Annotated in this window: 95 protein-coding genes and 2 pseudogenes (1 of these 97 running past the window's edge); 61 read left to right on the top strand and 36 right to left on the bottom strand. The window is 71.1% G+C overall.

The genetic code is table 11. From position 1 onward, the window contains the following. From LV78_RS13865 to LV78_RS13840, 6 genes are all read left to right on the top strand, one after another. Nucleotides 1-902: the 3' portion of a hypothetical protein gene (locus tag LV78_RS13865; protein ID WP_253845672.1), read on the top strand. It extends 274 nt beyond the left edge of the window; only the last 902 of its 1176 coding nucleotides appear in the window; its start codon lies off the left edge, out of view; the stop codon is at nt 900-902. Next, the gene (locus tag LV78_RS13860) at nt 899-1615 is read left to right on the top strand and encodes a DUF6182 family protein (RefSeq protein ID WP_253845671.1); all 717 of its coding nucleotides are present in this window, start codon (nt 899-901) and stop codon (nt 1613-1615) included. The genes LV78_RS13865 and LV78_RS13860 overlap by 4 nt, the downstream gene beginning before the upstream one ends. Further along, on the top strand, nt 1608-2213 hold the full coding sequence (locus LV78_RS13855) for a LysR substrate-binding domain-containing protein (protein WP_253845670.1): 606 nt from the start codon (nt 1608-1610) through the stop codon (nt 2211-2213). The genes LV78_RS13860 and LV78_RS13855 overlap by 8 nt, the downstream gene beginning before the upstream one ends. Continuing rightward, nucleotides 2210-2950 carry an alpha/beta fold hydrolase gene (locus LV78_RS13850; RefSeq protein WP_253845669.1) on the top strand — a complete coding sequence of 247 codons (741 nt, stop codon included), beginning with the start codon at nt 2210-2212 and terminating at the stop codon, nt 2948-2950. The genes LV78_RS13855 and LV78_RS13850 overlap by 4 nt, the downstream gene beginning before the upstream one ends. After that, on the top strand, nt 2947-3786 hold the full coding sequence (locus LV78_RS13845) for a class I SAM-dependent methyltransferase (protein ID WP_253845668.1): 840 nt from the start codon (nt 2947-2949) through the stop codon (nt 3784-3786). The genes LV78_RS13850 and LV78_RS13845 overlap by 4 nt, the downstream gene beginning before the upstream one ends. 205 nt (nt 3787-3991) lie before the next feature. Continuing rightward, nucleotides 3992-5485 (top strand): family 43 glycosylhydrolase, encoded by a 1494-nt coding sequence (locus LV78_RS13840; protein ID WP_253845667.1) that lies wholly within the window; start codon nt 3992-3994, stop codon nt 5483-5485. Here LV78_RS13840 and LV78_RS13835 read toward each other — a convergent pair. After that, nucleotides 5482-6684 (bottom strand): MFS transporter, encoded by a 1203-nt coding sequence (locus LV78_RS13835; RefSeq protein ID WP_253845666.1) that lies wholly within the window; start codon nt 6682-6684, stop codon nt 5482-5484. The genes LV78_RS13840 and LV78_RS13835 overlap by 4 nt on opposite strands. A 104-nt stretch (nt 6685-6788) precedes the next feature. On the opposite strand from LV78_RS13835, the gene LV78_RS13830 reads away from it, so the two are divergent. The 4 genes from LV78_RS13830 (at nt 6789) to LV78_RS13815 (ending at nt 8923) form a co-directional block, all read left to right on the top strand. Continuing rightward, nucleotides 6789-7382 carry a helix-turn-helix domain-containing protein gene (locus tag LV78_RS13830; RefSeq protein WP_253845665.1) on the top strand — a complete coding sequence of 198 codons (594 nt, stop codon included), beginning with the start codon at nt 6789-6791 and terminating at the stop codon, nt 7380-7382. A gap of 87 nt (nt 7383-7469) precedes the next feature. After that, nucleotides 7470-7811, top strand: a complete 342-nt coding sequence (locus LV78_RS13825; RefSeq protein WP_253845664.1) for an ArsR/SmtB family transcription factor — start codon at nt 7470-7472, stop codon at nt 7809-7811. 3 nt (nt 7812-7814) lie between these two features. Then, nucleotides 7815-8303: an SRPBCC family protein gene (locus LV78_RS13820; protein ID WP_253845663.1), complete on the top strand. Its 489-nt coding sequence runs from the start codon at nt 7815-7817 to the stop codon at nt 8301-8303. Further along, nucleotides 8303-8923 carry a dihydrofolate reductase family protein gene (locus LV78_RS13815; RefSeq protein ID WP_253845662.1) on the top strand — a complete coding sequence of 207 codons (621 nt, stop codon included), beginning with the start codon at nt 8303-8305 and terminating at the stop codon, nt 8921-8923. The genes LV78_RS13820 and LV78_RS13815 overlap by 1 nt, the downstream gene beginning before the upstream one ends. Nucleotides 8924-9678: 755 nt before the next feature. Here the strand turns inward: LV78_RS13815 and LV78_RS13810 are convergent. After that, nucleotides 9679-10410, bottom strand: a complete 732-nt coding sequence (locus LV78_RS13810) for a mycothiol-dependent nitroreductase Rv2466c family protein (RefSeq protein WP_372494885.1) — start codon at nt 10408-10410, stop codon at nt 9679-9681. Between the two features lie 91 nt (nt 10411-10501). Beyond that, complete coding sequence (locus LV78_RS13805) at nt 10502-11059, bottom strand: TetR/AcrR family transcriptional regulator (RefSeq protein ID WP_253845661.1); 558 nt, start codon at nt 11057-11059, stop codon at nt 10502-10504. Nucleotides 11060-11172: 113 nt separating this feature from the next. Between LV78_RS13805 and LV78_RS13800 the strand changes: the two genes are divergently transcribed. Further along, the gene (locus tag LV78_RS13800) at nt 11173-12069 is read left to right on the top strand and encodes an alpha/beta fold hydrolase (RefSeq protein ID WP_253845660.1); all 897 of its coding nucleotides are present in this window, start codon (nt 11173-11175) and stop codon (nt 12067-12069) included. A gap of 79 nt (nt 12070-12148) precedes the next feature. On the opposite strand, the gene LV78_RS13795 is transcribed toward LV78_RS13800, so the two are convergent. After that, nucleotides 12149-13378 (bottom strand): S1 family peptidase, encoded by a 1230-nt coding sequence (locus LV78_RS13795; protein WP_253845659.1) that lies wholly within the window; start codon nt 13376-13378, stop codon nt 12149-12151. Between the two features lie 261 nt (nt 13379-13639). Between LV78_RS13795 and LV78_RS13790 the strand changes: the two genes are divergently transcribed. From LV78_RS13790 to LV78_RS13770, 5 genes are all read left to right on the top strand, one after another. Beyond that, the gene (locus tag LV78_RS13790) at nt 13640-16450 is read left to right on the top strand and encodes an ATP-binding protein (RefSeq protein WP_253845658.1); all 2811 of its coding nucleotides are present in this window, start codon (nt 13640-13642) and stop codon (nt 16448-16450) included. 222 nt (nt 16451-16672) lie between these two features. Further along, on the top strand, nt 16673-17545 hold the full coding sequence (locus LV78_RS13785) for a DMT family protein (protein ID WP_253845657.1): 873 nt from the start codon (nt 16673-16675) through the stop codon (nt 17543-17545). 128 nt (nt 17546-17673) lie between these two features. Continuing rightward, entirely contained in the window at nt 17674-18978 is a 1305-nt protein-coding gene (locus LV78_RS13780) for an RICIN domain-containing protein (RefSeq protein WP_253845656.1), read from the top strand. A 116-nt stretch (nt 18979-19094) separates the two neighbouring features. After that, nucleotides 19095-20159 (top strand): glycoside hydrolase family 43 protein, encoded by a 1065-nt coding sequence (locus tag LV78_RS13775; RefSeq protein WP_253845655.1) that lies wholly within the window; start codon nt 19095-19097, stop codon nt 20157-20159. Between the two features lie 164 nt (nt 20160-20323). After that, nucleotides 20324-20722 (top strand): alanine and proline-rich secreted protein Apa, encoded by a 399-nt coding sequence (locus LV78_RS13770; protein ID WP_253845654.1) that lies wholly within the window; start codon nt 20324-20326, stop codon nt 20720-20722. 192 nt (nt 20723-20914) lie between these two features. Here the strand turns inward: LV78_RS13770 and LV78_RS40725 are convergent, their stop codons facing one another. Beyond that, nucleotides 20915-21037 (bottom strand): hypothetical protein, encoded by a 123-nt coding sequence (locus LV78_RS40725; protein WP_301306517.1) that lies wholly within the window; start codon nt 21035-21037, stop codon nt 20915-20917. 243 nt (nt 21038-21280) lie between these two features. On the opposite strand from LV78_RS40725, the gene LV78_RS13765 reads away from it, so the two are divergent. The 8 genes from LV78_RS13765 to LV78_RS13730 all read left to right on the top strand — a co-directional run bounded on the left by LV78_RS13765 (nt 21281) and on the right by LV78_RS13730 (nt 29352). Next, a complete protein-coding gene (locus LV78_RS13765; protein WP_253845653.1) occupies nt 21281-22090 on the top strand; it encodes a histidine racemase CntK family protein in 810 nt (269 codons plus the stop codon). A gap of 96 nt (nt 22091-22186) precedes the next feature. Beyond that, nucleotides 22187-22978: a class I SAM-dependent methyltransferase gene (locus LV78_RS13760; RefSeq protein WP_253845652.1), complete on the top strand. Its 792-nt coding sequence runs from the start codon at nt 22187-22189 to the stop codon at nt 22976-22978. Nucleotides 22979-23007: 29 nt separating this feature from the next. Beyond that, on the top strand, nt 23008-24306 hold the full coding sequence (locus LV78_RS13755) for an opine metallophore biosynthesis dehydrogenase (RefSeq protein WP_253845651.1): 1299 nt from the start codon (nt 23008-23010) through the stop codon (nt 24304-24306). Beyond that, nucleotides 24303-25562 carry an MFS transporter gene (locus tag LV78_RS13750; protein ID WP_253845650.1) on the top strand — a complete coding sequence of 420 codons (1260 nt, stop codon included), beginning with the start codon at nt 24303-24305 and terminating at the stop codon, nt 25560-25562. Before LV78_RS13755 ends, LV78_RS13750 begins: the two co-directional genes overlap by 4 nt. Before the next feature lie 28 nt (nt 25563-25590). Beyond that, complete coding sequence (locus LV78_RS13745; protein WP_253845649.1) at nt 25591-26685, top strand: ABC transporter substrate-binding protein; 1095 nt, start codon at nt 25591-25593, stop codon at nt 26683-26685. Further along, nucleotides 26682-27761: a FecCD family ABC transporter permease gene (locus LV78_RS13740; protein WP_253845648.1), complete on the top strand. Its 1080-nt coding sequence runs from the start codon at nt 26682-26684 to the stop codon at nt 27759-27761. Before LV78_RS13745 ends, LV78_RS13740 begins: the two co-directional genes overlap by 4 nt. Then, nucleotides 27758-28585, top strand: a complete 828-nt coding sequence (locus LV78_RS13735; protein ID WP_253845647.1) for an ABC transporter ATP-binding protein — start codon at nt 27758-27760, stop codon at nt 28583-28585. Before LV78_RS13740 ends, LV78_RS13735 begins: the two co-directional genes overlap by 4 nt. Further along, nucleotides 28582-29352 carry a class I SAM-dependent methyltransferase gene (locus tag LV78_RS13730; protein ID WP_253845646.1) on the top strand — a complete coding sequence of 257 codons (771 nt, stop codon included), beginning with the start codon at nt 28582-28584 and terminating at the stop codon, nt 29350-29352. The genes LV78_RS13735 and LV78_RS13730 overlap by 4 nt, the downstream gene beginning before the upstream one ends. A 43-nt stretch (nt 29353-29395) precedes the next feature. On the opposite strand, the gene LV78_RS13725 is transcribed toward LV78_RS13730, so the two are convergent. Together LV78_RS13725 and LV78_RS13720 are read right to left on the bottom strand one after the other, a co-directional pair. Then, complete coding sequence (locus tag LV78_RS13725) at nt 29396-30319, bottom strand: ABC transporter substrate-binding protein (RefSeq protein ID WP_253845645.1); 924 nt, start codon at nt 30317-30319, stop codon at nt 29396-29398. A gap of 122 nt (nt 30320-30441) precedes the next feature. Further along, nucleotides 30442-31395 (bottom strand): FecCD family ABC transporter permease, encoded by a 954-nt coding sequence (locus LV78_RS13720; protein WP_253845644.1) that lies wholly within the window; start codon nt 31393-31395, stop codon nt 30442-30444. Between the two features lie 79 nt (nt 31396-31474). Here LV78_RS13720 and LV78_RS13715 point away from each other — a divergent pair, with 79 nt between their 5' ends. Continuing rightward, on the top strand, nt 31475-32395 hold the full coding sequence (locus tag LV78_RS13715) for an aminoglycoside phosphotransferase family protein (RefSeq protein WP_253845643.1): 921 nt from the start codon (nt 31475-31477) through the stop codon (nt 32393-32395). A 10-nt stretch (nt 32396-32405) separates the two neighbouring features. On the opposite strand, the gene LV78_RS13710 is transcribed toward LV78_RS13715, so the two are convergent. After that, nucleotides 32406-32993: a TetR/AcrR family transcriptional regulator gene (locus LV78_RS13710; RefSeq protein WP_253845642.1), complete on the bottom strand. Its 588-nt coding sequence runs from the start codon at nt 32991-32993 to the stop codon at nt 32406-32408. A 69-nt stretch (nt 32994-33062) separates the two neighbouring features. Between LV78_RS13710 and LV78_RS13705 the strand changes: the two genes are divergently transcribed. Then, nucleotides 33063-33911: an alpha/beta hydrolase gene (locus LV78_RS13705; protein WP_253845641.1), complete on the top strand. Its 849-nt coding sequence runs from the start codon at nt 33063-33065 to the stop codon at nt 33909-33911. A 64-nt stretch (nt 33912-33975) separates the two neighbouring features. On the opposite strand, the gene LV78_RS40720 is transcribed toward LV78_RS13705, so the two are convergent. Then, the gene (locus tag LV78_RS40720; protein WP_301306516.1) at nt 33976-34590 is read right to left on the bottom strand and encodes a TetR/AcrR family transcriptional regulator; all 615 of its coding nucleotides are present in this window, start codon (nt 34588-34590) and stop codon (nt 33976-33978) included. A gap of 89 nt (nt 34591-34679) precedes the next feature. Between LV78_RS40720 and LV78_RS13695 the strand changes: the two genes are divergently transcribed. Together LV78_RS13695 and LV78_RS13690 are read left to right on the top strand one after the other, a co-directional pair. After that, nucleotides 34680-35549, top strand: a complete 870-nt coding sequence (locus tag LV78_RS13695; protein WP_253845640.1) for an NmrA family NAD(P)-binding protein — start codon at nt 34680-34682, stop codon at nt 35547-35549. Further along, nucleotides 35546-36454 carry a TIGR03619 family F420-dependent LLM class oxidoreductase gene (locus tag LV78_RS13690; protein WP_253845639.1) on the top strand — a complete coding sequence of 303 codons (909 nt, stop codon included), beginning with the start codon at nt 35546-35548 and terminating at the stop codon, nt 36452-36454. The genes LV78_RS13695 and LV78_RS13690 overlap by 4 nt, the downstream gene beginning before the upstream one ends. 246 nt (nt 36455-36700) lie before the next feature. Here LV78_RS13690 and LV78_RS13685 read toward each other — a convergent pair whose 3' ends face one another. After that, complete coding sequence (locus LV78_RS13685) at nt 36701-37273, bottom strand: DUF3885 domain-containing protein (RefSeq protein WP_253845638.1); 573 nt, start codon at nt 37271-37273, stop codon at nt 36701-36703. A gap of 1180 nt (nt 37274-38453) precedes the next feature. Here LV78_RS13685 and LV78_RS13680 point away from each other — a divergent pair. After that, on the top strand, nt 38454-38783 hold the full coding sequence (locus LV78_RS13680; RefSeq protein WP_253845637.1) for a type 2 periplasmic-binding domain-containing protein: 330 nt from the start codon (nt 38454-38456) through the stop codon (nt 38781-38783). A 302-nt stretch (nt 38784-39085) separates the two neighbouring features. Here the strand turns inward: LV78_RS13680 and LV78_RS13675 are convergent, their stop codons facing one another. After that, nucleotides 39086-39271, bottom strand: a complete 186-nt coding sequence (locus LV78_RS13675; protein WP_253845636.1) for a hypothetical protein — start codon at nt 39269-39271, stop codon at nt 39086-39088. A gap of 170 nt (nt 39272-39441) precedes the next feature. Further along, nucleotides 39442-40131, bottom strand: coding sequence for a hypothetical protein (locus LV78_RS13670; RefSeq protein WP_253845635.1), 690 nt, complete (start codon nt 40129-40131; stop codon nt 39442-39444). A 346-nt stretch (nt 40132-40477) separates the two neighbouring features. Between LV78_RS13670 and LV78_RS13665 the strand changes: the two are divergent. From LV78_RS13665 to LV78_RS13655, 3 genes and pseudogenes are all read left to right on the top strand, one after another. Then, a pseudogene (locus LV78_RS13665) lies at nt 40478-40621 on the top strand (IS5/IS1182 family transposase); the annotation flags it as partial. A 272-nt stretch (nt 40622-40893) separates the two neighbouring features. Then, nucleotides 40894-41319 carry a hypothetical protein gene (locus tag LV78_RS13660; protein WP_253845634.1) on the top strand — a complete coding sequence of 142 codons (426 nt, stop codon included), beginning with the start codon at nt 40894-40896 and terminating at the stop codon, nt 41317-41319. A gap of 570 nt (nt 41320-41889) precedes the next feature. After that, a complete protein-coding gene (locus LV78_RS13655; protein ID WP_253845633.1) occupies nt 41890-42810 on the top strand; it encodes a CPBP family intramembrane glutamic endopeptidase in 921 nt (306 codons plus the stop codon). A 272-nt stretch (nt 42811-43082) separates the two neighbouring features. On the opposite strand, the gene LV78_RS13650 is transcribed toward LV78_RS13655, so the two are convergent. Next, on the bottom strand, nt 43083-43406 hold the full coding sequence (locus tag LV78_RS13650) for a hypothetical protein (RefSeq protein ID WP_253845632.1): 324 nt from the start codon (nt 43404-43406) through the stop codon (nt 43083-43085). Between the two features lie 99 nt (nt 43407-43505). After that, a complete protein-coding gene (locus tag LV78_RS40715; RefSeq protein ID WP_301306515.1) occupies nt 43506-43637 on the bottom strand; it encodes a hypothetical protein in 132 nt (43 codons plus the stop codon). A gap of 296 nt (nt 43638-43933) precedes the next feature. Between LV78_RS40715 and LV78_RS13645 the strand changes: the two genes are divergently transcribed. The 4 genes from LV78_RS13645 (at nt 43934) to LV78_RS13630 (ending at nt 55464) form a co-directional block, all read left to right on the top strand. Continuing rightward, on the top strand, nt 43934-47413 hold the full coding sequence (locus LV78_RS13645) for a LamG-like jellyroll fold domain-containing protein (protein WP_253845631.1): 3480 nt from the start codon (nt 43934-43936) through the stop codon (nt 47411-47413). A gap of 97 nt (nt 47414-47510) precedes the next feature. After that, nucleotides 47511-54227, top strand: coding sequence for an RHS repeat-associated core domain-containing protein (locus tag LV78_RS13640; protein ID WP_253845630.1), 6717 nt, complete (start codon nt 47511-47513; stop codon nt 54225-54227). A gap of 38 nt (nt 54228-54265) precedes the next feature. Beyond that, nucleotides 54266-54667, top strand: coding sequence for a hypothetical protein (locus LV78_RS13635; protein WP_253845629.1), 402 nt, complete (start codon nt 54266-54268; stop codon nt 54665-54667). A 311-nt stretch (nt 54668-54978) separates the two neighbouring features. Continuing rightward, nucleotides 54979-55464, top strand: coding sequence for a site-specific integrase (locus tag LV78_RS13630; protein WP_253845628.1), 486 nt, complete (start codon nt 54979-54981; stop codon nt 55462-55464). Between the two features lie 243 nt (nt 55465-55707). Here the strand turns inward: LV78_RS13630 and LV78_RS41595 are convergent, their stop codons facing one another. From LV78_RS41595 to LV78_RS13615, 3 genes are read right to left on the bottom strand one after another with little or no spacing between them, the layout of a single operon-like run. After that, nucleotides 55708-58569 (bottom strand): CHAT domain-containing protein, encoded by a 2862-nt coding sequence (locus tag LV78_RS41595; RefSeq protein WP_253845627.1) that lies wholly within the window; start codon nt 58567-58569, stop codon nt 55708-55710. Continuing rightward, nucleotides 58562-59476, bottom strand: coding sequence for a hypothetical protein (locus tag LV78_RS13620; RefSeq protein WP_253845626.1), 915 nt, complete (start codon nt 59474-59476; stop codon nt 58562-58564). Before LV78_RS13620 ends, LV78_RS41595 begins: the two co-directional genes overlap by 8 nt. Before the next feature lie 4 nt (nt 59477-59480). Then, entirely contained in the window at nt 59481-59903 is a 423-nt protein-coding gene (locus LV78_RS13615) for a hypothetical protein (protein WP_253845625.1), read from the bottom strand. Between the two features lie 1297 nt (nt 59904-61200). Here LV78_RS13615 and LV78_RS13610 point away from each other — a divergent pair. The 4 genes and pseudogenes from LV78_RS13610 (at nt 61201) to LV78_RS13595 (ending at nt 70369) form a co-directional block, all read left to right on the top strand. Beyond that, nucleotides 61201-63567 carry a CHAT domain-containing protein gene (locus LV78_RS13610; protein WP_253845624.1) on the top strand — a complete coding sequence of 789 codons (2367 nt, stop codon included), beginning with the start codon at nt 61201-61203 and terminating at the stop codon, nt 63565-63567. Between the two features lie 11 nt (nt 63568-63578). After that, nucleotides 63579-63905 carry a hypothetical protein gene (locus LV78_RS13605; protein ID WP_253845623.1) on the top strand — a complete coding sequence of 109 codons (327 nt, stop codon included), beginning with the start codon at nt 63579-63581 and terminating at the stop codon, nt 63903-63905. A 685-nt stretch (nt 63906-64590) separates the two neighbouring features. After that, nucleotides 64591-68865 (top strand): hypothetical protein, encoded by a 4275-nt coding sequence (locus LV78_RS13600; RefSeq protein ID WP_253845622.1) that lies wholly within the window; start codon nt 64591-64593, stop codon nt 68863-68865. Nucleotides 68866-69563: 698 nt separating this feature from the next. Then, nucleotides 69564-70369: pseudogene (locus LV78_RS13595) on the top strand (IS5 family transposase). Between the two features lie 252 nt (nt 70370-70621). On the opposite strand, the gene LV78_RS13590 reads toward LV78_RS13595, so the two are convergent. Beyond that, nucleotides 70622-75025: a P-loop domain-containing protein gene (locus tag LV78_RS13590; protein WP_253845621.1), complete on the bottom strand. Its 4404-nt coding sequence runs from the start codon at nt 75023-75025 to the stop codon at nt 70622-70624. A gap of 223 nt (nt 75026-75248) precedes the next feature. On the opposite strand from LV78_RS13590, the gene LV78_RS13585 reads away from it, so the two are divergent. After that, nucleotides 75249-75548: a hypothetical protein gene (locus LV78_RS13585; RefSeq protein ID WP_253845620.1), complete on the top strand. Its 300-nt coding sequence runs from the start codon at nt 75249-75251 to the stop codon at nt 75546-75548. Here the strand turns inward: LV78_RS13585 and LV78_RS13580 are convergent. From LV78_RS13580 to LV78_RS13565, 4 genes are all read right to left on the bottom strand, one after another. Beyond that, nucleotides 75523-75843, bottom strand: a complete 321-nt coding sequence (locus LV78_RS13580) for a hypothetical protein (protein WP_253845619.1) — start codon at nt 75841-75843, stop codon at nt 75523-75525. The two genes, LV78_RS13585 and LV78_RS13580, sit on opposite strands and share 26 nt — an antisense overlap. After that, the gene (locus LV78_RS13575) at nt 75809-76174 is read right to left on the bottom strand and encodes a P-type ATPase actuator domain-containing protein (protein ID WP_253845618.1); all 366 of its coding nucleotides are present in this window, start codon (nt 76172-76174) and stop codon (nt 75809-75811) included. The genes LV78_RS13580 and LV78_RS13575 overlap by 35 nt, the downstream gene beginning before the upstream one ends. A gap of 371 nt (nt 76175-76545) precedes the next feature. Then, the gene (locus tag LV78_RS13570; RefSeq protein ID WP_308208710.1) at nt 76546-76839 is read right to left on the bottom strand and encodes an ArsR/SmtB family transcription factor; all 294 of its coding nucleotides are present in this window, start codon (nt 76837-76839) and stop codon (nt 76546-76548) included. Between the two features lie 124 nt (nt 76840-76963). Beyond that, nucleotides 76964-78292: an NsdA family TPR-like regulatory protein gene (locus tag LV78_RS13565; protein ID WP_253845617.1), complete on the bottom strand. Its 1329-nt coding sequence runs from the start codon at nt 78290-78292 to the stop codon at nt 76964-76966. Between the two features lie 407 nt (nt 78293-78699). Between LV78_RS13565 and LV78_RS13560 the strand changes: the two genes are divergently transcribed. The 8 genes from LV78_RS13560 to LV78_RS13525 all read left to right on the top strand — a co-directional run bounded on the left by LV78_RS13560 (nt 78700) and on the right by LV78_RS13525 (nt 85268). Further along, entirely contained in the window at nt 78700-79869 is a 1170-nt protein-coding gene (locus LV78_RS13560) for a radical SAM family protein (protein WP_253845616.1), read from the top strand. Then, the gene (locus LV78_RS13555) at nt 79866-80411 is read left to right on the top strand and encodes a hypothetical protein (RefSeq protein ID WP_253845615.1); all 546 of its coding nucleotides are present in this window, start codon (nt 79866-79868) and stop codon (nt 80409-80411) included. The genes LV78_RS13560 and LV78_RS13555 overlap by 4 nt, the downstream gene beginning before the upstream one ends. Continuing rightward, the gene (locus tag LV78_RS13550; protein ID WP_253845614.1) at nt 80408-81202 is read left to right on the top strand and encodes a hypothetical protein; all 795 of its coding nucleotides are present in this window, start codon (nt 80408-80410) and stop codon (nt 81200-81202) included. Before LV78_RS13555 ends, LV78_RS13550 begins: the two co-directional genes overlap by 4 nt. After that, nucleotides 81199-82308, top strand: coding sequence for a hypothetical protein (locus LV78_RS13545; protein WP_253845613.1), 1110 nt, complete (start codon nt 81199-81201; stop codon nt 82306-82308). The genes LV78_RS13550 and LV78_RS13545 overlap by 4 nt, the downstream gene beginning before the upstream one ends. Continuing rightward, nucleotides 82305-83099, top strand: coding sequence for a sugar phosphate nucleotidyltransferase (locus LV78_RS13540; protein ID WP_253845612.1), 795 nt, complete (start codon nt 82305-82307; stop codon nt 83097-83099). The genes LV78_RS13545 and LV78_RS13540 overlap by 4 nt, the downstream gene beginning before the upstream one ends. Then, nucleotides 83090-83740 (top strand): NUDIX hydrolase, encoded by a 651-nt coding sequence (locus tag LV78_RS13535; RefSeq protein WP_253845611.1) that lies wholly within the window; start codon nt 83090-83092, stop codon nt 83738-83740. The genes LV78_RS13540 and LV78_RS13535 overlap by 10 nt, the downstream gene beginning before the upstream one ends. A gap of 188 nt (nt 83741-83928) precedes the next feature. Beyond that, nucleotides 83929-84783: a DddA-like double-stranded DNA deaminase toxin gene (locus LV78_RS41590; protein WP_253845610.1), complete on the top strand. Its 855-nt coding sequence runs from the start codon at nt 83929-83931 to the stop codon at nt 84781-84783. 29 nt (nt 84784-84812) lie between these two features. Further along, nucleotides 84813-85268, top strand: a complete 456-nt coding sequence (locus tag LV78_RS13525) for an Imm1 family immunity protein (RefSeq protein ID WP_253845609.1) — start codon at nt 84813-84815, stop codon at nt 85266-85268. A gap of 354 nt (nt 85269-85622) precedes the next feature. Here the strand turns inward: LV78_RS13525 and LV78_RS13520 are convergent, their stop codons facing one another. Further along, a complete protein-coding gene (locus LV78_RS13520; RefSeq protein WP_253845608.1) occupies nt 85623-86924 on the bottom strand; it encodes an NsdA family TPR-like regulatory protein in 1302 nt (433 codons plus the stop codon). A 13-nt stretch (nt 86925-86937) separates the two neighbouring features. Beyond that, nucleotides 86938-87399: a DNA-processing protein DprA gene (locus tag LV78_RS13515; RefSeq protein ID WP_253845607.1), complete on the bottom strand. Its 462-nt coding sequence runs from the start codon at nt 87397-87399 to the stop codon at nt 86938-86940. A gap of 146 nt (nt 87400-87545) precedes the next feature. Between LV78_RS13515 and LV78_RS13510 the strand changes: the two genes are divergently transcribed. Then, nucleotides 87546-88877, top strand: a complete 1332-nt coding sequence (locus LV78_RS13510; protein ID WP_253845606.1) for a helix-turn-helix domain-containing protein — start codon at nt 87546-87548, stop codon at nt 88875-88877. Then, nucleotides 88874-89770, top strand: a complete 897-nt coding sequence (locus tag LV78_RS13505) for a phosphotransferase family protein (RefSeq protein ID WP_253845605.1) — start codon at nt 88874-88876, stop codon at nt 89768-89770. The genes LV78_RS13510 and LV78_RS13505 overlap by 4 nt, the downstream gene beginning before the upstream one ends. A 42-nt stretch (nt 89771-89812) precedes the next feature. Here LV78_RS13505 and LV78_RS13500 read toward each other — a convergent pair whose 3' ends face one another. The 5 genes from LV78_RS13500 to LV78_RS13480 all read right to left on the bottom strand — a co-directional run bounded on the left by LV78_RS13500 (nt 89813) and on the right by LV78_RS13480 (nt 94404). Further along, entirely contained in the window at nt 89813-90580 is a 768-nt protein-coding gene (locus LV78_RS13500; RefSeq protein WP_253845604.1) for a deazapurine DNA modification protein DpdA family protein, read from the bottom strand. Then, nucleotides 90577-91110 (bottom strand): VUT family protein, encoded by a 534-nt coding sequence (locus LV78_RS13495; protein ID WP_253845603.1) that lies wholly within the window; start codon nt 91108-91110, stop codon nt 90577-90579. The genes LV78_RS13500 and LV78_RS13495 overlap by 4 nt, the downstream gene beginning before the upstream one ends. Beyond that, on the bottom strand, nt 91107-92267 hold the full coding sequence (locus tag LV78_RS13490; protein ID WP_253845602.1) for a DNA cytosine methyltransferase: 1161 nt from the start codon (nt 92265-92267) through the stop codon (nt 91107-91109). The genes LV78_RS13495 and LV78_RS13490 overlap by 4 nt, the downstream gene beginning before the upstream one ends. Nucleotides 92268-92371: 104 nt before the next feature. Then, the gene (locus LV78_RS13485; protein ID WP_253845601.1) at nt 92372-93346 is read right to left on the bottom strand and encodes a TRM11 family SAM-dependent methyltransferase; all 975 of its coding nucleotides are present in this window, start codon (nt 93344-93346) and stop codon (nt 92372-92374) included. Further along, nucleotides 93343-94404: a hypothetical protein gene (locus LV78_RS13480; protein ID WP_253845600.1), complete on the bottom strand. Its 1062-nt coding sequence runs from the start codon at nt 94402-94404 to the stop codon at nt 93343-93345. The genes LV78_RS13485 and LV78_RS13480 overlap by 4 nt, the downstream gene beginning before the upstream one ends. Before the next feature lie 415 nt (nt 94405-94819). Between LV78_RS13480 and LV78_RS13475 the strand changes: the two genes are divergently transcribed. The 10 genes from LV78_RS13475 (at nt 94820) to LV78_RS13430 (ending at nt 107812) form a co-directional block, all read left to right on the top strand. Further along, on the top strand, nt 94820-95797 hold the full coding sequence (locus LV78_RS13475; RefSeq protein WP_253845599.1) for a hypothetical protein: 978 nt from the start codon (nt 94820-94822) through the stop codon (nt 95795-95797). Continuing rightward, nucleotides 95788-96213 carry a pilin gene (locus tag LV78_RS13470; protein ID WP_308208709.1) on the top strand — a complete coding sequence of 142 codons (426 nt, stop codon included), beginning with the start codon at nt 95788-95790 and terminating at the stop codon, nt 96211-96213. Before LV78_RS13475 ends, LV78_RS13470 begins: the two co-directional genes overlap by 10 nt. Before the next feature lies 1 nt (nt 96214). Next, nucleotides 96215-98134 (top strand): TrbL/VirB6 family protein, encoded by a 1920-nt coding sequence (locus tag LV78_RS13465; RefSeq protein WP_253845598.1) that lies wholly within the window; start codon nt 96215-96217, stop codon nt 98132-98134. Continuing rightward, the gene (locus LV78_RS13460) at nt 98131-99270 is read left to right on the top strand and encodes a PrgI family protein (protein WP_253845597.1); all 1140 of its coding nucleotides are present in this window, start codon (nt 98131-98133) and stop codon (nt 99268-99270) included. The genes LV78_RS13465 and LV78_RS13460 overlap by 4 nt, the downstream gene beginning before the upstream one ends. Continuing rightward, a complete protein-coding gene (locus LV78_RS13455) occupies nt 99270-101153 on the top strand; it encodes a VirB4 family type IV secretion system protein (RefSeq protein WP_253845596.1) in 1884 nt (627 codons plus the stop codon). Before LV78_RS13460 ends, LV78_RS13455 begins: the two co-directional genes overlap by 1 nt. Nucleotides 101154-101184: 31 nt before the next feature. Beyond that, a complete protein-coding gene (locus tag LV78_RS13450) occupies nt 101185-103716 on the top strand; it encodes a type IV secretory system conjugative DNA transfer family protein (RefSeq protein WP_253845595.1) in 2532 nt (843 codons plus the stop codon). 24 nt (nt 103717-103740) lie between these two features. Beyond that, the gene (locus LV78_RS13445; protein ID WP_253845594.1) at nt 103741-104802 is read left to right on the top strand and encodes a replication-relaxation family protein; all 1062 of its coding nucleotides are present in this window, start codon (nt 103741-103743) and stop codon (nt 104800-104802) included. A 4-nt stretch (nt 104803-104806) separates the two neighbouring features. Beyond that, nucleotides 104807-105766 (top strand): C40 family peptidase, encoded by a 960-nt coding sequence (locus LV78_RS13440; RefSeq protein WP_253845593.1) that lies wholly within the window; start codon nt 104807-104809, stop codon nt 105764-105766. Nucleotides 105767-105867: 101 nt separating this feature from the next. Then, nucleotides 105868-106929, top strand: coding sequence for a hypothetical protein (locus tag LV78_RS13435; RefSeq protein WP_253845592.1), 1062 nt, complete (start codon nt 105868-105870; stop codon nt 106927-106929). A gap of 208 nt (nt 106930-107137) precedes the next feature. Further along, nucleotides 107138-107812 carry a helix-turn-helix domain-containing protein gene (locus LV78_RS13430; RefSeq protein WP_253845591.1) on the top strand — a complete coding sequence of 225 codons (675 nt, stop codon included), beginning with the start codon at nt 107138-107140 and terminating at the stop codon, nt 107810-107812. 141 nt (nt 107813-107953) lie between these two features. On the opposite strand, the gene LV78_RS13425 is transcribed toward LV78_RS13430, so the two are convergent. The 7 genes from LV78_RS13425 to LV78_RS13395 all read right to left on the bottom strand — a co-directional run. Further along, the gene (locus LV78_RS13425) at nt 107954-108970 is read right to left on the bottom strand and encodes a DUF4192 domain-containing protein (RefSeq protein ID WP_253845590.1); all 1017 of its coding nucleotides are present in this window, start codon (nt 108968-108970) and stop codon (nt 107954-107956) included. A 94-nt stretch (nt 108971-109064) separates the two neighbouring features. Continuing rightward, nucleotides 109065-109898 carry a hypothetical protein gene (locus tag LV78_RS13420; protein WP_253845589.1) on the bottom strand — a complete coding sequence of 278 codons (834 nt, stop codon included), beginning with the start codon at nt 109896-109898 and terminating at the stop codon, nt 109065-109067. Nucleotides 109899-109971: 73 nt separating this feature from the next. After that, nucleotides 109972-110685, bottom strand: a complete 714-nt coding sequence (locus LV78_RS13415; RefSeq protein WP_253845588.1) for a hypothetical protein — start codon at nt 110683-110685, stop codon at nt 109972-109974. Between the two features lie 239 nt (nt 110686-110924). After that, nucleotides 110925-112685, bottom strand: coding sequence for a hypothetical protein (locus tag LV78_RS13410; RefSeq protein WP_253845587.1), 1761 nt, complete (start codon nt 112683-112685; stop codon nt 110925-110927). A gap of 31 nt (nt 112686-112716) precedes the next feature. Beyond that, on the bottom strand, nt 112717-113877 hold the full coding sequence (locus LV78_RS13405) for an AAA family ATPase (RefSeq protein ID WP_253845586.1): 1161 nt from the start codon (nt 113875-113877) through the stop codon (nt 112717-112719). An 826-nt stretch (nt 113878-114703) separates the two neighbouring features. After that, nucleotides 114704-114973, bottom strand: coding sequence for an AfsR/SARP family transcriptional regulator (locus LV78_RS13400; RefSeq protein WP_253845585.1), 270 nt, complete (start codon nt 114971-114973; stop codon nt 114704-114706). A 24-nt stretch (nt 114974-114997) separates the two neighbouring features. Beyond that, nucleotides 114998-115343: transposase (locus tag LV78_RS13395; protein ID WP_253845584.1), on the bottom strand; the 346-nt coding region annotated here is incomplete at its 5' end.

Genomic DNA, 115343 nt, shown 5'->3' with positions numbered 1-115343 from the left:
ACTCGCGGATGTCCGAGGACGACATCGGCGGCCTCTACCGGGAGTTCCGCGCCGAGGACCGCCGCCCGACCGCCGCCGACTGCGCCCCCTACCTGGAGGCCATCGAGCAGCACGGCTGGGTCCACCCGGCCAGCGCCCGGCTGCTGAGGGTGTGGCGGGAGCAGTACCGCGCGCTGGGCCTGCACGACCCCGGCCTGACCGAGCACCAGCCGCCGGGCATGGGCCTCGAGGAGGCCATCGACCTGCTCGGCGGCCTTGACCTGTGCCTTGACCTGCGCCGCGACGGAGGCCCGGTCTACCTCGACGCCACCCGCCACGGCGTCCCGCTGCGCGTGGTCGTCGGCGCCGACGGCAGGCCCAACTACCTGGCCTGCGCCCTGCGCGACCTGCTGCCACTGGCCCGCGAGCACGACGAGGTCGTCCTGCTCCACGACCGCGAGCTGGAACCGGACTACCTGCTGCTGCAACGGGTCCTGTCCCGGCTCGGCGTCCTGGTGCACCGCGTCCCGCTGGGCCGGGTGCCCATCGACGGCCGCATCGCCTCGGCGCGGCACGGTGGCTGGCGCGGTCTCGGCGCGGCCGACCTGCTGGCCGGTCTCGGCGACCGCTTCAGCCCCGCCGAGCTGCGCCTGGGCCTGCGGCTGTACTTCATCGCCCTGCTCGGCCCCGGCGCCCACGACTCGTTCCGGCACGACCTGCTCGACCGCGCCCTCGGCAAGGCGCGCAGGCTGCTGGACTCCGCCGCCGACACCGGGCGCGAGGAGGCGCTGGCCGTGCTCGCCGCCCACCGGGGGAGGGACGGCGCCCACGCGCACGTCGACCCGTACCGGCTCACCAGCGGCCTGCTCGCCCGTCGCCGGGGAGCACCCCCGCGCGCCCTGCTGGAGGAGGTGTACGGGTGAGCCTCACCCAGGAACTGCTGCACGACCACCTGGCCCACCGGATCACCCGCGCCCGGCCCGACCTGGCCCGCGCCCACGACCTGTCCACACCGGACGGTCTGCTCGCCGTGCAGGCCCTCGCCTCGGACGACGACGGCGTGGCCGTGATCGCCGTCCTGCGCCGCTTCGACCTAGCGGCCTGGGTGAGGGGCACGGTGGCCCTCGCCTCGGGGCTGGACGCCGAGAGCGCCTCGGCGTGGCGCGGTGCGTTCACCCGCACCCTGTTCCTGGCGGGCAACCCGGCCAACCTGGGGGACCGGTTCGCCTTCGCCCGCACCGACCCGGCGGGCTCGGCCGCGTGGACCGCCCCCGCGCCCGCCACTGCCCACACCCCGCTGCGCAGGCTCCTGCGCGCCTTCGCGGGCACCCGCGAGCTGGCGGGCGCGGCGGACGTGCCCGTGCCGCTGCCCGGCCCGCCCACCGGCAGGCGCGTGCTCTGCCTGGTCCGCTCCGGGCTCGCCCTGGAGCGCGGCCTGGTGCACCTGGGCCACCTGCTGGCGGAGGCCGTCCTGGACGGCCTGCTGCGACCGGGTGACCTGCTCGTCGTGCGCGGCGTGCCTCGACTGGTGGGCGCGCCGGGCCCCTTCGACGCGCTGCGCGTCGACAGCGACCCCGACTGCCCCGGACGGCTGCTCGCCGTCACGGGCCTGGTGGAGGAGGACGCCGGTGTCTGAGCTCCGGTTCGGCTACCACGGATCACGCGGCCTGCCCGAGGCGCTCATAGCCTCGGCCGGACTGGGGGAGGAGGTGGAACTGGTCGAGTACGACGTGCGCGACCCCTTCGCGCCGCTGCGCTCGGGACGGGTGGACGTGATGGTCACCAAGGCGGCCCAGCGCGAGCCCGGCCTGGTCTACACCGGCCCGGTGGCGCTGGACCCCCGCGCGGTCGTCGTCGGCGCGGGGCACCGGCTCGCCGGGCGCGCCGAGGTGTCCGTGGAGGAGGTCGCCGACCACCCGTGCTTCGACCGACCGGGCGACATGCCCGAGGCCGCCTGGGACGAGATCGTCCCGCCGCGCACCCCCGGCGGGAAACCGCTGCGCAGGGCATTCCCGCTCACCACCGTGCCCGAGCTGATGCGGCTGGTCGCCTCCGGCGCGGCCGTGCACCTGACGGTGCTCTCCATCCGGGACGTCGCCCCGCCGGGGGTGCGCGTCGTGCCGGTGCCGGACCTGCCCCCGGTGACCGTGCAGCTGGCGCACCTGCCCGGCGCGCCCGACCGGGTGCTGGCGTTCGCGGCGGCCTGCGCGGGCGCCCTGGCGGTGACCCGGTGACCACCGCCCTCGTCCTGCTGCACGCCCTGGCCTCGGACCCCGGCATGTGGCGGTCCCACACCACCGGGCCCGCCCCGGTCCTCGTCCCCGACCTCTACCGGCTCGCGGACGGTCTCACCGGGCCCCCGTCGCTGGACGCGCTCGCCGACCGGCTGGCGGCCGAGCTGGACCGGGCGGGCGCGGACACCGCAGCGCTGGTGGGCTGCTCGCTGGGCGGCTACCTGGCGATGGCCTTCCTGCGCAGGCACCCCGACCGCGTCGCGGGCCTGCTGCTGATCAGCACCCGCGCCGACGCGGACGACCCGGAAGCGCGGGCCCGGCGGCTCGCGCTGGCCGACCGGATCACCGACCCGGCGCTGACCGGGGCGGTCGTCGACGCCACCGCGCCCCGGCTGCTCGGCGCCACCACCCGCGCCCGCAGGCCCGAGCTGCTGGCGGCGGTGACGCGCACGGCGCGCGCGATCGCGCCCGCCGACATCGCCTGGGTCCAGCGGGCGGTCGCCGCTCGCCCTGACTCCCACGCGGCGCTCGCCGCCTTCACCGGGCCCGTCGTCCTCCTCGCGGGCGAGGAGGACGAGCTGGTGGACCCGGCCGAGGCCCGACGCCTCGCCGCCGCGCTGCCGGGCGCCGCCCTGACCACCGTGCCCGGAGCGGGCCACCTGCTCCCCCTGGAAGCACCCGACGAGACCACCGCCGCCCTCGCGGCGCTGGTCCGAGAGCGAGCTGAGCGCCGATGAGCACCGGAACCGACGCGCGCTGGGGGTTCAGCGCCTCCACCGGGCTCGCCTTCACCCGCGCCGACATCGTCGACGCGCACTTCGAGGCGTGCCGCCCCACCTACCTGGAGCTGCTGCGCGCGGTCGGCCTGCGCCCCGGCTGGCGGGTGCTCGACGCGGGCTGCGGCACCGGCCGGTTCCTGCCCCACCTCGCGGAGCTGGTCGGCGTCCGGGGGTCGTTGGCCGCGGTCGACCTCACCCCGGAGAACGCCGGGCTCGCCGCCGCCGTCGCGGCCGACCTGCCCCTGCCGGTGGAGGTGCGCCAGGGCGACCTGCTCGACCTGCCCCACCCGGACGACTCGTTCGACGCGGCGTGGTGCGCGAACACCGCGCAGTACCTGGACGACGCCGCGCTGACGGGTGCGCTGGCCGAGCTGCGGCGCGTCGTGCGCCCCGGCGGCCTGGTCGCGGTCAAGGAGCTGGACGGAACGACCGTCACCGCCCGACCGGGCCCGCAGTTCCTGTTCAGCGACCTCTTCCGGGCGGCGGCGCCCACCTCTCCCTACGCCCGCAACCTCCTGCGCAGCCGCGACCTGTACCGGCACCTGGCCGCGGCCGGTCTCGTCGACGTCCGCCAGCGCACCCTGCTGTCCGAGCACCACGCGCCCCTCAGCCCGGTGGAGCGCGCCTTCTACGGGCAGGCGTGCGCGCGGCTCGCGGCGCAGGCGGCGGAGCTGGGGCTGGACGTCGAGGAGTGGGCGGGGTACTCGGCCGGGGCGGAGGCGGGCAACCCGCTGGACGCGCCCGACGCCTACATCTGCGAGGGGAACGTGCTGGCTGTGGGGGTGGTGCCCTGAGGCCGCTCGCGGCGCGGACGGCGCGGAGGCGGTGTTGTGCCCGCGCCGTCCTCCCGTTAGCGTCGAGGTGTTCGCGCCACCCCGGTGCGCGGACGTGACCGGGCCCGAGGCCCGGCGCGCCCGTGCTGTCGCCGAACACCGCCGCCACGTCCGCCCGCCCACCACCGACCGCGCGGCGCCCCCGCGGCGTCGCAGGGAGCGCACCGTGACAGCGACCACCGGAGTCCGGCGCAGGGGACGGCGCGCCGCGCTGACCCTCGCCACCACCACCCTCCTGCTCGGCGGGATCACCTCCGCCGTGCCACCGGCCGCCTCGGCGGCCGTCGTCGACACCTCCGCCTCGTACGCGCTGGTCAACCGGCACAGCGGCCGGGCGCTCGACGTCTACGACCTGGCCACGGGCGACGGCGCCCGCATCGCCCAGTTCACCCGCAACGACGGGGCCTGGCAGCAGTGGCAGTTCGTCGACTCGGGAGGCGGCTACTACCGGCTCAAGTCAAGGCACAGCAACAAGGTCCTCCAGATCTCCGGCGGGTCGACCGCCGACGGGGCCGAGGTCGTGCAGTGGACCGACTCCAACGCGACCAGCCAGCAGTTCCGGCTGGTGGACTCGGCGTTCGGGCACGTCCGGCTGCTGAACCGGGCCAGCGGCAAGGCCGTGGAGACCTACGAGTGGTCGACCTCCGACGGCGCGCGCGTCGTGCAGTGGCCGGACCTGGACGGCGCGAACCAGCAGTGGCAGCTGATCAAGCTGGGCGCGGCGGGCGCGGTCGTGAACCCGGTCAAGCGGGGCGGCCCCGATCCCTGGCTCCAGCACCACAACGGCTACTACCACCTGGCCACGACGACGTGGAACTCCACGGTCACCATGCGCCGCTCCCGCACCCTGGCCGGGTTGTCGAGCGCGACCGACCAGGTGGTGTTCACCCTGGCAGGCCGCCCCAACGGGTGCTGCAACATGTGGGCGCCGGAGTTCCACCTGCTGAACGGCCGCTGGTACCTGTACTACGTGGCCGGGCAGAACGTGCCGGACTTCAACCCCACGCAACGCCTGCACGTGCTGGAGTCCGCGGGCAGCGACCCCATGGGCCCCTACACCTTCAAGGCCGACCTCGGGAACACCTGGGAGCTCGACCCGAGCATCCTGCAGGTGGGCGGGAAGCTGTACCTGATGGGCAGCGCGATGGACGGCACGCAGTCGCTGACCATCACGCCGATGAGCAACCCGTACACGCTCAGCGGCGCCCGCCGCACGATCAGCCAGCCGACCCTGGCCTGGGAGCGGCAGACCGCCGCCGTGAACGAGGGCGCGGAACCGCTGTACCGCAACGGGAAGACCATGATCGTGTACTCGGCGAGCGCGTGCTGGGGCCCGGACTACAAGCTCGGCCTGCTCACCCTCACCGGCAGCGACCCGCTCAACCGGGCGCACTGGACCAAGTCGCCGAACCCGGTGTTCCAGCGCGACGACGCCAACGGCGTGTTCGCCCCCGGCCACAACGGTTTCTTCAAGTCCCCGGACGGCACCGAGGACTGGATCGTCTACCACGCCAACGACAGCGCGTCCGGCGGGTGCGACATGAACCGCTCGACGCGGGCGCAGAAGTTCACCTGGAACGCCGACGGCACACCGAACTTCGGCCCGCCGGTGCGGGTGGGCGTGCAGTTGCCGCCGCCCTCGGGTGAGCCCGCGTCCTAGTCGCCGAGAGGTCCCGGTTCCGTCCCGGGCGGACGGAACCGGGGCAGGGCGGCGCGCAGCGCGACCAGGCAGGTGGCGGCCAGCAGCATGGTGGCCCCGCCGATCAGCGCGGCCCGAAGTCCCAGCAGGGCGAGCAGCCCGCTGACCGAGATCACCCCGACCGCGTTGGCCACCCGCTGCAGCGCGAACACCTCCGCCTTGCGGTGCGGCGGTGCGAGCGCGTCCAGTGCCAGCGAGTAGAACGTGCCCAGCAGCGGCAGGAAGAACCCCAGCACCGCCGCGCCCGCCAGCGTCACCACGAGGTGCCCGCCCGCCAGCGTCGCGCAGGCGCCGGCCGTGCTGGCGGCGAGGTAGAGCGCGACCGTCCGAACGCCGGGGACCCGGTTGCGCACGCTCACCCTGATCCCGCCCAGGATCGAGCCCGCGCACAGCACGGAGGCGAACAGGAACGCCCAGCCCGGCCCGAGGCCGAAGGCGAGCGCGAACGAGACCGCGCCGACCTCGACCGCCGCGACCGCGCCGCTGCCCGCCGCCGCGCAGCACAGCCACACCAGCGCCTCGCGGGGGAGCCCGCCACCGACCGGGGCGGCGTCCGGGGCCGCGCGCACGTCCGGGACTCGGGGCGTGAGCACGGCCGGTCCCAGCCCGAGCACGGTGATCATCGCCATCGCCCACACCGGCGACGCCGACCCGATCAGCGACGCGAGCACGGGGGAGAGCGCGAAGGTGACCTCGTTCAGCGTGGCGGCCACGCCCAGCGCCCTGGGCAGGCGGCCGGGGGAGACCAGGTGGTTCAGCAGCAACCGCTGGTAGCCGTGCGCGGCCCCGCTGACCGCGCCCGCCACCACGACGGCGGCGACCAGCGCGGCGAACGGCGCGCCCACCGCGCCGAGGCCCGTGGCGGCGGCGAACGCGGCGGTGCGGACGGCGACGAGGGCGCGCAGGTAGCGCACCGGGGAGAACCGCCTGCCCAGCCGGGACAGGGGCACCGAGCCGAGCACCTGGGCGGTGGTCATGGCGAAGACGAGGGCGGCCCCGGACTCGGCCGTGCCGGTGAGCGGCAGCGCCAGCAGCCCGAAGGCGATCGGGGCCGCGGCCTGGGGAACGCCGGAGGTCGCGGAACCGAGCTGCCACCGTACGATGTCCCGCCGTGGCCGCGACGTGCGCGCGGGCGGGGGGAACGGCTGCGTTGCGGTCATGCGGGCCTCTTGCCTTCACGTGCGCGTGCGGTGGGGCGGTCGGCGCGGCGCCGACCGGGGATGGTGAGCACTATAGTGCTCACTTGGGGAGCGGGGTGGCGCGCGTGGCCGACCAGATCCGCCCGGAGGTCGTGGTCCTCCTGGGCAACCGCATCCGCGCGCTGCGCAAGGCGGCCGACCTGAGCGTGGTGCGCCTGGCCGAGCTGAGCGGCGTCAGCAGGCGGATGCTCACCCAGATCGAGCTCGGGCAGGCGAACCCGAGCCTGTCCACGGTGGACCGGGTGGCGTCCGCGCTGGGCACGACCTTCTCCGCGCTGGCCGGTGTGCTCGGCGACCCGCTGCCCGAGGGCGTGGAGGTGTGGTCGACGCCGGGCGGGAGCTGGGCGTACCTGGTGAACGCGGTGGAGACGGCCGAGGCGTCGATCGAGCTGTGGAAGTGGCGCCTGCTCGGCGACGACCGGTACGGCGGCGTGGGGAGCACGCCGGGGACGCCGGACTCGATGGCGCACGTGCTGCGGGGCGAGCTGGTGGTCCGGCGGGGCGAGGTCGAGCTGCTGCGCGTGGCGGAGGGCGGGTCGGCCCGGCTGGCCAGCGCGGGCGGCTACACGTTCGGCGCCGGGGGTGACGCGGTGGAGTTCCTGTGGGTGCCCACCGTGCCCAGGGGCTCGGCCCCGCCGCCCGAGCTGCCGCGCGCCTGAGCCTGCCTAGTCGCTGGCCTTCCCCCTTCCGGTGGAATCCGCCGTTCCCGCCTTGACCCATTCCCGTATCGGCATACGATATGAGTCATGGCCAGGGCAGCAACGACATCGGACGTCTTCAACGCGATCGCCGAACCGCAGCGCCGGGAGATCCTGGTGCTGCTGCGCTCGCGCGAGTGGCCGGTGACCGAGCTGGCCGAGGAGCTGGGGATGTCCCAGCCGCGCGCGTCGAAGCACCTGCGGGTGCTCAGGGAGGTGGGGCTGGTGCGCGATCGCAAGGCGGGCAAGCAGCGCCTGTACTGCCTCGACGCGCACGGCCTGCGGTCGGTGCACGAGTGGGCGGGCGGGTTCGAGCGGTTCTGGAGCGAGAGCTTCACCCGCCTCGACTCGTACCTGCAGGAGCTCAAGCAGGAGAGGCAGGGGGAGTAGCGGGTGGGAACGACAGGACGGCCGGTGGCGACCGACCGCGAGATCGTGGTCTCCAGGGTCGTGGACGCGCCGAGGGAGCTGGTGTTCGAGGCGTTCACCGAGGTCCGCCACCTGGCGCGCTGGTGGGGCCCGGACGGGTTCACCACCACGACGCGCGCGTTCGAGTTCCGCGTGGGCGGGGAGTGGGACTTCGTGATGCGCGGTCCGGACGGCGCCGATTACCCGGAGTGGATCACCTGGACCGGCATCACCCCGCCGGAGCGGATCACGTTGCGGCACGGGGAGTTCCGCGACGACCCGAACACGTTCGAGACGGTGCTGACGTTCGAGCCCGAGGGGGCGGGGACGCGCGTGGAGCTGCGCACGATCTTCCCCACCAAGGAGCAGCGCGACGAGGCCGCCGAGAAGTACCACGCGGTCGAAGGCGGTCAGCAGACCCTGGGGAACCTGGCCGCCCACGTCACCGGGGTCATGGCGGGGGAGGGGAGCTGATGGCGGGCAAGGTCTTCTTCAGCGTGTCGATGTCGCTGGACGGCTTCATCGCCCCCGAGTCCGCCGAGGAGCTGATGGGGCGGCAGTGGATGGAGCTGCAGGGCTGGGCCTTCCGGCAGCGCTTCTTCCGGGAGAACCTCAAGCTGGGGTCCGGTGGCGCGGAGGGCCGCGACAACGAGCTGGCGCGGGCGACGTTCGAGCGCACCGGCGCGAGCGTGATGGGCAAGCGCATGTTCGACGCCGGTGAGCACGCCTGGCCCGAGGACCCGCCGTTCCACACGCCGGTCTTCGTGCTCACCCACGAGCGCCGCGCCCCGTGGGAACGCCAGGGCGGCACCACCTTCCACTTCGTGAACGACGGCGCGGAGCCTGCCCTGACCCGAGCCCGCGAGGCGGCGGGCGACCGCGACGTGCGCGTGGCGGGCGGCGCCGAGACGATCCTGCAGTACCTGAACGCGGGGCTGGTGGACGAGTTCACGATCGCCCTGTCACCCGTGCTGTTCGGTGCGGGCATCCGCCTGTTCGAGGGCGTGGACGCGTCCAGGATCGCCCTGGACCAGCTCCGCGCGGACCCTGGCGAGGGGGTGACCCACCTGACCTACGCGGTCCGACGTCGCTAACCCCCTCCGGGCGCAACCACGCTCCACCGCCCAGCGGCGGCGCCCCAGCCGCGTTCCGCCTGCTCCCTGACGGCGGGCGCTGCGTGGCGCGGTCCTCCACGGCGGGCGCGGCACGGTCCCGCCACCGGAAAAGGACACGAGCGCCCCGGCTGGTGCGGAACCGCTGGCGGGTGCTGTCATCGCAGACACCCGTGCTGTCACCTGGCCGCCCTCATCGGCCGTGACAGCCGAGGGGGTGAACGTCCACGGCAAACGCGTGGCCCGTTTCCCGTTGCGCGGGTACGACCGGGCGGGCGGCCGGGTCTCGCTGTTCTGGGCGGACTCAGAGCCATTTGTCGATCGCGGCGACATGCACGGTGGTGGTCGCGTAGCGCACGGCCACCCTGTCGTACCGAGTTGCCGCCGCGTGGTGACGCTTGAGCCGGTTGATGCCGCGTTCCACGGCGTGCTGTTGTGCGTAGTCCTCGGGGTCGAAGGCCGGTGGACGGCAGCCCTCCGCCCCCTCGGCCCTGCGATGCGCGTCCTGGTCGACCTCACTCGGGACGGTCGCCTTGATCCCACGACGGCGAAGACGCTCCCGGTGTGATCCGGTCGGTCGCGTCGGCTCCGGGTTGCAGCGCGGTCAGGATCGTCCGCCGGACTGCGGCCCGCTGCCAGCGCCGGAACCGGGAATCGCTCGCCGCGCCCTCGGGGGCCGCCCCTCGTGCTCGACGGCCACCGGAGCGGTCGTCGAGCGCGAGGGGCGTGGGGGGTGGCTACTTCTTCAAGCGGCGGCTTCCGGCGTGCCAGTCCTCCACCGGGCCCGTCTGCTCCGTCGTGACGCCGAACGACGGCAGTTGCGGCTGTTCGCGCAGGCTGCGCTTGAGCTCGGCGAAACCGGGGAACGCGGCCAGGCCGACGACGTGGTCCCACAGCTCGGCGGCCTGCCCCTCGTCGGGGAGCCTGCTGATCACCGGGCCGAACAGCGCGGTTCCGTCCGGTGGGGCGAAGTGCAGGATCGGGGTGCCGACGTCCTTGCCCGTCAACGACAGCGCCTCGTCCGACTCGGCCTGGATCTCCGCGTCGCGTGAAGCGTCGTCCAGGTGTTCGGCCAGCGCGGTGGGCAACCCGGCCTCGGCCAGCGCGTCGGCGGCCAGCTCCGGGGCGCCCTGCCAGCCAGGCGCCCGGCCCGCGTCGGGGCCCGATTCCATGATCCGTGCGCCGAACGCCGAGTACAGCGGGCCGACCGCCGCGCGACCGTGCGCCTCCCGCACCGCCGAGGCGACCCGCAGCAACCGCAGGCCTGCCTCGTGCTGCGCCTCGTACTCCGGCGGGAAGTGGCTGTCGTAGTCGACGTGCGCGTTGATCAGGCGCAGCGAGATGAACCGCCAGTCGACGGTGTGATCCCGTTGCGCCTGCACGATCCTGACCCACTTGCTCGTCATCCACGCGAACGGGCAGATCGGGTCGAAGTAGAAGTTCAGGTCCGTTCTCGCGGTTGTTCCCACGCTCACCCATCCCTGGTCGGTGGTCGGAACCTGGTGAGGCCCGCACGTCGGGCGGGGGGTGACCCCGCCCGTGGACGAGCCCGGCCTCGGATCAGTCGTTCGTCAGCAGCGCGAGGATGCCCGCGGTCGCGTCGTCCGCCGAGCCCTGCCGACCGGTCGCCCGCGCCAGCACGAACGCCCCCTCGACGGCGGCGGTCAGCGCCGCCGCGGTCTTCGCCGGATCGGCGCCCGGCACCAGTGAGCCGTCCTCCTGGCCCGCCCGCACCGCCTCCTCCACCAGGCCACCCAGCTCGGTGAAGGTCGCCCCCAGGCTGGCCCGCAGCTCCGGTTCGCCCAGAACGCTCGCGTCGTAGGCGAAACCGCCCACCCGGCACCCCTCCAGCGCCTTGTCCGCCGACCGCAGGAAAGCCGCCAGCCGGTCGCGCCCGGTCGGCTGCCCGGCCATCGCCGTCCGGACCGCGTCGAGCAGGTCGCGACCGTTGCCCGCGACGACCTCCAACCCGAGCTCGGTCTTGGTGGGGAAGTGGTGGTAGAAGCTGCCCTGCCCCACGCCCGCCTCGGTCATGACCTGCCGGGGACTGGTGGTCGAGTACCCGCGCTGCCAGAACATCACCTTCGCCGACTCGACGATCCGCTGCCTGTTGTCCACCCCCGGAACGGTACACCCCAAAACATACCTACCTTCAGGGTTGCCGCCATACCTGAAGGTAGGTATGTTCACGGTGCTCCCCTTCCCGACATCCCGACCCGAGGAGACCCACCGTGACCACCACGCCCACCAAGCCCGCCAAGCCCGTCATCGTCGAGCACAAGACCGAGGACCTGGACGGGTTCGAGCTCTTCTACCGCGTCGCGGGCCCGGTCGACGCCCCCGTCGTGCTCCTGCTGCACGGCTTCCCGACCTCGTCGCACATGTTCCGCGACCTCATCCCGCACCTCGCCGACCGCTTCCGCGTGATCGCCCCCGACCTGCCGGGCTTCGGCCAGAGCGCCGCGCCCGACCACACCGAGTTCCCCTACACCTTCGACCGCGCCGCCGACCTGGTCCGCGCGCTCCTGACCCGCCTCGGCGTCACCCGCTACGCGGTCAACGTCTTCGACTACGGCGCCCCCACGGCGTGGCGCCTCGCGCTCGCCGACCCGGACGCGATCACCGCCCTGGTCGTGCAGAACGGCAACGCCTACGACGAAGGCCTGGACAACGACTTCTGGGCCCCGATCAAGCGCTACTGGGCCGACCCGACCCCGGAGAACCGCGAGGCGCTCAGCGGCCTGGTCACGGCCGAGACCACGAAGTTCCAGTACACCGACGGCATGGCCCACCCGGAGCGCGTCTCCCCGGACAACTGGACCATCGACCAGGCCCTCCTCGACCGGCCCGGCAACAAGGACGTCCAGCTCGACTACTTCCTCGACTACGGCACCAACCCCGCCCTCTACCCGGCGGTCCAGGAGTGGCTGCGCGCGAAGCAGCCCCCGACCCTGGTGGTCTGGGGCGCGAACGACGTGATCTTCCCGGCCGACGGCGCCCACCCGTACGAGCGCGACCTGCCGGACGTCGAGTTCCACCTCTTCGACAGCGGCCACTTCCTGCTGGAGGACCGGCCCGACGAGGTCTTCCCGCTGATCCACGACTTCCTGACCCGCAAGCTCGCCTGACCCGCGACCTGACCCGACCCGCGCCGCCGGGGGTCGGGATCGTCGACGACGACCCCGACCCCCGGCAGGGGCCACCACGTCACATCAGCGACACGCCGAAGTTCGGCCCGTAGAACTCCAGCGCCTTCGCGACCGGGTAGTAGTACGACCGGTTCGCCCGGCCGACCGCCGCGAGGCAGCGCTGCGCACCGTCCACCTCCACGAGCGCGCCACCGCTGGTCATGCCCTCGGCGGTCCACGCGGGCGTGTAGGCGACGTTCGCACCACCCGAGTCACCGGGCTCGGAGCAGGCGTTGGTCTGGGTGAGGTGGTTGACCGGCTCGGACTCGCCCGCGTACGTCACGCTCTTGTCCTTGGCGACGATGGTGCCGCAGGTCCACTGGGTGGTGACGCCGTACTTGCACATCGCGGTGCCCACCGGCGCCTCGCGGGCCGGGCCGACGGTGATGTAGCCGCCGTTGGCGGGGTCGGACTGCACGTAGGGCCCCTGCTGCCAGTGGGAGGTGTTCTTGGCCTCGATCAGCCCGTGGTCCCACTTCGGGAAGTAGCTCGCCACGACGTCGCCGAAGTAGCTCAGGTCGTTGCCGAACACCCAGTCGCCGTGGTCGAAGCAGTGGCCTGCGGTGAGCAGGAACGTCTTGCCGTTCTCGGGGTTGCGCACGTTGAACCCCGCCGAGCAGGAGGTGAGCAGGATGTCGTGGATCTCCTCACCCCCGTTCATCCACTTCGTGGTCTCCGCCGCCTGCTCGACGTGCTCGACGGCCACCGCGTCGCCGTGCCGGGCGAGCGCGTCGAGCACGGCCGGGTGCTGCCCCTCGATCACGCTGACGACCACCCGGTTCGACTTCGGGTCGACGTGCCAGGACTCCAGCCCCGAGGTCGGCGAGCCCGCGGCGGAAGGGGATCGGCCCGGCTCGAAGGCGTTGTCGATCTCGGCCTTGATCGCCTCCAGCTCGGCCGACGTGCGCGTGACCACCCGCGCCCGCCCACCGGCCTTCTCGACGTCCGAGGCGCGGGCGGGATCGCTGACGTTGACGGTCAGGACGCCGTCGGCCGGGTCGAACCACGACCCGGCGAACGCGGTGCCGAGCGTGCCGCGCAGGGCGCCGTCGAGCGTGATCGCCGCGTCCTGCTTCTCGCGTAACAAGACGCTCTGCGCTTCGGTCAGCCCGAGGTCGCGCCGCATGGCGGAGATCAGGCCGGCGTCGGGTGACGGCGCGGCGGTGGCCGTTCGCGGTGCGGCCGTCGCGCCTGCGGTGAGCGCCGCGATCGACGCCCCCACGACGGCCAGTCGGAGAAGTGCGTGCATGGCTGATTGCCCCTCTGCTCATCGGAGAGTGGTGGAGAACCCCTGGTGGGGAAGCGTTTTCCTCGCGGCGGGGAGGAGGGCGTTCCCGTGCTCAGGACGCTAGGGAGCCGGTGTGCGGAGCGCAGTCGGGGAATCCCCGCACTATCCCCTGATGTGGTTCGCGGTCCACGGCCGCAGCGACGTCGGGGGAGTGGAGTGCCCGCGCCCGCCCCGCGCTAGGGGTGGTGCGCCGGTCCCGGAGGGTGCGCTAGAACTCGTCGTATGCGTTCACGCCCGGTTCCCGCTGATCCACCGCCGGAGCTGGTCGAGCGGGACGCCGAGCTCGCCGTGCTGCGGGAGGCCGTGCGGGAGCTGGGGCGCGGGCGCGGCGGGGTGGTCGTCGTCGACGCGGGCGCCGGGATGGGCAAGACCGCGCTGCTGCGCGAGGTGCGCGGCTCGGCCGCCGCCGCCGGGCTGGGGGTGCTGTCGGCGCGGGGCGCCGAGCTGGAGCGCGACTTCGCGTTCGGCGTGGTCCGCCAGCTGCTCGAACCCGCGCTGCCCGGCGACCCAGGGGAGCGGCGCGCGCTGCTCACCGGCGCGGCCTCGGCGGTCGAGCTGGTGCTCGGCGACCGCGCGCCCACCGGGGACGGCCCGGCAGGCTCGCTGTTCGCCCTGCTCAACGGCGCCTACTGGGCGCTGGTCACGCTCGCCGAGCGCGGCCCGCTGGCCGTCGTCGTGGACGACGCGCAGTGGGCGGACCCGCCGTCGCTGCGCTTCCTCGGCTTCCTCTCCCGCAGGCTGGACTCGGTGGCGGTCCTGCTCGTGGTCGCCACCAGGGGTGGCGAGCACGACGACAGCGGCCTGCTCGACGACCTGCTCGCCGCCGAGGGCTGCGCGCACCTGAGGCCGCGCGGCCTGAGCGCGGCGGGGGTGGCGCGGCTGGTGCGGCGGCGCCTCGGCGCGGCCGACGACGAGCTGTGCGCGGCCTGCCACCTGACCACGGCCGGGAACCCGCTGTTCGTGCGCGAGCTGGTGCGGGTGCTCCAGGAGGACGGGGCGCGCCGGGGCGCGGACGCGGTGGCTGCGGCCGGACCCGACGCGGTCCGCAGGCACGTCGCGGCCCGGCTCCGCCGTCAGAGCGATCAGGTGCGCCGGGTGGCGCGCGCCGTCGCCGTGCTCGGCGACGACACGACGCTGCCCCTGGTCGCCGAGCACGCCGGGGTGGACGTGGCCTCGGCGGCGGCGTGCGCGGAGCACCTGGTGCGGCACGGGGTGCTCGCCGACGCCGACCCGCCCGCGTTCGTGCACGTCGTGGTGCGCGACGTGGTGCTGTCCCTGGTGCCGCTGGCCGAGCGCGGCGCCGAGCACGACCGGGCGGCGCGGGTGCTCGCCGAGGCGGGCGCGCCGGTGGCGCGGGTGGCCTCGCACGTGCTGCGGACCACGCCCGCCGGTCGGGCGGACCGGGTCGCGCTGCTGGCGGGCGCGGCCGACGAGGCGTGGCGGCGCGGGTCGCCCGAGGGCGCGGCCACCTACCTCGCCCGCGCCAGGCAGGAACCCCCGGAGCCGCCCGCGCGCTCGGAGATCAGCAGGCTGCTGGGCAACTGCGAGGTGCACCGGCTCTCCACCGCCGCCGCCGACACCTACCTGCGCGAGGCCGTCCGGCTCGCGGGCACGCCGGAGCAGCGCGCGCGGTGCTGGTACAGCCTCGCCCGGTTCCGCCACTCCTGCGGGCGGGGGGACGCCGCGCTGGAGCTGCTGACCCGCGCCGCCGACCGGCTGCCGCCCGACGCCTCCCCGGCGCTGGTCCGCGACCTGCGCTCGGAGCTGCTGGGCGTGGCGCGCGCGGAGCTGTCGGCGCGCCCGGAGCTGCTCGCCCGCCTGGCCGAGTTCCGCGCGACGGCCCGCGAGGACGACCCGGTGCTCGCGGCCCACCTGTCGGTGGAGGCGGTGTTCACCGGCGAGCGCGCGGACGTGGCGGTGGCGCTGGCCCGCACGGCGCTGGACGGCGACCGGCTCACCCCCGAGCGGTCGGCGATCTGGTCGGCGGTGAGCACGCTGCTCGTGGCGCACCGGCTGGTGGAGGCGGAGCAGCGGGTGCAGCGGGCGCTGCGGGACGCCGTCGAGCGCGGGCAGCTGTCCGCGCTCGGCGTGGTGCGCGGCTACCTGGCCAGGACCGCGCTGCTGCGCGGCGACCTCCCGGCGGCCGAGGAGCACGTCGAACTGGGGTCGCGGGCGGTGCCGAGGCCCAACGTGGGGCTGCCCGCGCTGGACGCCGCGCGCGTGCGGCTGCTGGTGGAGCGGGGGCTGCTGGAGCAGGCGCGGGCGGTGCTGGCGGACGGGGAGCTGGCCGACGGCGCGCCGCCGCGCAACTCGCTGCACCTGTGGCTGCTGGAGTCGCGGATGGCGCTGAGCGCGGCGCTCGGCGACGACGAGGCGGTGCTGGCCGACGCGGCGACGTGCGCCGCGCTCCACGAGCGCTGGGGCGTCACCGGGCTGTGGGACGTGCCGTGGCGGCTGCACGCCTCGGCGGCGCACCTGCGGTCCGGTCGCCGCGAGCGCGCCGCCGCCCTCGCCGCCGAGGAGCTGCGGCTGGCCACGGCGTTCGGCGCGCCCGGCCAGGTGGCGCGGGCGCTGCGGGCGGTCGCGGCGGCCGGACCGGAGGGCGGCGGTCACCTCGCCGAGGCGGTCGACCTGCTGCGCGCCGGGCCCGCCCGGCTGGAGCTGGCGGGCGCCCTGGCCGACCTGGGGGAGGCGCGGGCGCGCGCGGGTGACCGGGTCGGGGCGCGCGCCGTGCTGCGGGAGGCCGCCGAGGTGGCGGTGGGGTGCGGCGCGGAGGCGCTGGCGGACCGGCTCCGCGCGGGGCTCGCGGCGGGCGGGGGCAGGCCGCCGCGCATCGAGGCGACCGGGGTGGCCGCGCTGACCCCGTCGGAGCGGCGGGTCGCCGAACTCGCGGCGGACGCGCTGACCAACCGGCAGATCGCCGAGAACCTGTTCGTCACGGAGAAGACCGTGGAGACCCACCTGGGCCGCGCCTTCCGCAAGCTGGGGGTGCGCTCGCGCACCCAGCTCGCCGTGCGGATGGTCACCCGCTGACCGGCACCCGTTGGCCGCTGATCACCCTCGCTGCCCCGGATGGCGGCCCCTGCTGGCAGGCGCCTGCTGTCCGCCGGCCGCTCCTGCCCACCGCCGCCTGCCGTCCCCCGGATGGCCGCCCCCGCCCTCCGCCGCGCGGCCCCGACGCACCTCGCCCGTCCGCCCGGAAACCCTTGTCCCGCATGACACCCCGTTCACCGCCTCCCCCTTACCCTGTCCGATGTGGACCTGACCGGCACGGCAACGGCCATCGTCTTGAGCGCTGCCTCCGCGCTCGCCTACGCGGCGGGCGCGGTGCGCCAGCAGCGGCTCGCCCACCTGCCGGGAGCGGTGCTGGCGCGCACGTCCGCGTGGTGGTGGGCGATCGCCCTGAACGGGGTCGGGGGCGTGCTGCACGTCGCGGCGCTGCCGTTCGGGCCGCTGGTGCTGGTCCAGTCGCTCGGGGTGCTGACCGTGGTGTTCGCGGTGCTGCTGGGCGCGCTCGCCCGGCGCGAGGCGGTCGGGCGGGCCGAGTGGGGCGGGTCCGCGCTGGTGGGCGCCGGGCTGGTGGCGGTGCTGCTGGTCGTGGGCACCGGGTCGGGCGCTGGTGTGCTCTCCGGCGGCGACCTGGGCGGGCTGCTCGTGGTGACGGGCGCCGTGCTCGTGCTGCTCGGGTGGGGGAACGCGGGTGGCCTGCGGCTCGCTGCGGCGGGCGGGATCGCGTTCGGCGTCCTGGCCGCGCTCCTGCAGACCACCGTGCTGCTCGTCTCGGGCGGCGGCGTCGGCGCGCTGCTGCACGCCGACACCGCGCTCGTCGTGCCCGGCGTGCTCGTGCTCGTCGTCGCCGCCGTGCTGCTCACCCAGCGCTCCTACCGCCACGGCCTCGGCGCGCCGCTGTCGGTGAGCACCACGGTGAACCCGCTGACGGCGGCCGTCGTCGGCGTGGTGCTGCTCGGCGAGCGGGTGGGCGGCGAGCCCGGTGACGCGGTGCTGGCGCTGCTCGCCGCGCTGGCCATCGCCGGTGGCGTCCACCTGCTGTCCCTGGTCCCGGCGGGCGCGCCCGCCGCCCGCTCGCGCGCCGAGGGGGAGCAGGCCTCGGTCGGCGCGGGCTCTTGATCGACCGCTCGGGGAGGTGTTAGCGTTCACACGAGGTGGTGACCCGCGTCACAAGATCCGGCGCGGGGCCCGGTCACCACTCGCGCGCCCAGCACGGTCCCCGTGCTCCGCTGCCCAGGAGGCCCCGCGTGATCAGGAAGCTCCCGCACCGCTTGACCAGGCTCTGCCTGGCGCTGCTCACCGCCGCCGCCACCGCCGTGGCCGTCGCGCCGCCCGCGCAGGCCGCCGCCGGCTACCTCTACACCACGTTCAAGGGCGACGGCGCCGCCGACCAGGAGCTGTGGGTCTACTCCTCCACCAACGGCACCAGCTTCAGCGCCTTCGCCGACACGAACTACCGGGGCCCCTCCGGCGTGCTGCGCGACCCCAGCGTCATCCGGCACAACGGGCTCTACTACGTCGCCCACACCGTGCAGTCGTGGACCACGGGCTCCACCTACTTCAGCATCGCCTCCAGCCCCGACCTGCGCACCTGGACGCACGTCACCAGCGTCGACTCCGGCATCTCCAGCACCCGGTTCACCTGGGCGCCCGAGTTCTACGTCGAGAACGGCACGGTGCGGATCATCGTGAGCGTCGACCAGACCACCTGCTCCAACTGCTTCCGCCCCTACGTCTTCACCGCCCAGAACGCCGCGCTGACCTCGTGGAGCGCCCCGGCGCAGATGGGCGGGCTCGGCGCGAACCACATCGACACCTACGTGGTGAAGTCCGGGACCGCCTACCACGCGTTCACCAAGAACGAGACCACCAAGTACATCGAGCACTGGACCAGCGCCAGCCTGACCAGCGGGTGGACCCTGCGCGGCCAGCTCTGGACCTCCGGCTACGAGGGCCCCGCCGTGCTGCGGACGGCCGACGGGTCCTGGCGGATCTGGGTCGACAAGTACACCAACGGCGGCATGTGGACCGCCACCAGCACCGACCTCGACTCCTGGTCCGGGCTGAGCCAGATCGCCTGCCCCGGCTGCCGCCACGGCACCGTCCTGGCGGTTGCCGACCTGCCCGCCCCGACCACCGCCTACCGCGTGGACAACCGCAACAGCGCCAAGGTCCTCGACGTCGTGTCCGCCTCCACCGCCGACAACGCCGAGGTCAAGCAGTGGACCTGGAACGGCGGCGACAACCAGCGGTGGGAGTTCCGGGACACCGGCGACGGCTACTTCCGGGTGGTCAACCGCAACAGCGGCAAGTGCCTGGACGTGGCGGGCGCCTCCACCGCCGACGGGGCCAACGTCATCCAGTACGCCTGCGGGTCCGGGACCAACCAGCAGTGGCAGTGGCAGGCCGCAGGCAGCCACTTCCGGATCGTCGCGCGGCACAGCGGCAAGTGCCTCGACGTCGTCGGCTCCGGCGCCCAGGACGGCGCGGACGTGCAGCAGCAGACCTGCGGCAGCGGGACCAACCAGCAGTGGAGCCGAGCGCAGGCCTGACCCCGCTCCCGAGACACCGCCGCCACACCCCCCCCAGGACACCGCCGCCACCGCCGCCATGCCCCCAAGGCGCCGCCGCCACCCCAACCGGCACGCGTTCCCGGAAAGGAACCCCGATGTCAGTGCGAAGCGCGCTGGGAGCGGCGCGGCGGTCGCTCGCCCTCGCGGCGGCGACCCTCCTCGCGTCCTCCCTCGCCGTCGCCGCGACCGCCCCGCAGGCGGTCGCGGCCCCCGGCCCGTCCTTCACCAACCCCCTGGTCGGCGCGCCCAACAGCGCGGACCCGTCGATCGTCCACAGCGGCGGCAACTGGTACTACGTGGCCACCACCTGGTCCTCGAAGATCGTCATGCGCAAGTCCTCCACCATGGCGGGCCTGAAGACCGCGGCGGAGCAGACCGTGTTCACCCTCGCCCCCGGTCCCGGCTGCTGCACCATGTGGGCCCCGGACATCCAGTGGATCAACAACCGCTGGTACCTGTACTTCTCCGCCGACGCGACCCCCGGCCAGGGCCAGCGCCGCACCGGGGTGCTGGAGAGCAGCGGAACCGACCCGCTGGGGCCCTACACCTACCGGGGCATCCTCAACCTGGAGCCCGACGCCGGGTGGGCGATCGACGGCAGCGTGGTCCGGTTCAACGGCTACGCCAACCACTTCGTCTACTCCGCGTTCCGGGGCGGCGAGCAGAGCCTGTTCATCGCGCCCATGTCGTCACCGGTCCAGGTCTCGCGCAACGGCGTCCGGATCTCGTCGCCGACGCTGTCCTGGGAGCGGCAGGGCGGCGCGGTCAACGAGGGCCCGTACGCGGTGTACAACGCGGGGAAGACGTTCCTGACCTACTCGGCGAGCTCCTGCCAGACGCCCGACTACAAGCTCGGGATGCTGACCTGGACCGGCGGGGACCCGATGTCGCCGAGCTCCTGGGTGAAGAAGTCCTCGCCGATCTTCCAGCGCAACGACGCGGCGGGCGTCTACGGCCCCGGCCACGCCTCGTTCGCCAGGTCGCCCGACGAGACCGAGACCTGGGTCGTCTACCACGCGAACTCCTCCGCGAGCCAGGGCTGCGGCACCACCCGCACCACGCGCGCCCAGAAGATCGCCTGGAACTCGGACGGCTCGCCCAACCTCGGCGCCCCGGTGGCGACGGGGACCACGATCACCGGCCCGTCCGGCGACTCCTGATCCCCCGAACCCGCGCGACGGCCGGGGAGGAAATGGCGAACCGCCGCATTCCCGGAAAAGTCAGGGGGCGTCGAGGGAAAGCGACAGGTGGTCGAGCGTTGTCGGGCCCACAGCGCGCTGCTAGCGTCCACGAAGGTGTTCATTCCCTGTTGAGGAGGAATTGAATGCGGTCGAGGTCCCGCGCGCTCAGCGCCCTGCTCGCCGTTTCCGCCAGTCTCGCCGTTCTCTCCCCCGCCGCGTCCGCCGACCCGATCCCGGCGCCGCTGCCGCCGAACTGCGACGTCGCCGACTTCTGCACCTGGTCCGTCTTCGTCATCCCCGGCGAGCCCTCCGACGCCGTCCCGACCATCCGGACCACCGAGGACTGGAGCGGTGAGGCGGTGGCGTTCCGGCTCTACAACAACACCGGCCGCTACGCGCACGTGTCGTACGAGGAGAAGCTCGACGACGGCACGTACCGCCGGTACGAGAGCTGCTTCGGCCCGGTCTGGAACTACTTCACCCGGCCGTTCACCGTCACCGGCGTGACCTTCCACGACCGGCCGACCCAGCAGTACTGCTGACGCGCGACGGCCGCCACCCCGGCGCACGGGGCGGCGGCCGTCCGGGAAGTCCGCTGTGGACGAACCGGCGTGACGGAATTCCCGCCCGGTTCTACGCCTTCCGCTCCGCCGCCGAACCCGGCCCGCGCCTTTTCGTCACGATTCCTCGCGCCCGCCCGATGTCACCCCCCCTCGCGCTCGAATCGGGTGACATCACGTCGCCGTGTCGACGTGCGCGACCGGGAGCGCTCCGAGTTGCTCGGGGACCTGGCGATCGTGTTCCAGGACGTGTGCCTGCTCGACGCCGCCGTCGAGGAGAACCTGCGGATCGCGCACCCGGAGGCCACCGCCGAGGAGCGGGTGTCGGCGACGCCGCGTCCCGCTCCTCCGTCCGACCGGCTGAATGTGGCGCGCGTCACACTTACTGCCGCCGTGGAACTTCATCGTTTCCGAGAGCGACCCCTTACCGTAACGAGTTGCTCACGATGCGCTGTCTGCCCAGCTGGCGGCCGGGTCGGACGGCGGGACTGGAGGAGGGGTCGGTGGGACACGACATCACCCGGTTACCGGGGGCCCGCCTTGATCAGCCGTGAGATCGACTTCGTCAAGCTCGACCCGACCCAGAACATGACCCTCCTGGTGCGCACCGAGCACCCCGAGGAGGAGCACCGGGACATCGCCCTGCGGCTCATGGCGTACGAGCACCTGCACGCCGAGCAGGTCGGGTTCGTGCGCAAGCCCGGATCACCCGACGCCGACATCAGCCTGCGCATGGCGGGCGGCGAGTTCTGCGGCAACGCCTGCATGGCGCTCGCCGCGCTGGCCGCGCCCCCCGACGAGCTGGCCGCCGGTCACCCGGTCGACGTCGTCCTCGAAGCCTCCGGCGCGCGGGAGCTGGTCCGCTGCCGCGTCCTGCGGCACGCGCGCGAGTACACCTGCGAGCTGGCCATGCCGCTCCCCGAGTCGGTGGAGCGCGGCGCGGACGGGGTGGCGCTCGTGCGCTACGACGACTCGCTGCACGTGGTCGTGGAGACCGGCCGCCCCGGCCGGGCGCTCAGGGCGTGGGCCCAGCGCCTCGCGGCCCGGCTCGGTGAGCGCGAGGGCGCCTCGCTGGTCGGCGTCATGCTCTACGAACCGCGTTCCGGCCACCTCACCCCGCTCGTCCACGTCCCCCTGCTGGGCAGCGCCGTCTGGGAGCGCGGCTGCGGGTCGGGCGCGGCGGCGCTGGCCGCCTACCTGGCCTGGAAGGGCCGGACCTCCGTCACCACGCGCGTGCGCCAACCCGGCGGCGTGATGACCGTGGCCGCCGACCACGCGCGGGGCGTGCTCACCGGCGTCCGCGTCCAGGGCACCGTCCGGGTCGTGGCCGAGGGGAGGGCCTACCTCTAGCCGACCGCCGCCGCCGATCCGCTGCCGAACCGCCGCCGCCGATCCGCCGCCGAACCGCGCACCACCGGGACAGCGCACCACCGGGACAGGAGGAGCATGGGCACCGCAGAACTCCGACCGCTGCTCGACCGGCACCTGACCGCCCTGCGGCGGGCCGCCGCGAGCTACGACGGCACCACCCGCCACGCCCCCGACGTCGATCGCGTCGTCGGCGACTACTCCGCGTTCGTCACCGACCCGCGCCACCACGCCGCCTGGGACGCGCTCGCGCGCACCGACCCGCCCTGGTTCGCGCCCCTGGTGGACGAGCTGCGCTCCGCGTCCGCCCGCTGCGCCGCGATCATGGAGAAGCACCGCGCCCTCGACCTGCTGGACGGCCGCACCGCCAAGGCGGGCTACTTCGACAACGTCGAGTCCTGCATCGAGGACGAGTTCGGCGCGTTCCACCTCACCACAGACTCCCGCGTCCTGCTCGTCGGCTCCGGCTCGTTCCCGATGACCCCGCTGCGCGTCGCCCGCCTCACCGGCGCCCGCGTCGTCGGCGTCGACATCGACCCCGAGGCCGTCGAACTCGGCCGCCGCGTCGTCCGCACCCTCGGCGACGGCCTGGACATCACCCTGGAGCCCACCCCGCTCCCGGAACTGCCCTTCACCGCCGAGGCCACGCACGTCATCTTCAGCTCCACCGTGTCGGTGAAGTACGACCTGCTCGACGCGCTCCACGCCACCACGCGCCCCGACGTGGTCGTGGCCATGCGCTACGGGGACCACCTGAAGTCCCTGTTCAACTACCCGACCAGACCCGTCGACCCCCGCAGGTGGGTGCGCGCCGGTTCGGTCCTGCGACCCGAGCACATCTTCGACGTCGCCCTCTACACCAAGGCGTGACCGCGCCCAGTGCGCAGAACGGAACAGGGATGGACGACTTCCACCGGGTCCTGATCGCCGGGACCGGACCGACCACCGCGCAGCTCGCCGTCCTGCTCGGCGCGGGGCGGGGGAGCGGGATCGGCGTCGCGGGCAGGCGCTCCGCCCGCTCGGCCGCCTTCTTCGCCGAGTTGGAGCGCGCGGGCCGCACCGTCCGCGTCGACGTGCAGAACGAGCAGCACCGCGCGGCGGCGGGCGAGCACCCGGTGGCCGAGGTGTTCCAGGGCTACGGGGCGGTCACCGGCCGGTGGGGCGCGCTCGTGCTCGCCGTGACCGCCGACGCCTACACCCCGGTGCTCGACCACCTCGACCCCGAGGTGCTGCGCGGCCTCGGCTGCGTCGTCCTCGTCTCGCCGACGTTCGGCTCGCACGCCCTGGTGCGCGGGCGCCTGCGCGACCTGGGCGCGGACGCCGAGGTGATCAGCCTCTCCAGCTACCTCGGTGACACCCGCTGGTCCGACGGGACCCCGTCACCCCACGTCCTGACCGCCGGGATCAAGAAGCGCCTCTACCTCGGCTCCGACCGGGGGAGCACGCCCAACCTGGAGCTGCTGCGCGAGCTGCACCGCGGCCTCGGCGTCGACCCGGTGGCCGTCTCCGGCCCGCTGGAGGCCGAGACCAGGAACATCTCCCTCTACGTGCACCCGGCGCTGTTCATGAACGAGATCACCCTGAACGCGGTGTTCTTCGAGACCACACCGGTCAAGTACGTCTACAAGCTGATCCCCGAGGGCCCGGTCTCACCCGCGCTCGTCAACGACGTCGTCAACCAGTGGAGGGAGATCACCGCCGTCGTCGCGCGGATGGGCGTCGACGGCGTGAACCTGCTGCGGTTCATGGTGGACGACAGCTACCCGGTGCGGCCGGAGAGCATCTCCCGCCGGGACGTCGAGCGGTTCGAGGAGCTGCCGCCGGTGCACCAGGACTACCTCGTGTACGTCCGCTACGCCTCGCTGCTGGTCGACCCGTTCTCCGAGCCCGACGCGGACGGCCGCTACTTCGACTTCTCCGCCATCCCGATCCGCCGCCTCTTCCGCGACGCCGATGGCCGCTGGGAGGTGCCCAGGATGCCGAAGGAGGACTACTACCGCACCAAGGTCGTCCAGGGCGTCGCCCGGCACCTCGGCGTGCCCTGCCCCACCATCGACAAGCTCCTCGCCCGCTACGAGGACGCCCTCACCCGCGCCGCCGCGCTCCGCGCGGGCGAGCCGCTCACGGACGCCTTCACCGTGCGCGACTTCCACGAGGACCTCGACGTCATCCGCGCCGAGCTGGGGCGCGCCCGGTGAGCGCGGCCCCCGACAGCGCGGCCCCCGACGAGCGGACGGCCGACGAGCGCCCCGAGAGCGACCGGCGCATCGCCGCCGCCGTGCTGCCCGCCCTGGTCGCCTCGGTGCTCGGGCTGCTGCCCTTCACCGTCTACAGCACGTTCCTGGTCCCCATCGCCGACGCCGCCGGTGACGCCGACGCCACCGTCGGCGCGCTGCGCGGCCTGGGCGGGGTCGGCGCGGTGCTAGTGGGCGTGGCGATCGCCCCGCTGATCGGCCGGGCGCCGCCCGGCCGGGTCGCCGCCTGGGGCCTGCTGCTGCTCGCCGCCGCCTCCCTGGTCGGCACGGTCGCCGAACTGCCCGCGCTGGCCGCGTTCTGCCTGCTGGTGGGCGTGTCGAACGCGGTGCTCTACCCGGCGCTGACCACGGCGGCGGCCGACCGGTTCGGCGATGGCCCGTCCGCCGCCCGCGCCGCCACGCTGGTGACCGCGACCAAGACCCTCGCCGCCACGCTCGTCGCGCCGCTGGTCGCGCTGCCCGCGCTGTGGTGGGGCTGGCGCGGCGACCTGGTCGCCATCGCGGTGCTCGCGCTCGCGCTCACCCCCGTGCTGCTCCGCCACGGCCGCGAGCAGCACGTCCCCGCCCCGCAGCACGGCTACCTCGCGGCGTTCCGGGGCCTGGCCGCCGTGCCGGGGGCCCGCGCGCTGCTGCTGGTCTCGTTCGGCCAAGCCGCCGCGTTCCAGGGCTACCTCGCCTACCTGGCCCCGTTCTACGCCGACCGGTTCGGCCTCGCACCCGGCCTGTTCGCGCTGGTGTGGACGCTCAGCGGCACCTCGTTCTTCCTCGGCAACCTGATCACCGGCCGCCTGGTCAACACCACCGGCTCCGACCTGCGGGCCCGCCGCGCGCTGCACCTGTTCCTGCCGCTCGCGCTGCTCTCCCTGTTCGGCGTCTACCTGGCGCCCGCGCTGCCGCTGGCCCTGCTGTGCACGGCGGTGCTCTCCGCCAGCCACGCGGTGGGCGTGGCCTCGGTGGTGACCCTGCTGGTGCGCCGGGGCGGGGCGCTGCGCGGCGCCGCGCTGAGCGTCAACGCCTCCGGCATGAGCCTGGGCCTGTTCCTGGGCGCGGGCGCCGGTGGCGCGGGCCTGGCGGCGGGCGGGTACCCCGGAGCCGCCGTGGTGTTCGGCCTGTTCACCGCGCTCTGCGTCGCCGCCGCCGCGACCGTCCGCGCCGCCCCCCTGACCCCGGCCGCCGGTCGGGACCCGAGTCCGAGATGAGCCCGAGTCCGAGATGAGGTGGTGGAGCTTGTCCACGACAGGCCACAGCGCGGTGGCTCTCCCCAGGCACTCCAGGGGCAGACCGCTCGCGGTCGCCCTGCTCTCGCTGTCCGCCCTGCTCGCCGGGTGCGCGACCGACGGCCGGACCGGCGCCACGACCCCGCCCGACCCGTCCGGCCACTACCCGGTCACCGTGCGGAACTGCGGCCGCGAGGTCACCTTCGACCGCGCGCCCGGCCGCGTCTACCTCGGCTTCCAGTCCGCGGCGGAGCTGTTCTTCGGCCTCGGCCTGGGGGAGCGGGCCATCGCCCAGATCAAGCCGGTGGACCCGCCGCTGCCCGAGCAGGCCGCCGACTTCGAGCGGGTCCCGGACGAGTCCCCGGACAGCTACGTCCCGGTCGGCAAGGAGCAGATGTTCGGCCTGCGCCCCGACCTGCTCCTCGCCTACGTCAACTCCGAGTACGGCGGCCCCGACCAGCTCGCCCCCGGACTGGCCACCGTCGACGACCTCCAGGCCATCGGCGCGCGCGTCTACGCCCTGGTCTGCCCCGAGGACACCCCGGTCCGCACCGGGTTCACCTACCGCGCCCTCACCGACCTCGGCGTCATCTTCGACGTCGAGGACGAGGCCGCGCGTGTGGTCGAGTCGATGAAGGCCCGCGTCGCCGAGGTGCGGCGCCGCGTCGCCGGGCGCACCCCCGTGCCGGTGTTCTACTACTACGGCGGCGAGGGCCCGATCATGACCGGCACCCGCGACGCGTTCGTCGACGAGGTCATCGGCCTGGCGGGCGGGGTCAACGTCTTCGGCGACGTCGGCGGCGGACGGCGGGGCTTCCTGGACGTCTCCCAGGAGCGGGTGGCCGCCACCGACCCGGCCGTCTTCCTCGTCGGCGCCAGCCCGAACGACGACCGGGACGTCCAGGCCAAGACCGACTACCTCTACCGGACCTTCCCGAGGATGCGGGCCAGCCGGGACCGCCGCACCGCCCTGACCTACGACACCGCGAACACCCCCGGCCTGCGGTTCGTGGACGTGGTCGAGGACCTGGCGCGCACCCTGCACCCGGACGCGTTCGACCCCGAGCCCGGCGCGCCGCCGACCACCACCTCGGGGGAGCGATGACCGCCTCCGCGCCCCCGACCGACCCCCCGCCCCCGACCGCCCGCACGGCCACCCGCGCGGCGGTCATGCTGGCCCTGTCCGGCGCGGTGGTGCTCGGCGTCCTGCTGGCCACCTCGCTCGGCCCGGTCCGGGTCCCGCTGCGGGAGACCGCGCAGGTCGTCCTGCACCACCTCTCCGCCGACCTGTTCCGCCCCGCCGACCCGGTGAACGACCAGATCGTGTGGCAGTTCCGGCTGCCCAGGGCCCTGCTGGGCGCCGTGGTCGGCGCGGGCCTGGCCTCGGTCGGCGTCGTGCTCCAGGCCGTGGTGCGCAACCCGCTGGCCGACCCGTACCTGCTCGGCGTCTCCTCCGGCGCGTCCTTCGGCGCCGTCCTGGTGCTGGTGGTCGGCTCCTCCGCCGCGGCCGGGCTCGGCCTGTCCTCGGCCGCGTTCGCGGGCGCGCTCGTGGCCACCCTGCTGGTCTACCTGCTGGCCCAGCGCGCGGGCCGGGTCACCCCGTTCCGGCTGATCCTGGCCGGCGTGTCGCTGGCCTACCTGTTCCAGGCCCTCTACGGGCTCCTGCTGCTGCACGCCAGCCCCTACGACGTGCAGGGCGTGCTGGTGTGGCTGTTCGGCAGCCTGGGCTCCACCGAGTGGGGCGACGTGGCCGTGCCCACTGCCTGCGTGGTCGCGGGCGTGCTCTACCTGCGCACCCAGGCCAGGCCGCTGAACTCGCTGCTGGCGGGGGAGGAGACGGCGGTCTCCCTCGGCCTGGACGTCGCCCGGTTCCGGGTGCGGATGCTGGTGGTGACCTCGCTGGTGGTCGGCGTGGTGGTCGCGGTCAGCGGCGCGGTGGCGTTCGTCGGGCTGATCGTGCCGCACCTGTGCAGGCTGGTGGTCGGCTCGGACCACCGCGTGCTGCTGCCGGTCGCCGCGCTGACCGGGGCGGTGTTCCTGGTGCTGATGGACCTGGCCGCCCGCACGGTGCTCGCGCCGACCGAGCTGCCGCTGTCCATCGTGACCTCGGTGTTCGGGGTGCCGTTCTTCATCTGGCTGCTGCGGCAGCGCGAAGCGGGGCGGGAGGCGAGGTTCGGGTGAGCGCGCTCAACGGGAACCCAGGCCCCCGGCTCGTCGTCGACGGCGTCTCGGTGGCGCTGGGCGGGACCGAGGTGGTGACCGGGGCGAGCCTGACCGTGGGCGCGGGCGAGGTGGTCGGCGTCGTCGGCCCCAACGGCAGCGGCAAGTCCACGCTGCTGCGCGCCGTCTACCGGGCCCTGCGCCCCTCGGCCGGTGCGGTGCGGGTCGACGGCGCCGACGTGTGGGGCCTCAGTGCCCGCGACTCGGCCCGCCGCACCGCCGTGGTGGTGCAGGAGAGCGGCAGCGACTTCGCGCTCAAGGTCGCCGACGTGGTCGCGATGGGCCGCAACCCGCACAAGGGCCCGCTGGACCGCGACACCGCCGACGACCACCGGATCTGCGCCGAGGCGGTCGCCAGGACCGGCGTCGCGCACCTGGCCGGGCGCGACTTCGACACCCTCTCCGGCGGCGAGAAGCAGCGGGTGCTGCTGGCGCGGGCGCTGGCCCAGCAGCCCAGGCTGCTCGTGCTCGACGAGCCCACCAACCACCTGGACATCCGCTACCAGCTGGAGCTGCTCGACCTGGTGCGCGCCCTGGGCACGACCACCCTCACCGTCATGCACGACCTGACCCTGGCCGTGGCCTACTGCGACCGCGTGCACGTGCTGCACCGGGGCCGGGTCGTCGCGGACGGCCCACCGTCCCACGTCCTCACCCCCGAGCTGGTCGCCGAGGTCTTCGGCGTCCGCGCCTGCCGCTGGGTCGACCCCGACACCGGCCAGGCGCACCTCGGCTTCTCCCGCCTCCCCGGCCCGGACCGAACCGCAGAGAGGAACCCCGCGTGACCGCCCAGCCCACCCCGCTGCCCGACCTCCTGACCAGGTGGGACGTCCAGCAGACCGCCTACATCGCCGACCGCGACCGCGTGTACGAGGTCATGTTCGAGGTCCTCACCCACCTCAAGCCCGCCGAGGACCTCGTGGTGCTCGACCTGGCCTGCGGCCCCGGCGCGATCAGCGGCAGGCTGCTGGAGCTGCTGCCCAAGGCGCGCGCCGTGGCGGTGGACGTGGACCCGGTGCTCCTGGCCATCGGCGAGGGCTCCCTCGGCGAGGTGGACGGCCGCCTGCGCTGGGTGCGCGCCGACCTGCGCGACCCGGACTGGCCCGAAGCCCTCGGCGAGGACGCGGGCGCCTTCGACGCGGTCCTGTCCAGTACCGCCCTGCACTGGCTCGACCCGGCCGTGCTGACCGCCACCTACCGCCACGCCCTGCGCCTGCTGCGCCCGGACGGCGTGCTGCTCAACGCCGACTACCTGCCGCACCCGCAGGGCAGCAGGCTGCGCGCGGTGAGCGACGCGATCGCCCTGACCCGGCGCGAACGCGCGCTGGCCGGGGGAGCGGAGTCCTGGGAGAGCTGGTGGGAGGCGGTGCGGGCCGAACCCGCGCTGGCGGACGCCCTGGCCGAGCGGGCGGCCCTGTGGCCGGAGGGCGCCCGCGACTGGACCGGCGCCTCGCACCGCTTCCACGAGGCCGCCCTGCTCGACGCCGGGTTCGCGGAGGCGGGCGTGGTGTGGCAGGACCTGCAGGAGCGGATCGTCGTCGGACTGCGCTGACGGTCGTCGCCGGGCCGGGGCACGTCCCCGGCCCGGCTCGCCGTCAGCCCGGCACGTCCAACCGCGCCTCGATCCCGCTGCGCGGCGCCAGGTCCCCCGCCTCCAGCGCGACCCGCAGGTGCTCGGCGGCGTCCACGTTCAGCGGGCTGCTCGTCCACATCGCGAACGGCAGGTTCAGGAACCGCCCCGCCACGACGGCGGGCAGGTCCCTGGTGGCGGGGTTGGTGCGCAGCACCTCCACCTTGTCCTCGAAGCTCTGGGCGCCGTAGTCCACGAACGCGATGAAGTCCGGCCGGGCCGCGACGACCCGCTCCCAGGACACCGAGGTCCAGGACTCCTCCAGGTCCCCCAGCGCGTTCCGCGCCCCGGCGGCCTCGATGATCGCCTGGGGCGCGCCGTAGGCCCCGCTGGAGTAGACGTCCGAGGTCCCCCGGTCGAACAGGAACACCGAGGGCCTCTCCCGAGGCGCGGGCGCGGAGCCCAACGCCCCCAACCGCGCGTCGATCCCGCCGACCACCTCCTCGGCCTCCGCCTCCCGCCCGGTGATCCGCCCCAACCCGCGCAGGTCGGTCCGCAGCGCCTCCCACGGCTCCACCGTCCCGCGCTCGGCCCCACCACCGCGCCGACACCCCTCGGTGGACTGGTAGGCCGCGATCGACCGCTCCGCCAACCGCTCCGGCGACACGGCGTCCCCGTCGCTGAACCACGACACCACCACGTCGGCCCGCCGCGCCACCACGTTCTCCAACGACGGCTGCCCCTCGGTCGCGATCACGAGCCCGTCCACGACCTCGCTCCCGTAAGCCGCAGCGAGCACGTCCCGGTCGTCACCGAGGGCGCTCACGGCGGCCACCCTGTCCGCCGCGCCGATGGCCAGCACGGTGGCGATCCGGTTGCCCTGGTTGACGAACAACCGCTGAGCCGGACTCGGGTAGGACACCTCAACGCCGCAGTTGACCACACCCACCCGCCCCGCACCGGTGCCGACCGCCCCACCGCACCCGGAGAGCGCTAAGCAGAGAACCAACCCGGAAAACCCGGCGCCACGCCACGAAGTCCTCACGCACGACCCCTTCTCGTCAACGGAAATCACCCGGCGAACCCGTAGCGCTTGCGCCCCAGCAGAACCAGGAAAACCGGCGCGCCCACCAACCCGGTCACCACGCTCAACGGCATCTCCTGAGGCCGCACCAGCACGCGGGCCGCCACGTCCACCCACACCAGCAGCACCGCCCCGCCCAGCGCCGCGACCGGCAGCACCGCCAGGTGCCGCGCCCCCACCGCGAGCCGCGCCAGGTGCGGGACGACCAGCCCCACGAACCCGATCCCACCCGACACCGCGACCAGCACCCCGACCAGCACCGAGGTCAGCACGAACAACCCGATCCGCAGCCCGCGAACCGGAACCCCCAACGTGACCGCGAGCTCCTCGCCACCGGCCAGCGCGTCCAACCACCCGTGCACCACCAGCAGCGCCACCGCCGACGCCACCACCACACCCACCACCGGCCAGGCCCCGGCCCAGGTGGCCCCCGACAAGCTGCCCAACAACCAGTGCAGCACCGCCTGGGCGGCGGCGGGCTCACCGCTGGCGAACACCAGGAAGCTCGACACCGCCGACAACGCCGCCGACAGCACCACCCCGGTCAGCACCAACCGCAACGGCGCGAGCCCACCCTGCGCCGCGGAAACCCCGAGCACCAGCAACACCGCCACCCCGGCCCCGACCAGCGCCCCCGCCGACAACGCCCACACCCCGAGCCCGCCGAGCGCACCCGTGACGATCACCAACGTCGCCCCGACCGACGCGCCCGACGACACCCCCAGCAGGTGCGGATCGGCCAGCGGATTGCGCACCAACGTCTGGAGCACCGCCCCCGCCAACGCCAACCCCGCCCCCACGGCGGCCCCGGTCACCACGCGCGGCGCCCGCAGATCCCGCACGATCACGTCGTACACCGGGTCACCACCGGCCCCGACCACGCTCGCCCACACCCCGCCCACCCGCAGCGGTTCCGCCCCCAGGGCGAGGGAAACGACCACGCTGACCACCAACACCCCGGCAAGCCCCACGACCAAAGGCAGCACCGGCACCCGCCGAACCCCTCGCTCAGGAGCCCCAGTGGACCTGCACGTCCCAGACCACCTGATCACCACCCACCTCCAAGCCGATGACACCGCCCGCTCCTGGCTGTCCACCCTGCCAACCCTGGTGGACGACCTCCTGACCCGCTGGACCCTGACCCCGGACGGCCCACCCCGCTCAGGCCAAGCCGCGCTCGCGCTCCCGGTCCGCCGAGCGGACGACACCCCGGCCGTGCTGCGCCTGCAACCGCCGACACCGGGAACCAGGGCGGCCGTGACCGGCCTGCGCCGGTGGGCGGGCAGAGGCGCCGTGCGCCTGCTGGAGCACGACCCGACGACCACCACCACGCTGCTGGAACGCCTGGACGCCACCCGGACCCTGGAGACCGTCGAGGACGACGACGAGGCCACGCGCGTGATCGCCGACCTCCTCACCACCCTGACCCAGGTGCAGGCCCCACCCGACGTCCCCAGGCTGCGCGACGTCGCGGGCGCGATGGTCGACCGGGCCCCGGACGCCGCGCGGTCCCTGCGCTCCCCGACCGACCGCGCCCTGCTGCTGTCCTGGTCCGCAACGGTCGCCGAACTGCTGACCGACCCCGGCGACCGCCTGCTGCACTGGGACCTGCACTACGGCAACGTCCTGGCGGGAGACCGCGCCCCCTGGCTGGCGATCGACCCGGAACCCCTCGCGGGCGACCCCGGCTTCGACCTGTGGCCCGCCCTGGACAGCAACTGGAACGCGGTGCTGGCGACCGGAACCCCGACCCGAGCCGTCCGCAGGCGCTTCGACCTGCTCACCGAAGCACTGGGCCTGGACCGCGAACGCGCTGCGGCCTGGACCCTGGGCCGCCTGCTCCAGAACTCCCTGTGGGACGTCGAAGACGGCAGGACCTCCCTGGCGCCGTCCCAGGTGACCGTGGCCCATGCCGTGACCCCGGCCGGGAGCAACCCCTGAGCCGACCCCGTCACGGGCGCCCGCCCCGCTCCCCGCCCATCCGCAGGACCAGCGCGATCGCGTCCCCCGAGCACACCCCCGGCGTCAGCACCTCCTGCAGCAGCAACCCCCGCATCGCGGCGGTGACCACCGTGGCCCTGACCATCGCCTCCCCAGGGTCGTCCCCGTCGCGCTCGGCCAACGACGCCAGCACCCCGGTCAGGTCGTCCAACGACGACACGAACTCCCGGTACTCGTCCGGCCGGTAGGCCGCCAACCCCACCACGTGGAAGAACCCCCGGATCCGCGACAGCTGCTCCGGACTCGTGTAAGCCCGCCACACCGCCAGGACGAGGTCGTCGAAGCCGCCCTTCCCCGCGTCCCGGAACAACTCCGCGTTGTCACGGGCCCGCTGCACCGCCAGCACCGCCGCCAGCACCCCCGTGAGCGAGCCGAAGTGGTACCGCAGCAGCGCGTGACTGCTCCCGATCCGGGCGGCGATCTCGCGCAGCGAGGTCTCCGGCGGCGGCAGCCCGTCGTCGAAGACCTCCAGGAGCCGCGCCAGGAGGCGCTCACGCGCGTCACCGCCGCCGTTGCGCGCAGTGCTTGACAGGGCCACACCCGTAGTTTATCCATTGGGCAAGGAATTTATCCAATGGAAAACCCGAAGCGCCGTGGAGGACCCCCGATGAGCGCCCTGTGGCAAGGCTGCCTGCCCGACACCGACTACTTCGAGCTGCGCTCCGCCGGCGGGCACGACTACGGCATCTGGGTCACCACCCCGCCCGGCCACGACCCCACCACCGCGAGTCCCCCCGTCGTCTACGTCCTCGACGGCAACTGGTCCGTCGGCCAGACCGCCCCGCTCATCGTCACCCAGCGGGACCCCATGCAGCGGGTCCAGCCGTACATCCAGGTCAGCGTCGGCTACGCGGGCGAGGAGGCCGAGCACTGGGCCAGGGTGCGCAACCGGGACCTGGTGCCACCCGGCGAACCCGTCGCCCCGGAGCTCCTGGACGCGGTGGAACTGGGGGTGAGCACCGGGGCGATGACCCGCGAACAGGCCGACGCCTACCTGGACGAACTGCGCGACACCAGGGCCGACGAGTTCCTGACCTTCCTGACCGAGGAGCTGCACCCCCGGATCGAACGCGACTACCGCACCGCCAAGAGCGGCCACGGCCTGTTCGGCTACTCCTACGGCGGCCTGTTCGCCCTCTACGCCTGGCTCACCGGCGCCACGCTGTTCGACACCGTAGGAGCCGGAAGCCCAGGCGTCGCCGGCGAGGACAGCCAGATCTTCAAGCAGCTCGACACCCTGACCGACCGCACCGCCAAGCTCCACCTGACCTTCAACGACCGCGAGCTCCTCGGAACCATCCCCGTCTACCAGAACCTCGCGAAGAACGCGGCCACCGTCCTGCACCGCCTCACCGCGCACGGCGCGTCGGTCACCAGCGAGGTCCTGCGCGAAACCCACGTGACGGGCCTCCAGCCCTCGTTCCTCAGCTACCTCAGGACGTGCCGCGCTTCGTGACCGCCGGAAGGCGGCGCGCCGTCGCCTCGGGGGGCTGGTCCGGGTGCTGGACCAGCCCCGACGACTACGGTCGCGCCAGTTCCTCGATCACCCGGTCCACCTCCACCTCCGGATCGGCGATCCGCGCCGCCCGCAACACCCCCGCCAGCACCGTCATCAGCATCTCCACCACCGCGCCCTGGTCGAACGGGTGCTCGCTCAGCAGGTGGTCGCGCGCCAACTGGTCGGCCGCCGTCGTGTACATCCGCAGCACTGCCCGCACCGCGGGCCGCTCGAAGTCCAGCCCCAGGTTCTCCGCGAGGCTCCGGTTGCCCTCGTCCCGCACCCGGTCGAACCCCTCCTCCACGCCCCACGACTGGAGCACCAGGTTCAACGCCAGCTCCCGGTGCGCCACGAGGTAGGCCAGGTGCGCCGCGTGCGACCGCCGGATCCGCCTGCCCACCGGCACCGCCGGGTCGTTGACGTGCAGCGCCAGCACCTCGCGCCCGATCGCGCACAGCACCTCGCCGTAGAGCCCCTGCTTGCTGCCGAAGTGGTGGAACACCAACCCGTGCGCGACGCCCGCCGCTCGGGCGATGTCGGCCGCCTTGACCTCGTCGTACGTCGACGTGATGAACAGCTCTCGGGCCGCAGCCAGGACCTTCTCCCTGGTGACGGCGGCGGTGGCGGCGCGGGTCATGGGCTCACGCTAACAGTTCATTGACTCGAAGTCAGCGAAGCGGTATCCATTGATTGAGAGTCATTGACTCCAAGTCAACGGAGGACGGCATGACCAAGACCCTGATCATCGGAGCAACCGGCACCGTGGGCGGCCTGGTGCTGCGCGAAGCCGTGCGCCGGGGCGCGGACGCGCGGGCGTTAGTGCGCGACAAGGCACGGGCGAACCTCCCCGCCCAGGTCGAGCTCATGCAGGGCGACCTCGCCGACCGCGAGGCCGTCCGGGCCGCGCTGCGCGGCGTCGACTCGGCGTTCTACGTGTCACCGCACGAGACCAACGAGGTCGAGATCGCCACCCTCTTCGGCGAGGAGGCCCAACGCGCGGGCGTCCGCCTGGTGTTCGGCGGCTTCCACATCGAGGACGACGCCACCCGCGAAGCGGCGGGCGACTCGATCCCGGCCTACGTCCCGAAGCTCGAGCTGGCCGCGTTCCTGGCGCGCACCGACACCCGCCCCGCGATGTTCAGCCTCACCAACTTCGACCAGAACGACGAGGTCTTCCGCGCCGACATCGAGGCAGGCGCCTTCCCGACCCCACTGCACCCCGACGGCGTGAACCGCATCGACCTGCGCGACGCCGCCGAGGTCATCACCACCGCGCTGACCACCCCGGACTTCCCGGCGGGCTCCTACCAGCTCCTCGGACCGGAGTCGCTCAACGGCGAGCAGAGCGCCCAGATCTGGTCCGAGGCGCTCGGCCGCGAGGTCGTCTACACCGGCGACGACCCCCAGTGGCGCAAGTCCTTCGAGCGCAGGCTGTCCGGCCGAAAGCTCGCGGACTGGATCCGCAGCTTCGAACTCCTGGGCGCCTCCCCGATCCCGACCGACCCCGCCGAGGTCGAGACCATGACCAAGCTCCTCGGCCGCCCGCCCCGCACCCTGCGCGACTACGCGCGCGACTCGGTGGCGGGGGCGAGGTGAAAATCGGATTCACGCTGCCGCAGGCCGGAAACGTGGCCTGGCAAGCCCCGCAGGCAGCGAGGTACGCGCGCGAGTTGGAACAACGAGGAGCCGACAGCCTCTGGGTGATCGATCGCCTGCTGTCCCCGGTCAACCCCACCCTAGGCCACAACGGCGGCGAGGACTTCCCACCCGAGTTCCGCGCCGTCCTGGACCCGTTCGTCCTCCTGGCCGCAGCCGCCACCGCAACCGAGCGGGTCCAGATCGGCAGCAACGTCCTCAACGCCCCCTGGTACCCACCCGCACTCCTGGCCCGCGCCCTCACCACGCTCGACGTCCTCAGCGCAGGCCGCCTGGTGCCCGGCTTCGGCGTCGGCTGGTCCCCGGACGAGTTCGAGGCCGTGAACGTCCCGATGTCCGAACGCGGCGCCCGCCTGGACGAGACCCTGGACGTGCTGGAGCAGCTCTGGACGGCGGATCCCGCCGAATACCAAGGAAAGCACTGGACCCTCCCCGCCACCCGAGCAGCCCTGAAACCGATCCGCCGCCCGCCGATCTACCTGGCGGCCTTCGCCCCCGCGTCCATGCGCCGCGTCGCGACCCGAGCCGACGGCTGGCTCCCAGCCCTGGTCCCACCCCGCACCACGGACATCGAGACGGCCGTGACCAAACCCTGGGCGATGATCCGCGCCCTGGCGGAGAAAGCAGGCCGCGACCCGGCCGAGATCGACGTGATCCTGCGCATCTACCCGACCACCCGCTCCGACACCGCCGTGGCGGAACTGGCCGACCTGATCAAACGCGTGGAAGCGGAGTCCGAGGTCCGCCACGTCCTGGTGGACCTGATGTACCTCGCCGACGACGTCGACCAGATGCTCGACCTGGCAACCGGAGTGCTCTCGACCGCGCGCGGACAGCGGAAGTGACCAGCGACAAGCACGAAGCCGCCTGATCGTCCCCGGCGCCGGAACCGCCGAGGAGTTCCCCGCCATTCCAATCACCGGATCCGGGCGGGTGAGAAGCCGCAGGGCATCTGCGTAATCGCCTCGGAGAAGCTCATTCCCGCAGGCTCCTCACCCGTCGGATCGGTGTCGTGGATCGCGAAGCGCTTCCCCTCCACGACGCCCGACACCCTCGTCGAACGCGCGAACGCCCTCTGCTCAGGAGCGGTTCTACAGCCCCGCCGGGTGCGCGGAGAGCCAATCCGCGTGCCGCGCGCGCAGTCGGTCGCGCTCGGCGCTCGTGGTGAGGACGACGTCCGCGCCGCCGTCGTACGGGTGGTAGACCCGCTGCAGATCGACGTCGGTGATCAGTACTCCCGCAGTGACGTCGTCAGCGACGGCGCGCAGCAGCGCGTCGACGCAGCCGCGTTCCCAGGGGATCCGGCTCACGTACAAGTGCGTGTAGACCGGATCGTCCGGATCCGTATCGGTGAGGATCGAGGTCCAGTGGTGCGCCCCTGGGTTCCACCGCGTTCGTTCGTGCGGGCGTCCGGGCGGCGTCGCGGCACTGGACCAGTCCGATGTGACGACGTGGACGTCGAGACCGGCGAACAGCTCGTCGAGGACCGTGTTGTAGCGGTCCAGCACGACCACCCACTCACCCTCGGTGTCCGGGTAGCGCTTGGACTCCGGCAAACTGTGAAAGCGCACCCACCGATCCCGCTCATGGCGCAGTTCGTAGCCGATGGGCGGGCAGTCCGGCCAGCGCTCCTGCCACCGGCGCAGCAGTTCCTCGTCGGGCACCGGGGCACACTACCCCCGCCAACCGCCACCTGCTCGTTCCACTCGACACCGGTACCGCGTCCCGCTGCGCCGCGAACCCGTCGAGGACCGCCATCAGCAGATCCGCGTCGCTGTCCGCCTTCACCGCGAGCACAAGTTTCGGCTCGTCCTCGCCCGCCCCGCCTGCTCCAGCAGCACCTACCCAGCGGAGGGCGCCCCGGTGGGTCTCCCGCTCGACAGCACCACGCCGAGATCCGCGCACCGCACGTCTATTGGGCGTTCCTGCCGCCGGGGCAGAACGAACCCGATACCTGCGGCTGACCACACCGGACTGGCCGCCGAGGTCGCTTGGCTGGCCCCGTCCGCCGCCCACGTCTCCAACAGGATCAGGCCATCTGCTGCTGGCGTGCCCTTGGGCGCGGTGTAGATGTTCAGGAGCAGGCCCGGTGCCAGCGAACAGCGTCATCGAGACAGAACAGGTGGGTGCGCTCGGCCTCTATGCCGCGGCGCGGCGAGCTTGGGAACTCCTTGATCTCGGCGCACTGGTCAGGCGTGGGCACTCCGGCCACGAGTACGAGTGCCGATCATGCGTGGCCGAGTGAGGTCGTCTTTTCCGTGGAACCACCGTAACGGACACCCGGTTAATCACGATTCCTGAGTACGGCGCACCGATCCACGGAGTTGTTACCGCATGGGGGACAGGTGATTTTCCGGACTGGATCTCCGAGTTCGGGACGATCTTCGTCCTTATATTCGCGGCCTCGGCGGTCGCGGTGAACCGCCGCACGCACCGCATCGAATCGGACCGCCACCGGATCAGCGCGGCGCAGCGTGAGCAACAGCAACGTGTGGGCGCTAGCGGAGATCCCTTCCAGATCTGACCGCTGCTCACCAGCGCGGGCGGGTGGCTCTTCAAGCGATCACCCGATGGGAAGTCGCGAACCGACGTTGTCGGCTTGGACAGCCCCGAGTCCGTGCGGGCTTTCGCGCAGCTGCGCGAACTCGGCGAGAAGGGTCGCGGTCTGCCGCGCCGCTCGATAGGGGCGGAAGAGGCAGCGAACCTCTTCCTGGCAGGCAGGACGCCCTACTTGATCAGCACCTCGGACGCGTTCCTCAAGGTGAACGGCGTGTTCCCCACCCTCGCGGTGGGGCCGGTCCCCCCCCGTTCCTGGGAGGTGCCCCCGCACGCGGGTTCAGCCTGGTGCACGGTTCCATCATCAGGAAGGGCGCGAAGCACAAGGTCGTCGCCCAGGACCTGTTCGCGGACTACCTCACCCACGAGTACGTGATGAACGCGTTGTCCAGGAGTGCCGGTGCGCCGACCGCGCTGCGCAGGGAACCTGCCGTCGACCCGCTGCCAGAAGCTTTGCACCCGATCTGTGAGAACGCCGACCCGATGCCGTCGCTGCCGCGGATGGGCGAGATCTGGCGTGTTCTGGAAAAAGCCGAGTTCGCCGCAATCGCGGGTGAACCTGCGGACGAGACGGCCACGAAGGCCGCTGCGCGGGTAAGGGAGATCCTGCGAGGCTGAAGGTTGTCCCGTGACGGCGAGTTGCCACAGTCGATGATCTTGGCGTGGAGCAGGTGATCGGTGCGGACCGTTGCCCATCGAGGTGGTGAGCAGACCAGCAGCGTCCGGCTTGCCGTACCCCGGCCGAGTCCGGCCTTCCCCGCCGAGAAAACGACGTGGGGCCGCACCCCGTTCCGGGTGCGGCCCCACGGGCTGAAGGTGTCGACGGCTACTTTACGACCAGCTTGCCGCTGGGCATCAGCATGCCCAGCCGCTCGCTGATCCAGGAGGCGATGTCGTCGGCGTGCGCCTGGGTAGCCCCGCTACGGGTCTCGGTCGAGCCGTGGCAGCCGCGCGGTCACGCGGTGCGTGACCGCGAGCAGCTCGGGCCCCGAGACCGGTGTCACCGGCAGCAGGCGGGGCACCACGACCATCGTGGGAACGAGGGCAAGCACCTCGTGGACATCGTGATCGCCACCGTCCGCAACCTCGGCATGGTCGACGTGCACACCTACTCGTGCTCGCCGGGGACACCTCGACCCTGGTGCGCAACGAGGGGGCCAGACCTGGCCCAACCTCATGAAGAACACCCTGCACCAAGGGCTGGCCTTCGCCGACGGGCTCGGCGCTGGTCGCGGGAGGAGTTGTTCCTGTCGCTTCCCTGACCGGATTGAGCGGGTTAGCGCTGGTGCAGGTCCTCGACTGAACCGAAGGCGGTGAACCGCCCGTACGGGCGGCGCTCCCAGTCGTCCAACTCCGGGTGCTTGACCGCCACCTCGGGCAGGAGGAGCAGCGTTCGCGGCCGGAAGGTGACGGCCTCGTCGCCTCCCAGGACGACCTCGCCCATGTCGAACTCGTCGTGCGTGCGTCCCAGCGGATCGATGGACAGTCCCACCACCGAGGGCTCGATCAGGTCCACCTGGTTCAACACGAACTTGATCATGTCCTCCTCGCTCACCTCGGGCCGGTACTCGTCGTACGTGCCCACGAGGATCACCTCGCCGTTGTCCAGTTGGAAGGTATGCATCACCACCGGGTGCTGCTCCTCGGGAATGTTCGTCAGCACCACCCAGCCTGAACCAGGCAGGGAGAACTGCTCCAAGACCACCTCCGGCGTCACCTGGTACACCGTGTACGAGAAACTGTCGTACGGCCCCAGCCACCAGACCACGTACTGGCTCTCCCGGTCCTGGAGCGCCAATCGCCGCACAACCTCTTCCCGTTGCACGGGAATCGGCTCACCTTGATCGTCGTAGTCACCGGTGAGGATCACCCCTACTGGGTTCGCCATGACCGCGCCTGCCGCCTCGAGGGCTGCGACCCGCGCCGCCGCCCGCTCCGCAGACCAGCCTGTCTGGTAGACCTCCATAAATCCATCCGACACGAACTTTACTCCTTTGGGAAGATGTGGACTTTCTTGGCGTCGCCCCAGCGCGCCACAATATTGAGCACCTCTTGCGGGGTGTCCTAATCGAAGTATGCCATGACCTTTGCGTCATGCTCACCGGCGGCATGCTTGAGAACCTCCAGGTCGCTACCGAGTCGAAGCAAAGGCTTGGGTGTGACACTTTTACTGGGCCTCCGATTAAAATTGGTTCCCCATCTTCCCTTCGCATATCGAGGCCGGTGCTGCCAATATTTGGAATTACAACATCAAGGCCCTTTCCCTTGACCTCCTGTCAGAATGAGTCATTTTCATCCAAGGTTCGATGTCCAACCAGGCACGTGTCCGCATCCGCGCATTCGGCGAACATGTCGTCTCGCTGCTCAAGGACTGGAAAGTCCTGGCCAAGCTGCGCTGCTGCCCGCGTCGGGCCACCATGGTCGTCGCGGCCATCCTCGTCCTGCGCCACATCGAGACCCGCCTCCAGTCAAGGCGAAAAAGGTTCGCTGTTTTGCTGAGGGCGCCGCTCGCCACGCCTCCGCTGCTCAGCCTGTACCGTGACCTGAGACATCACGATGAAAACGGTCCAGTGACGGCCAGAGTCGGGCAGTGATGGTACCACGATCGACATCAACAAGCCCGGCGTCAAAAAGGGGCGTAATGTCCACATCGGATGGTGATTTCCCAAAAGTTCACACCCCTAAAAAGTGAAAGCGCGCAGAAAATGTCACGAGCAAGTTCTGGCACATGATCGAATACGAATACGATAAATTCGTGAACTTTCGACATTTCGCCTGGGAGCGTCCGCACGGCCACGCTTTTCGGTGGGTCCTGGAAAAGCGCTTCGAGTTGGTCGACGCAGATGCGACCGATTGGCAGGTGGTGCGGGCGCTGATCGATCACGAGCATTTTCGTGACGCTTACGCCGGTGGCGGTGTCGAACCGGAGGGGCAACGGCACGGCCCCTACTTGCTGAAGAGCATCACCGTGGAAGCGTACGAAGCGGTGAACAAAAATGCCGTGATCGAGGAGTTGGCGTCGTGGACACGCCGTTTCGCCCCCGCGCCACCCCCGCTCTTGGACGCGCTGGCGGTACTGTTCGACGAGGTCTTCGGAAAGGCGACCAGCCTGTACCGCCTCAAAGACCTGGGCAGGGGGGCGTTCCACGACTGAGGTGGTGTGCACGACGAGTTCCACGAGTTCGTCGCCATCGACCGCGTGGCCGGGAAAGTCACCCTGCTGGTCGGTACGGACGACTGACGTCCCACCGGCCCGAGGAGCGACGAGACGGCCGCCGAGTCAGGATCTGGTGACCGGTCGGTGAGCGCCGCGTGGCGCGCCCCTCCACTCCGGATTCGGGCTCAACCACTGCTCGGCCTCGGCCACCGGCTCGCCGCACCGCTCCGCTCCGCGTGGTCCGCCGGCTGGTCCCGCCCGATGCTGCCCACCGTGAAGGACCGCGACTCCGGGGTGGCGAAGACGGTGCACCGCGACCCGTTGCTCGAACAACTCCCGGAACCGCGGGGCCGGATGGCGGCGCGGTTCTCCAGCCTGTCGGGAAGCGGGCGGGGTGGGGTATAGCGGGCTGTACCGCGAGTGGTGTGCTCTGCGGGATCGTGCCCGCCCCGCCACGCCCCTAGCGTTGGCCATGCGGCGCCGCCCCCCTCCCCGGTTCCCCAGACCGTCCTCAGTGGATCGCGGACGGCGCCGCTCCCCTTGTCGGACAACGAAGGAGGAGTGCCCGTGGACACCGTCCCCGACCAGTCGAGCGGGCTGCGCGGCGTGCTCGCCCGGCACCCGATCAGCGCGTTCTTCGTGCTGTCGTTCGTGCTGAGCTGGCTCGCGTGGACCCCGTACGTCCTGTCCCGCAACGGCGTCGGGGTGTGGGACTTCGCCTTCCCCGAGATCCTGGGCACCTCGCAGCTGGCCGGTGTGCTGCCGGGCGCCTACCTCGGCCCGCTGGGCGCGGCGTTCCTGTGCACGGCGGCGGGCGAGGGCAGGCCGGGACTTCGCCGGTGGGCGGGCAGGCTCACCCGCTGGAACGTGAACTGGCGGTGGTACGTCGGCGTCATCCTCGGCGTGCCGCTGGTGCTGGCGGTCACCACGTTCGCCGTGGCCGAGGACCGGGGTTCGCTGACCATGCCGCCCGTGATGGTCCTCGTCGCCTACCTGCCGATGCTGCTGCTCCAGGTGCTCACCACCGGCCTGGCCGAGGAGCCGGGCTGGCGGGACTACGCGCTGCCGCACCTCCAGCCGAAGCTGGGTCCGCTGCTGGGCAACGTGCTGCTCGGCCCGATCTGGGGCCTGTGGCACCTGCCGCTGTTCTTCACCGACTGGGGCGCCCGCGACTCCTCGACGCAGACCATCGCGCTGTTCGTGGCGGGCGCGACGACGATCAGCTTCGTGATGACGTGGGTGTTCAACCGCACCGGGGAGAGCCTGCCGCTGGCGATGATCCTGCACAGCGGCGTGAACAGCTACTTCTCGCTGGTGTGGCCGTCGATGGTGCCCGAGGACCAGGTCGCGGGCCACGGCAGCTCCGGGATCGTCATCCTGCTCGCGGGCGGCACGGCGACGCTGGTGCTGCTGGTCGTGACCAGGGGCAGGCTCGGGTACCGGCGTCCCGAGGCCGTCGAGGGCAAGTGGGAACCGGCCCAGGCGTGACGGGCCGGAAGGGCGGGGTGCCCGAGAGTGCCCCGCCCCTCGCGCGTCAACCGCTCGGTCTCGGCGGGCGACTTCGCCGCGTCGTCCTTCGCGCCGGGCTTGGGCAGCGCCTTGAGCCGCTTGCCGTGCTCGTCGAGCACGAACGGCCGCAGCGCCTCGTCGAAGCCGACGCTGAACAGGCGCGGCCCGTAGTCGAGCAGCAGTGCCGATTCCTCGTCGAGGTCGAACGTGGGCACGAGCCGGCAGGCCAGCTGCTCGCCGGTCAGGCCCAGTCACTCGGCGATGTCCGAGATCCGCTCGGTGACGCGCTGCTCCAGCGCCTTGAACTTGACCCGCTGCGCGATGCCGATGAGCGCGACGTCCGTGCCGACGCGGGCGAGCACGTCCAGGCCGTTGACCGCGTTATGGTGCTGCGACTGGCCGGGCCACGTCCTGATCAGCGGGACGAGCCGCGCGACGGTTCCGTCGTCGCCGAGCACGTCCGGTGACAGCAGCGCCCACACGTCCTTGGCGGGCATCCCGCCTGCGATTCGCAGGTCGAGCACGCCCCACGCGAAGCGGACCGGTGAGGCCTCGTTGCACACCTCGCGCAGCACGTCCAGGCCCGCGTGGCGGGTGTCCGTGGGGTCGGGGCATAGCGAGCACGGTGACCACGTGGGCCACCGATTCGGCGGGGAGCGCCTTCCGGTCGCGGGTCATGAGCCCTGGCAGCCCGACGGGCTCGCACCACGAGCAGGGCCGGGGCGGCGGCGGTAGCTGAGGAACACGTCGAACTGGTAGTCGTCGCGCAGGGGCACAAGTCCAAGGAACTCCGTGGGAACCGCCACGTCCGGTCATCGCCGGGGCGGAAAGCCTGTTACCCGGCTCACTTCGCAGGTCGAGGACATCGGGCAACCCTCCCTGCCCGGCTCCTCGCGCGCAGGGAGGCCCGGCGCCATGCCAGGCACGCTGTCCGCAGAAATCACATTAGTCCGAAAAGTCCATCCAACTACGACATTCGGCTACTGATCCACTACTGCATTCGGCGTTGTCTTCACGGCGATCACACGTCATAGTTTCACCGCATCGGGGGAAGAACACGGATTTCCAGGGGGCGGGCGCGGACCCGCCGGGGGGTTGCACCATGCGTTCACGCGCACATGCGCGGGGCTTCGCCCTGCGCTTCTTCGCCATGGGCACAGCCCTGGCGGCACTTGCCGGCGGGGTGGTCGCGCTGCCCGCGACCGCCGTTGCCGCACCGGCCGCGCAGCCCGTGCCGACCGAGGCGGCCGACGAGGCCACCGCCGGGAGGTACGCGGCCAAGAGCGGGAAGTCGGTGCTGGTCACCTCGGCCACCACCGAGACCGACGAGCTCAAGGCCAACCCGGACGGCACGATGACGCTCACGCAGCACGTGCAGCCCGTCCGGGTCCGGCGCGGCAGCGGGTGGACGCCGGTCGACCTGACGCTGGAGCGCAGGGCGGACGGCACGCTCAGGCCCAAGGCCGCGCCCGTGCAGGTCGCGTTCTCCGCCGGTGGCCAGGGCTCGGTCGGCAAGCCGATCGCGAAGGTCGCCGAGTCGCTGCACGAGGTGGGCATCGGCTGGACGCGCGACCTGCCCGCGCCCGTGCTCGACGGGTCGACCGCGACCTACCGCGAGGTGCTGCCCGGCGTCGACCTGAAGGTCGAGGCGGAGCTGAGCGGGTTCAGCCAGGTGCTCGTGGTGAAGGACCGCGAGGCCGCCAGGAACCCCGAGCTCGGCAAGATCGCCTTCCGCACGCACACCGGCTCCGTCCGCGTCGAGGAGGGGCAGGCCGACGGGGAAGGCCTGATCGCCCGCAACGGCAGCGGCACGCCGGTGTTCTCCGGTGACGCCTCGCGCATGTGGGACTCGTCCAGCCGCGCGGCGGACAACCAGACCGGCGGCCCGCAGGAGGGCGACCGGCTCGCCGAGATGGGCGTCGAGGTCGGCAAGGACACCGTGGCGATCAGCCCGGACCAGCGGTTCCTCCAGGACCCCAAGACCGTGTACCCGGTGCTGCTCGACCCGGAGTACTCGTGCACCAACTGCGGCAAGACCCACCACAACGTGGTGCAGTCGCCGCCGGAGTGGGCCAACGCGCACAACTACGACGCCACCGGCGGCCAGATGAACGACCTGAAGGTGGGCTACCTCAACAAGTCCTCCCTCCAGGCGAGCACCAACGGCATCTCCCGTACCTACGTGCAGATGAACACCACGCCCATCCACGGCAAGTACGTCGCCTCGGCGACGCTGCGCACCAAGGTGGTCAACAGCTACGCCTGCGGCACCGCGTCGCCCACGCAGATGTGGCTGGTCGGGGGGATGGACTGGAACACCACCTGGAACAACCAGCCGCAGTGGTACCGACTCCTGTCGGAGAACAACCGCACCAACAACCCCGGCTACTGCCCGAGCGACGGCGGCGCCGACTTCGACGTGACCTCGGCGGTCCGCGAGGCAGCGGACGCCCGTTGGGGTTCCACGGCGTTCATGCTCAAGGCGAAGAACGAGAACGACCTGAACAACTCGTGGCGCCGCTTCGACCTCAACCCGTACCTGGAGGTCAAGTACAACAGCTACCCCAACGCCCCGGCCGACCTGGGCATGGAGTCGTGGGGCGGCGGTCCGGCCGACGCGCTGCCGTGCGTGACCGGCTCGAACCGGCCCGTGCTGGCGACGAGGACGCCGAGGCTGCGGGCGCGGCTGACCGACCCGGACGGCGGCATCCTGGACGGCGGCTTCCGGCTCTACAAGGGCCCCGCGTCGGGCTACAGCTGGAACGGCGCGGAGTTCTACACCACCGACGTGCCGTCCGGCTCGTTCGGCCAGGCCACGGTCCCCGGCGGCTGGGTCTCCTCCGAGGGCGTGCACTCGTGGCAGGTCTGGGGCGGTGACCGGCAGTTCCACACCTGGTCGGCGGTGTGCGAGTTCGACGTCGACACCGTCGCGCCCAACACGCCCGCCGTGTCCTCGTCGGACTACCCGGCCACCGGGCTCAACGGCATGGTCGGCCGCACCGGGACGTTCACCCTCAAGCCCAACGGGAACACCGGCACCGGCGGCGCGATGGACGTCGTCCGCTACGGCTGGTCGCTCAACGACGACACCGCCACCCGCTTCTCCGCGCCGGTGAGCGCGGCCGACGGCACGGTGACCGTGCAGGTCACGCCGACCCTGGCGGGCACGAACACGCTGCACGTCACCGCGTTCGACAAGGCGGGCAACCGCGCCGCAGCGAACGCCGTGTACCGATTCGGCGCGGCCGAGCCCACCGGCGTCAAGGCCGCGTGGACGCTCAACGAGACCTCCGGGAACACCTCGGCCGACGTGAGCGGCAACCGCAGGCCCCTGACCCTCGCAGGCGGTGCCGCGTTCGGCCCCGGCTACTCGGACAACGGCATGGTGGGCGGCGGCTACGCCACCACGACCGGTCCGGTCGTGGACACCGCGCGCGCGTTCTCCACCGCAGCCTGGGTCCGGCTCGACCGCAAGGACGACTACTACACCGCGCTGAGCCAGGACGGCACCAACCTCAGCGGCTTCTACCTCCAGTACAGCAAGGACGTCGACCGCTGGTCGGTCAGCGCGACCGCCGCGGACGACGTGAACTCGCCCTCGGTGCGCGCCTCCTCGTCGACCGCGCCACAACTGGGCGTGTGGACCCACCTGGCCGCCACCTACGAGCCGAACTCCCGCAAGCTCACCCTCTACGTGGACGGCAAGCCGCAGGGCAGCGCCACCGCGACCCTGTGGCCCGCCAACGGCAGTTTCGTCGTCGGCGGCGCCAAGCGGGGCGGCCAGCGGGTCGACCTGCTGCCCGGCGCGATCGACCAGGTCCAGGTGTGGGACCGGGTGATCAGCCCGGCGGAGGCGGCGTCCGCGGCGAACTCCGCGGTGCTGCGCGCCCGCTACCGGCTCGACGAGCAGACCGGCACGACCACGCGCGACTCGGTGACGGGCACGGTGGGCACGCTGTCCGGCAACGTCACCTGGGGCGGTGTCGAGGCCGACCCGGACGACCCGAACCAGGTGCTCGGCAGCGAGGAGAAGTGGCTCACCTACGACGCGTCGTGGACCGGCCAGGTGGAGGCGGTCAAGCCCGCGCTGGTGCGCACCGACCGCTCCTACACGGTGTCGGGCTGGGCCCGGATGCCCTCGCTGGACCAGCCGAGCAGGGCGGTGGTCTCCTTCGGGGACGCCAAGTTCTCGCCGTTCATGCTGTCCTACCGGGGAGACCTGCGCAAATGGGGCTTCCTGGTGGGCAAGTCACCCGTGGGTGAAGGTGGTTGGTTCGCCTTGTCGGACAACCAGGTCGCCGAGGGCGAGTGGACCCACCTGACGGCGGTCTACGACGCCGTCACGGGCCAGATCAGCCTGTACGTCAACGGCGAGAAGCAGAAGTCCTACCTCCACACGGCCGCTGACGGGACCGGTGTCACGGGCTGGGACAGCTCCGGCCCGCTGTGGATCGGCCGAGCCGTCTGGACCGGCCAGAAGTCCGACGTCTGGAAGGGCGATCTCGACGACATCCGGGTCTACACCGGTGTCCTCACCCCGACCCAGGTCCGCGCGATCCACGCCGACACCTGGCACGGATAACCGCTCCCGCCCGCTGTTCCCCCTCCCTGTGAAAGGCCCTGCCATGAGCGCAGCCGCGCGAAGGAAAAAGGCTCTGAGAGCCGTCGCGCTCGGTGTCGTGCTGGTGCTGACGACCTCCACCGCCCACGCCGTGGCGGCCCCGGCGCGCACTGGTCCGTCCCTGCCCCTGCTCCAGCAGGACAAGTCGGTCGAGGTCACCCCCGTGACCCCGGTGGGCACCGCGGGCTCCACCCAGGAGTCCGCGCTGCCCGCCCCGGCGGTGTGGCCGGACACGGCCACCAGCGAGGTCTCGTTCGCCGCGACCGGCGGCACCCCGGAGCAGGCTGCGGCCCGCGCGACGGGCAAGCCGATCCGCGCCACGGGCACCCCCGTCGCCATCGCCCCCGAGAAGGGGCGCGGCGGTTCGGGCAAGGTGCGCGTGCAGGTCCTGGACCGCAAGTCCTCGCCCGGCGCCGTGGTGTTCAGCCTCACCGACGTCGGCGGCGTCGCGGACACCCCGCTGTCGGTCAGCCTGGACTACCGCGCGTTCGCGTCCGGGTACGGCGGTGACTACGCCTCGCGGCTGCGGCTGGTCACCCTCCCGGACTGCGCGCTCACCACCCCGAGCAAGGACTCCTGCCGGATGGCCACCCCGGTGGAGGGGGCGCGCAACAACACCGAGGCCGGTCGGCTGGAAGCCACGACCACCCTGGAAACCGGGATCGCCACCTCGGCGCTCCTGGCGGGCTCGAAGCCCAAGGCCACCAAGGTGTTCGCGGCGGTCGCCGCCGCAGCGAGCTCCTCGGGCACCTACACCGCCACCTCGCTCGCACCGGCGGGCTCGTGGAGCGCGGGCGGCTCAGCGGGCGACTTCTCCTACGGCTATCCAATGCGTGTCCCTCCCGCCGTCGCGGGCGGCACACCGCTGCTCTCGCTCGGCTACTCCGCGCAGAGCCTGGACGGGCGCACCTCGTCCACCAACAACCAGGCCTCCTGGGCCGGTGACGGCTGGGACATCTCACCCGGCGGGTTCATCGAGCGGCAGTACAAGCCCTGCGCTCTGGACCTGGGCGGCAACAACGGCCAGACCAAGACCGGCGACCAGTGCTGGGCCACCGACAACGCCACCATCAGCCTCGTCGGCGTGTCCGGGAAGCTGGTGAAGGACAAGACCACCGGCCAGTGGCGCGCGCAGAACGACGACGGCGCGCGGATCGAGCGCTTGACCGGCGCGGCCAACGGCGACAACGACGGCGAGCACTGGAAGGTCACCACGCCGGACGGCAGCCAGTACTTCCTGGGCCTGAACCGGCTGCCGGGGTGGGCGTCGGGCAAGCCCGAGACGCAGTCGACGTGGACCACCCCGGTGTACGGCAACAACACCGGCGAGCCGTGCAACGCGGGCACGTTCGACGCCTCCTGGTGCCAGCAGGCCTACCGCTGGAACCTGGACTACTCCGTCGACCCGAACGGCAACGTCACCACCTACTACTACGAGCGCGAGTTCAACCACTACGGCCGCAACATCGACCCGGCCAAGGGCACCCAGTACGTGCGCGGCGGCTACCTCAGCCGCGTCGAGTACGGCCTGCGCTCGGACGCCGTCTACGGCGCCCCGACCGCGAAGGTCGACTTCGAGACCGCCGAGCGCTGCGTCCCCGGCGGCTCGGTCACCTGCGCCCCCAACCAGATCAGGACCGCGCCGGGCTCGTGGCCGGACGTCCCGGCCGACCAGCTGTGCGACGCGGGCGAGAAGTGCACCGACCGCAACTCCCCGGCGTTCTTCACCACCAAGCGGCTCACCAAGGTCATCACCCGCGTCACCAACGGTTCCGGCGGCTGGCAGGACGTGGACTCGTGGTCGCTGACCCACCAGTTCCTGCCCACCGGTGACGGCCTCTCGCCGTCGATGAACCTCACCTCGGTCGTCCACACCGGACACGTCGGCGGCACGATCGCCCTGCCCGCCACCACGTTCACCTACAAGGCGCTGGACAACCGGGTCAACAGCAGCACCGACAACCTCGCCCCGCTGACCCGCCACCGGATCGTCGCCATCGGCGGCGAGGCGGGCGGCCACACCCAGGTCGAGTACAGCGGACCGGACTGCGTCGCGGGCTCCCGGATGCCCGCCTCGCCCGAGTCGAACACCCTGCGCTGCTACCCGACGTGGTGGACCCCGGAGGGCGCGACCCAGCCGATCCTGGACTGGTTCCACAAGTACGTCGTCACCACCGTGGTGGACGACGACCGCACAGGTGGCTCCAGCCTGGTCAAGACCAAGTACGACTACCTCGGCGACGGCGCGTGGCACTACGACGAGGCCGACTTCGCCGACCCGAACCGCCGCACCTGGTCGCAGTGGCGCGGCTACGGCGCGGTGCGCACCACCAAGGGCGAATCACCGGGCGTCCAGACCGTGACCGAGGTCGTCTACGGCCGGGGCATGGACGGCGACAAGCTCCCCAACAACGGCACCCGCACCGCGTGGGTGTCCACCAGCGAGGGCGAGCCGGTCCGCGACGTCGACCGGATGCGCGGCTTCGTGCGCGAGTCCCGCCAGTACGAGGGCGGCAAGCTCGTGTCCGCCTCCGTCAACGACCCCTACCAGCCCGACACGCCCAGTTCCACCGACGTCCACGGCAACAAGGCGTTCGTCAACGGCGTCGCAGCGGTGCGCGGGCGCACCCTGCTGGAGAACGGCTCGTGGCGCCGCACCCAGGTGAACAAGGCGTTCAACGCCGAGGGCATCGCCGTGCGCGTCGAGGACCTCGGCGACCTGGCCGTCACCGGCGACGAGAGCTGCACCAGGACCACCTACGCGCGCAACGAGGCCGCGTGGATGATCACCTACGCCCAGCAGGTCGAGACGGTGGTGGGCACCTGCTCGGTGACCGCGTCGCAGAGCACGGTCCAGTCGCTGGCGCGCTCGTCCTACGACGGCCAGGCCAGCGGCGTCGCGCCGACCAGGGGCCTGATCACCAAGGCCGAGGTGCTGGACAAGTGGGACGCGTCCGGGCAGAGCTGGATCACCGCGTCCAGGGCGTCCTACGACGCGTACGGCCGCCCCACCGAGGTGTGGGACGCCAACGACCAGAAGACCACCACCGCCTACGTCCCCGCGACCGGGCCGGTGCGGGAGCTGTGGAGCACCAACGCCCTCGGGCACGTGAGCAAGGAGCACGTCGAGTCCGCCTGGGGCGCCTCGGTGGCGTCGGTGGACGCCAACAACCGGCGCGCCGACCTGTCGTACGACGCGCTCGGCAGGGTGACGGCCGCGTGGCTCCCCGGCCACGCCAAGGGGACCGCCCAGCCCGACGCCGCCTTCGAGTACCAGTACAACACCGACCGGCCGACGGTCGTGGTGTCCAAGCAGTTGCAGGACAACAACCAGTACCTGTCGTCGTACACGCTCTACGACGGCCTGCTGCGCGAGCGGCAGACCCAGTCGCCCGCGCCCAACGGCGGCCGCATCGTCGCGGACACCTTCTACGACTCGCGAAGCCTGCCCACGAAGGTCAACGGCGCGTACTGGAACGAGTCCGCGCCGGGCGGTGGCCTGGTCGGGGTGCTGGACAACGCCGTTCCCGGCCAGACGCTGACCGAGTACGACGGCATGGAACGGCCCACCGCAGCCATCTTCCGCAAGCTCGGAGTCGAGCAGTGGCGCACCACCACCGCCTACGGCGGCGACCGCGTGCACAGCACCCCGCCGTCCGGCGGGACGGCGACCACGATCGTCAGCGACGCGCAGGGCCGCACCACCGAGAAGCGCCAGTACACGGCGGGTTTGGGCAGTGCGTTCGACGCCACTAAGTACGCGTACACGGCGTCCGGCCTGCTGTCGTCGGTCACCGACCCGGCGGGCAACGCCTGGAAGTACACCTACGACCTGCGCGGTCGCCTCACCGCGACGGACGACCCGGACACCGGGCGCAGCACCTCGGTCTACAACGCCGCGGGCCAGGTGCTCAGCACCACGGACTCGTCCGGCAGGACCATCGCGAACACCTACGACAAGCTCGGCCGCCAGACCGGCCGCTACGCGGGGTCGTTGTCGGGCGCGAAGCTCGCCGAGTGGGAGTACGACACCCTCGCGGGTGGGCTGGGGATGCAGACCCTGTCGCGGAGGTTCGTCGACGGGCAGACCTACCTGACCAAGACGAACGGCTTCGACGCGGGAGGCCGCCCGACCGGCGTGAAGGTGATCCTGCCCGCCGCGAAGGAGGGCGTGCTCGGCACGACCTACGAGCTGCGGCAGGGCTACACGTACACGGGCAAGCCCAGCGTCACCACCTACGTGGCGGTGAACTCCGGCGGGAAGCAGATCGTCTCGCAGGAGGGCGTCGGCACCTACTACAACAGCATGGGGCTGCCGGAGCAGTTGGTCGGAGGCTCCGACGTCTACGTCAGCCAGACCAGCTACTCCAGCTACGGCGAGGTGCTGCGCCAGACCTACGGCAACGACGGCACCGGCGCCGAGAACAACGTCTGGGTCACCAACAGCTACGAGATCGGCACGCGCAGGCCGGAGTCCACGGTCGTCGACCGCGAGACCATCCCCTCGCAGTCCAGGACGGTCGACCGGAAGTACACCTTCGACCCGAGCGGCAACATCACCCGAATCTCGGACCTCAACGACGTCCAGTGCTTCGGCTACGACCACCTGCGCCGTCTGAACGAGGCGTGGACGCCGTCGTCGGGCGACTGCGCCAAGCCCAAGGCGACCACCGCCCTCGGCGGCGCCGCCCCGTACTGGCAGTCGTGGACGTTCGACAAGACCGGCAACCGGCTGACCGAGACCCAGCACGCGACCGCGGGCGACACCGTCCGCACGACGACCTACCCGGCCGCCGGGGCGCCGCAGCCGCACACGGCGCGGTCGGTGACCACGAAGTCGCCGAACACGACGGCGGTGGACACGTTCGGGTACGACGCGTCCGGCCGCACCACCTCGCGCAAGATCGGTGGTGACACCCAGACCCTGGAGTACGACGCCGAGGGCCGGGTGTCGAAGGTCGTGACCGGTGGGAAGGCATCCACGTACCTGTACGACGCGGACGGGACGAGGCTGATCAGCCGCGAGCCGTCGGCGACCACGGTGCACGTGTTCGACCAGGAGATCCGGCTGGAGACCGGGACGTCCACGCCGACGTGGACCCGGTACTACAGCCACAACGGCAAGGCCGTGGCGGTGCGCAACAGCGTCACCGGCCTGAAGTGGCTGATCGCCGACCACCAGGGCACCAACCAGCTGTCGATCTCCAAGGGCGACCTGGCCGTCACCCAGCGCCGCCAGACCCCGTACGGCGCCCTGCGCGGCGCTGCGGTCCAGTGGCCGGACAAGCTTGGGTTCGTCGGCGGGCGCAACGACGAATCGGGCCTGACCCAGGTCGGGGCGAGGCTGTACGACAACGCCTCGGGCCGCTTCCTGTCCGCTGACCCGATCGTCGACAACAACGATCCGCAGCAGATGAACGGTTACGCGTACAGCAACAACAGCCCGGTCACGATGAGCGACCCGACCGGGATGATCGTGAGCAACTGCGGTGTCGACGGGTTGCTGTGCGGCGGCAAGCGCATCGAGGCCATCCACGGCAGCGTCGAGCAGTTCAACGCCGCGCGTCAGTCCTTCAAGCGGGCGATTCAGACGCAGGTGAAGACCTACAACGCGGAGCTCAACGCGGGCCTCAGGAAGAAGGGCATCAGCGAGGAGCAGCACCAGCAGGCGTTGAAGGACGCGAACAAGACGAAGTGGGATGTCATCAAGGAGGTCGTCTGGGAGGCGATCAAGGACATCTCGGGGTGGAACGACATCGTCAACTGCTTCTCGGAAGGCGATATCTGGGCCTGCGGCGGCCTGGTGTTCGGCTTGGTGCCGTGGGGCAAGGCAGGCAAGATCATCGAAGCCGGGTTCACCGCGTTCAGGGCGGTCGAGAAGCTCGCGGCGATCGTGGAGAAGGCCAAGGGAGTTCTCCGGCAGGTCGAGGAGGTCGTGGAAAGCGCCGTCAAGGCGGTGACGGAGCGGTTTAGGAAGGTCGGCGGCAGTTGCACGCTGCACAGCTTCGTCGCCTCGACCAGGGTCGTGATGGCGGACGGCTCGGAGAAGCCGATCTCCGAGATCGAACTGGGCGACAAGGTCAAGGCCACCGACCCGGCGACGGGGGAGACCGCGGACCGCGAGGTCGTCGGCACGCTCGTCCACGGGGACGAGGGCGACATGACCGAGCTGACCGTCCGGGCTGAGGACGGTTCGGCGGGAACTGTCGACGCGACCTCGTGGCACCCGGTGTGGGTGAACGCGCAGGGCCAGTTCGTCAAGATCGGCGACCTGAAGCCCGGTCAGCGCCTGACCTCGGCGGACGGCACGTCCCCGGTGGTGACGGACGTGCGGCGCTACGCTCACTTCGAACCGGTGTACGACCTGACGGTCGAGGGTGTCCACACGTACTACGTGGTCACCGGCGGCGTGGACTTCCTGGTCCACAACTGCGGGCGCAGCGTTGATGAGTTGTACGCCAGTGGCACCATGCCCTTGAAAAAAGTGGGCGGAGACAGCGTGGCGTCTAGGGCTTACCAGAAGCACTCGGAAGGTCCGGACCGTCTTGACACCACGCTACCTGTTCTGAATTCTGGTAAAGATAGGCGCGATATTGCAACGTATCTCATCGAAGATTTGTTGACTAACCCGAAGTCTGTTATGCGATCATGGAATCACTCAGATCATGGTGAAATAATTGAACTTATGCTGCCTGATGTGGGTGCGCGATGGAAGGCTTCTGGTCAGTTCATCGGTTTTACCGATCATCCTAATTTTCGGCGGGGAGGCTCGTGAGCGTGCATGTCTGTAGGGAAGTTCTAGATAGGATTAAGGTGAACAGGGGGGACCTTCTGGAAGTTTGCATTCCTGACTCTAGTTACGAAGACTGGAAGCATGCGGTGGCGGCGATTGCATCCTCAAAGGCTGAATCAAGTATCGTTGGTCCGAATGGAAAAATTCCAGTTCAAATTTTTCCTAGAATTTTTTCTGAAGACTTTCAATTGGATTATTTGATGACGGTTAAGCTTGGTCGCCAAGTGTTGACAACTCGGTTTTACTCGGAAGATCTCGTTGATTTTCAGGCGACTGTCGATAGGGTTGAAAATCTGGAAGACTTGAACGATTTGTGCGGTTTTATGGAGGTGATACAAAAGGCAACCGGGAAGCGTACAATTCTTATTGCGGAATCTATTGACCCTTACGGGGTGAAGCCTTATGTTGTGCTACCTGGTTGATTTTTTAATAATTTGACAGTTGAGGCGACCTCGGTGAGGTTTTGGTCTGTTCTCCAACCGTGTTCGTAGCGGGTGCAGGCCAGTGCTGGGGCGACGATCCGGGAGGTGCTGGCGCTCGCCGGGCGGTGTTCACCCGCCATCGGTGTCCTGGTAGTGACGGCGGCTTACACGGGGCTGCGCTGGGGTGAGTTGGCCGGACTGCGCTGGTCGGGGGCGATCTGGACGGCGGGGTCGTCTCGGTCGATCCGCAGAGGGGGCGCTGCACGAGGTGGGCGGGAAGTTGGTGCTCGGGCCGCCCAAGACCAAGGCCGGTGCACCTGCCGCCGTTCCTGGTGGGGATGCTGCGCCGGCAGTGGGAGCGGCAGGTGGGCGAGCATGTGTTCACCGGGCCCGGTGACGGGTTGTTGAGGCGGGCGAACTTCCGGCGGCGGGTGTGGTTGCCCGCGGTCGCCGGGGATCTGGCTCGCGAGTGGGGGCCGATCCTGACGGGTCTTCACTTCCACGATCTGCGGCACACGCAGAAGACATGGTTGATCGAGGACGGGGTGCCGGAGGTGTTGCAGTACAAGCGACTTGGGCACCGCATGGCCGGGGTGTCGGCCCGCTATTCGCACGTGACGCAGGTCATGGTCGACGCGATGCTGCGGGGGATGCAGGCGCGGTGGGAGCAGGCGTTGGATCACCCATTGGGGTTGACCACATACGGTGCCGACGATCACTCCATGATCGTTTGCTCCCAATCTGCTCCCAAGTGCGCAGATCGGCCGGTAGGTGATGATCACCTACCGGCCGTCTGACCTGCTGTATTCCGCTGTGGACGATACTGGGATTGAACCAGTGACCCCTACCGTGTCAAGGTAGATCAACATCTACTCTGACCTGCGGAAACGGTAAACCTGTAAGCTTTTGGCGGTGGTTAGTTGCGGTTGGGGGTCGTTGGTCGCGGTTCACCGCTTCCGGCTGCTCCCAGCCTGCTCCCATGAAGTTGCTCCCACGGTGCCGTTTCGGGGACTGCCTGCCGAGCAGGTCTGTGGGTGGGGTCAAGTGCCGTGGTAGCTGAACGCCGCCCAGTCACGTGGGTGTCGGTGGGCGCGTTCGCTGGGGTCGCGCAACCGGAGCGCCCGTGCCAACCTTTTGTCCCCGGCAGTGGTCAGGTCGGTTGCTTTCTCGGCGTTGCTCGTGTCCCGCAACCACGTCTGCGCCCGGCGGAGCGCTTCAGCGGGCTGGTGCCCCTCGACGTGCCACAGATGGTGGAACCGCACGGTCAGCAGAGCCGCTGTTTCGCCACGCACCGGCCACTGCGTGGCGAGCACACCCGCGTACCCGGCCTGGAGCAGTCCGGTGGGCAGGCTGACCACCTCGTCGGGCAGGACACCTCCCGGCCGGTCGGTGTCGCACGCCGAGAGCACCGCCAGTTGGGCGTGGCCAGTGGGGAGCGCGAGGACGTCGGCCAGTGTCAGTTCCTCGTCGCCTGCCAGCACCAGCGCGCTGGTGAGCGGTCTGGCGGGTCGGGCGATCCCGTGGACCGCGAAGTGCGCGATCCGCGCCCCCGGCAACCGCTCCAGCACCGCCGCCCTGGTGGCACCGGTCCCCAGGAGGACCTCCGCATCCGGGTGCAGGCGCGCGACGGCCTCGGCCTCCTCCTCGGCGTGTGTGACCGGGCCGAAGGCGGAGGAGGGCTCGGGGGCTGCGACAACCAGGGCGTGACCGCCGGTATCGCGCATGTCGGACAGGCCTGCGGTGAACGCCCTGGTGTTGGGCGCGTAACCGAGGGTGCACCGGTCGATCCAGTACTCCCGACCACCCGGCACAGGCCGCCAGGCCGCGTGCAACGGCAGCATCGCCAAGCGACCGGACGCCACCAGCACCACCCGTCGTGCCCGCACGACCGGCAGAAGCGGGACGACGATCGAGTCCCACACCCACCGCCCGACCGCGTCCAGCACGCCTGCCCACTCCCCGCCACCACGACGCGCGTCGGCCATGGCCTGCGCGCGCCTGTGCACTGCGGCCCGGTCCGCACCTAGATCGACCGAGCTGACCTCCCCGTCCTCGACCACCAGCGCCACCCCGCCCGCCTCGGCACAGGCGAGGTGCACCACCGCGACACCCTCCGGTACGGAGGCCAGCAGATCCGAACTGGAGGAACGGGCCAGGAAGCGCTCGTGGCCGGGCACCGCGCGGATGCCCTCGACCGCGTCGTCCACCGCCTTCCGCGCCAGGCGCAACACCTGGGGGTCCGCGTCGTGCCGGAGCAGCCCCGCGAGTTCGTCCGCCGCGCTGCGGTAGGTCTCCGCCAGCGGCCGGAACCCGGATTCAGCGAGCCCGGTCAGCTCGGCTCGTCCCAGGTCCAGTGCCTCGGACACGAGCCTGGCGCGCCCTGCCTCAGCCGCCTCCAGCGCGGCCTCCACCCGGCCTAGACGGGTCAGCGCGTGCACTGCCTCATCGGCCAGCCCCTGCGCATCGACGAGCCAGGTCTCCTTATCGCTGCGCAAGACCTGCGCCCGGAACAGCTCGTCGGTCGCCGTGAGCGCCGCCTCGTAGGCCTCGCATGCCTCCGGCCACGCTTGCCGCGCCGACGCCCATCGACCCCAGTGCTGTGCCGCGCTCAGCGCCCACTCGACCGCTGACACCATGCCATCGCGCACCGCGGCGCGGAACAGGGTAACCGCCTCTGCCAGGTGTTCGGGTGAGCCTGTGGCGTCGGCGAGGGTTTGCAGCGCAAGGGCCAGGTTGTACTCGCGCGAGGCCCGTTCCGACGCTGCGTGGCCGGTGAGCGCCAGCGCCGTCCGGTACTGGGCCACCGCGCGCTCGCCGTATGCCTGGTTGCCGGTCACCTGCCACGCCACGGCCAGCGAGTTTCCCGCGTTGTTGTGCCGGGACGCGGCTTGCCAGTCACCGGGCTTGGTCGCCAGATCCGCCCGCTGCTGGAAGTCCACCGCACCCCCAAGGTCCACGGGGTCGCCGTACGCCTGGAACCTGGTGAGCAGCACGTTGCCGCAATTGGTCAGCGCGGCGGGTACTGGTTCAAGATCGGCCGTGACAGCCTCGAAGGTGATGTCGACCGCCCGGTCGATGTCTGCGCGGACCTTGGTGCGCAGGAAGCGGCGGCGCAAGAGGCTGCTGAGCGTCATCTTGCCCACCCGCGCCGTTCCCGGCGACATCAGGTGGTCGGGCACGAGGATGAACTCCTCCAACAGCCGGATAGCCCGGTCAAGGTCGTCGAGGCCACCTCGGCGGTCGTTCCGCGCAGATAGCGCTTCCGCGAGCACGTACTTGAACCGGTGCCCCATCGGGCTCGACCCGGCGATGTCGACGGCTGCAGCGGCTTGGTCGACCGCCTCGTCCACCATGCCGGGGACGTCGGACTCGCGCGCCAGCGTCAGCAGCGCGTTGGCCAGCCCTGTGCGGCACAGCGCGAGCAGTCGCGTGCCGCTGTTCGCGGCCTGGACGGCGGCACGGGCCTGCTCGACAGCCGTTGCGAGCAGTTTCGGCGCGCTGGTGCGCAGGTAGAGGTTGAGCGAGGTGTTCCCGTGCACGTAGTGGACCCTGGCTCGCCACGGGCCGGTCTCAGGAGCAAGTGCTGCGGCCCTGTGTGCCAGGTCGAGGGAGGAACGCAGGTGCTCCTCGGCCCCGCCCACTCCTGCCCAGTTGGTGACGATGGCCGTGCGCACCAGCACGGCCAGCTGGAACTCCTTCGGGGCCGCTCGAAACCGTCGGTGATCGGTGATCGAGGTGCACGCGGTGCAGAGCCGGGTGAGGGCGTCGCGGTCCGCGTCCAGGACGAGGGCGACCAGCGCCTCGCCTGCGACGGCGACCTCGGCCCGGTGGCGTCGTGGTGGTGTGGGCAGCGGCGGCCAGTCCAGCCAGTGCTCGGCCTCGGCCAGGCGCGGGTTACTCACGGATCGGTCCGCGTTGTAGGAACCTGCTCAGCTCGGCACCCGCCAGCGCCTCGGCTTCCGGGTCGTCGGGCAGTTCGCGGCCGAGCGCCTCGTACAGGTCCTTCCGGTGCAGGTCGTACGAAGCTTGGACGAGCTGGCCGTAAGTGGTTGCCGACGACCTGGCGAGCCGGTACCCGATGGTCGTCGCGACGAGCGCGACCGGCAGCGCCCACCAGGTGAAGACCGTCCACACCGCGATGAGAAGGCCCCACGACCAGAGACGTGCGTGTTCGTCGAGCCGGGATCTGGCGGTGGAGAGTTCGGCGCGGACGTGCTCGGGCAGCAGCAGCCACAGGTGCGGCCAGCAGACGACGGCCTCCAGGCCGTAGCGGTGCCTCGGCCGGGTCTCGGCCGCCCGCAGGACGTTGCCGAGCCTGGTGGGCATTCGGTCTGCGGGGTCTGCAGGCTGCGTGCCGCGCCAGGCGGTCAACCGTAGGTAGGCGCGGTGATCACCTCCGGTGAGGTCGGCGCGGGCGGTCGCGAGAGCGCGCCAGCGCGCGGTCCTGCGATCGGCGTGCCAGCTGCGCACCACCATGACGAGCAGCCGGATCGGGGTCGCCACCGCTGGCCAGTAGCCCTCCATGGTCCGGATCAGGGGCTCCGTCGTGCTCTCGGAGAGCCGCGTGGAGGTGGCGACCAGCAGCAGCACCCCGAGCACCGCGCAGGCCTGCGCCACGACCGACGAGGCGCCGGGCCCCGCTTTCCAGGCCGCTTCCAGCGCCACCCAGCCCCGACCGGTGAGGCCGCCTCGGGCGTGGACCCACGCCAGCAGGCCGGCGCCCCAGAACGCCAGGGCGGGGGAGACCAGCAGCGACGCCCACCGCTCGGCGGCCTTCCCGCCGAAACCCGACCACACGCTCCCGAGCACGCCGCTACCGCCGGGTGGTGAGCGGACCGTGGCCGTCGGGGCAGCTCTCTGGCACCGGCTCGCCTGCCTCAAACACCGGGTAGGCGTAGTCGCAGAAGCCGCAGCGGTAGAGGATCTCGGCGGTCGGCGCGGCGACGCCGGGCAGTTGTGAGAAGTGGGCGCTGCTGTAGGTGGTGCCCAAAGCGCCGCTGTCGAGACCGCGCTCGGCGTCCGGGGTTGCGGGGAGCAGGTCGCGCAACCGCACTAGGACCCGGTCGTGCGGGGTGAGCAGATCCAGGATGTCGTCAGCGACCGGCTCGCCGTTGTCGGCACGGGCCAGCATGGCGGCCAGTTCGCGCTCCAGGAACGCGCTGTGGACGTCGCCGACCAGGGTGGGCAGGTCCGAACGCACAGCTCGTGCGGCAGCCACGACGTCTTCGTCCCGCATCCGTCCTCCGTCCGCAGATGCGCTACATCATTCTCCTGAAGCGGCACTCGGTCACCGCACTACGCGGGGTTCACGCTACTAACGACTTCGTGCATGGTTGGCCTGCCAGGCCAAGATGATGTCGCAGACCCGGTAATCGGGCGCGACGAGCGCGGATTGAGTAGCAACCATTATGTGCAAGCTGCACGAAATCCTTCCTCAGCACGCCTGCGTCGGACCTGCTTGTGGCGGGCGGCTTCAGGTGATATTGATGCGGATCGGATGCACTGGCGACGCGATGTGCCGTTCAACTGGGCATCTGCGCGGCGAAGTGAATGGCGCGGCGTGATCACCGGTCAGGACTCAGTCCATGGGGGTAGAACCGAAGGTACCCGGACCTCCGGTGGAACCAGGGGAGCGGTGTCGAGCCCGATGCGGGCGGCGTGCCCGAGGACTGTGTGCCAACCGCCCTGGGCCACGGTGTGGGCCAGGCAGTTCCGGCACTCGCTGCGGCCTGCGCAAGCGCTGGTGCGGTCGATTTGGCTGCGGATGTGGTTGAACGCGCTGAGTGGTTCGTCGGCCTTGACCAGGAACCAGATGCCGCTTCGCTGGTCAGAGGGCAGTCCAGCGGTCACCGCAGTGCTGCGGGGCGGGTCAACGTGGTCGCCGTGACGACGGATCACGAAGTGACGGTCGAGGGTGTCGACCTCGTTGCCCTCGGGCTGGTGCGTCCGCGCCCAGGCGTGCACCTGGTCGACAGTGCCTGGCCCTCACAACAGTTCCACCGGGTGGTGAGTGGTCTCGAACCGGGGGTCGCAGGCCAGTTCCTTGACGTTCGGCAACTCCATGCTGCTCTAAATCCGAAACTACTTTCAACAGAGCGCGCCCATGTTACCTCCAGACTGCGGTGGCGACGACCAAAAACCGCCGATTCACTCATTCGGGCCAACGCTGTGGGTTTGGAGGGTCTTGCGTCGGAAGTCACAGATCCGTCCAGTGACGAGCTCCCGGTGCCGCCGGGTGTCGTACGGCGGAGGTCGACAGCATCAGCATCGGGACGGTTTCAAGATCGGTGTGTTCGGCCCGACACGCCGGGTCTGGGGGCCGACACGGCCGTAACGCGGTGCGGGTGTTGGGATGGGCGTAGGGATTGCGCCCGGCGGAATGGTGTACCAGCGCCGCGCGAGAGCTTGATCGGCACTTCGAGTGACATCTGAGCAGCGTGTTCGCGCAGGTGTGTTTGCCGACAACTCTCTGTGACGTTCTGCCGTGCCCAAGCGATAGATCCCTAGTTGTTCATCACAGAGCTGGGGGTTTGATGCTGATCGCCGCGAAGGTGCTGGCAGCGTTCGGTCGAGCGACACGGGCTTGGCATACCCCTGATCCGGCCAAGCCGGTTTCGGCATGGATCAGGCGGTTGGCTAAGTGGCTCGACCACGGCACGAGCACCTGGAAGAAGCTCCCGAAAGATCTCGACCTGGAGATCTCCGAGCTCGACGGCTACTTCGCCGGGCTCTGTTACGCCAACGACCGAGATATGGGTAGTGCTGGTATCTCCGTGGCCAGAGCGGGCATGATGCGAATGTTCCGAGACATGAGTCGTTCGCGGAGCCCGTTGTCGAAGGACACGTCGATGGGTCGTACCTACGAGGTACTTGCGCGCATCTACTTGCGTTTCGGCGATTGGAAGTTGGCCACGGATGGCTTTGGGTACGCAGCAATGTTCTACGGTTCTGTGGAACGACGCATTAGGGCGTATAGCTTGGCCATCCTCTGTCAGCTGATGATGGAGGAACACGAATCCGCGTCCGAGCTCTTGGCGGACATGGGAGAGGGAGCAGGCTATAAGCGTTACTTTCTGCGAATCACCAGAGCGCTCGCCGATCCCACCGCAGACGTCCTCGATGAGCTGGACGGGCTTCGTGCCACGCGTTGGATGGGGCGCGACGTGTACGGGTACCTCGTGTCGCTCGTCGTCGGTCGCCTGACCCGTGACGGTCACCTGAATGAAGCCTTCGAGGTACTCGAGGAGGCTTGGCTCCACTTGGACAAGCCGAAAGCGGACGCCTGGATATTGGCAGATCTCCGGCAACGGCGGGCCATTCTGTTGCTGAAGCTAGGACGTCCGGCCGAGGGCAGGGACGAGGCGCTCGTGGCGTGGCAGTTCCTCGACTCCATCCGGTACCAAGCTTGTTCGCATACGCAGCGCCAAGCCGCATGGCGTTACTGTGCTCCGTCGCGTTATGTCGCTTTGCGGGCATCGATAGAGCTTGCAGATACCACCGCGGTCGGTGTCATGATCGAGAACTGCCGTCTCCAGTCTGTCATCGCCGCTGTCGTCGAGGTTGATACGGAAGAGAGCGAGAAGATCCCCGATGAGGTCAACCTGCGGTCAGAGCGAGAATCCGATGGTTCGGAAGACGAGCCCCGACAGAAAGCTGGCGGAGCAGAACACCATGCCGGAAACTCCTTGTTCGCAGCGCTGAATGACGCGTTCAACGCAACGCGGTTGCTCGCCCCTGCTCCGGTGAATGCCGAGACTCTGACGCTCCCACCGGGAGCTTTCTGGTCCACCCAGATCGAGCAGGGCGTACTCTTCTGGTTTCTCGCTGTTGACGGTGAGGCCATTGCGACTGGAATGTCCGACCTCAACGAGCACGTGAACTTGCAACCGGTGCTCCGTGCACTTGCGGGGTATTCGGCAGCATCCGAACCTCAGTGGTGGAGCCTGCCTCCCTATGTGCCACAGCCGGGTGACTACTACGAACCCGTGCAGCATCTCGCAGAGTGGAAGTCGCCGGAGGAACAGATCATTTCGTCGACAGTCGGCCGTCTACTCCCGCAACCGCTGGTTGCCCTGCTTGACCGACCTCCTACTGGCGGGTCGCTGCGACTGACGATTTCAGCCGCCCGTGAGTTCGCTGCGGTGCTCTGGCCGATCGCGGTCGTACCTGGCAGCGACGACAGGCTGGTGGAACGAGCAGTGCTGCGGATGTGGACATCGAGCACGATCGAGAGCAGTCGGAGTGCGCGACGCACCAAGACGCCTTCGGTCGTTCCTTTTCTTCTGTCCTGTGAGAATCCCGACGGCACACTTCGTGATCGCGCCGCAGCCTCCGTCGCCGGTGCCGCACGAGTGGAATTACATGGCCTAGATGCGACCAAGGATGCGATTCTTCAGGCATTGCATGAAATCGGCCCTAGTGCACCTGGGATTTTCTTCTACTCAGGGCACGCCCGGAACGACGTCGACCCCTCGTACTCGACTCTTCCTCTCGCAGGAGAGGACTATCTGCGTGCCGGGGAGTTCTTCGGTGAATTCGATGACGGAACGCCGTTCTTGCCCATGCCGACTCATGTGATCCTCTCCTGCTGCTCCAGTTCGAGCGGTGCGACGCTCGGTGGTGAGACCATCGGTCTTGCCGCCGGCATCATCAAGTCGGGTGGACAACAAGTGATCGCGACTGGGGTCGACGTCTTCGATGCCCCGTTTACGCAGGCGCTGGACGATATCCTCGTCGCGGAGATGCTTGCCCCTCAGGCCGATGCGGCGACACGCCTGCGTGGTGTCCAGTTGAGGATGCTAACCGAGTGGAAGGTCTACTCGCTGCGTGGCGGGATCGGGTACACCGAAGACATCAAAGATCCCCACCCCATCATCTGGGCTGCCTACCAGGCCTTCTGACAAGGAGACATATGATGATTCGCCTTGAAGTGTCGCGCGAACTCGCGGACGATCTGGTTGCCGAAGGTCTCGCTATTCGTCCCGGCACCCGGAGTTCGACCGCTCAGTTGGTGATCGCCGGAGCCACTGCGGCGGCCACGACTATCAGTCTGCTGCAAGCACCTGACACGTTTACCAAGCTGGCCGCGATGATCAAAAAGAAGTTTGTTAAAGATAAAGGCGTGATCATGAAGGTCAAAGGCAGTCGCGGCAATATCGAAATTGCCGTGACGCCTGAGACAGATGTCGAGACGCTGGCGAAGATGATCAAAGAGGGGCTCGTCGGTGACTTGGAGTGACTCAGCTGAAAGTTGGAGCGTCCAGCCGGATCGACCGACGATCACAGGTTCTGACGACCTGCACGTCTGAGGTGCGGTTGGCACCCGCCGTGCCGACCCGGTCACCACGCAGTTGGTGACGTCACCGCGCGGGCATCTGTCAACTTGCCGCGCGGCGCGCCGTTGGCAGCAATGTGTGATCTCGTTCGTAGCGGGCGTGCTGCCCGAGTCCAAGTGCACGGGCGCCGTGTCGGACATCGTGCCGCCGAGCGTGTGCTAGTCGTGCGGGTGAGCCGTCGGAGGCCAGTGGCGGCGGCTTTGCCTCCTGTCGGTTGGTGATCTCGGTTCGTGCCGCAGCCCTGACCGGACCTCGGGTGAGTGCCAAAGAATGGGGCTGACCTGGGGATTCGTTCCGGCAACTTGGTCGTGGAGGCGCGTTTCGCGCTGACGCGGCCGGATGTATCAGGAGACGGTGGAGGGTAGGTCTTTGACCCGCTCGGCAGGACCAGTCGTTACAGACATGCTGTGAACGTCGGCTTCAGAGGGTGTGAGGAGACAGGGGCCGCGTCATCAGGCATGGGTTGGCGTGTCTGAAAAGCCTTGAAGGGTGCCGACGGGTTGGCGGCACCCTTGCCGGTCGGAATTTTGTCGGTGGTGCGCGTCAGAATGATGGTGTCGGCGGTGGCCCATGAACGGGAGTGGACGGTTGGACGAGGCAGAGATCGCCAGGTACCTCGAGCTGGGGCAGGAGAACGCTCAGGTCATGGACCTGGCTGCGAATCACTGCCAGCACATGCGGTTCGTGGAGTTCGGCGGCCGCGGGACGCTAGAGGAGATGACCGGGCTGCCGTTGAACATGCGGCGGGTGGAGTGCCCGGTCGCCATCGGAAACACAGCCGGGATGCGGTTGGACCACCAGGCATTCGAGTTCTACGCCGAGCACTGCGTGGGCTGTGACTTGAGGAGCCCGACGGGGCGACTTCCAAACCTGGAGACCGAGGTTCTAACCCGGCAGAACGAGGCCGAGGCCGCAGAAGCCGAGCGCGCTGAGAAGCTGCGGGCCCGCTGTGTTGCTCGCGCTGAGCGGATGGAACGACGTCGCGGCCTGCGGGCGACCGCGGACCCGGCTACCGCTGGCCTGCTGGACGACCTCGACGTTCTCGATCCGGACCCGGCGGTTGACGTCGACGTCGACGCGGCGGCCGCGGCGCGGCGCCGGTTGACGACGGTTGCCGGCCGTGCGGCAGACCGGTTTGATGAACGCATCATCGACGAGCTGTTCGATGCCGTGGAGGGCGTCGGACTCGCCGAGCTGTTGGAGCCGTTGCGGCACCTGACGTCGCGGCGGCCGGAGCTCGCGGAACGCTTGGTGGCGACTGCGTTCGCGGCGTTGCGGACGGCCCCGAGACTGGAGGCTGGCCGCTGCCTGACAGACCACCCGGACTTGGTGGACGCGGCGGCGGTCGATGATGCAGTCATCTGGGCGGTCGTGGTATTGGCGGGGTCGAAGACACCCAGTGACCATCATTTCTCCGGCCCGACGCCGGTGGTGCAGGCGAACGACCCAGGTCCGTTGCGGGTCCTCGCAGACCTATGTCCGGACAGGTTGGTCGCCCGGCTGGGTGGGATGCTGCCGCGGCCTGCGGTGACGGGCTTCATCGTGAACCCAGCGCACAAGCCGCCGCGGGTCTCCGACTTCGACCGGCGGGCCGCCGCTGGCGCCATCGAGTATCTCGCGAGCACCCATCTCGAGCTGGCTGTCCAGCTCTTGCCGAACTTGGTCGTTTCCATGGATGTTCCACCGGAGGATAGCTACGACGCTGGAACGGTCGGGACCGCCAGGAGGGCAGTCGCCCGGATGTTCATCGCAGCGCCCGTCCGGATTGCCCGGCTGCTGGAGGAAGCGGGCCGGCACGCGGCCGAAGAGATTCGAGACGGCCTCGTCGGCTCGGTCCGACATGCCCTGGACATGATCGACACCGAGTACATTCACCGTCGCGCTCAGGACCCTGTGACGACGCCTGAGGAAACGGCGGCGGTCACCGATGCGGCATTCGTGTTCCTGCTCGCCCGTACCGATGATTCGTGGGGGCACCAGGTGGCCTTCTCCGCAGCCGAAGTGATCGAGCAGATGGGACGCCAGCGCAGTGACACCCTCGCCGGACGTCTGGATGCGACGCTGGGTGCGTTCGTGACCCTAACGCGGCACCGGCTCACCGAGCAGACAAGCGTGCTCATTTCTGCCGCTGCGCCGGACCCGCTCGCGGGGATGGAAGCGTATGCGCGCAAGAACAGCCTCTTTCAGGCTGCGCTGCGCCTGTTGAGGGCGGTGGAGTTCGCATCATCGACGGATCCGTTGTCAGTGTGCGAAACCATCACGGCGCTCATCACGAGGGAACGCGACAGCGACCTGGATTCCGACGTGGTGCGCCCGCTCTTGGCCACCCTCGGCGAGGTCGGCCGCCGTCACGGGAGCCAGCCCCGAGTACTCCAGGCCATCCTGCCGACCCTCCACACCTACCTGGTCGATGCCGACCCCGGACCACGTGCCGCAGCGCTCAAGGCATGGACGACCATCGGCAGAACCCACGCCCTTCCGTCGACGGTCGCCGACCTACTCCCGGCGCTCGTCTCGGACACCTACGTCGTGGTGATTGATGCCGTCCTCGATGCCGCGTGCGAACTTCCTTGGCCCGACAAGGAGTCCCGGGTTCGGTTGGCGCTTCACGCTGCGGCTGTGATGGAGGGCATCAACGTCTCCAAGCACCTGGAGACGTTCCTGGCCTCGCTCGCGGTGCTGCGGCACCACGTGCCGGACCTAGTTGCGCTCGCTGAGCTGGAGAAGAAGGCCCTGGCGCGGGTTCCGGAACTCGAGTGGCATCAGGCGACCGAGGTGACTGAGCAGCCGTGGCAACCGGATGCACGAGTTGCGCCGGAGCTCGCGGTGGTGTGGCTGGCGCTAGCACCGCAGAGGACTTACGGGCTCCGGCAGCACGACGAGGCCGAGGAGGCGTTGAACGGGCTTCTCGACTGCGGCGTCGGCCTCCTCGGCCTCCCAGCGGCCGAGATCATCAAGGTCGGCGCGGGGCACTCTCCGGAGTCGCACTACGGATCGATGGAGTACGCCGAGGTTCTCGCGCGAGCAGAGCGCCGGTCCCATGCGTTGGCGCTGCTCGAAAGTGCGCTGAGTCGTATCCCAGATGAGCCGGCCCGCAGCTCACAACGCGCTCTGGTCGTGCTTGCGGGCGCGGTCGGACGTCTGCAGGTGACCCTAGAGCCCGACTTGCCAAACAACGCGAACGTCCGAGAGGCGGTCGACGAGGTCAGGGCCGCGATCGGCATCTGCCTAGGTCACTCCGAGGACGACCTTCGGTGGCTGCGGCCGTTCGTGAAGGCCGCTGCGGTCCGGGCGGCGATCGTCTGCGCATTGCTCGACCTTCCGAGCTCGGCGGAGGTCACCGCCGGGCTCGCGGATACCCCGTCCGACCAAGCGACGGCCGATGTTGTCGAGACAACTGACCCGGCCGAACAGTTCAAAGCACGCGCGCAGCGACTGCGCGACCTGGCGACCACCCTTCAGCACGGCGGGAAATCCACCGGGACAGCGACCCACGGCGGTGTCGTCGTCACCGGGCGGCTGCTCGACGCCGTCGCGCACCTGCTCGACGCCGAGGGCGCCGACCTGAACGCCGATCTCACTCAGGCCCGAGCTCACCGGACCGCGACAGCACGCCGCGCCGCCGCCATCGACCTAAACGCATACCGGGACGACGACCCGCTCCTCTCGCGCGCCCGAGCCCTCCGGGCCACCCTCGCAGCAGATCCAGATCAGACTGCGCCCATCGGCCTGGGCGCGGTTCTCCCCGCTGCGGCCGGTCTCCCGGCCCCGTTGCTGTTCATCCGCTCACCCGAACGTCAACACGGCTCCAGGCCATGGAGGCCGCCAGCTGAACCTGAGCCGGACAGTCCGACGGTCGCGGTTGCCTTGGTGTCAATCGACGACACGCTCCTGACCGGTCCCGCCATCGTCGACCCGGCCCTCACTCATACCCTGACCTTGCAAGTACAGACCGACCCGTGGCCAGCGTGGGTCGAACGGCTCGACGCCGAACTGGTCAGCACCCTGAACGAAACCGAACTCCAGCGGCCCGCGCTCACCTGGCAACGCAGCCAGCACGCCGATGACCCGGAAACCTACGAAGGCACTGGCAGCCTCCACGTGCGGTACGCCGTCCCCACCACTCAACAAGCACCCCCGGTCTTGGTGCGCCTCACCTGGCGCGGCACCGACGAGACCGGCAACCCGAAGAGCCAGCCTCTCGACGTCGCCGGCCACCGCGAGTTCCGTGTCCGCCCCTACGACCAAACCCGCGACGCCACCACCCAATACGAGGTGTTCGACGAGCACCTCCTCGGCATCTACGAGAAGCTCGCCATCGCCGGCTACCCGCACAACCAGCTCCAGCCGTTCGCCCGACTCCTCAACGCCGTTTCCCGCGCCGGGCTCGCCATGACGTGGAACAAGAAATACCGCCGCGGCCAGTATGTGAGCGAGCGCCAGTTCCACGACGATCTCCACGCCGCTCTCCTCGCCGATCCCACCCTCGAAGGCCGAGTCGAACGCGGAACCGCTCTCGCACACGGGTACCTCGACACCCGGCACGACGGCATCACCGCCGAACTCAAGGTCGCGCGCGACCAGCCCGTCACCCCCAAGTCCGCCACCAAGTACATCGGCCAGCCGACCCAGTACGCCGCCGCCGACGGCGTCCGCCTCTCAATCCTCGTCGTCCTCGACATGAGCCGAAAGGTCCTGCCCATCGGCACCCCCGAGAACTACCTGTTCGTCCTGGACCCACAGCAGCATGGGATGACGGACCCGCACTCGCCCAGCGTCGTCGTCACCCTCGTCATCAACGGTAATCTGCCCGTGCCCAGCAGCTGGTCCCGCCGCAGGACCCCGACCACTGACTCCTTCTGACCCACGTGCCACCGGCGAACGCACCTCCCACTCATACTGGTGATCACGCGAGTCGAGCGCGCTGATGCCGCGGAGCGAGCGTTCGAACCCTCGGGTGCTCGTGCAATGAGAGTGGGCCCGTGTGCGACAGGAGGGTCTTCACCCCTGTAGGAGATCAACGGGCTGGAACCCGCCGCAGTGGCTGACCGTGTCGGTGCGCACGAGCGGGCCGCCTCGTGGCCTGCTCGGCTTGTACCCCGGTCGGTTCTTCGGGCCCGACCAGGTGAGGAGCGCAGCTCGTGAGATGCAGCTGCCGCGCCGTCCCACGGAGGTCGAGGCATTGTTCGGAGGCCAGTGGCGGCGGCATTGTCTCCTGCCGGTTGGTGATGTCGGTACGTGCCGCCGCCCTGGCCGGACCTCGGGGAGGGCGCCAACCTGCGCGATACCCGTTCTGCGGAGGGCCGGACCTCGGGCGGGAGTACCAAAGGATGGGAACAGGGCTGAACAGCGGTTTCTGGCTGGAACCCTGGTGGTCGAAGGCAACTTTGACCTGATCTAGAGACGTCGTGCTGGATGGGCGGTCGAGCGATCGCCCATCCAGCCGAACCCAGCCAAGTTGGTATGCCGCAGCTGAGGCACGGTTGACCGGCCTGCGATAGTAAGAGCTCCTTTCAGAATAAGTTGGTTGGTGTTTCGGCTGGTGGGGAACCCAATAGGGCATGGCTGCGCCGTGGATCGTCGATGACGAGCTGTGGGATCTGGTCGAGCCGTTGATCCCGGTCCCGACCGGGAACTTCCGATACCCCAGCCGTAAACGGCTGCCCGCCCGCGAGTGCCTGTAGGGGATCCTGTTCGTGCTGCACACCGGCATCGAGTGGGCCGACCTGCCCACCGAGCTCGGGCTCGGGCCGGTTCGACCTGCCGTCGCAGGATGGTGGAGTGGACCGAGGCCGGGGTATGGCAACGCCTGCACGAGGTGTTGCTGGCCGAGTTGCACGCGGCCAACCGGATCGACTGGTCCCGCGCGGCGATCGATTCCTCCCAGGTGCGGGCGCTAAAAAGGGGGCACTTCACGGGTCCGAGTCCGGTCGATCGCAGCAAGACCGGTTCGAAGCACCACCTGGTCGTCGACGGCGCCGGGCACCCGTTGACCGTGGCGGTCAGCGCGGCCAACACCCATGACACCGGCACGCTGGGCGAGATGGTCGACGCCCTGCCCCGCGTCGCCGGGAAACCCGGCAGGCCGAGGTGGCGGCCTGCGGTGCTGCTCGCCGACCGCGGCTACGACAGCCAGGCCAACCGGAACACCCTGCACCGATGGGGAATCGTCCCGTTGATCGCCCGACGCGGCCAGCCGCACGGCTCCGGGCTGGGGACGCTGCGCTGGGTGGTCGAACGCACCCTGTCCTGGCTGCACCAGTACCGCAGGCTGCGCACCCGCTGGGACCGCCGGGCCGACCTGCACCAAGGCTTCCTCAACCTGGCCTGCGCACTGATCTGCCACCGACGCCTCCGCTCATTCTGAAAGGAGGTCTTAGCTTGGGCGCGATTGGCCTGAATTCTACGATTTCGTTGTGTGGATACGTCGAACTGTGCAGCGTTACGGGCGATGTGGCTCCACCGCAGTGAAGCTGACAGGCGGCGGTCGGATCGCTCGGCCAGCCGATTCTATCCATAGGTGACGTCATGGAAGTTGTCCTTGCAGTAGACGCAGGACTCTGCTGCGGAATCTGTGGGTGGCGCGGTTCAGTTCGAGTGTCAAATTCTGTTGAGCGTATTATTTCTCGTGTTTATTGGCACGGCGGAGCAATGTTCGCGCCGAGTCACTGATCGACCTCCACTGAAAGTCGGAGGCGGTTTTCAGTGCAGAGGCTGCCAGTCGTGTCACTGGGAACGGGGCGACTTCGAACTGTTCGACGATGCCGAGCAGGTCGTTGAACACATGTCGATGTTCGTGCCGGGCGGCGATGTCGATCGCGTGAGCGAGGACCTGCGCCGATTCTGTGTGGGTCGAATGGAGCAGCAGCATTACGCCTTCGGTCGCCACTTCTCGACCTGCGTGATCGGCCAACCGTGCTACCAGGCATGCCGCGATGCCGCGCCACGGGTCGTCGGCCGTTGGGTCATAGGTGAGGATCGGTGCGTCTGTGGGGGTGAGAGGCGGAAGTCGCTGTGCGATGACCGCGCGTACCTGTTCCCAGCAGGCATAAGCGTCGTCCACACGGCCAGCGGCGGCGAGGAGTTCGATGAAGTGGACGGTGACCCCAAAGCGGGTATTGGGGCCGATGCTCTCGACTACCTCCCGAAGCAGGGTTCGCCATGCCCGGTCGTGGTCGAGTTCCAAGGCGCGGAGGAACAGGTGCTGCCACTCGCGGCCGGCGAATTGACGCAGGCCCTCGGTGGCGCGGGTGTAGGTCAGGGTGTAAGCGGTCGCCGCGAGTGCTGGCCTGTGGTGTTCCAGACTTTCGGCGAGGTGACGGAGAAGCGGATCGGGGTAGAAGAGCGGGACGTCCCTGCCGAGGCGGTGGAGCAGCGACTCGGCTTCGTCGGCATTCTCGGTGTCAAGGGTGAGGAGCCGGGACAGGATGGTGGCGGCTACCGTATCGACGTCTGCCGGTCTGCTCTCGGCACGCCACCGCCGTATCTCGTGGGCTACCTGGACTGCGGATGCATGTTCGGGGAGCACAAAGTCGGAGTGGCGCGCGGGTGCCACGGATGCTGGAGAGGCATAGTGGTCTTCCGGCTCGTCGGCAGCATCGGTTGGTGATGGCTGCCCGATCCTGGTTGCGGACGCTGCGACCAGCGCGGCGATCCGGGATCTGTCCTCCCAGATGTGGTCGACCAGGCTGGCGCTGACCATCTGCCATGCTTCCACCGAGTGCTCGGTCGGGCGTTCGCAGGCGCTCAGCGCTGCTTCGGGTTCTTCCGCGGCGACCGTGCCGAGGGCGACCCAGAAGCCTTGAAGAACCTCATCGCAGACCACATCCTGCAACGCCGCCGCTCCGGCGGCCATCGCGTGCGAGAGGTCGATGCCGTTGAGAGGAGTGGCAAGGGCGCGTAGAGCGGTGTAGAGGAGTCCGCCGGCGGGGTGGAGGGTGGCTGCGTGATCGGCCCACTCCCGCAGCGGGGGGACGGTGCCTCGCTTGTCTGTGTGGGTCACCACGGCTTCGACCAGGGGTTGCGCTGCGGCCAGGGATGCGGGGATGCGGATGGGGTCGCCCTCGTGCAGGGCAGGCAACGGATCGACGAGTTCGCTGATGGTGATGTCCTTGCGATCTCCGTACGCCGCCAGGTACAGGCAGCCCTCGGTCCATGCCTCCTGCGCCGCCTCCATCCGTTCTGCACGTTTGTGCAGGATGGCGAGCATGAATTGGTCCTCGGCGGGGATGTCATAGATGCCGATGATCCGGTTGACAGATTCAAGTCGCTCTGCGCCGAGTCTGCTGGCCGTGTCACGTTTGGAGCGCGAGTCTGCAGTGGACAGGAGAATGCGTAGGACCTCGTCCACAGGCAGGGCACCGGAACGGAGTGTCGGCCAGGGATTGACCTTGTTAGCCAAGGCGAACAGTGCTGAGGCCGCTGGTTCGTACCGGGCATCGTCCATGATTGACAGGGCATCGTGTAGGGATTGCCTGATCTCGGACTCGACGGCGTAGAGCTCAGCAGGCTGGGGACGCCCGCCAAAGCGCTCAACGTCGACCAGTACCTGGAGCTCTTCGAGGACGTCGGGTGCAGCGGGGCGCAGGCGTGTGCGCACGCAGAACTTCAGCCACTGTCGGTACCAGCTGTGGCCGGTGATGCCTTTCTCGTTGCGGCGCAGCGCCTTCTCATCACCGGTGGTGGCGGCGATGTCGAGTTCGCTGAGCCAGGCAGCCAGAGGTTCGAGGTAAGCGGCGCCGAACTCGCCGTTCACAGCAGTGGTGAGTTCATCCAAGAGTTGCCCCGTCGACAATGTCGTGGGGTCGACTCCTGCCTTGATCGCCCAGCGAATGACACGCGCGTCATCGAGATCATGCGCCAGCGCTTCGGTGGCCAGTTCCTTCGCCGCCTCAGCCTCATCGGTGGCGAAAGCGGCCGCGAGGCATGCCCATCCTCGGTCAGGGCCGTGGTCGAGCCGGTCGATGACTTCGCGGAGAGATGCTTCGCCGTACATGAGCGCGTAGAGCTGTGCGCTGGTGAAGGAGTGGACAGGGTTTTCTGTGTAGCCTGACAGCCAGGACAGCAGCAGTTCGGGCGCCTGCGCAGGACCTGCCAGCCGAAGCTCGCCGACCACGACCGCCTCGTCGACTCCGGCTTCACCATCGAGGTAGGAGACCTTGTTAGCTGCGCGCCATCGCCCCAACGTGGTCAGGTAGGCCGACCACGGTGGCGTGACACCCTGGTCGTCGCACAGACGGCACAGCACGACACCGACCCGTGGTTGGAAGGCGGGACGGCCGTCGTGCAGCAGCCGGTCGGCCAGCGCATGAACGCCGTGGATCGCGGCGAAGGCGCGTCCGTAGACGTGCGCCAACTCGTCGTTGTCGAGCCGCCAGTGGTGCTGGTAGTCCGCCGCCCTGTTCAGCTCGACGATCCGGGTCAGATCCGGTAGCGCGTTCAGGTCCATCGCGGCTTGGGCCGCGATGGCGAGGTTGGCCAGTACCGCATCGCCCGGCTGGCCGTGGGCGGTGGCGTTGACGACGAAGTCGTGAGTGCAGCGCTGGACGATGTCGGCGTCCTGATCGGCGGCATGCAGGACCGGGAACAGCCAGCGGAAGGCGCGCAGATCCTGGAAGAAGCCACGCTTGTCCAGCCAGTCCCGGATAGGGCTGAGCATCGCCTGGTGGCTGTCGTTGCCAACGCCGGTGTCGCAGTTGCGGATGAAGCGCTGGAAGCTTTCGTGGTAGATCCTGACTCCGTCGGTGTCTGGGCCGTCCATGAGCACCGGGGCCAGCAGTAAGACGACGTTGGGAATGACCGTACCGAGCAAGGGAAAGACCTCGCACAACTCCTCCACGGTCAGCGGGACTCCGACCAGCGCAAGGGCTCTGATCATCACCGCCGCTCCGCTGTCGGCGGTGGCGTGCCGGAACAGCCAGTCGTAGTAGGAGGCCAGGTCGTCGTCGAACACCGGAGCGTGCGACAGGTAGCCCACCACATCGAGATCCGTGCCGGGAGCGATGTCGCCGCGCATCATGCCGAGGGCAGTGCGGGCCAGATAGGTCGCGTACAGCGGGTTGCCTCGTGCCTTGTCCACAATGGTGTCCAGTACGGTACCGATATCCTCGACGAAGACGGAGTTAACGGCGGGCCCAGTGAGACCGGCCTGAATGCCCAGGCTGCGGATGTGGGCATCGGACCACGGACGTACGTCGATTACCCGTGCGGACCGCAACAGCGGTGCCAGGTGTGCGCCCGGCTGAGAACCCACGATCAGACGGACACTGTCGGGAAGGTCGAGCGCGGCCAACTCCTGAGCGATGTCGCCGGCCATACCCGGTCCCGGCTGGTTGAGCCGGTCGGCGTGGTCGAGGCCGTCGACGATCAGCGTGATGCGCAGGTCGGGATCCTTACGTACCGCCGTGGTGAGGACGGCTTTCAGTTCCCGCGGTCCGGCCGCGTACCGGGGTACGCCGTCGGCAACCAGAGCAGGATCGAGGTCATACAGTTCGGCGATGAGGCTTCCGAAGATCACCTCGATCGTGGACCGGCGGTCCCGGTGGGGGTCCTGCAACTCGACGAAGCAGTAGTGCGCCACGGCCAACTGCCCCTGTTCCAGCAGTTGGCGTCGTGTCGTTTCCAGCAGCCACGACTTGCCTGCTCCGGGCACCCCTCGAACCACGATGACGCCGGACGACTTCGAGTTCCCGACGAGCTCATCACGGGCATTAGGGATCGATACCAACAGGTTCGGGTCGAGCGGCAGATGTTCGGACACCCTGCCGAAGTCAGTGATCAGCGCCAAGGCCGAGGTGACGTGTTCGGGCCCGCGGGACTGCTTGTCCCCGCGGGCGGCAGTCGCCAACTGGATCAGCTGGGCAGCGGCATCGCCGAGATCCCTCGACGAGTTCGGGTAGTGCCCGATTCCCAACCTGGAACCGAGCAGGGTGAGCAGATGCTGTTCCAAATCGCCAGGCGCCCGCAGGTTCTGTGAACTGCGCGGGCATCCGGTCTCGATCACGAAGCGGCTGCAGAACTTCACGAAGTCGGATCGGTCGAGGGCACCGAGTTCGTTCCAGAGTGGGGGAAGTTCCTCCGGCCAGAGCGCAGCGGCCGACAGCCGGAACCGGCGGGTAGGCAAGGCAGGGATACAGGGGGGGGAGCGCCGGGTCTTCGACCGTCATCGCCGACAGTTCCTCGTCCATGTCGATACAGGTAGTGACCAACCGATAGTCGGCTGCCTTCACCGGATCGCGAAGAAAACTGTGGACGGCCTGCTCGATACGGAAGCCCAGGACGGAGGTGCGCAGGTCCTTGACGGTCAGCGCGCGGGACCGCTCCTTGTGCCACTTGATCTGATATCGCCGGTCACGGCCACCTCGGATCGTGAGATCGTCGAAAAGATCACCATCGTGCAGCTTGGTGTCGCTGACCACCGCCGTGTCGGAGCTGCCGGGCAGGTGCAGGGCAGCCAACGCACAGGCGGTCAACAGATCCTGATGCTGATACCCCTGGTGCGCGGCACCGAACTGTCGGGGCTTACCGGCCAACTCGCCACTCCTTGACGGAAAGCATCGTGATGAGGGCAAACCCAGGGGTACAGCCGTTGACTACCACGTCGCGGATGGTATCGACCGGTGCGATGCGCTTGCCCCGGATGAGAACGCAGGCATCAAGCCGGACCAGGCCCGGCGCAACCTGATGGCGAGAACGATCATCACCGTCCCCTGCGAACACGCTGGCCATGATCAAGTGGCCGGACGCGCCGAGGTGATTCCGAGCGGTACACGCCGTTGTCGGACCCATGCCGATATTCTGCTTCAGTTCAGAGCTGCCGAAGGTGTCCGGTGTGTCGATCACCGACGGCTTCACTCAATCGAGTGACTGGGCGAACCCGTGTTCGGCCTGCTGAGTGAACGTGCTGCTTCCCGCTCGACCGCTCCGCCCCGTTGATCGCGCCCGCGTGCATCGGGTCGCCGGGACCGGCCTCCACCGGCACGGACTCGTCGGTGATCGCCGACAGGTCTAGGCTGGTGTGCCCGGCGCTGCCGACCTCGTCGGTGGCGGCGCGCTCACCTGGCTGCAGCACCACCCGGTCACCGGCCACTAGGACGGCGAAGGAGACGCTCGTCTCGACACCGTCGCGCAGCACCGAGGTGGTCAGTGGCACCAGGCGCAGCAGGGCGTGCAACCCGCGCCGGGTGCGGGTGACGGCGTGTACTCCACCCCTTGGCGACGGAGAACAACACGCCCAGCATTGCGTACTCGGTGAACTGTCCGAGTGCGACCGCGCTGGCCAAGGCGATCGTCATGAGCGCGCGCACCTCGACCCGGAGACGAACCTCCGCACATCGCGCCCGGCGTGAACGAGGTAGCGCCCACCACAGCAGAGGCCAGCGTCAGCGCGTCACCCGCCCAGTCGTCAGCGAGCCACCTCGCCGCGAGCAGTACGACGGCTGCGGCGGCCAACTGTAGCTCGCGGACTTGCCCCCAGCGCTCCGCCCCGCGCATTGTCCTCCCGCAGCCCGGCGCCTGGGGCCTGCGGCGCTTATCGGCCACGGCTCACCCCTCCCGGACGTCGCCGACGGATGCCTCCAGGACTACGCCGACCAGCCCCAGCCCTCGCTCGGTGAGCGAGTGCATCACCAGCTTCCCGTTTCGCCGGGACGCCACGAGTTCGGCGGCCTTGAGCTGACGGAGGTGGTACGAGGTGAGGTTCTGCGCCGTGCCGACCACCCAGGAGACATCGCACACGCACAGCTCGCCGCCGGTGAGTAGCGCCGAGGCGATCCGCAGCCGGGTCGGGTCGCTGAGGGCGCGCGCCGCCGAGGTGGCGACCCTCGCCCTCGCCTGCACCCTGATCTTCTAGCGAAGACTCAACTCATTCCGATATGCGCTCTAAGCAGTTCGACGGGACAGTTCGAGGTTTTCCGCCACCGGTTTCATGGCGGGGCAGCATCCATGGCGGGGGCTGTGGTTGTCAGGCGGCGGTGGCGCAGAACCGGGCGATCTCCCTGCCCAGGGCCTGCGCGTCGGAGTGGTGCGGGTAGCGCCGGGTCTGCTCGCGCAACAGGGTCAGCTGACCCCGCAGGCGTTGGGACCTGACCGCGCGCACTGCGTTCAGGGCTTGTTCCCCGATGCCCACGGCCGTGTCGATCTCGCCTTCGGCCAGGTAGCAGGCTGCGAGCAGGGCGTGGCTGAATGCCTGCTGGCGGGCGTGGTCGGGTGGGATGTCGGCCAGGGCGCGGGTCAGGCCTTCGATGGCGACCGCGCGCTGGCCGGAGTCGGTCATGCCCAGCCTGGTGTGCACGCGGGCCGCGGCGGTCCGCATCGCCACGCGGTCGAAGAACCGCGTGTAGGGAGCGTGCTGTTCCTCCTGCTGGGCCAGATCGAACTCGTCCTGCGCGCGGGTGAGCACGTCCAAGGCGCGTCGGGGCTGGCCTTGGTCGGCGTAGGCGATGGCCATGTCCGCCTCCAGGAAGGCCACCGCCAGGGGCGAGTCGGCCTCGGCGGCGGCGATCCTGCCCAACTGGAAGTACTTCAGAGCCTGCCCAGGGTCGAGGTGGTCCAGCGGGACGCGGCCCAGGTGGTGGGCGACGATCGCCGTGTGCGCGGGGTTGCCCGCCGACCGGGTCTCCTCCAAGGCCTGCGTCAACCAGTTCAGCGCCTCACCGGGCATACCCAGGTCGTGCGCTGTCCAGCCCGCCAGCGTCTTGACCTCGGCCACCGCCGACACCAGGTCCGCGCGCGTGTCCTGCGCGCAGTCGCCGCCCAGCAGGGCGGCGGCGCCCTGGGCGTGGCCCAGGATCGCCGCGCGACACGAGCCCCCGCCCAGCAGCAGGTCCTTGGCGCGCAGCACGGCGGTCACCTCGCGCACCTGCGCGACCTCGGCGGCCCCTACGCGGCCGGGCAGGGGCGTGGCGCGGGTGGTGCGGGCGAACAGGCCGCGTTCGGCGGGCAGCAGCGTGGCGCCCATGACCAGCTTGCCCGCGATGCCCAGCAGGGCGCGTCGTCGCATGTCCTCGTCCTCTCCCGTCCACGTCGGGTCGGCGTCGCGGTGGGCCCCGGCGGTGTAGGCCAACCCCATCAGGCCGCGGTCCACGCCCAGCCCCTCGGCGATGCGCGCGAGCAGTTCGTAGGAACGCACCTCGGCGCGGTTGTTGGCGATCTTGTTGACATCGGACTGGTTCTGCCTGGTCAACTCCGCGATGCTGCGCTGCGAGACGCCTTGCCTGCCCAGGTAGCGGTAGACGAGGCCGATGTCGTGTCGGGCCAGCGCGTCCCGCACGGCGGGCACCGTCCAGAACACAGCCAAGTCCTCAGGGCGCCACCGACCTGCGGGCTTGTCATCGCGCTCGTGCATCTCGTGTCGACCCGATCCCTTCCCCCCGCTCGTCACCAGGGCGCGACCCACCGTAACCGCGGTCCAGGTCGCGGGGCAGCCTCCGATGGGGAGCGCCCATCGGCAGTGCCCACAGGCCTTGACAGGCGGCGGGCGATGGGCAGGACCCGCGCCGTGCGTCTCTCTCCCCCGGCGGTCCGCTCCAGACAGGGTGGTCCCGACGCCCCGGGAGACGTCCCGTCCAGGCACCCCCGCCCGCAGGTCCGACCGGGGTCCGCGCCGTCACCTTTCCGGTGCGCGGGGCGGCCATCACCCCGCCTTCCGGTGAGGCCTGCGGCCGGCGGGGGCACGACAGCAGACAGGAGAGCCTTCCCGTGACCTCGAACCCCTTCCCCGCCGGCGGGCAGCGCCCCGTGCGGGTGTGGACCGCGATCGTGGACCAGCACGCCACGTGGATCGCGGTCAACCCCGTCCAGGGCTGCCCGAAGTCCTGCCGGTACTGCTTCCTGAACGAACGGGGACAGACGGCGGTCAGGCCGGAGACGCTGGCCAGCCCCGCTCGGAGCGTGGAACTGCTGCTGGCCTGCCCGCACTACACGCCCGAGCGGCCCGTGGCCTACTACACCTGGACCGACGCGATGGCGCTGCCGACCACCCGCGAGCACCTCAAGGCCCTGCTGGGGGAGTTGACGCGGCGCGGTGTTCCCAACCCGGTCGTGCTGATCACCAAGTGCCGGGTCCCCGACGACGTGATCGCCGCGATCACCGCCGCGATCCGCGACGGGCTGCGGGTGCTGGTGTACCTGAGCTACTCCGGCCTGTCCGGAGAAGTGGAGCGCGGCATCCGACACGAGGACCTGAGGGAGAACTTCCCGCGCCTGGCCGACGCCGGGGTGCCGATCGTGCACTACTGGAGGCCCGCGTTCCCCCGCTCGGCCACCCCCGAGACGATGACGGCCGTCCTGGACTGGGCGGCGGCCCACGCGCGCTGCACCGTGGCCGCAGGCCTGAAGGTCGAGGCCGCCGCCCTGCCGGGCCTGGCCCGGCTGTGGCCGGAGCTGGCCACCACCCCGGAGGTGGACAAGGCCGAGTGCGTCTACCCGCGGGCGTTCTGGGACTTCATCCACGCCACCGCCGCCACGCACCCGACGCACCCGTTGTTCCACACCAACTCCTGCGCCCTGGCCTATGTGCTCGGCCGCACCGACCGGTTCGGCGTCTTCGACACCCCGGTATGCGCCACCCGCAACCACTGCCCGACCGGGCAGCGGGACCTGTGCCGGGCCGCCGCGCGGCGCCGCCGCCCGGTCCGGGAGCAGGACGTGGCCGCCGCGCTGGCCCGCCACGGCCACCCCGACGCCGCCTTCACCCTGGACCCGGCCGCAGGCGAGGTGATCGTCCGGCGGGCCCTGCCCACCAACGTCGCCGCGGCCCTGACCCAGGACCTGGCCACGCGGGTGCGGGTCCAGCGCCAGGAGGACGACCCGTACTGGAGCAGCGGCACCGCGGGCGCCCTGCCGCTGGTGCTGGACGGCGCCCGGTGAAGGCGGACCGCCTGGACAGGCTTCTCGCGCTCACGCGCCGGTTGCGCGGCGGCTTCGCGCTCACCGCCCCGGAGCCGTGGACGCCCTCCACCGCGGCGGCCGAGGCCACGGTGCAACTGGGGCACCTGGCGTTGTGCCTGCTGCGCCACGGCGCGGCCGACACCTCCGCGCTGCAGGACGCGCAACGGCCGATCGACGACATCGGGGACGAGTTGGCCGACGTGCTGCTGGCCCTGCTGAGCACCGCGACCCTGGCCGGGACCGCGCCGGTGGCCGATCCACGCCCCGTCCAAGTCCTCGACCAGGGCCCGGCGCTGCTGCTCCTGCTGGTGGCCACCGGGCAACTGGCCGAGGCCGCGCTGGTGCACGACCGGCTCCGACACCTGCCCACCGGCACGCCGCCCTCGATCCCCGAGGCCTGCTCCGCCGCGGTCACCGCCGCCGAGACGCTGGCCCAGGCGCTCGGGCTGGACCTGCCCGACGAGTTCGAGTCCATGGCCGAGGACGCCGGGAAGTTCCTGCGCTCCAGAGGCATCGGATGACCCGGGACGCCACGACCGGCACGTTCCAGCGCCGCGGACAGGACGTGGTCAAAAAGCTCACCGACACCCACCCCGCGGGCGCCCGGTTCCTGGCCGCCACGCACGCCCTCGGGGCGGAGGGCATGAACGACTACCTGGACACGCTGCGCACCGCAGGCGTGCCCCTGCCACCGGGGCTGACCGTCCTGAACGCCGCACCGCTGACGGTGCGACACCGCTGGGTCCCCGGCCCCGTGCTGCTCGAGCACGCCACCACCGATCCCGACGGGTTCGTCGACGCGGTCACCGAGATCGCCGGATGGGTGCGCGCCCTGGCCGGAACCGACGCGCGCCTGGACACCAACCTGACCAACTTCTGCCGCCTCGGGAACCGGCTCGTCGCGATCGACGTGCTGCCCCCGCTGGTCCCGAGCACCAGCCCGGAACCGGAGAACCTGTTCGACAGCCTCTTCCACGCGCTGTGCTTCCACACCCCGGTCACCCTCGACGCGCTGGTGGGCTACGCCGCCCGCGCCCTGCTGACCACGCCGACACCGGGCAGCGGGCCCCACCCGCGCCTGGCGCGGTGCCTGCCCCCCGTCCACGACGGCATCGACGTGTTCCCGGCCTCCTGGTTCCGGGCGCGCGCGGTACTTGCCCTGCGCGCCCTCGACGGGCGCGCCGACCCCGCCTGCGCGCACCGTCTGTTCGCCGCGACCTCGGCGCGCCTGTTCCGCACCATGCCCGAGACCTCGCGGGCGGCACTGGTCCACCGGATCGCCCCCACCGTGGAAGGACTGCTCGGACCATGAACGCCACCACCACACCGGTGGCCGACCGGCGCACGTGGGCCTTCCAGGTGGCGGGCGTGGCGTTCACGCTCGCCGCCGAGCCCGCGTGGCTGGCCGACCAACGCCGACACCTGGGCCAGTTCCTGCCCCCCGCCGCCACAGGACGGGAACTGGCGGCCTTCACCATCCGGGCGCACACCGACACCCTCTCGTTCCGGAAAATGGTCGACGCGATCGCGGACGCCCCCGACGGCGACCTGGTCGAACCGGTGCCCGGCCTGCTGTTGCGCAGAACCCGGCTGCGCGACGGGCAGCGCTGCTACACCGTGCACAGCGACCAGGTCGAACACCGGCCCGGCGCCTACGCGGTCGCGGTGCGCGACCGCGAGATCGACCTGTTCCTCCACAGCGCCACCGACCACCCCCACCGCTACCCGATCCGCCTGGTGCGCGAAGCCGTGCTGCGCACCCTCGAAGACGACGGCGGCGTGCTCTTCCACGCCGCGGGCATCGACGTGGGCGGCTCGGCGGTGATGATCGCGGGTCCTCGCGCCGCGGGCAAGACCACCACCGCCGCCGCGCTGCTGCGCCTGCCCAGGGCGGCCCTGCTGTCCAACGACAGGCTCGTGCACCACCACGGCCACGTGCTGGCCGTGCCGCTGCCGGTACCCGCCGCGCGCGGCACGATCGAGGCGTTTCCCGAACTGCGCGCCCTGGCCACCGGGCACACGTCGCTGCCCGCCGACTTCGGCGCCACCACCAAACACCCCTTCACCGCCCGGGCGTTCGCCGCTGCCTTCGGCGCGTGCCTGGCCGCGCGGTCACGACCGCGGCTGCTGCTGGCCCCCCGGTTCACCGACACCACCACGATCAGCACGCGACCGGTCGACGCCGAGCGGGCACGCGAGATCCTCACCGGCATCTGCTGCACCCCGCGCGACGAGTTCTGGACCACCCCCTGGGTCGTCCCCCGCCGCCGCGACACCCACCACCTGACCGGACAGGCACGGGCCGCCGTCGACCGGCTCGCCAGGTCCGTGCCGTGCGTCGAGGTCCACTTCGGCGTGCGCACCCCGATCCAGGACCTCACCCGAGTCCTGCACCACCTCGCGGAGGGACTGCGATGAACACCGCCCACCCCTGGACCTGCGTGGTCACCGCAGCAGGCCATGCACAACGCTTCCGCCCCTTCAGCGCGGTCGTGCCCAAGGAGATGCTCCCCCTCGGCGCCCGGCCTGCCCTCGAGCACGTGATCGCCGAATGCCACGACGCCGGGGCCACCCGTGTCCTGGTGGCCACCAGGCCCGGCGACCACATCGTGCCCACCTACCTGGAGCTGCTGCGCGAGCGGGACATCCCCGTCGAGGCGGTCACCGAGGATCTCGCGCACGGCTACGGCAACGGCACCCCGCTGCTGACCCTGCGCGACCGCCTCCGCGCCGAGACCACCTTCGGCGTGGCCTTCGGCGACGACGTGCTGCTGGGCGGACGCGACCTGGCCGCGATGCACGCGCTGGCCGACGACGGCGCCGACGCCGTCCTCGCCGCCCAACTCGTCGAGCGCGCCGACATCGCCTCCTTCGGGGTGGTCGACACCCACCCGCAACGCCCCGACCAGGTCACCGGCATCCGGCAGCGCCCCGACCCGGCCACCGTGACCGAGCCCCTGGCGGTGGTCTCCCGCCTCGTGCTGCGCCCCACGATCCTGGACCGGCTCGCCCCGAGCGAACACGCCAGGGGCGAGGTCGACCTGGGCGTCGCCGTCGGAGCCCTGGCCCGGGACGCCGACGTGCGCGTGCACCGGATCGAGGGCAGCTGGGTCACCGTGGGCGACCCGCGCCGCTACCGTGACGCCCTCAACGCCCACGAGCGGTTCCTGACCGCCGAGTCCTCGCGGGGAGAGCGACTGTGCCCTTGATCGACGTCTTCACCGACACCTACGAGCCCGCGGGCACCGCGGACAAGCAGCAGGCGCACGCCCAGGGTTTGTGGCACCGCACCTTCACCGCGCTCGCCTTCCACCCGAACACCGGGCGGGTGCTGCTGCAGAAGAAACGTCCCGGTCACTACAGCTTCGAGCGGCCCGACTACGCCGACATCACCGTCGGCGGCCACTACCACGCCGGAGAGAGCGTCCCGCAGGGCGTGCGCGAGGTCCACGAGGAGCTGGGCCTGCCCGTCGCCTACACCGACCTGCACCCGATCGGGTTGCGGCAGACCGCGGTGACACTGGCCCCGCACTACCTGGAGCGGGAGTTCCAGCACGTGCACCTGCTGCCCCTGCCGGTGGAGCTGGAGCAGATCCCGCTCGACGACGCCGAGGTCAGCGGCCTGGTCGAACTCGCCCTGGACGACGCGATCGCCCTGGCCGAAGGCGCCGTCGACACCGTGCCCGCACGCTACGCGACCCGTGACGGGCAGGCGCTGGCCTACAGCGAGGCCACCCTGGCCAGGACGGACCTGATCCCCAACTACCTGAGCCTGGACCAGCTCTACCTGCGTCTGTTCGTCGCCGCCCGCAGGTACTGCTCGGGAGAGCGCGCGCACCTGTTCTGGTGACACCGCGCCCACGCGCACCGGCACAATCCACGTGGGCTACCAGGGAAAGCACCTGACGAACTCGAGGACGTAGAAGCACAGGCCCCGCGTCCGTGCGGAAAGCGCGCAGGCGGTTCTCCCGGCCCGGCGGTCCGGACGGGGGACCGGTGCTCGGGGTTCGTGACGCGGACAGGGACGGGGGTAGCCGGGTGGTCTCGATCGGGGACGTCCACGCCGAGCTCGACCGGGTCCTGGTGGACCTGGTCGATCTCGGCAGCCACCTGAACCGGGCGGCGCAGTGGTGGGAGGACGCAGCCGAACTGCTGTCGCACGCCCTGCGCGGCAGCCTCGATCCCGAGGCCGAGGCGCTGTTGGAGGGGCTGAACCCGCTGCTAGAGGAGAGCTTCGCTGCGGTGCTCGCCGACTGCGGTGAGCTGAGCGCGGCCATCACCACGATCATCGAGCGCGAACGTACGCCGACCGGTACCGACCCACCCGCACCCGGCGTCCCCGTGCCCGCGTCGAGCCCGCCCCACCCGGCCACCCTCCCGCCCGACCTCATGACGCGTGGCCGCGACCCACTGTGGGCGGAGCGGCAGCAGGCGCTGCTCGCCGACCGGCCCGGCGGCACCGGGGCCACCACCGGGCTGCTGCACACCACCGGCGGCGACGGGCTGTACTTGACCAGCGGGAACTACCGCCCCTCGGCCTCCTCCCCGCAGCAGCGCGCGGCGCGCCGCGAGGCCGAGCCTCTGGAGGAGCGGGCCGAGCGCGACCGGATGGAGCGCACCGACCTGGTGCTGCGCACCAGCGGGCACTACCCGTGGCCGCCCCAGAGCGCCACCCGCGCCAGGGGCGTCGACCACGTGGAGGTCAAGGCCGCCGCGTTGATGGCCGAGACCGGACTGACCTACGGCGTCCTGCTGATAAATAACACCGTCTGCGACGGTCCCGACGGCTGCTGGCGCGCGGTGCGGGCCCTGCTGCCGCTAGGGTCGACGCTGGTCGTGTGGGAGCGCGGTAACACCGTTCCGGTGGTCATCGACGGTACCGCCACCCCCTGACCTGTGGACGAGACCAGGAGGAACCGGGAATGAACACCACGACGGGCCAGTCGGTGGCCAGCGTGGTCTCGGCGCTGCTGGACAACCGCTGGCGCCACGCACGCACTCAGGAGGAGGTCGAGGCGCTCGTCGACGACCTCGTTCGTGCCAGCCTCCCACACTGGGGCACCCAGCTCTACCTCGCCGACCAACCCGTGGACCGCTACTCGGACCCGAGCACCCGCCTGGTCGTCTCCGTCGACCCCGACCAGGGCGCGGGCGCGCTCTCGTACCACGACTACCGGCCCGACGGCGGGGCCTGGGACAGCCTGGCCGCCACCACCAGCCCCGGCGCGCCCGCCCTGGTCTACGACCCGCACGGCGGCAGCCGCTACCGCCCCTCCAGCACCCTGCCCCTAGCGCAGGTAGAGCAGGCGGTGCGCGAGTTCCTGACCGACGGCGAGCGCCCGTCCTGCCTGAGCTGGCAGGACGCCGAGGTCGTCTGACCGGTCGCGCACGCCAGGACGCCCCGGCTGGCGAGCACCCTGCGGCCGAGGGAGGAACCGGTCGGCCCACGCTCGTTGATGCCCAACTCGGGCAGCGGTCTGGCAAGGTCTTGACCTGTCTGGTGCCGTCAGTGATCTTCGGTGGTCGGTGCGGCGAGCACTTGGTGGATCACATCGAGCACGGGTTGTTCCAGCGCCTCATCGTTGATCTTGAATCGGGCGGGTGAGATCTCGCGGTTGACCCACTTCCGTGCTGCGTCACCGACTTTCCCGGTGCGGGAGTTGCACTGGGGGTGGGCATCCGGTCGATCAAGCGATACCGGTGCAGCAGGAGTGAATAGGGAAGACCTCACGTCATCTTCCGATGAACGCCTCGTGGATGTGGTCGTCCAACTCGGCGACGAACCGCTCTTCCCGGTGCGCGCGCAGCTCGTGTCGCGCGGCCCGGATGCGCTGTGCCGCGACCCGTCCTCCGGTCCCCGCGGCGACGTCCACCGCCTCGTGCAACAGGGCCGTGCACGCCACCGCGTCGCCCAGGATCAGCCGCGCGAGGGCGAGGTCGCTGCCAACGATGCCCCGCTGGACGGCCTCCCGGTCGCCGGTCAACTTCCCCAGCGAGCTGGAGAGCACGTCGTGGGCGTGCTCGGCGGCACCTGCCTTGAGCGCGCACAGCCCCTCGAAGCCGTGCAGGTAGTTGGCGCTGAACTCCCCGCCATGATCACCAGGGTGCACTTGGGCAAGACTCATCCAGGCTCGTTCCAGTGCTGCTGCGGCTGCACCACCACGACCGGCGCGTGCGCAGATCTCCGCCTGGACCGCATGCACGCGCGCCTGGACCATGTAACCGGGGCTTCGACGGGCGTCGACCGCTGCGGCGCGGATGAGCTGTTCCGCAGCGGGCAGGTCGTTGGTGGAGTGCAGGAGCACCATCGTGTGGCTGGTGCGCACGGCTGCTCGCCGAGCAGGGGCCTCAAGGCGCGCGGCGGTCCGGGTGGCTTCCCCGTATAGGGCGGCAGCGGATTCGTCGTCGCGGTTCTCGAAAGCCAACCGCCCTGCCAAGGCGAACGCGTCCACCGCCAGTTGCACCACTTCCTGCCGCTCGCCACCGCGATCGGTCCGCAGGAGGTGGCGGCAGGCGTCTAACACCGGGGACAAGCGGAGCTGGAGCCGGATGAACAGGTCTGTCCCGATCAGGGAGTCAATCCCCGTGATGTCCATGCGCAACCGGTGGACCAGGTCCGGGTCCGCATCACCGGACAGGTGTCCCTCGGCCTGTGGCGCGAGTGCGAAGGTGACGAGTTCGACCAGCTTCACCGCCCGGTCGTCGGTCATCCCGAAGTGCCGCAACGCCTCCAGCAGGATCGCGAAGTCCGAGTCCGCCCCCAGCACCACCTCCCCACCGGGGGTGCGCGCGTAGAGGTGGGCCAGCAGGAACTGGTACCGGTCACCGGGCCGCGTACGGTCGGCAGGGCTTTCCCAGCGGGCGACCGCGCGCTGGATGCTGACTACCTGCCGGGGCGCAGGTGAAGGGAGAGCGAGTCGGTCGGCGGTGTCGCGCAACCCGCGCGCCAGGTCGCTCCAGGACCAGCCCCGCTTCTCCCGCAACCGCCGCAGCAGCCGGGCGCCCTCGGCAGGGCCACCGGTCGCACCGTTCACGGTGTTCACCCCCCTAGATCGGCACCACGAGTCGCGGTTTGCCCTGCCCGGCGGCGTAGTCGAGGGTGTACCAGGTTCCGCTGCCCTGCCCGGCGTTCTCGGGGAAACCGACCACGAAGCCGCTCCGGTCGACCATCCACCGGTTCCGGGCGTGGTAGGCGGCGGCGTCGAGCCGGGACGCGCCCAGCTCCACCACCTCGGCCAACCTGCCCGCCCGCTGCCACCGGGTGACGCTCCCGGCCGCGGCCTCCGGTTGGTCGGCCACCCCGCACGGCACGACCACGGTCAACGCCGTCTTGGTGTGCTCGGCCAGCCAGTCCAGGGCGAGCGTGTCGATCCCCGCGGCGCCACCGAGGTGGAAGTGCGCGTCCGCCGTGGCGAACGGCCCCAGGTACTCCGCGAACAACCCGCCCAGCCGCGCCAGCCCGTCGGTGGAGACCGAGCGCGTCCCGGTGATCGTCACCTGTCGTCCCATGCGCGACCCCCTCTCCCACGTGTCATCGAATGTCATCTACCGAACCCGCCCTGGGGACGATCCCATAGGACCGGCGGTCCTGCGGTGAACAACGCGCTGCCCACCGGGACCACGGAAGAGGACTGACCGGAAAGGGGGCCGGGTTGATGGAACGGCGCTGGAAGTTGATCGAGCGGCGTGAGCTGATGGGCTTCAGTCAGGAGACCTTCGCGCACGCTGTGGGCGTGGACTTCTCCACCGCCGGTCGGTGGGAACGCGGTGAGCAGACCCCGCAAGCATGGCGTCGTGCGCGGATCGCGACCGCTCTCGACATCTCGCTGGACGAACTGCAAGCCCTGCTCGCCAAACCCACCCCAGAACCCGAACTCCTCGCCGCGAGAACGCCAGGGGAGACGGTGGCCTCCCCTTTCCGTGAAGTCGGCGCGCCCCTGAACGCGTCTCTCGCTGTCCACGACGAACTGCTGCGCATCACCGGGCAGGCCGCGCGGGACTCGTTGGCCTTCGTCGAGCGCGCCGCCGTCTTCGACGACAGCAGCCGGGACGTGGTCGAGCACCTGCGCTGGGAGATCAGCCGCATCTCCCTGGCCTACGTCAGCACCCCGCCCCGCGCACTGTTGACCGACCTGATCGCCGTCCGCGATACCACCGCCACCCTGCTGCAACGTCGCCAACGCCCAAAGCAGGCCCGCGACCTCTACTTCCTGGCTAGCGCCGCCGGACTCCTGCTCGCCCACGCCGCGCAGAACGTCGGCGACCACCAATCCGCCCTCGCGCAACTGCGCGTTGCCTGGACCTGCGCCAACGCCGCAGGCCATGACGCTCTGCGCGCCTGGGCGCGCGGCAGCGCCGCCCTGATCAACGAGTGGTCACCCCACCGCGCCCACGCTGCCTTGGAACTGGTCGAACAGGGGAACCGGTACCGGGCAGGCACGCAGAACCGCATCAGGCTGACCGCCATCGAGGCCCGCAGCGCGGCACGAGCGGGAAATCGAACCCGAGCGCTGGACGCCCTCGCGCGTCTGCACGCGATGAATGAGATCCCGGTCGACGACGACGACGTCACCGACCTGGGCGGGTTGTTCGCCTTCCCACTCGCGAAGGTCTGCTACTACATGGGCGGTACTCACGGCCTGCTCGGTCAGCACGAGCAAGCCGAGCACCACGCGCTTACCGCGCTCACCGCCTACGAGACCGGTCCGGCCGCCAGCTACTCCTACGGCGACGCCGGGCTGGCCCGCTTGGACGTGGTCAACGCCCGCATCGCCCACGCCGACCTGGACGGCGCGGCGCACGCCTTGGCCCCGTTACTCGTCCTGCCTGCCGACCAACGCATACGCCAGTTCGACACCGCCATCGTCACCACCCGTGCCACGCTGACAGGCTCACCGCTGGCCACCAGCATCGCCGCGCGCCAGCTCGGCGAGCAGATCCATGCTTTCGGCCCGACCGGGAAAGTGGCACTACCCTCTGGCCGGTGACCCGCGAGCACGACCTCGAACACCTGGCCTCCACCGCGCACCGAGCCGCCGCTGTCGTTGGCTTGTCCACGCGGGGAATGCGGTTGCTGCGCGACCACGGCACCGCGGTGTTCCACCTCTCGGCTGAGTGCACCGTGGCCCGCGTCGCCACCGGCCCCGACGCCGTAGCGGCGGCCGAACGCGCCGTCGCCATCACCCGCTGGCTCGGCCAGCAGGACTTCCCCGCCGTCCAACCGCTCCCCGTCGAGCAGCCGGTCCGGCTGGACGCGCACACGGTCACCTTCTGGCACTACCACCCGCAGCCCGCGGGCGGCGTCCCGATCGACCCCGTTCACCTGGCCCGGCTGCTGCGCCGCCTGCACGCACTGCCCCCGCCCCCGGTCGAGCTGCCCGCGTACCGCCCGCTGGCCCACTTCACCGAGACCGTGCGCACCAGCATCGGCGCGCTGACTGACCGCGACCGCGACTGGCTGCTCACCCGAAGCCGTGAACTGCTCGAAGAGTACGTCGGGCTGGAGTTCCCGCTCGGCGTCGGCCACATCCACGGTGACGCTTACCCCGGCAACCTGCTCCGCGCCGAACACGACCGAGTCCTGCTCGCTGACTGGGACGAGACCGCCACCGGACCTCGCGAACTCGACCTGGTCAACACCTACCAGGGCACCCGGTACGGCCGCACCGCCGAGCAGCTCCAAGCTTTCAGCGCCACCTACGGCAACGACATCACCACCTGGTCCGGCTTCCCGGTGCTGCGAGCCCTCCGCGACCTGCACACCCTGGGCTCCTTCATCCGCCACGCGGACAACGCCGACCAGGCCGCCGCCGCGCAGTTGGCTCACCGGTTGAGCACCCTGCGGGCGGGGGACGACACTGCACTGTGGGTATCGCGCTGAACGCCGCCAGCGCATCGTCACAGCGTTGAAGACTTGTGGTGGTCACGCTGCCTGCTGCTGGTAGTCGGCGGGGGTAGCGGGCAGTCGCTGGAGCAGGTCGTGGTGCCAGCGCAGGGCGAAGCGCAGGCAGTTGGACTCGCTGCGGTGGGTCGGCGTGCAGCCGGGGACGTGGCGCCCGCGCAAACTCCATGACGTCGAGTCGCTGGAAGCGATCGAGTCGGCGTACTTTGCCAGGCCCAGGACCTTCGCGCCGAAGGCGTGCAAGCGGTACCCGCGAGCGGCCAGGGAGGTGACGATCCGCTGCACCTCGGCGGTGTGCTGGCGGCGGCAGATGCTTCCCACGCCCGTCAGCGGAAGCGCGGCGAGGTCGACGCCGTGACGTTCGTAGAGGTCGGCGCAGCGGTGGTAGTCGGTGATCTTCTGGCCTTGAAGTACCGGGATGAACGGCAGGTCCGGGGCCAGGTCGCGTAGGCGCAGGTAGTTGGTGACGGTGTTGCGCTGGTGGGCGCGCAGGGACAGGCCGGTGCGGGCCAGGACGTGGTCCTCGGTCATCCAGTCCTGGGGCGCAGCCCAGGTCAGGTTGCCCATCTCGGTGGCGTAGCGGCGTACCGCCGCTACGTAGGCGATGGCGTCGGTGCGCCAGCGGCCGTGCAGGGAGAGCTCGGTGAAGCCGCCCGAGTCCAGCGCCCAGGGGTGGGTGGCGCGCGGCAGGGTTTTCCGGTCGGCCAGGCGGCGGTGGGAGACCAGCAGTGGCACGCCCAGGTCGCGGGCCAACCAGGACGGTTGGTGGGTGCCCAGGTAGAACCTCATGACCGGGACCACCGCGTCGTGCGCCACGCGTGCAGGGCCGCGAGCGCGAGGACGGTGGCCGTGGTCTTGCCGATGAGCTGACCGGTGGCCATGGTGCTGTCGCCGAGGGCCAAGGGGAGGAACACGAGGGTGTCGACCAGCAGCCCGACGCTGTTCGAGGCTGCGACGGCACCCAGCCGGGTGAGGTTGCGCAGCCGTGCGTAGACCAGGGTGTCGAGCAGTTCGGAGACGGTGAACGCGGCGGCGCTGGCCAGCGCGATCCGAGGGGAGGCCAGCAGCGCGGACATGCCTGCGCCGACCGCCACGCCCGGGAGCGCGCCGCGTGTGCCGAGGTGGTCGTGGAGTAGGTCGCGGGCGGTCAGGCACAGCGCGGCGAACAGCGCGCCCGCCGGTACGGGCACTCCGACGACGTCGAGCGGGGGCAGGTGCTTCCAGGCGAGGTTGGTGACGAGGACCAGCAGCAAGTACGCGAACAACCCGGCCGTGAGCAGCAGGCCCGCTGCGGGTGGTGGCGAGGTGCGAGCGGTCATCGCGGGGCTACCCCCTCGTTGGCCTCGAAGCGGCCGTCGTGGTGCAGGAGGGCGGCGAGGTCGTCCAGGAGCCGTGACACCGCGTGGGTGGCTTGGCATGGCACCACGCCGTTGCCCAGCGCCCGGAGCTGCGCGGTGCGGGGCAGCGCCAGGTCGGTGACCCAGCCCTCGGGCAGGCCCATCAGGTGCTCGACGAACCGGGGCGCGAGCACCGGGCGGCCGTGGGCGCCGGGTTGCACCGGGTGGGGTGTCGGGCGACCGAGGACGGCTTCCCAGCGGCGGATCGCTGCTTCGTAGGAAGCCCAGTTCACCGCTGCTTGCGGCGCTGCCTCGGCGGTGGTGGTTCCGGTTGGGCGAGCAGTCGGACGACCGCCGAGGGCAGCATCAGGTCGCCCTTCGAGCCGCGTTGGCGCGGGCAGCCCTTCGTTCCGTCGGTGGCGCGCGGCGTCGGCAGCAGCGCTTGCGGCTCCACGAGCGGGAGCACCTGTTGCGACAGCGGCGGTCGGTAGCCTGCGCCTGCTCTGCGACCTGGGCTTCCGGTGTCCGAGGCCCTGGGCGTCGGCAAAAGACGGATCGGAGCCGGTGGTGTGGGGCTCGGCGGACCACCGGTCGTGGTGGTGCTGGACGAGCTGCCGTGCTCGGTCGGCTTCCGGCTGGCCGTTCCGCGAGGAGTTCGGCCAGGCGAGCAGGAACAGGCGCTCGCGGCGGTGCGCGGCGCCGACGTCGCAGGCGCGAACGCTGCGCCAGAGCGCGTCATACCCCGCGGCGGCCAGGTCGCCGAGTACCCGGTGGAGGCCGCCGCTCGCCCAGCGGATCGCGGCGACGTTCTCCAGGACGACGAGCGGTGGTCGTAGCGGGCGAAGGCACGCCACGATGTCGGCCCACACTCCACTGCGCGCCCCTTTCTCGATGCCCGCGCGCTTGCCCGCGGCGGAGATGTCCTGGCAGGGGAACCCTGCGGTGAGCACGTCGACCGGGTCGACCGCGTACCAGTCCGCGAGCCGGAGGTCGCCGAGGTTCGGCACGCCCGGCATCCGGGCGTCGAGGATCTGCCGGATGTGCGGGTCCGGGTCCGCGCACCAGGCGACCCGGCCACCGCCGAACGCGGCGAGCACGCCGAGGTCCAGGCCGCCGTAGCCGGTGCACAACGAGCCCACGACGGGCTCGGCGAGTGGCTGAGGAGCCCCGCCCGGCCCCGGAAGCACCGGGGCCGGGCGGGACGCGGGCGAGCTCGTTGCTCGCGCGCGAGGTCGACGGCTGCTCATGCCGCCCTACCGGGTTCTTCAGGTGCCCTCCCAGCGTCGCGGGCCGGGTGGACCCCGTCGAGCGCGACCGCGTTCCCGGCGACTGCGGCGCGGTGGTTCGCGCTCGGGCGCAGGGCGGTGCGGAACACGACGACGTCCTCGTGGGCGATCAGGTGCAGCGGCAGGCCCGCCTCGCGCTGCTTGCGGATGAAGTCGCGCTGGAAGAAGCTGCCCCGGCTCACCAGGTCGTGCTCGGCGACGCGGGCGAGCAGTGCGACGTTGCGCTCGACGGGGATCAGCCCCGCCTCGCGCCCGCAGGCGACGATCTGCGACGGGAGGTCGACCAGCTCGGAGTGCTCGCGCCACGGCCGGATGGTGATGGCGATGTGCCCGCCGGGCCGCAGGACCGCGCGCAGGGCGGCGAGGATGCGGGTGAACCCGGCGAGCAGCCTGCTGTGGCCGACGTTGGCCAGGTTGCCCCGGTCCAGGACGTCGCCGTAGAGGTGGGAGTACTTCTGCACCCCTTCGCCGGGCGCCACCGCGACCTGCCCGTGGGTGGACGGACCGTACGGCGGCGAGGTGACCACCAGCGCGACCTGGCCGACGTACTCGGCGGGCAGCAGCGCGGCGAGCTGGCGGGCGTCGCCGTGGAAGACCCTGGCGTCGTGGGCGATGCCGCGCTCCCGCGCGAGGGCGAGGTTGGCCCTGGCGATCTGCACCCAGTGCGGCTCGTACTCGACGCCGACCGCCCGGCGCCCGAGGTCCAGCGACTCCACGAGGGTGGTGCCGATCCCGCACATCGGGTCCAGCACCAGCTCGCCCGGCGCGGTGTAGTGCGCGACGACGTGCCGCACGATCGCGGGCAGCATCTTGGCCGGGTGCGCGGTGGACTCGGGCACGTACTTGTTCTTGCGCTGGCTCGCCGGGGCGCTCTGCGCGGTGGCCCACACCGAGAGCTCGTCGGGAGCGGAGTCGTTCGTGGGCGTGTTCATCGACGCTCCTCGCCTTCCACGGGGGAGTCCGCCAGGAGGCGGTGGTCGTGCGGCTGGGCGAAGACCAGCAGGTCCACGTGGACGCGGCGGTGCGGCACGGGCAGACCGCGCACGAGCGCGCGGTGACGCGTGCGCGACTCCTCGTCGTCCTGCTGGCCGCAGGCGCTGCGCTGTCCGTCGAGGACTTCGAGTCGCCCGTCGTTGGCGCGAGCGCGCACCACGATGACGTGCTGGAGGTAGAGGAGGTCCGCAGCCTGTCCGGCGGTCACCACCAGCCCGGTCGGATCGGTCAGCTCACCGCTTGACCAGTCACAGTGCGTGAGCACCGCGAGGACCCCGCCGACCCGCAGCAGGCGAGCGGCGAACAGCGTGACGCTGTCCGCGTCCTGGACGAGCTCGACGTCGCCGGAGCGGTTCGGGCACAGGCTGGTGATGACCAGGTCCGCTGAACCGTGGAGATGGTTCGCGGAGGTCGACGCGAGCGGTGCGGTGCTCGGGGCGGACTCGGTGGTCGCGCTGTGGGGGAGTGGTTCCGTTCCTGCGATCCGGGTGAGCGGGAACGTGCGGGAGGTGGGCGCGCTTGTTTCCGGCGGGGGCTGCAGGAGTTCGACGGTCGTGCTTCGGCCGAGCCGGTTGATGGTGCGCGCGGCGGCGGCCAGATCGGTGGTCGCCACCCCCTCGGGAAGGTCCTCCCGCTGTTCGTCGGCGACCACCGGGAGCAGGCACGTGGCACCGTCGACGTGGTTCGGCCACGGCAGCAGGACGACGTGCGCGCCGGGCTCGCTGAACGAGGTGACCACCCGCTCGACGACGCTCTCCGGCCAGGGCTTGTCGTGGTCGGTCGTGGTGGTCGTCGCGGTCCAGACGGTGACCGGCGTGGGAGACGAGGACGCCTTCTGGCGTGTGATCCCGGCGGGCTTGGCGGGGCTGATCCTGGTGGTGTTCGGAGCGGTCGGCCAGGCGCGCCGGTCGCCACCTCGGCGAGCGACCGGGCGTGTCGGCTCGGGGTGCGTGGTGTCGGTGCGCTGCCTGGTCGCGCGGCGGTTCGGATGGGCCACGGGTGTCCCCTTCGCGGGAGCCGGAACGCCTGTCGGGTTCAAGGCGTCGATGACATCCCTGAACTCCGAAAAGCGGCCTGGTGGGGGACATGTCTCTTCGTGGGTTTGAGTGGTGACAGCTATTTGGTCAGCAGCTTCCTCGGCGCGAGGAAGCTGCAATTACGTTGTTCGCCCCCGGCGGCTTGCTCGGCACGTGATGCCCGTCGCGTCACCAGGTATCCCCTGCTCATGGCCACTTCCGGTGATCTTCGTGTGGGTGTGGTGCGTGTCCGGTAATCGCGCGGTACCTGTTTGGTGACCGGTTGGCAATACCTGATTTGCCTCACTGGTCGAGTCAATTCCGATCGACTCGGCCAGGAGGCGTTCCATGAGTTCGCGCGAGGTTTTTCCGCATTCCGGTTTCGAGCGTGCTGGGATGCCGCTGGACATCGCCCGGTCGGCGTTCGAGTGGCTGGTGACAGGGCCGTCCCCGGTGTCGGTGGACGGGCGGCTGTTCCCCGGTATGCCCGTACGACAGGTGCCGCTGGACGAGTTGCGCGACCGGCTGCTGCACCGACGCTGCCCGCAGTCGGTGCGCGACCAGGTGTGGGCACACCTGGTGCTGCTCTCCCGCGCGCAGGGCGGCACGTGGACGGTCGGCGCCGTCGGGGTCGCGCTGCCCGCGCTGCTCTCGATCGCGGCCACGTTGTCGGCCAAGTTCGCGGGCGACTCCCGCGACGTCCACGCCGCGGTGCTGAGCGGATTCGTCGCAGAACTCGGCCAGGTCGACCTGCACCGCCCGCGCATCATGCTGCGGTTGCGGTGGGCCGCGTACCGGGCCGGGCACGCGGCGGTGCGCGAGGCGCTGGACGCCCCGACACCGTGTGGTCACGGTGTTCGAGCGACCGCTCCCTCGCGTCCGTGGGGGCACCCCGACTTCGTGCTCGCCCGCGCGGTCGCGGAGGGCGTCATCACCGCTCCCGAAGCCGAGCTCATCGGCTCCACCCGTCTCGAGGACGTGCCACTCGTGGACGCTGCGGCCCTGCGCGGGATGACCTACCAGGCGGTGAAGAAAGCGCGCCAGCGCGCCGAGCGCAGGCTGGTCGACTACCTGCTCGACAGCGCTTCCCCCGACGGCACGGCCGAGCCGGGTGGAACCGACCTGGTGGACCAGGTGGTCAACGCGGTGCTCATCACGGAGGCCACCAAGCGCGGTCCACGCCGCACCAGGAAGTCACGCTCCGCAACCGGTTCGAAGTCGCGTCACGTCGCAATCGGACTGTCCCCCGCGAACGGATTTCCCGGAGTTCAGGGGTGCGCAGGGACGTCGCCCGCCTCCGCGCACACCACCTCCTCGCCCGAGCTGCCACAGCGGCCTTCGGGCTCTACTCCGGGAGCGCCGCGATGCGCCTGAACCAGCTTCTCCGCCACCAGCCGACCGCCTGCCCGCCGCACCACCGGGTGGCGCCCCACCTTCCTGCCCGCACGCCGAGCCCCACCTCGAGGCACCGCGCGCTGATGCTCCTCGGCCTTGTCCTGCTGGTGCTCCTCACATCCGAGAGGACTGCGCACGCGACACCCACTGTGCTGGCGATCGCGGGCAGCGTCGAGGAGGTCCTCGGCAACGTACGCAACTGGCTGATGGGAATCCTCGCCGCGCTGGCGACCGTGTTCTTGACGATCGGCGGCGTCCGCCGGGTGTTCGGCGGCGGCGACCCCGGCGAGCAGGAGAAAGCGAAGGAGGCATTCAAAGCAGCCGGGTTCGGTTACGCGCTCGCCGCGCTGGCCCCGCTGGTGGTCACGGTCCTCAAGGGCCTGGTCGGGGCTTGAGATGCGCCCGCCGACAACAACCGCGCCGCTCGGCCGGGTGCTGGTGGTGCTCGCCTCCAGCCTGCTCGTCCTGCTGGCCAACGGCGCCCACCTCGCGTCCGCCGAGCCCGGTGACCCGCCCCAGGTCGCTCGGCGGTTGGCCACGACACCGGGAGAGCAACCACCACCCAGTTCGCCTCCGTGTTCCGGGTTGGGCTGCATCCCCCAGCCGAGCACCACCGCGCCACCGACGACGCCCGGCGCCACGCCTCCAGGTGAGGACGCGCCGGACGAGGACGAGTGCGGGATCACCGACATCGCCGCCTGCGTCACCGGGGCCATCAACTCCTTCTTCCGTGGGCTCGTCACCGAGGCGCTCAACCCGCTGCTCGACCTGCTGTCCACCTCGCTGCTCACCACCCCGATGCCGGACTCGCTGCCGAGGGTCGGCGAGCTGTGGAACAACTCCTGGCAGATCCTCCTGCTCTGCTACGGGCTGCTCGTGGTGGTCGCGGGCGTACTCGTGATGGGCTACCAGAGCATTCAGACCCGGTACTCGATCAAGGAGTTCGCGCCGCGCCTGGTGCTCGGATTCTTCGCCGGGGCGCTGTCGCTGTGGGTGGGCACGCAGGGCATCGCGGTGGCCAACGCCTTGGTCGGCGCGATCATCGGCGACGGGGTCGACGCCGACTCCGCGGGCGAGATGCTGCGCAACCTGGTGCTCGGGTCGTTCAACGGTCCGCTCTGGGTCGTCTTCACCGGCATCTTCTTCGCCGGGATGCTCGTGGCGGTCCTCGCCACCTACGTGGTGCGGGTCCTGCTGACCATCGTCCTGCTGGCGGGCGCACCCCTGGCGCTGATGCTCCACGCCACCCCGCAGACCGAGGGCGTGGCCTACTGGTGGTGGCGGGCCTACGCCGGTTGCCTGGCCATCCAGCTCGGCCAGAGCTTGACCCTGATCACCGCCATCAAGGTGTTCCTCGCCCCCGGCGGGTTCACCTTGCTCGCCCCGACCATGACCGGTCTGGTCAACCTGCTCGTCGCCCTCGGGCTGATGTACGTCCTGTTCAAGATCCCGTTCTGGGTGCTGGCCTCCCTGTTCGGTGGCGGCAGGGGGCTGGTCGGGTCCTTGACCCGTGCCGTCGTCGCCTACAAGACCTTCGGGCTGCTTACGCGCAAGGGCGGCAAGGGCGCCACACCTCGTCCTGCGGCTAGCCGGAAGAGCAGCGTCCGCAGCGGTCCGCCCGACCCGTACGCCGCCGCGCGCACCACCGCCGACGGGCAGTACGTGCTTCCCCTCCAAGGGCTGCGACGCACCCGTGCCACCACTCGCCGAAGCCCCGCCGCCGCAGCGAAACCGTCACCTGCCCAGGGGCGCCAGCTGGTGCTGCCGCTGGGGTCCGACTGGCCGGAGAACAAGCCGGTCCTCGGACGCGATGGCCAGTACCGGCTTCCCTTCGACGTCCAGCGGGTGCCGCCGGTCAAGTCCGTGCCGGGAACCCCTCCGGACGCCACGCCATCCCAGCGCAAACGTCGCGTCGGCAGGCAGCTCCCGCTGCCGTTCGACCCGTACCAGGGCAACCGCCCGGACCGGTCAGGCCAGTACCCGCTGCCGTTCGACGGCCTGGTCAAGGCGAAGCGCCCCGCCGCACCTCAGCCCCCGCCCACCCCGACACCGCCGCGAGCACGGCGCGCGGTCCAGCCCGAGCTGCCCTTCGATCCTTACAAGAACAACCGACCCGGTCGCGACGGCCAGTACCCGCTCCCGCTCGACGGGCTCCAGAAGGCACCCGCCCCGCGCCCCGCTCCCGCACCGCCAGCTCCCGCCGGACGTCGCGCCGCCCCGCCTCCGGGACGGCAGCAGCGGCTTCCGCTGGACCTGCCCAAGCCGCCCGCGCCTCCACCACCGCCATCACGTCCCAAGCCCAGGGGTAGGTCATGACCGCACCCGTTCGCATCCCGGCCGACGTCGACATGCACGACCGAGTCCTCGGCCCGCTGACCGCTCGCCAGCTCGCCATCCTGGCCAGCGCCGCCGCAGTGCTCTACCTGTTCTGGTTCACCACCCGCTCGTTCCTGCCCGTCCAGGTGCTCCTGGTGCTCGTGCTCCCCGTGGCCGCTGCCGCCGCAGCGATCGCGCTGGGGCGCAAGGACGGGCTCCCGCTCGACCTGCTGCTCGTGGCCGCGATCCGCCAGCGCCTCGCCCCGCGTCATCGGGTCGCCGCGCCGGAGGGCGTGCGGGCCGCGCCGGTCTGGCTTACCCGGAACGCTCGCCACGGGGAAGCCGGACAGCCCGACGACCGCCCCCGCGCCACCGGCGGTGAGGAGGTGTCGCCGTCGGCGCTGCGCCTCCCGGCGGAAGCGGTCACCGAGACCGGAGTGGTGGATCTGGCGGGCGACGGCCTGGCGGTGGTCGCGGTCGCCTCCACGGTGTCCTTCGCGCTGCGCACACCGGCCGAGCAGGAAGCGCTGGTGGCCACGTTCAGCCGCTACCTGCACTCGCTCACCGCCCCGGTGCAGATCCTGGTCCGCACGGAGCAGTTGGACCTCTCGGCCCAGATCACCGAGCTCCGGGAGTGCGCGGGGGCGCTGCCGCACCCGGCGCTGGAGGCCGCCGCGCGCGAGCACGCCGACTTCCTCGCCGAGCTGGACCAGCAGTGCGAGCTGCTGCGCCGCCAGGTGCTGCTCGTGCTGCGCGAGCCGCTGGACGCCGCGGCACCGACCGACGGGCTTGGTGGCCCTGGACCGCTGGCGGTGCTCAGCTCGCTGGTGGGCAGGCGGCGCGAGCGGGCCGCCGCGCAAGCTGACCCAGGCGCTCGGCGGGCAGCGGAGGCACGACTGGTCCGCCGCCTCGGCGAGGCGGTCGAGCTGCTGGCCCCGGCCGGGATCGTGGTCGCGCCGCTGGACGCGGGGCAGGCCACGGCCGTCCTCGCCGCAGCGTGCAACCCGGACCGGTTGCTGCCGACCTCGGCCGTGCTGGCGGGCGCCGACGAGGTCATCACGACCTTCGACGCGGGCGACGAGGACTTCGACGACGAGACCGAGGAACCGGACGACTACCTGGGGAGGCGGTCCTGATGGTCTTCCGCGCGCGCCGCGCCCATGACGGGCAGGGAGCCTCCGCGTTCACCCCGGACGCCCTGTCCGTGTCGGCCCGGCACCTGGAGGTCGGGGGAGAGTGGGTCGCGAGCTTCGCGGTGACCGGGTTCCCCCGCGAGGTGCACCCCGGCTGGTTGGCCCCGCTGCTGACCTACCCCGGACGCCTGGACGTGGCGGTGTACGTCGAGCCCATCGACCCGGCCACCGCAGCCAGCCGGTTGAGGAAGCAGTTGGCCAAGCTGGAGGCCGGGCGCCGCCACACCGCCGAGCACGGACGTCTGCTCGACCCGCAGGTCGAGGCCGCCACCGAGGACGCCCACGACCTGTCCGCGCGGGTCGCCCGAGGCGAGGGCAAGCTCTTCCGCGTCGGGCTGTACCTGACCGTCCACGCCACCTGCGAGAAGTCACTGGCCGACGAGGTCGCTGCCCTGCGAGCGCTGTGCGCGAGCCTGCTGCTGGACGCCAAGCACACCACCTACCGGGCCCTGCAGGGCTGGGTGTCGACCCTGCCGATGGGGCTTGACCTGATCGGCATGAGGCGCACGTTCGACACCGCCGCGCTGGGCGCCGCGTTCCCGTTCACCAGCCCGGACCTGGCCGCCTCCGACCCCACCTCGACCGCCGCGCCCACCGGCGTGCTCTACGGCCACAACCTCGGGTCCCAGGGGCTCGTCCACTGGGACCGGTTCGGCGACGGGATGCACAACCACAACAGCGTGGTCCTGGGACGCAGCGGCGCGGGCAAGTCGTACCTGGTGAAGCTGGAACTGCTGCGCTCGCTGTACCGGGGCGTCGAGATCGCCGTCGTCGACCCGGAGGACGAGTACGCCCGCCTGGCTGCGGCGGTCGGCGGGACCTACGTGCACCTCGGCGCGCACGACGTGCGCCTCAACCCCTTCGACCTGCCCGTCCACACCCGGCCCGACGGGCGGCGCACGGCGCCCAAGGACGCGCTGCTGCGCCAGTCGCTGTTCCTGCACACGGTCGTCGCCGTGCTCCTGGGCGAGGAGCTGGACGCCGCCACGCGAGCGGCGCTGGACCGGGCGATCGCGGCGACCTACCAGTCGGTCGGGATCACCTCCGACTCCCGCACCTGGACCCGCCCCTCACCCACGCTGCGCACCCTGCGGGACCAGCTCGCACGCACCGGGCAGGGCGGAGAGCAAGCCGCCGCCGAGCTCGCGGCCCGGCTGCACCCGTTCGTCGACGGGGCCTTCAAGTCCCTGTTCGACGGCCCGAGCAGCGGCAGCGCCGAGGGACACCTGGTCGTGTTCAGCCTGCGCGACCTCGCCGACGAGCTGAAGTCCATCGGAACGCTGCTGGTGCTCAACGCGGTGTGGCGCCGGGTCTCCAACCCGGCCGTCCGCCGCCCCCGCCTGGTCGTGGTGGACGAGGCGTGGCTGCTGATGCGGGAGCGGGCGGGAGCCGAGTTCCTGTTCCGCATGGCCAAGGCCAGCCGCAAGTGCTGGGCCGGGCTGACGGTGGCCACCCAGGACACCGCCGACGTCCTCGGCACCGACCTCGGCCGCGCGGTCGTCGCCAACGCGGCGACGCAGGTGCTGCTGCGACAGGCCCCGCAAGTGGTCGACGAGGTGGCAAGGGCCTTCGACCTGTCCGCCGGGGAGCGGGCGTTCCTGCTGTCCGCCGATCGCGGGCAGGGCCTGCTGTCCGCAGGCACGCAGCGGGTGGCGTTCCAGAGCATCGCCTCGCCGACCGAGCACTACCTGGTCACCAGCGACCCAGCCGAGCTCGCCGCCTACGCGGGTGACGAGCAGCGGGACGACTCCGCGTTCGTCGACCTGGGCGCCGAAGACCTCGACGAGTTCTCCACCGACGACCAGGTCCCGCTCGACGCGGCTTGAGAGCCGCGACTTTCGCATCGGAGGCACCGTCATGCGGTCACGCCCCACCCCGACAGCAGTCCCAGCGTGGTTGGAGGAGTACCTGAGCGATCCCGGCGGCGTCCTCCTGGTGCTGCTGGACCGCGTGCGCGAGTTCGCGCTGGAGCGGGGACCGACCGCGGGCCCGGTGCTCGCGCTGCTCGTCGCGGGGAGCGTGGTGGGCAAGCGCTGGTGGGCGCGTCGCTGCCACGAGCGGCTCCTCGCCGACGCGCGCCAGGTCACCGTGCTCGCGCCGCCGACCGTCGACCCGGCGGGCGGCGCCGCGCTGTGGTCCAACCTCGTCGGCCTGCTGCGCCCCTCGTGGCGGCGACGGCTCACCGGCCAGCCGCACGTGGCCTGCGAGTACGCGTTCTCCGAAGCGGGCATGGCCATTCGGCTGTGGGTGCCCGGCGTCATCCCGCCCGGTCTGGTCGAGCGCGCGGTCGAGGCCGCCTGGCCCGGCGCCCACACCCGTGTCGGGCCCGCCGAGCCCTCGCTGCCCGAGCCCGATGAGGGCCAGCGACGGGTGCTGCTCGGCGGTGAGCTCCGGCTGGCCCGCCACGAGGCGCTGCCGATCCGCACCGACTTCGACGCCGACCCGATCCGCGCGCTGCTCGGGGCGCCGGTCGGGCTCGCTCGCGACGAGCACGCCTGCGTCCAGGTCCTGGCCCGCCCGGTCACCGGCAGCCGGGTGCAGCGGGCGAGGCTGGCCGCCCGTCGAGTCCACCGCGGCGGCCCGCCCAGCATCGTCGGCCAGCTGCTCGACGCCATCACCCCCGGCCCCAGCGGTCGGTCCCGGAGCTCGACCTCGGGGTGGACGAGATCCGGCGCCCTGCACAGCGACCCGCAGACCTCGCTCGAGTACTCGGCGCAGAACCGCGCCATCGTCGCCAAGCAGCGCGGGGCGCAGTTCGAGACCGTCATCCGGTACGCCGTCGCCACCCTGCTGCCCGCCGACGCCGCGAAGGACGAGGTGCGGCGAGCCAGCGAGAAAGGGCGGGGACGGGCGCACGCGCTGGCCTCCGCCTTCGCCTCCTACACCGAGCACAACCACTACACCCGGCGCCACCTGCGCCGCGCCGAGCACGTGCTCGCCTCACGCAGGCTCGGTCGGGGCGATCTGCTCTCGGTGCCCGAGCTGGCCGGGCTGGCGCACCTGCCCACCGACGCGGCGATCCCCGGCATCCAACGAGCCGGAGCGCGAGCGGTCGCCCCACCACCGGGGATCGCCACACCGGGACCGCAGGCGAAACCACTCGGGCGCAGCGACACTGGCCAGCAGCGCGAGGTGGCGCTGCGCGTCGCGGACGCCAGGTACCACGTGCACGTGCTGGGCGCGACGGGGTCGGGCAAGAGCACCCTGCTCGGCAACATGATCCTGGCCGACGTCGACGCCGGGCGCGGGGTCGTCCTCATCGACCCCAAGGGCGACCTCGTCACCGACGTCCTGTGCCGTCTCCCGCGCGAGGCCGCCGACCGGGTGGTGCTGTTCGACGCGGACAGCCGGTCGCGCCCGCCCTGCCTCAACCCCTTGGACGGCGGCGAGACCGACCTGACCGTGGACAACCTCGTCAGCGTGTTCCGGCGGGTCTACTCCGCGTTCTGGGGCCCGCGCACCGACGACCTGATGCGCGCCGCCTGCCTCACCCTGCGCGCCCAGGAGGGGGTGGCCACGCTGGGGGACCTGCCGAAGCTGCTGGCCGACACCGCGTTCCGCAACCGGCTCACCGCAGGCATCGGCGACCCCGTGCTGCGGGGTTTCTGGACCTGGTACGAGGAGCTCAGCGACTCCACCCGCAGCCAGGTCGTCAGCCCGCTGATGAACAAGCTGCGCGCCTTCCTGCTGCGCCCGTTCGTCCGCGACGCCATCGCGGGTGGCAGGTCGACGGTGGACATGGGCGAAGTGCTGGACGGCGGGATCTGCCTGGTGCGCATCCCCAAGGGCTCGCTGGGGGAGGAGACCACCAAGCTGGTCGGCTCGCTGGTGGTCGCGAACACCTGGCAAGCCGCCACCCGCCGCGCCCGCGTCCCGCAACGACTGCGCCGGGACTGCGGGATCACGATCGACGAGTGCCACAACTTCCTGAACCTGCCCTACCCCATCGAGGACATGCTCGCCGAGGCCCGCGGGTTCCGGCTGTCGATGACGCTGGCCCACCAGCACCTCGGCCAGCTGCACCGCGAACTGCGCGAGGGGCTGTCGACCAACGCGCGCAACAAGGTCTACTTCAACGCCTCGCCGGAAGACGCCCGCGAGCTGTCCCGCCACACCGCGCCGCAGTTGTCCGAGCACGACCTGGCGCACCTGGACGCGTACCACGTCGCCACCCGGCTGGTCCTGAACGGCGAGCAGACCCGTCCCTGCACCGTTCTGACCCACCCGCTCCCACCCGCGATCCCCGGCCGTGCCAAGGAGATCCGGACTGCCGCGCGGCAGGCGGCGCGGGCCGCCGCGACCGGGGTCGGGACCTCGTCGACCGGCCTGCCAGGACCCGCTGCCCGAGCGAACCACGCCGCGCGCAACGCCGACCCCCGCCGCAGCTGACCGCACCCACCGGAGGAACCCGACATGATCACCAACCCGACCCGGCAGCGCTCCCTGCGCGGTCACCTGGCCACCCGGCCCACGCCGCGCCAGGCCAACACCGCCGAGCACCAAGCCGCGCTGGCCTGGCACCTGACACCCCGCGACAAGTGGATCGCCCGGATGCTGTGGGAGCACCGCGTGCTCACCGCCCACCAGATCGTCGCCGCGGCGTTCCCCTCGGCCCGCTCGGGGCGCCAGCGGATGCGCGAGCTCTACACGTGGGGCGTGGTCGACCGCTTCCAGCCGTTCGTCACCATCGGTACCGCCCCCATGCACTACGTCCTCGCCCCCGCGGGCGCCACCGTGCTCGCCGCAGAGGACGGCGTAGACGTCAAGGCGCTGGGCTACCGCCGAGACCGGGCCCTCAGCGTGGCCCACAGCCTGCGCCTGGCCCACACCGTCGGGGTGAACGAGTGGTTCACCGCGCTCGTGGACCGCGCCCGGCATCCCCGCGCGGGCGAGTGCACGGCGCTGGCGGCCTGGTGGTCCGAGGCGCGCTGCGCGCACCACTTCGGCGACCTCGTCCGTCCCGACGGCTACGGCCGCTGGCGGGACGAGCAGTGGCAGATCGAGTGGTTCCTGGAGTACGACTTCGGCACCGAGCCGCTGGACAAGGTCGCGGGGAAGCTCACCGCGTACGCCGCCCTGGCGCAGGCCACCGGCATCACCACCCCCGTGCTGGTGTGGCTCCCGACCGCCCGGCGCGAGGCCACCGTCCGCAAGCTGCTGGCACGAGCTTGGGCGGAGCTGGAGGCGCCGAGGTCGGTACCGGTCGCCACCGCGTCGGCGGAGCTCCTCAACCCCGCCGACGCGCACCCCAGCCCCGCCGACGAGGTCTGGTTGCCGGTGGACGTCCTCGCGGACGGCGTCCGCAGGCGGACCCTGCTGGGGCTGCTCGACGCCTGGCCGCAGGTGCCCCCGCAGATCACCACGAGCGGGGAAGCGCTCCCCGAGTCCGCGCGACCAGCGGCGCCCTCGCCGATGCCGCCGACTTCCGCGAGGTCGCAGGACGAGGTCGGGCACGTGCGGCGGGAAAGGCCGTGATCCCGTGCTCACCAAGGTCGCGCTGAGCGCGGCAGCGGGGTTGCTTCTGGTGGTGCTGCTGATCGGCCAGTCGGTGGCGGCGGTGGTGGACGGGATGTTCGGCGGCTCGACGGGCGGGGTGGCGGACTGCGCCTCTTCGGTCGCGGACATCCCGGCTGAGTACTGCCTGCTCTACGGCAGCGCGGCGTCGAGCTGTCCGGGCTTGGACTGGAGCGTGCTCGCGGCGGTCGGCAAGGTCGAGAGCGACCACGGCCGCGCCCCACTACCGGGGGTGCACAGCGGCGAGAACTTCGCTGGTGCCGGTGGGCCGATGCAGTTCCTCGCCGCGACTTTCGCGGGGGTGGTGGCCCAGCACCGGCTCCCGGCCGGTGGCGCGTCGCCGCCGTCGCGGTACGACCCGCACGACGCGGTGCACGCGGCGGCGTTCTACCTGTGCGACAGCGGGGCCGGGCGCGGTGACCTGAGGGCGGCGGTGTTCGCGTACAACCACGCCGACTGGTACGTCGACCTGGTACTCGACCATGCCGCCGAGTACGCGCGGACTGCCGGAACCGGCTGCGGCGGCGAGCCGCCACGAACACCGGCTGCGGTGGACGCCGTCCGGTACGCGTGCGCCCAGCGGGGGCTGCCGTACGTGTGGGGCGGTGACGGGCCGGAGCACGGGCACGCCGGGTTCGACTGCTCGGGGCTGGTCAAGGCCGCCTACGGCGCGGCCGGGATCGGACTGCCGCGCACGGCCCAGCAGCAGTTCGACGCGGGGCCGCTCGTGCCGCCGGGCGAGGCGTTGTTGCCCGGTGACCTGGTCTTCTACGGCACCCCTGGGGCCATCCACCACGTGGGGCTGTACGTCGGGGCGGGGTTGATGGTGAACGCGCCGACGTTCGGCCAGCCGGTGCAGGTCGACCGGTACCGGTACCCCGGTGACGACTACGCCGGGGCGACCCGTCCGACCGGGCTGGGTTAGCCGCAGTTCCCTCCGGCAGGGCCGCCTGCGCGCCGTTCGACGCGTTCGCCTCCGAGCCGGAACGCCGGTCCGTAGCCTGGGGGTGCAGCGAGAGGAGTGAGATGAGCTTCTCCACCCCCTTCCGGCGCGACGACGGCCGCCAGCGGAAACGGCAGGACGAGACTGCGGTCGTCGCTCAGGCGCGGCAGAGCGCGGAGCAGCTCGCCGCGCACCACGAGGACGACGGCGCCGTGGTCGCACGGCCGCAGCGCCAGCAGGAGCAGACCTCGGCCGCCGTGCCTCCCGTGCTCGAACTCCTCCTCTACCACGAGGAGGGGCGGGCGGCGGCGCGTGCCCGCGGCGACGTGCAGCTCGCCTCCAGCGCGCTCGTCGAGGTCGTGCGCGATCTCGACGTGCTGTTGGACAGCGCGGAGGACTACGTGCGCCGGACCGGCCGGGGCAGGTCACGACGCCGCGTGCGGGAGGCCATGCCGCACCTGGTCGCGGTGTCCGCGATCACCGCGCTCCCCTGGGCCGAGGTGGGCGAGTTCCTCGACCTGCCGCCGGAGCGCGTCGAGGGCGTGCTGGCCTCGTTGGCCCGTCACGGCAGCATCGACCCGCCCCAACGGCAGCGGGCGCTCGAGCAGATCACGTGGCTGCGGGAGCAGTTGCGGCAGGTGGTGGTCACCAAGGACCACTCGTTGCTCGATCGGTTGCTGGCCTTGCTGTCCAGGTTCGTCCTGCTTGGGGTCGTCGCCCTCGCCTCGGCGGCCTCGGGGGCGTTCGCCGTGGGCGAGTCGGTGCTCAAGGAGGTCGTCAAGACCGGGGTGGTCGCGCTGGTCGCCGCCGCTTTGCAGGTGGGCGCCGACCACGTGCGGGCGCGAGGCACCGAGCGGGGCCGGCGTGACACCGCGCGGGAAGCGCACACCGCGTTGCTCGCGGAGCTGCCTGCGGCGAGCGGATTGTGGGAGGTGCCCGCCTACGAGGGGGAGCACACCGTCATACGGACGCGGCTGGCGGTGCGCATGTGCGCCGTGCGGGTGGCGTCGATCCCGCTGGACTGGCAGGACAAGTGGCCCTACTGGGACCTGCTCGACGATCTCACCGCGGCGTTGAGCGAGAGCACGCCCGACAGGTTCCGGGTTCAACTGCGGCGATTGACAGCGCTGACCCCGCCCGTGTGAACACCGGCCAGCGTGGTGGTCGATCACCGTTGTGGCGTAAAGGTTTTCTGCCGCTTCCACCGTCCACAAGATTGTTTGGCATTCCGCTTGACTTCACCCGGTGAAGGAAGCGTCCATAGTGGTGTGGCCCGACACCACCGGATGCGCACCGGGGGCCACGGCTCCGGCCGGGGCATGACAACCCGCACGCTCGGAAAGCGAGGCGGTCATGTCCCTCTCCACTGACACCAAGGAAAACGACACCGATGAGAAGGTCTGGTTGACGCTGGTCGACATGCCCCGCAGCAGCTCAGCTCAGATCGCGCTGGCCGCCGGGATCGGTGGCTCCACCGCGCGTAAGGCCCTCGTCCGCTTGCACGATCAGGGTCGGGTGAGCCGGATCTCCGGCGGGATCGCCGGTGGACGACGCACCCCGGACCACTGGTCGGCCGTCGTCCCGGACGACGTTCCCGAGGCGGTCGACGGCATCGACGTGCCCCAGGACGAGGTGCTGCAGGACGACGTCCCGCCCACCCCCGCCCCGCAGGACGACGGCGGACCGGACGACATCGACCACCAGGACGACGCCCCGCAGGATGACGGCGCGGCCGTGGAGGGGACCCCGGTGGCACCGGTGGTGGCCGTGCCGGTGGGTGTCGGTGGCGTGGTGGGGCGGTTGGCACCGGGGGCGTTGCGCGGGATGGTCGAGGACCACCTGCGGGACAACGCCGGTGAGTTCGGTCCGACCGCGATCGGGAAGGTGCTGAACCGGTCGGCGGGCGCGGTGCACAACGCGCTGGAGAAGCTGGTCGCCGCCGGGGTGGTGACGCGCACCAGCGACAAGCCCAAGCGGTACGCGCTGGCCGCGCAGGAAGCGGACGGGGCGACAGGGCGGGGCCGGTAGGCCCCCTGGTAGGTCGGTTGGTCGGTGCCCGTGGTGGTTCGCCGCCACGGGCACAGCCGCGTCCGGGGGCGGGGTTGCGCGCAGAGCCGACCAGCGGCCACGTGGTGGCCGCTGGTGGTGTGGTGCTGTCCGGGGTGTGGGTCAGGTTCCGGTGGGCTGGTGCTCCTCGGTGGTCGTGAGCATGTCGATCGCCCCCCACAGCCGGGCGGGCGAGTGCCCGTCGCGGATGTAGACGCGCAGCAGTTCGACCAACCGGTGGCAGAACCGCACGCGCTCCAGGGCCTCGTAGGCCAGCACGCCCTCCCCGCGCAGGTAGGCGAACACGGCCAGCAGCACCGCCGCCTCGGCGGCCTCGGGCATCGGGCAGGCGCGCAGCAGCTCGCACCACAACCGCTCCGCGTCGGCCGCCTGCACGCCCAGGGCGTAGGCCATGCAGGCGTCGCGCACGCTGTGGTCGGCCAAAGCGAAGGCCAGCTCGGCGACCTCCTCGTCGGTGAGGGGGCGTTGTCGGGCCGGGGTGGCGGCCACGTGGTGGTGCACCAGGGCGATCCTGGCCTCGTCGACGGGCAGCGCGGCGCAACCGGGGGTGGTGGAGTGCCACCGGCCCCGGTCGTTGTCGGTGCTGATGCGGTCCAGGATCGCCGCGCGCCTGTCCACCGCCTCGTCGGGGTCGGGGGCCACCAAAGCGCGCACCGCGTCGAGGTCGGGCAGCACGGACATCCCCCTGGCGACCATCTGCGCGGCCACCACGGTGGAGTCCGGGGCGGGCAGCACCCCGCAGGGGCGGGGATCGGGGTAGCGCGCCCACGACGCGCCGGTGGTGACCTTCGGCGTCCACAGTGCCACGGGGTGTGTGCCCAGCCGGTTCCGGATCGCCGTGTCGATCCGTTCCACCAGGGCGACCTCGGGCAGGGTGTCGTCGTCGTGCCGGTCGGTGACCACGACGATGAACACGTGGTCGGCCGGGTCGTTCCCGAGGTGCGTGATGATCTCGTCGGCCATGTCCGGTGTCGTGGTGAGCGCGCCCAGGTCGCTGCTCAGGACGCGCACGGCCGGGCTGTAGAGCGCGAGCACCACGACCCGGTCACGCGGGTGGTGCCCGAGCAGGGCGGGGATGCCTGCTATCAGCTCGGCGTGGTGGGATTCGTTCAGGGACATGTCTTTCCCCTCGGGGGTCTGGCGGCGTGGTGCCGCTGTCGGTGGTGCTGACAGGACCCGGCGGGGTGGGGAGAGGAGGGCAGGCTGCTGTGCTTCAGCCGGTGATCAGTTCGGTGCGCAGGGCGGCCAGGGGGCGGTCGTCGCGCACACGTCGCCACAGGTACCAGCCGTTGGCCAGGCACCCCTCGACCTCCCCGGCCAGTTCGTTGACCGTGGAGACCTCGTAGGGGCCCGGTCCGTACCGCAGCACGCCGCCCTCGGTCACGATGGCGGTGCGCCCACCGCGCCGGACCGTGTCGCCGACCGTGACCAACCCGGCCCCGACCAGGTCGGACAACGCGTCGCGCGCCGACCGGCACGACTCTTTACCCGCGGCGATCCGCAGCAGCGCGGCGGCCTGCGCCGGGGGCAGGGTGGCGGCGTGGTGCACGACCGCGATCCACCGGGCGTGCAGGAAAGCCCCGAGGTTGAGCCCGCGCATGTGCCACAGCACCGCCTCGATCAGGTGGTGCGGCCACCGCACGCCCAGCGACTCGCGCCGGTGCATGGTGTGCCACGCCCCCGAGTGCGCGGCCAGGACCTCCACGTCGACCCGGTCGGCCGCGCCGTCGGCGGGCGGGTGCAGGCGCACCACCAGGTCCCCAGAATGCACGTCGGCGGGCGGCTGTTCCGGCAGCCACACCCCGGCCAACAGGTCGGCGGCGTCCACGAGTTCGGGATCGGCCGGGGCGTCGGTGTCGATGGCCCGCGCCCCGATCACCACCAACCCCCAGGCGTCCTCCGGCATCCGCACGGGCACGGTCTCAGGGGACGCGGGCACCAGGGCGATCGCCGGGGAGGGGCAGAGCGGGGGTGGTGGTCGCCGTGGCGGGGGCGGGGTGTGGGCGTCGCGCAGTTCGTCCAGGAGTGTCCGGTGGGTTCCCGTCATGGCAGTCCCCTCGTTGTCGTCGTCGCCGGGGTGGCCCGGTGGGGAACGGGGCGCAGGGCGGCACGAGCCGGTGTCAGCGGGTGGTGAGCGCCTCGCGCAGGTCGGCCAGGAGGCGGCCGGTGCGCAGGTGTCGCCAGGCGTGCCAGCCGTTGACCGGGTGGCCGGCGATCTCGCCGGCCAACGCGTTCACGGTGGACACGTCGAACTCCCGCTCCCCGTGGCGGACCATGCCGCCGGCGCGCACGGTCGCGGTGTGCCCGTCGAAGGCGATCTCGTCGCCGATCACGACCAGGCCCGCCTCGATCAGCGCGGCCAACGCGTCACCGACCGGCCGGGGACCCGGTTCGGGGACCGGTCCCGGTGCCAGACCCGGCAGGCAGGCGCAGATCTGGGTGGCCGCGATCCACTCGGCTCGCCGCAGGGCGCTGTCGGCCAGGATGCGCATGTGCAGCAGCACGTCCGCCGCCACGTGGTGCGGCCAGCGCGACCCCGACGCCTCCCGCCGGCACACGGCGTGCCACCGTCCCCGGTCGGCGGTCAGGACCTCGACGTCGACGCGGTCGGGGGCGTGGTCGGCCGGTGGGTGCAGGCGCAGCACGAGGTCCCCCTCGTGCCGGTCGGCCGGTGGCGGCGCGGGCAGCCACGTCCCGCCCAGCAGGTCCGTGGTGTCGACGTGCTCCGGGTCGGCCTCGGGCGGGTCGGCGGTGAACCGGATCGGGTCCCCGAGGGCGGCTGTGCCGCGCGCCTCGGTCACGAGCAGCCCCCACGCGCCCGTAGGCGGGCGCATCGGCACCGCGTCCGACCGTGCGGGGACCAGGACCACCGCCGGGTAGGGGCAGACGGGTCGCGGGGGGGATGGCCGGTGGTGCGGACGGTCGGCTGGTGGGGTCCGCCCGCAGTTCGTCGGCGAAGGTCCGTCGGGTTCGGCTCATGGTGATCACCTCGTCGTGGTCGTCGTGGTCGTCGTGGTCGTCGTGCGGGGCGGGGGTTCGGGGGCGGGTGCCCGCCCCCGAACCGGTGGTGTGGTCAGTGGGCGGCGGCGCGCAGGGCGGCGGTGGCGGCGCGGCCGATGGCCGTGGCGGTGGTGGCCGGGTCGGTCAACAGGTGCACGCTCACCCCGGCCAGCGGGGTGTCGTCGGTGTGCGTGGTCAGCCACAGCACCGCGCACCCGGTGGCGCGCAACCGGTCGATCCGGTCCTGCCCGTCCCGACGCGGCACCGGCCGAAAGTCGCCGTCGGAGATCACCACCAGCAGCCGGGCCGCGCCGGGACGGGACAGCCCCAGGACCCCGTCCACCGCGTCCACCGCACCGGGGATGTCCTCCCAGTTGTCGTCGGCGTCGAACTGCGTGACCACCGGGGGACGGTCACCGGGGCCGGTGAGCGGGCGCACGTGATGCCCGAAGATCACCGTCGCGGCCTGCGCGGGAACCCTGGTGTGGTGGACGGCCTCGGCCAACACCCACGCCGCCGACGCCACGTGATCACGCACCGACCCCATCGTCCCGGACACATCGCACGCCACCCCCAGACGCAACGGCGGCACCGGCACCACGCGGCGGGTCACGCGGGTGAACTGCTCGGCGGTCACCACCGCCCCGGCGGCGCGTTGGGCCTCGGCGGCGCGCACCCCGCGCATCCGCACCCGCCCCGGCGGCATCTCCGAACCGGTGCGCACCGCCACCCGCTCCCGCACCCCGGCGGTGTCCAGCGCCCGCCCCAGCACGCGGGCGGCCATGCGCTCGCCGTCGGTGGGCTTCCTGGTGCCCCGCAAGGACGTGCGCCCGTCACGGACACCACCACGACCGAAGACCCGCTTGGCCACCCGGCGGGCCGCGTCGGCGGCGGCCTTCTCCCGCCCGGTCGCGGCGGCGGCGACCGCCGCCGGGTCCAGGGGCGGCACCTCGCGCGCGGCGTTCGCCGCGACCCCGTCCAGCACGGCGGCGACCACACCGGCCAGCACCGACGGCACACCGACACCACCGGGCGGTGCAGGGGCCCCGGCGGAACCCGGCGTCGTGCCAGGGTCCGGCCGCCCGGTGTCGGGGTCCACCCCGACGATCCCGCACCACTGCCGCCCCAGATCGATCATGGTGTCGGCGTCGTCGTCCGCCACCCGCAACGCCGCCCGCCACACCCGCTCAAGCCGCCCGTAGTCCTTTGCCCCCACCACATCCCGCGCCACATCGACCAACGCGGCGACCTCGGCGCGGGTGAGGATCCCGGCGTCCGCCCGCCCCACCAGCAGGGTCGCCGTCGTCGCGGCGTCACGCCGGGTCATCTGCGGGGCGGTGGCCGGGTCCGCGAACAGGTGCAGGTCGGCGGCCACGATCGCCCGCGCGCACGCACGCAACCAGTGCCGGTCGTCCGGGCGGCGGCGCACCTGCGCGGCCTCCATCCGGGGCTCCTCCAACAGGTCGGCGGCCCCGGCCACCCCCGCCGGGGTGCCCGGCGGCGGGTCCCACACGCTGTGCCGGGCGTGCCCGCACTCGTGCACCAGCGCGCCCCACGTCGGCGCGTACCGCGCCCTGTCCCCGATGTCCGCCGGGTCCACGGTGGCCGGGTCCACCCCCAGGTGGTCGCCGTTGATCTCGATCAGCGCGCGGGCCGGGTAGAAGCACGCGGTGCCACCGCCCGCGCCGGGCGCGATGCTGACCAGCAGGTCCTCGCGGTCGGCGATCACCGGGGTCTGGTCGGCCAGCGCGGCGGACAGGGTCAGCCAGGCCGCCCCCGCCGGGAACACGGCGGGACCGGTGGCGGACGGGTCGGCGGCGTAGTGCACGGTCATGGCGTGTGTCCTTTCCGGACGGTCAACGGGGTCAGGGCCTGGCGGGGGTGATCCGGGCACCCAGTGCCAGCGGTTCGATCTCCTGACCGAACGCGTCGCGCGCCACGGCGGCCACCACCGCGCGGTCCTCCTCCGGCGCGACGCCGACCAGGTTCGCGACGGCCGCCTCGATCCCGAGCACGGCCGCGATCTTCTGGAACGCCAGCAACTCGCGCAGTTGCGGTGCCCACCCCACCTCGCCCCGGCCCTGCCGGTGGAACAGGTTGCGCGCCACCCGCACCGCCTTGTCGTCCACGCCCAACCCGGTGGCCAGGGCGTAGTCCGTGGACACCCGCACCTGCAACGAGAACCGCGACGCCAGCGCGTCCGAGAGCACCGCGCCGTGCACGCCGGGGTTGTGCCCGGCCACCACGTAGAACCCCGGCGCGGCGTCGACCACCTCACCGCCGTTGGCCTTGATCACGATCTGACGCCGGCCGTCCATCGCCGGGTACACCACCGCCAACACCGTCGGCGGGATCAGGGTCGCGTCGTCCACGAACAACGGCACACCCTCACGCATCGCCCGCACCAGCGGCCCGTGCACGAACACGAACTCCCCGGCCGGGGTCCTGGTGTAGTCGCCCACCAGGTCGGCCACCACCGTGTCACCGTCGCCCTGCACCGTCAGGCAGTCCGGGAACGCCGCCTCGACCATCGACGTCTTGCCCGTGCCCGGCGGCCCGTACAACAACGCGGGAACCCCCGCGTCGCGCAACCGCCGCAACACCGTCACATCCGGCAACCCCGCCAACGTCCGGGGGTGGTAGGCGGTCCCGTTCGGACGCGACACCGGACCGGTGACCAGGTGCGACGGCCTACCCCGACCACCGGACCTCCCCGGACGCGACCGGACCGGGGGCGTCGCGGCGGCCAGGGTCGACCCGGTCGACCGGTAGGTCAGCGGCGAGATCGACACCACCTCCGCCGCGCCCTGTTCCGCCAACTTCTTCAACGCGTTCCCGATCGCCCCCGACGACCTGCCGGTCCTGGTGGCGATCTGGCCCGCGCTCAACGGCGTCCTGTCCTGGTCGAACAGGACCCGGGCGACCATCGCCCGCAACGCCCCGCTGCCCAACCGGTGAGCTGTCCCGTCGTCGTCCCCGTCCGGGGCGGTCGCGGTGGTCGGGTCGGGTGGAATGGGTGCGGACATGGCGGTTTCCTTTTGCTCGCGTTTTTGACATGGCTCACGCCGGGGGTGGTATTCGTTGTGGGTTCCATTTCCCTGGTGCCATTTAATTATGACTCTGCGGCGGGCGGTTCGCAATGGTTTTCGGGGCCTTTTTAAAGACTCTTTAGTCGGCAATTTTGGTGGAATTTGAGCGATTTGACGGCATGTCGGAAAGAGGGTTTGGGGGCGAGTTCTTACTGGTGGCGCAAGAGGGGGTGGAGCTTGATGGGCGTGTTGTTAAAACAAACTGATGCCAGTGGAAATGAAGTGGCAAGCGAAATGGGGTGAAAAGTCCCAAGGGTGTGAAGTGGGAAGTTTGGACGGGTGCGATTGGGTAAGTCCAGCACCGCCCCCCGATGTCCCCACCTGCTTGCGGTCAAGCGAGTCTGGGTGACCAGCGGATCCTCTTGCGTGGGTGCTTTCCTGTGCTTGTGCAAGGTGGCGGGGGTGGTGCTCTAACCTGTCCCTCCGGAGGATCCTCAAGGGGATCCCCATGTGCGGGGCTGGTCGTTGTACTGGCGTTGAGGAGGGCTCGATTACCCTTCGGTGAGTGCTCTGGTAAGCAGAGTGGAGCCCGGTTTCACCGGGATCGCCTTCCTTGGTCCTCTCTTCTTGGTGACTTCACGGCTGCGGTTTGCTGGAACTTGTCGCGTCTGACTGGGGACCTTTCTCTTTGTGGGACCTCAGTTTGCCGAAAGAAACTTTTGTCTAAAACCGCCGTCCTGCACGATAGCATCGTGAAACGTGATCGCAAAAACATGAAAGAGTATTATTCTCCCGGTTGTCGAAGCCTGAAAGAACTTTTCCGTCATGTCTCAAGAGCTTGACCCGAGTAAGGCGTGCTCTCAGCCGTGTGACGCTGAAGCAACCGGGTGGCCAAGTCGAGGGTCTCTCGTGTCGGCTGCTCGCCGAGCTCGGCGAGCCGGGTGGTCAACAGGGCCAAGGTGCGCGGGATGGCGTCTGCCCGGCCGAGACGGTCCTGCACCCGCATGATGTCCCGGTAGAGCAGGTCGTTGTGCGGGTCGAACACGAGCGCCCGCTCCAGCAGGTCCAAGGTCTGCTGCGGGTCCTGGCGCACCAGGACGCGGGCTAGGGCCTGTCCTCAAAGCCAGATGAGCAGCGTGGCCAGGTCGAGCATGCCTCGATAGGACACGGCGGTCTTGTCGAAGCGGGTGGCGATGGCGCGGAACTGCTTGAGCCGGTTGAAGCAGCGTTCCACCACGTTGCGACGCTTGTAGGCGGCGCGGTCGAAGGTCGGCGGGCGTCCGCCGGCCCGGCCTCGGCGCAGCCGGTTGGCCCTCTGGTCGCGGCGTTCCGGGATGGTGGCCGGGATGCGGCGTCTGCGCAGGTAGGAGCGGATGGCGCGGCTGGAGTAGCCCTTGTCCGCGATCACCCGCCTCGGTCTGGTCGCCGGTCGTCCCGGTCCCGGCCGGTCGAACCGGACACCG

This window comes from Actinosynnema pretiosum (genome assembly GCF_024171695.1).
Taxonomy (GTDB): Bacteria; Actinomycetota; Actinomycetes; order Mycobacteriales; family Pseudonocardiaceae; genus Actinosynnema; species Actinosynnema pretiosum.
Note: the sequence above shows the minus strand (reverse complement) of the source record. Positions and strands in the feature narration are given on the sequence as shown.

Coding starts and splice junctions, on each gene's coding strand:
- LV78_RS13525 (WP_253845609.1), top strand. CDS start 84,813: ATGAACACCACGACGGGCCAGTCGGTGGCCAGCGTGGTCTCGGCGCTG.
- LV78_RS13790 (WP_253845658.1), top strand. CDS start 13,640: ATGCGTTCACGCCCGGTTCCCGCTGATCCACCGCCGGAGCTGGTCGAG.
- LV78_RS13450 (WP_253845595.1), top strand. CDS start 101,185: ATGCGGTCACGCCCCACCCCGACAGCAGTCCCAGCGTGGTTGGAGGAG.
- LV78_RS13815 (WP_253845662.1), top strand. CDS start 8,303: ATGGCGGGCAAGGTCTTCTTCAGCGTGTCGATGTCGCTGGACGGCTTC.
- LV78_RS13495 (WP_253845603.1), bottom strand. CDS start 91,110: ATGACCGCTCGCACCTCGCCACCACCCGCAGCGGGCCTGCTGCTCACG.
- LV78_RS13405 (WP_253845586.1), bottom strand. CDS start 113,877: ATGTCCGCACCCATTCCACCCGACCCGACCACCGCGACCGCCCCGGAC.
- LV78_RS13540 (WP_253845612.1), top strand. CDS start 82,305: ATGAACACCGCCCACCCCTGGACCTGCGTGGTCACCGCAGCAGGCCAT.
- LV78_RS13500 (WP_253845604.1), bottom strand. CDS start 90,580: ATGAGGTTCTACCTGGGCACCCACCAACCGTCCTGGTTGGCCCGCGAC.
- LV78_RS13775 (WP_253845655.1), top strand. CDS start 19,095: ATGTCAGTGCGAAGCGCGCTGGGAGCGGCGCGGCGGTCGCTCGCCCTC.
- LV78_RS13415 (WP_253845588.1), bottom strand. CDS start 110,685: ATGCGCCCGCCTACGGGCGCGTGGGGGCTGCTCGTGACCGAGGCGCGC.
- LV78_RS13760 (WP_253845652.1), top strand. CDS start 22,187: ATGGGCACCGCAGAACTCCGACCGCTGCTCGACCGGCACCTGACCGCC.
- LV78_RS13605 (WP_253845623.1), top strand. CDS start 63,579: ATGATGATTCGCCTTGAAGTGTCGCGCGAACTCGCGGACGATCTGGTT.
- LV78_RS13470 (WP_308208709.1), top strand. CDS start 95,788: ATGCGCCTGAACCAGCTTCTCCGCCACCAGCCGACCGCCTGCCCGCCG.
- LV78_RS13420 (WP_253845589.1), bottom strand. CDS start 109,898: ATGACGGGAACCCACCGGACACTCCTGGACGAACTGCGCGACGCCCAC.
- LV78_RS40720 (WP_301306516.1), bottom strand. CDS start 34,590: ATGACCCGCGCCGCCACCGCCGCCGTCACCAGGGAGAAGGTCCTGGCT.
- LV78_RS13465 (WP_253845598.1), top strand. CDS start 96,215: ATGCGCCCGCCGACAACAACCGCGCCGCTCGGCCGGGTGCTGGTGGTG.
- LV78_RS13510 (WP_253845606.1), top strand. CDS start 87,546: ATGGAACGGCGCTGGAAGTTGATCGAGCGGCGTGAGCTGATGGGCTTC.
- LV78_RS13475 (WP_253845599.1), top strand. CDS start 94,820: ATGCCGCTGGACATCGCCCGGTCGGCGTTCGAGTGGCTGGTGACAGGG.
- LV78_RS13430 (WP_253845591.1), top strand. CDS start 107,138: ATGTCCCTCTCCACTGACACCAAGGAAAACGACACCGATGAGAAGGTC.
- LV78_RS13795 (WP_253845659.1), bottom strand. CDS start 13,378: ATGCACGCACTTCTCCGACTGGCCGTCGTGGGGGCGTCGATCGCGGCG.
- LV78_RS13485 (WP_253845601.1), bottom strand. CDS start 93,346: ATGAACACGCCCACGAACGACTCCGCTCCCGACGAGCTCTCGGTGTGG.
- LV78_RS13545 (WP_253845613.1), top strand. CDS start 81,199: ATGAACGCCACCACCACACCGGTGGCCGACCGGCGCACGTGGGCCTTC.
- LV78_RS13770 (WP_253845654.1), top strand. CDS start 20,324: ATGCGGTCGAGGTCCCGCGCGCTCAGCGCCCTGCTCGCCGTTTCCGCC.
- LV78_RS13435 (WP_253845592.1), top strand. CDS start 105,868: ATGAGCTTCTCCACCCCCTTCCGGCGCGACGACGGCCGCCAGCGGAAA.
- LV78_RS13755 (WP_253845651.1), top strand. CDS start 23,008: ATGGACGACTTCCACCGGGTCCTGATCGCCGGGACCGGACCGACCACC.
- LV78_RS13845 (WP_253845668.1), top strand. CDS start 2,947: ATGAGCACCGGAACCGACGCGCGCTGGGGGTTCAGCGCCTCCACCGGG.
- LV78_RS13835 (WP_253845666.1), bottom strand. CDS start 6,684: ATGACCGCAACGCAGCCGTTCCCCCCGCCCGCGCGCACGTCGCGGCCA.
- LV78_RS13550 (WP_253845614.1), top strand. CDS start 80,408: ATGACCCGGGACGCCACGACCGGCACGTTCCAGCGCCGCGGACAGGAC.
- LV78_RS13425 (WP_253845590.1), bottom strand. CDS start 108,970: ATGTCCCTGAACGAATCCCACCACGCCGAGCTGATAGCAGGCATCCCC.
- LV78_RS13705 (WP_253845641.1), top strand. CDS start 33,063: ATGAGCGCCCTGTGGCAAGGCTGCCTGCCCGACACCGACTACTTCGAG.
- LV78_RS13610 (WP_253845624.1), top strand. CDS start 61,201: ATGCTGATCGCCGCGAAGGTGCTGGCAGCGTTCGGTCGAGCGACACGG.
- LV78_RS13660 (WP_253845634.1), top strand. CDS start 40,894: ATGATCGAATACGAATACGATAAATTCGTGAACTTTCGACATTTCGCC.
- LV78_RS13410 (WP_253845587.1), bottom strand. CDS start 112,685: ATGACCGTGCACTACGCCGCCGACCCGTCCGCCACCGGTCCCGCCGTG.
- LV78_RS13740 (WP_253845648.1), top strand. CDS start 26,682: ATGACCGCCTCCGCGCCCCCGACCGACCCCCCGCCCCCGACCGCCCGC.
- LV78_RS13460 (WP_253845597.1), top strand. CDS start 98,131: ATGACCGCACCCGTTCGCATCCCGGCCGACGTCGACATGCACGACCGA.
- LV78_RS13670 (WP_253845635.1), bottom strand. CDS start 40,131: ATGGAGGTCTACCAGACAGGCTGGTCTGCGGAGCGGGCGGCGGCGCGG.
- LV78_RS13455 (WP_253845596.1), top strand. CDS start 99,270: ATGGTCTTCCGCGCGCGCCGCGCCCATGACGGGCAGGGAGCCTCCGCG.
- LV78_RS13645 (WP_253845631.1), top strand. CDS start 43,934: ATGCGTTCACGCGCACATGCGCGGGGCTTCGCCCTGCGCTTCTTCGCC.
- LV78_RS13695 (WP_253845640.1), top strand. CDS start 34,680: ATGACCAAGACCCTGATCATCGGAGCAACCGGCACCGTGGGCGGCCTG.
- LV78_RS13445 (WP_253845594.1), top strand. CDS start 103,741: ATGATCACCAACCCGACCCGGCAGCGCTCCCTGCGCGGTCACCTGGCC.
- LV78_RS13515 (WP_253845607.1), bottom strand. CDS start 87,399: ATGGGACGACAGGTGACGATCACCGGGACGCGCTCGGTCTCCACCGAC.
- LV78_RS13825 (WP_253845664.1), top strand. CDS start 7,470: ATGGCCAGGGCAGCAACGACATCGGACGTCTTCAACGCGATCGCCGAA.
- LV78_RS13615 (WP_253845625.1), bottom strand. CDS start 59,903: ATGCGGGACGAAGACGTCGTGGCTGCCGCACGAGCTGTGCGTTCGGAC.